Source organism: Streptomyces sp. NPDC051207 (genome assembly GCF_040682395.1).
In the GTDB taxonomy this organism is placed as follows: Bacteria; Actinomycetota; Actinomycetes; order Streptomycetales; family Streptomycetaceae; genus Streptomyces.
Map to the genome: position 1 here is coordinate 1 of NZ_JBFBAX010000025.1, position 101,778 is coordinate 101,778.

At 69.6% G+C, this 101,778-nt stretch carries 96 protein-coding genes, 3 tRNA genes and 1 pseudogene; 50 read left to right on the forward strand and 50 right to left on the reverse strand.

What is annotated here, in order from left to right:
* Positions 1–135 precede the first annotated feature (135 nt).
* Both AB0M97_RS22810 and AB0M97_RS22815 read right to left on the reverse strand, forming a co-directional pair.
* Positions 136–1,368 carry an MFS transporter gene (locus AB0M97_RS22810; protein WP_365962781.1) on the reverse strand — a complete coding sequence of 411 codons (1,233 nt, stop codon included), beginning with the start codon at positions 1,366–1,368 and terminating at the stop codon, positions 136–138.
* Positions 1,365–2,771, reverse strand: a complete 1,407-nt coding sequence (locus tag AB0M97_RS22815; protein ID WP_365962782.1) for an NAD(P)-binding domain-containing protein — start codon at positions 2,769–2,771, stop codon at positions 1,365–1,367. The genes AB0M97_RS22810 and AB0M97_RS22815 overlap by 4 nt, the downstream gene beginning before the upstream one ends.
* A 109-nt stretch (positions 2,772–2,880) precedes the next feature.
* Here AB0M97_RS22815 and AB0M97_RS22820 point away from each other — a divergent pair, with 109 nt between their 5' ends.
* A complete protein-coding gene (locus AB0M97_RS22820; protein WP_365962783.1) occupies positions 2,881–3,939 on the forward strand; it encodes an NAD(P)/FAD-dependent oxidoreductase in 1,059 nt (352 codons plus the stop codon).
* A 51-nt stretch (positions 3,940–3,990) separates the two neighbouring features.
* Complete coding sequence (locus AB0M97_RS22825; RefSeq protein WP_102910770.1) at positions 3,991–4,365, forward strand: metalloregulator ArsR/SmtB family transcription factor; 375 nt, start codon at positions 3,991–3,993, stop codon at positions 4,363–4,365.
* Between the two features lie 105 nt (positions 4,366–4,470).
* Here the strand turns inward: AB0M97_RS22825 and trxA (AB0M97_RS22830) are convergent, their stop codons facing one another.
* From trxA (AB0M97_RS22830) to AB0M97_RS22840, 3 genes are read right to left on the reverse strand one after another with little or no spacing between them, the layout of a single operon-like run.
* The gene (trxA, locus tag AB0M97_RS22830; RefSeq protein WP_365962784.1) at positions 4,471–4,794 is read right to left on the reverse strand and encodes a thioredoxin; all 324 of its coding nucleotides are present in this window, start codon (positions 4,792–4,794) and stop codon (positions 4,471–4,473) included.
* A 28-nt stretch (positions 4,795–4,822) separates the two neighbouring features.
* Positions 4,823–5,812, reverse strand: a complete 990-nt coding sequence (trxB, locus tag AB0M97_RS22835; protein ID WP_365962785.1) for a thioredoxin-disulfide reductase — start codon at positions 5,810–5,812, stop codon at positions 4,823–4,825.
* Positions 5,809–6,231 (reverse strand): arsenate reductase ArsC, encoded by a 423-nt coding sequence (locus AB0M97_RS22840; RefSeq protein WP_328336361.1) that lies wholly within the window; start codon positions 6,229–6,231, stop codon positions 5,809–5,811. The genes trxB (AB0M97_RS22835) and AB0M97_RS22840 overlap by 4 nt, the downstream gene beginning before the upstream one ends.
* A gap of 88 nt (positions 6,232–6,319) precedes the next feature.
* Here AB0M97_RS22840 and AB0M97_RS22845 point away from each other — a divergent pair, with 88 nt between their 5' ends.
* From AB0M97_RS22845 to AB0M97_RS22855, 3 genes are read left to right on the forward strand one after another with little or no spacing between them, the layout of a single operon-like run.
* The gene (locus AB0M97_RS22845) at positions 6,320–6,628 is read left to right on the forward strand and encodes a metalloregulator ArsR/SmtB family transcription factor (protein WP_365962786.1); all 309 of its coding nucleotides are present in this window, start codon (positions 6,320–6,322) and stop codon (positions 6,626–6,628) included.
* The gene (arsB, locus tag AB0M97_RS22850) at positions 6,625–7,731 is read left to right on the forward strand and encodes an ACR3 family arsenite efflux transporter (protein WP_365962787.1); all 1,107 of its coding nucleotides are present in this window, start codon (positions 6,625–6,627) and stop codon (positions 7,729–7,731) included. The genes AB0M97_RS22845 and arsB overlap by 4 nt, the downstream gene beginning before the upstream one ends.
* Before the next feature lie 37 nt (positions 7,732–7,768).
* Positions 7,769–8,839 (forward strand): ArsO family NAD(P)H-dependent flavin-containing monooxygenase, encoded by a 1,071-nt coding sequence (locus AB0M97_RS22855; protein WP_365962788.1) that lies wholly within the window; start codon positions 7,769–7,771, stop codon positions 8,837–8,839.
* 572 nt (positions 8,840–9,411) lie between these two features.
* Here the strand turns inward: AB0M97_RS22855 and AB0M97_RS22860 are convergent.
* The 5 genes from AB0M97_RS22860 to AB0M97_RS22880 form a co-directional block, all read right to left on the reverse strand.
* On the reverse strand, positions 9,412–10,023 hold the full coding sequence (locus AB0M97_RS22860) for a hypothetical protein (RefSeq protein WP_365962789.1): 612 nt from the start codon (positions 10,021–10,023) through the stop codon (positions 9,412–9,414).
* A gap of 159 nt (positions 10,024–10,182) precedes the next feature.
* Positions 10,183–11,367, reverse strand: coding sequence for a hypothetical protein (locus tag AB0M97_RS22865; protein WP_365962790.1), 1,185 nt, complete (start codon positions 11,365–11,367; stop codon positions 10,183–10,185).
* Positions 11,327–12,247, reverse strand: coding sequence for a hypothetical protein (locus tag AB0M97_RS22870; RefSeq protein WP_365962791.1), 921 nt, complete (start codon positions 12,245–12,247; stop codon positions 11,327–11,329). The genes AB0M97_RS22865 and AB0M97_RS22870 overlap by 41 nt, the downstream gene beginning before the upstream one ends.
* Positions 12,244–12,693 (reverse strand): hypothetical protein, encoded by a 450-nt coding sequence (locus AB0M97_RS22875; protein ID WP_365962792.1) that lies wholly within the window; start codon positions 12,691–12,693, stop codon positions 12,244–12,246. The genes AB0M97_RS22870 and AB0M97_RS22875 overlap by 4 nt, the downstream gene beginning before the upstream one ends.
* Before the next feature lie 830 nt (positions 12,694–13,523).
* Positions 13,524–13,988, reverse strand: coding sequence for a hypothetical protein (locus AB0M97_RS22880; protein ID WP_365962793.1), 465 nt, complete (start codon positions 13,986–13,988; stop codon positions 13,524–13,526).
* Positions 13,989–14,242: 254 nt separating this feature from the next.
* Here AB0M97_RS22880 and AB0M97_RS22885 point away from each other — a divergent pair, with 254 nt between their 5' ends.
* Together AB0M97_RS22885 and AB0M97_RS22890 are read left to right on the forward strand one after the other, a co-directional pair.
* On the forward strand, positions 14,243–16,873 hold the full coding sequence (locus tag AB0M97_RS22885) for an AAA family ATPase (protein WP_365962794.1): 2,631 nt from the start codon (positions 14,243–14,245) through the stop codon (positions 16,871–16,873).
* Positions 16,874–17,141: 268 nt separating this feature from the next.
* Positions 17,142–17,762 (forward strand): hypothetical protein, encoded by a 621-nt coding sequence (locus AB0M97_RS22890; protein ID WP_365962795.1) that lies wholly within the window; start codon positions 17,142–17,144, stop codon positions 17,760–17,762.
* Positions 17,763–17,964: 202 nt separating this feature from the next.
* Here AB0M97_RS22890 and AB0M97_RS22895 read toward each other — a convergent pair whose 3' ends face one another.
* Positions 17,965–18,273 carry a helix-turn-helix transcriptional regulator gene (locus tag AB0M97_RS22895; RefSeq protein ID WP_365962796.1) on the reverse strand — a complete coding sequence of 103 codons (309 nt, stop codon included), beginning with the start codon at positions 18,271–18,273 and terminating at the stop codon, positions 17,965–17,967.
* A gap of 111 nt (positions 18,274–18,384) precedes the next feature.
* On the opposite strand from AB0M97_RS22895, the gene AB0M97_RS22900 reads away from it, so the two are divergent.
* The 3 genes from AB0M97_RS22900 to AB0M97_RS22910 are packed head-to-tail and all read left to right on the forward strand — an operon-like array spanning position 18,385 to position 21,067.
* Positions 18,385–19,296 carry a hypothetical protein gene (locus AB0M97_RS22900; RefSeq protein WP_365962797.1) on the forward strand — a complete coding sequence of 304 codons (912 nt, stop codon included), beginning with the start codon at positions 18,385–18,387 and terminating at the stop codon, positions 19,294–19,296.
* Positions 19,297–19,299: 3 nt separating this feature from the next.
* On the forward strand, positions 19,300–20,283 hold the full coding sequence (locus AB0M97_RS22905) for a hypothetical protein (RefSeq protein WP_365962798.1): 984 nt from the start codon (positions 19,300–19,302) through the stop codon (positions 20,281–20,283).
* A 52-nt stretch (positions 20,284–20,335) separates the two neighbouring features.
* Entirely contained in the window at positions 20,336–21,067 is a 732-nt protein-coding gene (locus tag AB0M97_RS22910; RefSeq protein ID WP_365962799.1) for a hypothetical protein, read from the forward strand.
* 210 nt (positions 21,068–21,277) lie between these two features.
* On the opposite strand, the gene AB0M97_RS22915 is transcribed toward AB0M97_RS22910, so the two are convergent.
* Positions 21,278–21,361, reverse strand: a tRNA-Leu gene (locus AB0M97_RS22915).
* Positions 21,362–21,905: 544 nt separating this feature from the next.
* Here AB0M97_RS22915 and AB0M97_RS22920 point away from each other — a divergent pair.
* The 6 genes from AB0M97_RS22920 (at position 21,906) to pknB (ending at position 30,060) form a co-directional block, all read left to right on the forward strand.
* Entirely contained in the window at positions 21,906–22,760 is an 855-nt protein-coding gene (locus AB0M97_RS22920) for a DUF3662 and FHA domain-containing protein (RefSeq protein ID WP_365962800.1), read from the forward strand.
* Between the two features lie 10 nt (positions 22,761–22,770).
* Positions 22,771–23,283, forward strand: a complete 513-nt coding sequence (locus AB0M97_RS22925; RefSeq protein ID WP_365962801.1) for an FHA domain-containing protein — start codon at positions 22,771–22,773, stop codon at positions 23,281–23,283.
* Between the two features lie 128 nt (positions 23,284–23,411).
* The gene (locus tag AB0M97_RS22930) at positions 23,412–24,944 is read left to right on the forward strand and encodes a Stp1/IreP family PP2C-type Ser/Thr phosphatase (RefSeq protein ID WP_365962802.1); all 1,533 of its coding nucleotides are present in this window, start codon (positions 23,412–23,414) and stop codon (positions 24,942–24,944) included.
* A gap of 27 nt (positions 24,945–24,971) precedes the next feature.
* Complete coding sequence (locus AB0M97_RS22935; RefSeq protein ID WP_365962803.1) at positions 24,972–26,411, forward strand: FtsW/RodA/SpoVE family cell cycle protein; 1,440 nt, start codon at positions 24,972–24,974, stop codon at positions 26,409–26,411.
* On the forward strand, positions 26,408–27,880 hold the full coding sequence (locus tag AB0M97_RS22940; protein ID WP_365962804.1) for a penicillin-binding protein 2: 1,473 nt from the start codon (positions 26,408–26,410) through the stop codon (positions 27,878–27,880). Before AB0M97_RS22935 ends, AB0M97_RS22940 begins: the two co-directional genes overlap by 4 nt.
* A gap of 170 nt (positions 27,881–28,050) precedes the next feature.
* Positions 28,051–30,060: a Stk1 family PASTA domain-containing Ser/Thr kinase gene (pknB, locus tag AB0M97_RS22945; RefSeq protein WP_365962805.1), complete on the forward strand. Its 2,010-nt coding sequence runs from the start codon at positions 28,051–28,053 to the stop codon at positions 30,058–30,060.
* Between the two features lie 106 nt (positions 30,061–30,166).
* Here the strand turns inward: pknB and AB0M97_RS22950 are convergent, their stop codons facing one another.
* The 5 genes from AB0M97_RS22950 to AB0M97_RS22970 all read right to left on the reverse strand — a co-directional run bounded on the left by AB0M97_RS22950 (position 30,167) and on the right by AB0M97_RS22970 (position 33,910).
* Complete coding sequence (locus AB0M97_RS22950; RefSeq protein WP_365962806.1) at positions 30,167–30,916, reverse strand: class E sortase; 750 nt, start codon at positions 30,914–30,916, stop codon at positions 30,167–30,169.
* Between the two features lie 13 nt (positions 30,917–30,929).
* Entirely contained in the window at positions 30,930–32,237 is a 1,308-nt protein-coding gene (locus AB0M97_RS22955; RefSeq protein ID WP_365962807.1) for a class E sortase, read from the reverse strand.
* Positions 32,234–32,872 carry an aminodeoxychorismate/anthranilate synthase component II gene (locus AB0M97_RS22960; protein ID WP_365962808.1) on the reverse strand — a complete coding sequence of 213 codons (639 nt, stop codon included), beginning with the start codon at positions 32,870–32,872 and terminating at the stop codon, positions 32,234–32,236. Before AB0M97_RS22960 ends, AB0M97_RS22955 begins: the two co-directional genes overlap by 4 nt.
* Positions 32,869–33,066: a hypothetical protein gene (locus tag AB0M97_RS22965; RefSeq protein ID WP_365962809.1), complete on the reverse strand. Its 198-nt coding sequence runs from the start codon at positions 33,064–33,066 to the stop codon at positions 32,869–32,871. The genes AB0M97_RS22960 and AB0M97_RS22965 overlap by 4 nt, the downstream gene beginning before the upstream one ends.
* Before the next feature lie 67 nt (positions 33,067–33,133).
* Complete coding sequence (locus AB0M97_RS22970; protein WP_365962810.1) at positions 33,134–33,910, reverse strand: DUF881 domain-containing protein; 777 nt, start codon at positions 33,908–33,910, stop codon at positions 33,134–33,136.
* A gap of 139 nt (positions 33,911–34,049) precedes the next feature.
* Between AB0M97_RS22970 and crgA the strand changes: the two genes are divergently transcribed.
* The gene (gene crgA / locus AB0M97_RS22975) at positions 34,050–34,304 is read left to right on the forward strand and encodes a cell division protein CrgA (RefSeq protein WP_365962811.1); all 255 of its coding nucleotides are present in this window, start codon (positions 34,050–34,052) and stop codon (positions 34,302–34,304) included.
* Positions 34,305–34,617: 313 nt separating this feature from the next.
* Here the strand turns inward: crgA and AB0M97_RS22980 are convergent, their stop codons facing one another.
* Both AB0M97_RS22980 and AB0M97_RS22985 read right to left on the reverse strand, forming a co-directional pair.
* Positions 34,618–35,526, reverse strand: a complete 909-nt coding sequence (locus AB0M97_RS22980; RefSeq protein WP_365962812.1) for a rhomboid family intramembrane serine protease — start codon at positions 35,524–35,526, stop codon at positions 34,618–34,620.
* Positions 35,527–35,755: 229 nt separating this feature from the next.
* Positions 35,756–36,289: a peptidylprolyl isomerase gene (locus AB0M97_RS22985; protein ID WP_365962813.1), complete on the reverse strand. Its 534-nt coding sequence runs from the start codon at positions 36,287–36,289 to the stop codon at positions 35,756–35,758.
* A gap of 365 nt (positions 36,290–36,654) precedes the next feature.
* Between AB0M97_RS22985 and AB0M97_RS22990 the strand changes: the two genes are divergently transcribed.
* Entirely contained in the window at positions 36,655–37,359 is a 705-nt protein-coding gene (locus AB0M97_RS22990) for a DUF5324 family protein (RefSeq protein ID WP_365962814.1), read from the forward strand.
* A 198-nt stretch (positions 37,360–37,557) separates the two neighbouring features.
* On the opposite strand, the gene AB0M97_RS22995 is transcribed toward AB0M97_RS22990, so the two are convergent.
* A tRNA-Ala gene (locus AB0M97_RS22995) sits at positions 37,558–37,630 on the reverse strand.
* Between the two features lie 179 nt (positions 37,631–37,809).
* On the opposite strand from AB0M97_RS22995, the gene AB0M97_RS23000 reads away from it, so the two are divergent.
* Both AB0M97_RS23000 and AB0M97_RS23005 read left to right on the forward strand, forming a co-directional pair.
* Positions 37,810–38,358 carry a DNA-binding protein gene (locus AB0M97_RS23000; protein ID WP_365962815.1) on the forward strand — a complete coding sequence of 183 codons (549 nt, stop codon included), beginning with the start codon at positions 37,810–37,812 and terminating at the stop codon, positions 38,356–38,358.
* A 174-nt stretch (positions 38,359–38,532) separates the two neighbouring features.
* Positions 38,533–40,164, forward strand: coding sequence for a serine/threonine-protein kinase (locus AB0M97_RS23005; RefSeq protein ID WP_365962816.1), 1,632 nt, complete (start codon positions 38,533–38,535; stop codon positions 40,162–40,164).
* A gap of 9 nt (positions 40,165–40,173) precedes the next feature.
* On the opposite strand, the gene AB0M97_RS23010 is transcribed toward AB0M97_RS23005, so the two are convergent.
* Both AB0M97_RS23010 and AB0M97_RS23015 read right to left on the reverse strand, forming a co-directional pair.
* A complete protein-coding gene (locus AB0M97_RS23010) occupies positions 40,174–41,490 on the reverse strand; it encodes a hypothetical protein (protein ID WP_365962817.1) in 1,317 nt (438 codons plus the stop codon).
* 176 nt (positions 41,491–41,666) lie between these two features.
* Positions 41,667–41,795: a DLW-39 family protein gene (locus tag AB0M97_RS23015; protein ID WP_003999697.1), complete on the reverse strand. Its 129-nt coding sequence runs from the start codon at positions 41,793–41,795 to the stop codon at positions 41,667–41,669.
* A 337-nt stretch (positions 41,796–42,132) separates the two neighbouring features.
* Here AB0M97_RS23015 and AB0M97_RS23020 point away from each other — a divergent pair, with 337 nt between their 5' ends.
* Entirely contained in the window at positions 42,133–42,507 is a 375-nt protein-coding gene (locus tag AB0M97_RS23020) for a DUF6344 domain-containing protein (protein WP_365962818.1), read from the forward strand.
* 436 nt (positions 42,508–42,943) lie between these two features.
* On the opposite strand, the gene AB0M97_RS23025 is transcribed toward AB0M97_RS23020, so the two are convergent.
* From AB0M97_RS23025 to AB0M97_RS23035, 3 genes are all read right to left on the reverse strand, one after another.
* Complete coding sequence (locus AB0M97_RS23025) at positions 42,944–43,213, reverse strand: hypothetical protein (RefSeq protein WP_365962819.1); 270 nt, start codon at positions 43,211–43,213, stop codon at positions 42,944–42,946.
* 817 nt (positions 43,214–44,030) lie between these two features.
* Complete coding sequence (locus AB0M97_RS23030) at positions 44,031–44,696, reverse strand: YdcF family protein (RefSeq protein WP_365962820.1); 666 nt, start codon at positions 44,694–44,696, stop codon at positions 44,031–44,033.
* A complete protein-coding gene (locus tag AB0M97_RS23035) occupies positions 44,693–45,487 on the reverse strand; it encodes a GntR family transcriptional regulator (protein ID WP_365962821.1) in 795 nt (264 codons plus the stop codon). Before AB0M97_RS23035 ends, AB0M97_RS23030 begins: the two co-directional genes overlap by 4 nt.
* A 159-nt stretch (positions 45,488–45,646) precedes the next feature.
* Here AB0M97_RS23035 and AB0M97_RS23040 point away from each other — a divergent pair, with 159 nt between their 5' ends.
* From AB0M97_RS23040 to AB0M97_RS23095, 12 genes are all read left to right on the forward strand, one after another.
* Positions 45,647–45,976, forward strand: coding sequence for a hypothetical protein (locus tag AB0M97_RS23040; RefSeq protein ID WP_365962822.1), 330 nt, complete (start codon positions 45,647–45,649; stop codon positions 45,974–45,976).
* A gap of 2 nt (positions 45,977–45,978) precedes the next feature.
* Positions 45,979–47,319, forward strand: coding sequence for an FtsK/SpoIIIE domain-containing protein (locus AB0M97_RS23045; protein ID WP_365962823.1), 1,341 nt, complete (start codon positions 45,979–45,981; stop codon positions 47,317–47,319).
* 78 nt (positions 47,320–47,397) lie between these two features.
* The gene (locus AB0M97_RS23050; RefSeq protein ID WP_365962824.1) at positions 47,398–48,066 is read left to right on the forward strand and encodes a DUF2637 domain-containing protein; all 669 of its coding nucleotides are present in this window, start codon (positions 47,398–47,400) and stop codon (positions 48,064–48,066) included.
* Between the two features lie 19 nt (positions 48,067–48,085).
* Entirely contained in the window at positions 48,086–48,268 is a 183-nt protein-coding gene (locus tag AB0M97_RS23055) for a hypothetical protein (RefSeq protein WP_365962825.1), read from the forward strand.
* 4 nt (positions 48,269–48,272) lie between these two features.
* The gene (locus AB0M97_RS23060; protein ID WP_365962826.1) at positions 48,273–48,461 is read left to right on the forward strand and encodes a mobile element transfer protein; all 189 of its coding nucleotides are present in this window, start codon (positions 48,273–48,275) and stop codon (positions 48,459–48,461) included.
* A 14-nt stretch (positions 48,462–48,475) separates the two neighbouring features.
* Complete coding sequence (locus AB0M97_RS23065; protein WP_365829852.1) at positions 48,476–48,631, forward strand: hypothetical protein; 156 nt, start codon at positions 48,476–48,478, stop codon at positions 48,629–48,631.
* 12 nt (positions 48,632–48,643) lie between these two features.
* Positions 48,644–48,970, forward strand: coding sequence for a SpdD-like protein (locus AB0M97_RS23070; RefSeq protein ID WP_365962827.1), 327 nt, complete (start codon positions 48,644–48,646; stop codon positions 48,968–48,970).
* Between the two features lie 3 nt (positions 48,971–48,973).
* Positions 48,974–49,519: a GGDEF domain-containing protein gene (locus AB0M97_RS23075; protein WP_365962828.1), complete on the forward strand. Its 546-nt coding sequence runs from the start codon at positions 48,974–48,976 to the stop codon at positions 49,517–49,519.
* Positions 49,520–49,613: 94 nt separating this feature from the next.
* Positions 49,614–49,793, forward strand: a complete 180-nt coding sequence (locus AB0M97_RS23080; RefSeq protein WP_365962870.1) for a hypothetical protein — start codon at positions 49,614–49,616, stop codon at positions 49,791–49,793.
* Between the two features lie 4 nt (positions 49,794–49,797).
* Complete coding sequence (gene repSA / locus AB0M97_RS23085; protein WP_365962830.1) at positions 49,798–51,189, forward strand: replication initiator protein RepSA; 1,392 nt, start codon at positions 49,798–49,800, stop codon at positions 51,187–51,189.
* The gene (locus AB0M97_RS23090; protein ID WP_356629346.1) at positions 51,186–51,374 is read left to right on the forward strand and encodes a helix-turn-helix domain-containing protein; all 189 of its coding nucleotides are present in this window, start codon (positions 51,186–51,188) and stop codon (positions 51,372–51,374) included. The genes repSA and AB0M97_RS23090 overlap by 4 nt, the downstream gene beginning before the upstream one ends.
* Positions 51,374–52,531 carry a site-specific integrase gene (locus tag AB0M97_RS23095; protein WP_365962831.1) on the forward strand — a complete coding sequence of 386 codons (1,158 nt, stop codon included), beginning with the start codon at positions 51,374–51,376 and terminating at the stop codon, positions 52,529–52,531. The genes AB0M97_RS23090 and AB0M97_RS23095 overlap by 1 nt, the downstream gene beginning before the upstream one ends.
* A gap of 55 nt (positions 52,532–52,586) precedes the next feature.
* Here the strand turns inward: AB0M97_RS23095 and AB0M97_RS23100 are convergent.
* From AB0M97_RS23100 to dnaA, 9 genes are all read right to left on the reverse strand, one after another.
* Positions 52,587–52,663: transfer RNA gene (locus AB0M97_RS23100), tRNA-Ile, on the reverse strand.
* Between the two features lie 110 nt (positions 52,664–52,773).
* On the reverse strand, positions 52,774–53,541 hold the full coding sequence (locus tag AB0M97_RS23105) for a DUF3566 domain-containing protein (RefSeq protein ID WP_365962832.1): 768 nt from the start codon (positions 53,539–53,541) through the stop codon (positions 52,774–52,776).
* Positions 53,542–53,559: 18 nt separating this feature from the next.
* Complete coding sequence (gyrA, locus tag AB0M97_RS23110) at positions 53,560–56,154, reverse strand: DNA gyrase subunit A (RefSeq protein ID WP_365962833.1); 2,595 nt, start codon at positions 56,152–56,154, stop codon at positions 53,560–53,562.
* Positions 56,155–56,196: 42 nt separating this feature from the next.
* Positions 56,197–58,257 carry a DNA topoisomerase (ATP-hydrolyzing) subunit B gene (gene gyrB / locus AB0M97_RS23115; protein WP_365962834.1) on the reverse strand — a complete coding sequence of 687 codons (2,061 nt, stop codon included), beginning with the start codon at positions 58,255–58,257 and terminating at the stop codon, positions 56,197–56,199.
* A 397-nt stretch (positions 58,258–58,654) separates the two neighbouring features.
* Positions 58,655–59,218 (reverse strand): DciA family protein, encoded by a 564-nt coding sequence (locus tag AB0M97_RS23120; protein ID WP_365962835.1) that lies wholly within the window; start codon positions 59,216–59,218, stop codon positions 58,655–58,657.
* Positions 59,215–60,336: a DNA replication/repair protein RecF gene (recF, locus tag AB0M97_RS23125; protein WP_365962836.1), complete on the reverse strand. Its 1,122-nt coding sequence runs from the start codon at positions 60,334–60,336 to the stop codon at positions 59,215–59,217. Before recF ends, AB0M97_RS23120 begins: the two co-directional genes overlap by 4 nt.
* 53 nt (positions 60,337–60,389) lie before the next feature.
* Positions 60,390–61,265, reverse strand: a complete 876-nt coding sequence (gene gnd / locus AB0M97_RS23130; RefSeq protein ID WP_365962837.1) for a phosphogluconate dehydrogenase (NAD(+)-dependent, decarboxylating) — start codon at positions 61,263–61,265, stop codon at positions 60,390–60,392.
* Between the two features lie 187 nt (positions 61,266–61,452).
* On the reverse strand, positions 61,453–62,583 hold the full coding sequence (gene dnaN, locus AB0M97_RS23135; protein WP_365962838.1) for a DNA polymerase III subunit beta: 1,131 nt from the start codon (positions 62,581–62,583) through the stop codon (positions 61,453–61,455).
* 922 nt (positions 62,584–63,505) lie between these two features.
* Positions 63,506–65,515, reverse strand: a complete 2,010-nt coding sequence (dnaA, locus tag AB0M97_RS23140; protein WP_365962839.1) for a chromosomal replication initiator protein DnaA — start codon at positions 65,513–65,515, stop codon at positions 63,506–63,508.
* Positions 65,516–65,914: 399 nt separating this feature from the next.
* On the opposite strand from dnaA, the gene rpmH reads away from it, so the two are divergent.
* The 9 genes from rpmH (at position 65,915) to AB0M97_RS23185 (ending at position 72,853) form a co-directional block, all read left to right on the forward strand.
* Positions 65,915–66,052, forward strand: a complete 138-nt coding sequence (gene rpmH / locus AB0M97_RS23145) for a 50S ribosomal protein L34 (protein WP_003956500.1) — start codon at positions 65,915–65,917, stop codon at positions 66,050–66,052.
* A 21-nt stretch (positions 66,053–66,073) separates the two neighbouring features.
* Positions 66,074–66,445, forward strand: a complete 372-nt coding sequence (gene rnpA / locus AB0M97_RS23150) for a ribonuclease P protein component (RefSeq protein WP_365962840.1) — start codon at positions 66,074–66,076, stop codon at positions 66,443–66,445.
* Complete coding sequence (gene yidD, locus AB0M97_RS23155) at positions 66,442–66,795, forward strand: membrane protein insertion efficiency factor YidD (RefSeq protein WP_365962841.1); 354 nt, start codon at positions 66,442–66,444, stop codon at positions 66,793–66,795. The genes rnpA and yidD overlap by 4 nt, the downstream gene beginning before the upstream one ends.
* 3 nt (positions 66,796–66,798) lie before the next feature.
* A complete protein-coding gene (gene yidC, locus AB0M97_RS23160; RefSeq protein WP_365962842.1) occupies positions 66,799–68,073 on the forward strand; it encodes a membrane protein insertase YidC in 1,275 nt (424 codons plus the stop codon).
* 14 nt (positions 68,074–68,087) lie between these two features.
* Complete coding sequence (locus AB0M97_RS23165) at positions 68,088–68,600, forward strand: R3H domain-containing nucleic acid-binding protein (RefSeq protein WP_365962843.1); 513 nt, start codon at positions 68,088–68,090, stop codon at positions 68,598–68,600.
* A gap of 121 nt (positions 68,601–68,721) precedes the next feature.
* The gene (gene rsmG / locus AB0M97_RS23170; protein WP_279550623.1) at positions 68,722–69,441 is read left to right on the forward strand and encodes a 16S rRNA (guanine(527)-N(7))-methyltransferase RsmG; all 720 of its coding nucleotides are present in this window, start codon (positions 68,722–68,724) and stop codon (positions 69,439–69,441) included.
* 295 nt (positions 69,442–69,736) lie between these two features.
* Positions 69,737–70,810, forward strand: a complete 1,074-nt coding sequence (locus AB0M97_RS23175) for a ParA family protein (protein WP_365962844.1) — start codon at positions 69,737–69,739, stop codon at positions 70,808–70,810.
* Positions 70,807–71,907: a ParB/RepB/Spo0J family partition protein gene (locus AB0M97_RS23180; protein WP_365962845.1), complete on the forward strand. Its 1,101-nt coding sequence runs from the start codon at positions 70,807–70,809 to the stop codon at positions 71,905–71,907. Before AB0M97_RS23175 ends, AB0M97_RS23180 begins: the two co-directional genes overlap by 4 nt.
* A gap of 328 nt (positions 71,908–72,235) precedes the next feature.
* Positions 72,236–72,853 carry a GNAT family N-acetyltransferase gene (locus AB0M97_RS23185; protein WP_365962846.1) on the forward strand — a complete coding sequence of 206 codons (618 nt, stop codon included), beginning with the start codon at positions 72,236–72,238 and terminating at the stop codon, positions 72,851–72,853.
* Between the two features lie 154 nt (positions 72,854–73,007).
* On the opposite strand, the gene trxA (AB0M97_RS23190) is transcribed toward AB0M97_RS23185, so the two are convergent.
* The 7 genes from trxA (AB0M97_RS23190) to AB0M97_RS23220 form a co-directional block, all read right to left on the reverse strand.
* Entirely contained in the window at positions 73,008–73,340 is a 333-nt protein-coding gene (gene trxA / locus AB0M97_RS23190) for a thioredoxin (RefSeq protein WP_003991504.1), read from the reverse strand.
* 46 nt (positions 73,341–73,386) lie between these two features.
* Positions 73,387–74,355 carry a thioredoxin-disulfide reductase gene (gene trxB / locus AB0M97_RS23195; RefSeq protein ID WP_365962847.1) on the reverse strand — a complete coding sequence of 323 codons (969 nt, stop codon included), beginning with the start codon at positions 74,353–74,355 and terminating at the stop codon, positions 73,387–73,389.
* 135 nt (positions 74,356–74,490) lie between these two features.
* Positions 74,491–75,465 (reverse strand): hypothetical protein, encoded by a 975-nt coding sequence (locus AB0M97_RS23200; RefSeq protein ID WP_365962849.1) that lies wholly within the window; start codon positions 75,463–75,465, stop codon positions 74,491–74,493.
* The gene (sigM, locus tag AB0M97_RS23205; protein ID WP_365962850.1) at positions 75,462–76,184 is read right to left on the reverse strand and encodes an RNA polymerase sigma factor SigM; all 723 of its coding nucleotides are present in this window, start codon (positions 76,182–76,184) and stop codon (positions 75,462–75,464) included. Before sigM ends, AB0M97_RS23200 begins: the two co-directional genes overlap by 4 nt.
* Positions 76,185–76,217: 33 nt before the next feature.
* Entirely contained in the window at positions 76,218–77,924 is a 1,707-nt protein-coding gene (locus AB0M97_RS23210) for a protein kinase family protein (RefSeq protein ID WP_365962851.1), read from the reverse strand.
* A 143-nt stretch (positions 77,925–78,067) separates the two neighbouring features.
* Positions 78,068–80,365: a murein biosynthesis integral membrane protein MurJ gene (gene murJ / locus AB0M97_RS23215; protein ID WP_365962852.1), complete on the reverse strand. Its 2,298-nt coding sequence runs from the start codon at positions 80,363–80,365 to the stop codon at positions 78,068–78,070.
* 44 nt (positions 80,366–80,409) lie between these two features.
* Entirely contained in the window at positions 80,410–82,800 is a 2,391-nt protein-coding gene (locus AB0M97_RS23220; protein ID WP_365962853.1) for a DUF6049 family protein, read from the reverse strand.
* 273 nt (positions 82,801–83,073) lie between these two features.
* Between AB0M97_RS23220 and AB0M97_RS23225 the strand changes: the two genes are divergently transcribed.
* Positions 83,074–84,519, forward strand: a complete 1,446-nt coding sequence (locus AB0M97_RS23225; RefSeq protein ID WP_365962854.1) for a CCA tRNA nucleotidyltransferase — start codon at positions 83,074–83,076, stop codon at positions 84,517–84,519.
* Positions 84,520–84,607: 88 nt separating this feature from the next.
* Here the strand turns inward: AB0M97_RS23225 and AB0M97_RS23230 are convergent, their stop codons facing one another.
* From AB0M97_RS23230 to AB0M97_RS23245, 4 genes are all read right to left on the reverse strand, one after another.
* Positions 84,608–85,105, reverse strand: coding sequence for a hypothetical protein (locus AB0M97_RS23230; RefSeq protein WP_365962855.1), 498 nt, complete (start codon positions 85,103–85,105; stop codon positions 84,608–84,610).
* A 149-nt stretch (positions 85,106–85,254) separates the two neighbouring features.
* Positions 85,255–86,517 carry an MFS transporter gene (locus tag AB0M97_RS23235; protein ID WP_365962856.1) on the reverse strand — a complete coding sequence of 421 codons (1,263 nt, stop codon included), beginning with the start codon at positions 86,515–86,517 and terminating at the stop codon, positions 85,255–85,257.
* Positions 86,518–86,594: 77 nt separating this feature from the next.
* A complete protein-coding gene (locus AB0M97_RS23240; protein WP_365962857.1) occupies positions 86,595–87,677 on the reverse strand; it encodes an inositol-3-phosphate synthase in 1,083 nt (360 codons plus the stop codon).
* A 44-nt stretch (positions 87,678–87,721) separates the two neighbouring features.
* Positions 87,722–88,405, reverse strand: coding sequence for a helix-turn-helix transcriptional regulator (locus AB0M97_RS23245; protein ID WP_365962859.1), 684 nt, complete (start codon positions 88,403–88,405; stop codon positions 87,722–87,724).
* A 747-nt stretch (positions 88,406–89,152) separates the two neighbouring features.
* Here AB0M97_RS23245 and AB0M97_RS23250 point away from each other — a divergent pair.
* Together AB0M97_RS23250 and AB0M97_RS23255 are read left to right on the forward strand one after the other, a co-directional pair.
* Positions 89,153–91,420 carry a transglycosylase domain-containing protein gene (locus tag AB0M97_RS23250; RefSeq protein WP_365962860.1) on the forward strand — a complete coding sequence of 756 codons (2,268 nt, stop codon included), beginning with the start codon at positions 89,153–89,155 and terminating at the stop codon, positions 91,418–91,420.
* 98 nt (positions 91,421–91,518) lie between these two features.
* Positions 91,519–93,036: a glycosyltransferase 87 family protein gene (locus tag AB0M97_RS23255; RefSeq protein ID WP_365962861.1), complete on the forward strand. Its 1,518-nt coding sequence runs from the start codon at positions 91,519–91,521 to the stop codon at positions 93,034–93,036.
* 139 nt (positions 93,037–93,175) lie between these two features.
* On the opposite strand, the gene AB0M97_RS23260 is transcribed toward AB0M97_RS23255, so the two are convergent.
* The 3 genes from AB0M97_RS23260 to AB0M97_RS23270 form a co-directional block, all read right to left on the reverse strand.
* Positions 93,176–94,207, reverse strand: coding sequence for an alanine racemase (locus AB0M97_RS23260; protein WP_365962862.1), 1,032 nt, complete (start codon positions 94,205–94,207; stop codon positions 93,176–93,178).
* Between the two features lie 108 nt (positions 94,208–94,315).
* Positions 94,316–95,437, reverse strand: a complete 1,122-nt coding sequence (femX, locus tag AB0M97_RS23265) for a peptidoglycan bridge formation glycyltransferase FemX (RefSeq protein ID WP_365962864.1) — start codon at positions 95,435–95,437, stop codon at positions 94,316–94,318.
* 174 nt (positions 95,438–95,611) lie between these two features.
* Positions 95,612–95,926: a hypothetical protein gene (locus tag AB0M97_RS23270; RefSeq protein ID WP_365962866.1), complete on the reverse strand. Its 315-nt coding sequence runs from the start codon at positions 95,924–95,926 to the stop codon at positions 95,612–95,614.
* 306 nt (positions 95,927–96,232) lie between these two features.
* Between AB0M97_RS23270 and rpsF the strand changes: the two genes are divergently transcribed.
* The 4 genes from rpsF to rplI all read left to right on the forward strand — a co-directional run bounded on the left by rpsF (position 96,233) and on the right by rplI (position 97,961).
* Positions 96,233–96,523 carry a 30S ribosomal protein S6 gene (rpsF, locus tag AB0M97_RS23275; protein WP_019324683.1) on the forward strand — a complete coding sequence of 97 codons (291 nt, stop codon included), beginning with the start codon at positions 96,233–96,235 and terminating at the stop codon, positions 96,521–96,523.
* A 76-nt stretch (positions 96,524–96,599) separates the two neighbouring features.
* Positions 96,600–97,181 carry a single-stranded DNA-binding protein gene (locus AB0M97_RS23280; RefSeq protein WP_365962867.1) on the forward strand — a complete coding sequence of 194 codons (582 nt, stop codon included), beginning with the start codon at positions 96,600–96,602 and terminating at the stop codon, positions 97,179–97,181.
* A gap of 78 nt (positions 97,182–97,259) precedes the next feature.
* Entirely contained in the window at positions 97,260–97,496 is a 237-nt protein-coding gene (gene rpsR, locus AB0M97_RS23285) for a 30S ribosomal protein S18 (protein ID WP_003949403.1), read from the forward strand.
* Positions 97,497–97,514: 18 nt separating this feature from the next.
* Positions 97,515–97,961 carry a 50S ribosomal protein L9 gene (rplI, locus tag AB0M97_RS23290; RefSeq protein WP_046727591.1) on the forward strand — a complete coding sequence of 149 codons (447 nt, stop codon included), beginning with the start codon at positions 97,515–97,517 and terminating at the stop codon, positions 97,959–97,961.
* A gap of 150 nt (positions 97,962–98,111) precedes the next feature.
* Here the strand turns inward: rplI and AB0M97_RS23295 are convergent, their stop codons facing one another.
* The gene (locus tag AB0M97_RS23295) at positions 98,112–99,449 is read right to left on the reverse strand and encodes an MATE family efflux transporter (RefSeq protein ID WP_365962868.1); all 1,338 of its coding nucleotides are present in this window, start codon (positions 99,447–99,449) and stop codon (positions 98,112–98,114) included.
* A gap of 459 nt (positions 99,450–99,908) precedes the next feature.
* On the opposite strand from AB0M97_RS23295, the gene dnaB reads away from it, so the two are divergent.
* Positions 99,909–101,384, forward strand: coding sequence for a replicative DNA helicase (gene dnaB, locus AB0M97_RS23300; protein WP_365962869.1), 1,476 nt, complete (start codon positions 99,909–99,911; stop codon positions 101,382–101,384).
* 38 nt (positions 101,385–101,422) lie between these two features.
* Here the strand turns inward: dnaB and AB0M97_RS23305 are convergent.
* Positions 101,423–101,778 (reverse strand): annotated as a pseudogene (locus AB0M97_RS23305) (hypothetical protein); the annotation flags it as partial.

Below are 101,778 nucleotides of genomic sequence, written 5' to 3' on the forward strand. Positions count from 1 at the left end.
CAGCAGCAGCGCGGCGTCCAGCTCGCGCGAGCCGTAGGACTGCGTGAAGGTGCGGACGTCCGTAGCAAGGGGAAGGGCGGCCTCTCTGTGCCTGGGCCGGGCCCGGGGCAACTACCGGTCACGAGTTTTCCCGGATCAGACATGAGGGCTGCCGTCACCGGACCGCACGGTCGTACGCAGGGCGATGAGGGCCGCCAGGAGGGAGAGGACGGCCAGCACGCCGAACATCTGGGAGTAGCCGCCCAAGGGCAGGACGAGCACGGCTCCGGCGAACGGTGCCAGTGCCGCGGCCATCGAGGCGGGAGCGGCGAGGAGTCCTGACAGCCGGCCGTAATGCGTGGTGCCCCACCGGTCGGTCACCGCCGTGGCCTGGAGAAGAGTGAGGTTGCCTCGGACCGCGCCGGCCGCGATCGACAGGCCGACCAGCAGGGCGTATGGGCCGGGGACGAGCGCGAGGGCCGCTGTGGTGACACCGCCGAGCGCGATCAGGGCGGTGGTGCGGGCGGTCGGTCGGGTGTGGCGCGCGAGTGCGGCATACAGAGTGCGGCCCAGAGTCTGTCCGGCACCGCCGAGGCCGAGGGCCCAGGCCGCCTGGGTGGTGGTGTATCCCCGTTCGAGAAGCAACGGCACCAGAGCAATGACGACGGCGTACATCGCGAATGACGAGAAGGTCAGCGCTGCTGCCAGCATCCAGAACGGGCGCGTTCGCTCCGCCCGCTCAGCGGCCTGTTCCGCCATTACGGGTGAGTGGGGCGCGTCAGGCCAGGGAACCTTCAGGGCGAGGGCATGCGCCGGGATCGTGATCACGGCCAGGACTGCGGCGAGCACCAGGTAGGTCGTGCGCCAGGACGTGTGGTCGGCGAGTACGGCGGTCACGGGGGCGAAGACCGTGGAGGCGAGACCGCCGGCGAGCGTCACGATGGTCATGGCGCGGATGTGGTCGGGCGCCCACCAGCGGGTGAGGGCCGCGAAGGCGGGCTGGTAGAAGGTGGACGCCATGGCGAGTCCGGCGCACAGCCATCCGGCCACGAACACGACGATGTTGGGGGCTGCTGCCACGATCACGAGGCTGAGCACGCCGAGGACCGAGCCGGGCGTCATGACGGCGCGCGGCCCGCGGTGGTCGAGCAGGCGCCCCACGCGGATTCCGGCCAGTGCGGAGACCAGCAGTGCCGCGGAGAAGGCGGCCGTGGTCGCGCCTGTGGACCAGCCGGTGTCAGCGGTGATCTGCGGGTTCAGGACGGGGAAGGCGTAGTAGACGATGCCCCAGCTGGTGATCTGCGTGGCGCAGAGCGCGGGCAGGGCGGCGCGGGGCCGCGACCGGTCCCCTGTTCCGGTCGCGGCCCCGCTGGTGGCGACGTCGGTCATGAGCCGCAGCATCCGCCGCCCGACGCCTGCTCGGTGGGTGCGGTCGGCTCGGTCGCCGGGGCGCTGCCGATCTGGACCAGAGCGGGCGCGGGGGCGCAGCAGCCTCCGGCGTCGGCATCGGCGTCGGGCTGGTCGAAGAGTCCGGCGCCGCCGCAGACCCCGGTTTCGGGCAGGGTGAGCTCGACACGGTCGGCGGCCTCCAGGTCGCCGGCGATGGCGGCGGCCACGGAGCGGACCTGCTCGTAGCCGGTCATGGCCAGGAACGTCGGCGCGCGGCCGTAGGACTTCATGCCGACGAGGTAGATGCCCTGTTCGGGGTGGGACAGCTCGCGGTGGCCGTGGGGGTACACGGTGCCGCAGGAGTGCTGGTTGGGGTCGATCAGCGGTGCGAGCTCGACCGGCGCCTGGAGGCGCTCGTCCAGGTTGAGGCGGACCTCGGACAGGAACGACAGGTCGGGACGGAAGCCGGTCAGCACGATCACCTCGTCCACGGCATCGAGGCGTCGGCCGTCCTCGCCCACCAGCACGAGTCGGCCGTCACCGTCGCGCTCGATCGCCTCGGTGCGGAACCCAGTGACGGCATCGGCGTAGCCCTCGTCGACGGCGGCCTTCGCCGCGAGGCCCAGGGCGCCTCGGGCGGGAAGCTGGTCGGCGGTGCCGCCGCCGAAGGTGGAGCCCGAGATCCCGCGGCGCAGGATCCACACCGCCCGCGTCCCGGTGCCGTCGTCGGACTTGGCGAGGTCGGAGAGGTAGGCCAGGGCGGTGAAGGCGGAGGCGCCCGAGCCGATGACCGCCGTGCGCTTCCCGGCGTAACGGGCCTGTATGGCCGGGTCCTTGAGGTCGGGGACACGGTAGGTGACGTGGTCGGCGGCGGCCTTCTCGCCCAGCGCCGGGAGGCCGCTGCCGCCGGCCGGGCTCGGTGTGGTCCAGGTGCCGGAGGCGTCGATCACCGCGCGGGCGAAGACGCGCTCTTCCGTGCCGTCCGCGTTCCTGAGGTGCACGACGAAGGGCTGGGTTTCCCGGTCGGCGTCGACGATCCGGTCACGGCCGGCTCGGGAGACGCCGGTGACGGTGGCGCCGAAGCGGACTCGCTCGCCCAGGACGTCGGCGAGTGGCTGAAGGTAGTGCTTGGCCCAGTCACCGCCCGAGGGGTAGGTGGCGGGGTCCGGCTTGACCCAGCCGGTGGGGGCGAGCAGCTTCTCCGCGGCAGGGTCGGTGACCTCGCCCCAGGTGGAGAACAGCCGCACGTGCGCCCACTCGCGCACTGCCGCTCCGGCGGCCGGACCGGCTTCCAGGATCAGGGGCTCGATGCCGTGGTCGACGAGGTGGGCGGCAGCGGCCAGCCCGGTCGGTCCGGCTCCGATCACAACGACGGGCAGCTCGGCGGTGGCGGGCGCGTTCACGGCGACTCCCTGCATGTTTCGACATCTGTCAATGGCTTGCGCAGCCAGCATGGCACCTGATTCGATGAGCGTCAACATAGACATTCACCGAATCAGGCGAGGATGGTTCATGGAGCACATCGATGTAGCGGTGATCGGCGGCGGTCAGTCCGGGCTGGCCGCGGCGCAGGCCCTGCTGCGGGAGAGACTTCAGCCGGTGGTCCTGGAGGCGTCCGAACGGGCCGCCGGGTCGTGGCCGCGCTACTACGACAGCCTCACCCTGTTCTCACCCGCCCGGTACAGCTCACTGCCGGTGATGCCGTTCCCCGGCGGCGATCCGGACCGCTACCCGCACCGGGACGAGGTCATCGCCTACCTGACCGCCTACGCCGCCCGCCTGGACGCCGACGTCCGCACCCGCAGCCGCGTCACCGCCGTGCGGGCAGACGGCCCGGGGTTCGTCGTGGAGTTGGAGGGCGGCGGGCGCCTGGCGGCCCGGGCGGTGGTCGCCGCATCCGGCACCTTCGGCCGCCCGCATCGTCCGGGGTTGCCTGGCCTGGAGCGGTTTACGGGTGCGGTGCTGCACGCCGCCGACTACCGACGCCCCGAGCCCTTCGCCGGTCAGCGAGTGGTCGTGGTGGGCGCCGGGAACTCCGCGGTGCAGATCGCCGCCGAACTCGCCGCCGTGGCACAGGTGACGCTCGCCAGCCGTCACCCGGTGAAGTTCGCGCGTCAGCGCATTCTCGGCCGCGACCTGCACTTCTGGCTGAAGCGAATCGGCCTCGACACCGCCCCGCTCGGCCGCCTGGTGCGGACTCCGCCGACCCAGTTGGTCATCGACGACGGCCACTACCGGGCCGCGGTCGCGGACGGAGCGCCGGACCGGCGGGAGCTGTTCACCGACGCCGAGGGCAGCAAAGTGACCTGGGCCGACGGGAGCGCCGAGGCGGTGGACACGATCCTGCTCGCCACCGGCTACCGCCCGGACCTGCCCTACCTTGCACCGCTCGGCGCCCTCGACGGTACGGGTCATCCGCTGCACCGCGACGGCGCGTCCTCCGTGCGCCCGGGCCTGGCGTTCACCGGCCTGGAATGGCAGCGAAGCCTGTCCTCCAACTCCCTGCGCGGTGTGGGCCGCGACGCAGCCCGCGCCGCTCGGAGACTGGCCGCCCACCTGTCCAGCACGTGATGTCGCTTGCCACCCTCCCCCACTTGGTTCGACATATGTCAACATAGACGTATGTCAAACGCGAGGGTGTTGCCGCTGCTGGAGCCTGACGCCGGCCAGGTTGTGGTGCCGTGCTGCCCGCCGCTCACCGAGCGCCCCATGACCGCGCAGGAGGCCGAGACCGCCGCGCGGATGTTCAAGGCGCTCGGCGATCCGGTGCGTCTGCGGCTGTTCTCGGCGGTGGCCTCGCACGAGGGCGGCGAGGCGTGCGTGTGCGACATCTCCGATGTCGGCGTCTCCCAGCCGACGGTCTCCCACCACCTGAAGAAGCTCAAGGAGGCCGGGCTGCTCACTTCGGAGCGGCGCGGCACGTGGGTGTACTACCGGGTCGAGCCGTCCGTCCTTGCGGCGATGGGCAAGCTCCTGACGACTGCGGATGCGGCCTGACGCCCGGGCCGGATCGAGCTACCGACTCCTGGCTGAGTGCCCCGGCGCCTGGTTACCAGCCTCTGATGATCAGTACTGCGCGGGAATCGCACAGGTAGCCACGCGTCAGACGAGGTGGGCGGCCAGCTCGCGTTCCAAGACGGCCTTCGGCTTGGCGCCGACGATGGTCTGCACTACCTCACCGCTCTTGTAGACGTTCATCGTCGGGATGGACATCACGCCGTACTGGGCGGCGATGGCCGGGTTCTCGTCGATGTTGAGCTTGACGATCTCGATCTTGTCGCCGTGCTCGGCTGCGATCGCCTCCAGGGAAGGCGCCAGCTGGCGGCACGGGCCGCACCAGGCGGCCCAGAAGTCGACCAGGACGGGCTTGTCGCTCTTGAGGACGTCCTGCTCGAAGGAGTCCTCGGTCACGTTCTTGAGAGCCATGGGGTGCTTCTCTCCTGCGGGTGGGGCGTCAGACGGCGGCCGCGAGCGGCTCGTCCTCGGTGTGGGACTCGCTCGTGCCCGCATCGGCGAGGGCTGCGAGGTACCGCTCGGCGTCGAGTGCGGCCGCGCATCCGGTGCCGGCGGCGGTGATGGCCTGGCGGTAGGTGTGGTCGACGACGTCACCGGCGGCGAAGACGCCGGGGATGTTCGTGCGGGTGGACGGGGACTGCACCTTGAGGTAGCCGTCCTCGTCCAGCTCCAGCTGGCCTTTGAACAGTTCGGTGCGCGGGTCGTGGCCGATCGCGATGAACAGGCCGGAGACGTCCAGGTCGCTGGTGGCGCCGGTGAAGACGTCGCGGAGCACGACGCCGCCGAGCATGCCGTCCTTCTCCTTGATCTCGGCGATCTCGCTGTCGAAGGCGAAGGAGATCTTGTCGTCGGCGAAGGCCCGGTTCTGCATGACCTGGGAGGCGCGCAGGGTGGAACGGCGGTGGACCACCGTGACCGAGCGAGCGAAGCGGGTGAGGAAGGTGGCCTCCTCCATCGCGGTGTCGCCGCCGCCGACCACGACGATGTCCCGGTCACGGAAGAAGAAGCCGTCGCAGGTGGCGCACCAGGACACGCCGCGCCCGGACAGTTCCTCCTCGTTCGGCAGGCCGAGCTTGCGGTAGCCGGAACCGGTCGCGACGATCACGGCCCGCGCCCGGTGCACGGTTCCGGCGGTGTCGGTGACGGTCTTGATGTCCCCGCTCAGGTCGACTTCGACGGCATCGTCCTCGACGATCTCGGCGCCGAACCTCTCGGCCTGCGACCGCATGTTCAGCATGAGATCCGGGCCGTCGATGCCCTCGGGAAAGCCGGGGAAGTTCTCGACCTCGGTGGTCGTCGTGAGCGAGCCGCCTACGAAGATGGCGCCACCGAAGACGAGCGGCTTGAGGCTGGCACGGGCGGTGTAGAGGGCGGCGGTGTATCCGGCGGGTCCGGAGCCGATGACGATGACGTTCCGGATCTCGCTCACGCGGTGGTCTCCGGCTTCTCCGGCGCGATCTCCTCGATCAGGCCCTCGACCAGCTTCTTGATCTCGTCGCGGATCGGCCGCACGGCCTCGACGCCCTGGCCGGCCGGGTCGTCCAGCTGCCAGTCGAGGTACTTCTTGCCGGGGAAGACGGGGCAGGTGTCGCCGCAGCCCATGGTGATGCAGACGTCCGACTCCTTGACCGCGTCGATGGTCAGAATCTTGGGGGTCTCGGCGGAGATGTCGATTCCGACCTCACGCATGGCCTCGACGGCGGCCGGGTTGACCTGGTCGCCGGGCGCGGAACCGGCGGAGCGGACCTCGACGCGGTCCCCGGCCAGGTGGCTCAGCCACGCGGCGGCCATCTGGGAGCGGCCAGCGTTGTGGACACAGACGAAGAGCACGGAGGGCTTGTCGGACATCAGAGGTCTCTCTTGTCTCGCAGGAACGGGCACGGCTCACATCAGCACCCGGTGGTGTCAGCTATCACTGATGTGAGAGTATCAGCCCATGATGACGTCAGTCGACACTGACCTGATCCGGGTTCTGGCCGACCCGCTCAGGCTCCGGATCGTGACCTTGCTGGCCAGAGAGACCCTGTGTACCACCCACCTGGTGGAGGAGACCGGCGCACGTCAGACCAACCTCTCCAACCACCTGAGAGTGCTGCGCGAGGCCGGGGTCGTCGAGACGGAGCCGTGCGGCCGGTACACGTACTACAAGGTGCGCCCGGACGTCATCGCCCAGCTCGCCGGCCAGTTCGCCGACCTGGCCGAGTCCGCTCGCAATGCCGCCGACAACAAGAGGGCCTGTCCGTGACCCGCACTGAAGCACCCGCGACCACCGAAGAATCGGTGGTCGCGAAGCTGTCGACGCTCGACCGCTTCCTCGCCGTCTGGATCCTGCTCGCCATGGCCATCGGCCTCGGCCTCGGCCGTGTGATCCCCGGCCTCAACGACGCCCTCGCGAAGGTCGAGATCGGCGGCATCTCCCTGCCGATCGCCATCGGCCTGCTGATCATGATGTACCCGGTGCTGGCCAAGGTCCGCTACGACAAGCTCGACGCCGTCACCGGCGACAAGAGGCTCATGGCCTCGTCGCTGGTCATCAACTGGATCGTCGGCCCGGCGGTCATGTTCGCGCTGGCCTGGATCTTCCTGCCGGACCTGCCCGAGTACCGCACCGGCCTGATCATCGTCGGCCTGGCCCGCTGCATCGCCATGGTCATCATCTGGAACGACCTCGCCTGTGGCGACCGTGAAGCAGCCGCCGTGCTCGTGGCACTGAACTCGGTCTTCCAGGTGCTGGCGTTCGGCGTGCTGGGCTGGTTCTATCTCGACCTGCTGCCGGGCTGGCTGGGTCTGGGCAACGGCGAGCAGCTCGACATCTCCATGTGGAAGATCGCCCTGAACGTCGTCATCTTCCTCGGCATCCCGCTGCTGGCCGGCTTCCTCACCCGCCGCGTCGGCGAGCAGAAGCTCGGCCGCGAGAAGTACGAGTCGAGCTTCCTGCCGAAGATCGGCCCGTGGGCCCTGTACGGCCTGCTCTTCACGATCGTCATCCTCTTCGCCCTGCAGGGGAAGACCATCACCTCGCAGCCGCTGGACGTCGCCCGTATCGCGCTTCCGCTGCTGGTGTACTTCGCCGTGATGTGGTTCGGCACGTTCGCCCTCGGCAAGGTCATCGGCCTCGCCTACGACCGCACCGCGACCCTCGCCTTCACCGCGGCGGGCAACAACTTCGAGCTGGCCATCGCGGTCGCCATCGCCACCTTCGGCGTGACCTCCGGCCAGGCCCTGTCAGGCGTCGTCGGGCCCCTGATCGAGGTGCCGGTCCTGGTCGCGCTGGTGTACGTGTCGCTGGCCTGGCGGCGGAAGTTCACCGCCGGTCGGCAGCTGACGGCGGCACCGCAGGAGAGCTGATGCACTGCCTGGACCGCACTGGCATGGTGCGGACCTCGTGACGGCCGCCCGGCGCACGCAGGTGGTGATCGTCGGCGGCGGCCAGTCCGGGCTCGCCGCCGGCTACCACCTGCGCCGCCTCGGCGTGGACTTCGTCATCCTCGACGCCCAGGCCGAGCCGGGCGGCGCCTGGCAACACGCCTGGGACTCGCTGCACCTGTTCTCCCCGGCCGCGTACTCCTCGCTGCCCGGGCGGCCCATGCCCGTACAGGCGGGGGAGGCCTACCCGGACGCACGGCACGTGGTCGGCTACCTCACCGACTACGAGCACCGGTACGGCCTTCCAGTGCACCGGCCGGTCCGCGTCTCCGGCGTCCACCGGGACGGCGGACTCCTGCGCGTCGAGACCGGCTCGGGCGACTGGCGTGCCCAGGCCGTCATCAGCGCCACCGGCACCTGGTGGCGCCCCTTCCTACCCGCCGTGCCCGGGCGCTCGGACTTCCGAGGACGACAGTTGCACACCGTCGAGTACCGCAATCCGCGCGGCTTCGCCGGACAGCGCGTCGTCGTGGTCGGCGGCGGCAACTCCGGCGCGCAGATCGCCGCGGACCTGGCGTACGACACCGAGCTGACCTGGGTGACCCAGCGCCCACCTCGCTTCCTCGCCGACGACATCGACGGCCGCGCCCTGTTCGACGCGGCCTCCGCCCGCCGTCGCGCCCTTGAGGAGGGCCGTGCCGACACCGGGGGCGTCGCCTCGCTCGGCGACATCGTGGCCGTACCGCCCGTACGCGAGGCGCGGGACGCCGGGCTGCTCAAGGCATCGCCGATGTTCACACGCCTCGACCGCGACGGAGTCGCCTGGGCCGAGGGCACGCGGGCTCCGGCTGACGCGGTCATCTGGTGCACCGGCTTCCGTCCGGCCCTCTCGCACCTGGCGCCCCTGGGCCTGCGCGGCCCTCGCGGCCACATCGCCACCGCGGGCACGCGAGCCGTGGACGAACCGCGTCTGCATCTGCTCGGCTACGGAGACTGGACCGGCCCTGCCTCGGCCACCCTCATCGGCGTCGGCCGCCCGGCCCGCGACGCGGCCCGCGAAATCGGCGAACTCCTCAGAGACAGAGGCTGATCCGGTGCCGTCAGCTCAACGTGCTGACGACCTTGCGTACCTCGGCTGCGACGGATTCCGGCAGTGGCGCGTAGTGAATCCTGGCCAGCGGATTTCGGGGCATCAACTGCGCGCGACCGGAGGGGGCCAGGAACTTCCTGGCCCGCACTCAGCCCAGTGCCAACGCCCTACGCCTGGTCATGGCCGCCTGAGGTCGACCAGCTGCTCGGACTCTTTATTCACAGCCTCTTGCACGACGTTTGTCAGGCACTGAGCGAGCGGGACGCAGGCTCCGAGCCAGAGCAGGCAGATACGGAGCAGATGTGAGCGCCCCCGGACTCACCGGAGGCGCGCAGTCGGATCGTCGAGCCCACCGTCCGCCGGAAGATGGCCGTACTGTTGATAGGGCATGTCATCCGGGTTCTTTTCGAGCCTCGTACGCCGCCACGCCGCGTCGAACGAGAGGTTGCCCCGGCTGGCCCGCGCCAGCCGCCCAGCGCGCCAACTCGTCCACGGCGTAAGCAGCCACCGCCACACGGACGTGCTCACCGGACCACCACGTCCGCAAGCACGGGTCGGACCTGCCGCCCTCCTCACGACTCACCCGCCGGATCCACCACGACGTGCCCGTTGACCAGTGCCTGGGCCTTTGCGGCGTGGTGTGGTCGCTGGGCGCTGTGCATGCCGGCGGCCAGGAGGGTGTACAGCATCTGTTTCTGGGTGTGGTCGGGGAAGCTGGAGAGGAACTCGCGCAGCACTTCGACGGCTTCGTGTTCGACGGTCCGTTCGTCCTCGGGGCGGTGCTGGGCGAACACCCCGGCTACCGTGCTCACCTTGTCGGCGAGGGTGGGGAGTTGGGACAAGTCCGCGTTGTCTCGCTCGATCCATCGCGCCAACAGGGCCGCTGGGTTGGCTAGTTCCACGGCGAGCGCGTCGGTCTTCTGCCGGCGGAGGAGATCGGTAACGGCCTGCCGACGTTGAGCGGCCAGCAGTGCGGCCACGGCGGCCCGATCGTCGGGCAGCAGATCGAGCGTCAGCTCGGCCGTGAACTCGACGGGAGGGTCGGTGGGCAGCCGACGCAGCCGGGCGAGATGCTGGCCGCAGACGTCCCGCGCCGAAGCGAGATCGGCTGGGTCGCACGTCTTGGAGACCTTGCCCGCAGCAGCCCTGAGCGTGCTGCGCACCGCCCCCGCGATCTCCTCCACCGGGCCTGGGTACGGCGGCTCGGTGAGCACCGTGGCCGTGATCCGGGCGCTGAAGCCGATTCCGGGGCAGGCACTGCGCAGGCGGACTTCGAAGCGGCTCAGACCGCGCCGTACCGCCCTGCGCTCGCGGCGGCGCGACCATCTTGTGGAGGCCATCGGTCAGGACCCGGCCGAAGCGTGTTCGTGGGCGGAGACAAGAGACGACAACGCCGGGGGCAGCCGGAGGTCCTTGCGCAGTTCGATGACCGCCTCGCCGTCGGCGACCCCGGGCTCGCCGAAGATGAGGGCCGAGACCGGAGTGGCGACCAGGTGATCCAGAACGACCTGGTTGATGATCTCCGTCATGAGCTCGGTCGGCACGTCCGCCGTCTTCCGCACCTCGGCCCAAGCGGCCAGCAGCTGTCGGCATTCCGCTTCGACGCGGGTGTCGGCCAGAGCCGCTTTCCAGCCGGCCACAAGCGCTTCCCTGACGTCTTGCTTCAGCTCGGCCGCGGCCAGCATGACCTGTAGAACGTACGGATCCACGCTTGGATCCAGCAGCGACAGGAAGGCTCGGTGTCCCGCCAGGTGCTTCTTCTCGGTAGCCCACTTGATGACCGTGTTCCATACGCGTGGCAGCTGGCCGTCGCGTGCGGCTATGTCCCGCAGCGCCTCCTGCGCCGTCCGTACGGCCTCGTCCGGCTCGGGCCGGTCGAGAATGTGCCGCAGGCGGACGAGGGCCTGGCGCGGGTAGTGCTCGGCGAACTCACCACGGCAGACCAGGGCGACGACCGTTGCGACGGCTTTCGAAGTCTCCTGCGCAGAGTCCAGCAATAGACCCCGGACCCCGGCGCCCAGTGTGTCCGACTCCGCGGCGACGGTCAGGAAGCGGGCGATCAGTGCACGGTGCTCGGGGCTGTCTGCTCCGTTGTCGATCCAGGCGTGGACCTTCTGGACGACCCGGATGTCGTTCTCGGCGACGGCCAGTTCGACCAGGAGGTCGCTGATGGCAGCCAGGTCGCTACCCGCCCCCTTCGGGGATGTGATGGTGTCCAGCCACTTCAGCAGGTGCGGGTGGATGTCGGCACGCTGCTGCCACAGGTGGAGCAGGACCGCACGGGCGTATCCGGGCTTGTGGTCCAGGGACACCGTCCGCCCGGTGACCTCGGCGCCCATCGCGGTCAGCCGGCTGGTCAGATCCGGTCCGGTCAGGATCGTGCGGACGTCTGCCTTCGGTGATTCACCCAGCAGTTCCCGGGCGCCGTCCTGAACAGTCAGCGCATCCTTGCCGTTGAGGAAGACAGAGGAGATCAACAGGGCGCGGTCATCCGGATTGTTCTCGGTCGCGGAGAAGACGTCCCGCACGTCGGTGCGCCACTCCTGGAAGGCGCTCAGGGCTCTCTCGAGACCCTTCGGGGAGTCTTCCGCAGCGGCGAGTTTGGCGGGCCAGGTCGGCGGCGTCCGCAGGTCGGCTGCCGTCGGTCAGTTGCTGCGCTGCCTTGCCGGCCAGGCCAGTGCCCGACGGCACACCGGTCAGCCAGTGCAGGCGGCCCGGCTGGTGGTGCACGTACTCTAAATGCATCCTGGCCACGCGACGCGCGGACGGTCGAGCCGTGGCACGGACGACGACGCCCGCTACCGCCCCCGCCACCGCCTCGGGCCAGCCGTGTTCATCGGCGATCACAACGAGGAACGTGCCCGAGAGCCTCAGCTCTCCCGCGTAACTCACCAGTTGCTGAGCGAAAGCGCCCCGATTCTGCCAGGCGCTGATCTCCGCAGCCACGTCCAGCAGGTAGCCCGTGCCCGGCTCATCAGGCAGCTCGGCGACGTCCGGGGAGCCCGGTTTCTCCCAGTCGGGCACGATCTCCTGGAGCTTGAGGGACTGGCCTTGGGCCACCTCCCACAACGCCTTGATTCCGGCGGTTCGCTTGCCATACCCAGGCGGGCCCGTGACGACTGCCAGGCGAGGCCCGTTCCCGGTGAGACGGGCGACGGCCTTCTCTGCGGTCGGCACGCGCTGGTCGCGCACATCCAGCTCCACCCACGCCCGTCGTACGACGTCGAGCTCGGCCTGCGGGATGTTGACCACCGGCAGCTGCGGCTTGTCCTTCATCGTGATGGAGCCGGCGGCCACGATGATCTTCGAGTTCTGGTTGCCGTCGACCTGCACTTGGAAGCCAGGCATCGGCGGGGCGGCGAGCGGAGGCGGAGGCGGTACGGGCCCGGAAAAACTGTCCTCATTCACCGGCTCTGCTCCGGAGCGCGGTAGTGGAAGCCGCCCGAGGCGTTGATGTCGCCGCCGGAGATGACGACCATGCTGTCGGTGTTGTGGTGCACGCTCGTCCGCGCCCCACCGCCGTCGTTCGCCCCCTTGGCCTGGTCGACCACGTCTTGGAGTTCCTGTGCCGCATCCGGGTGCTTCTGCAGAAACGCCGCCAGCTGGATCATCAGCTCGTTCCGAAGCCGGTCCTCCACCGATCCGCGCTCGCTCTCCGAGCTGTCGACGAGCCGTTGCCGCGCAGCGTCGATGAGCCGCAGTTCCTGCGCGGCACTCTCCTCCCCACCCCGCCGGAAGAGCCGGGCCACCCCTGCCCGCATCGACTCCCATGTGCTCCTGGCCATCTCGGCGACCAGAGCGCCGGCCCCCACACCCGCGATCTGCATGATCTCCAACGTGTCCCCCATGGTCATGGCCGTTTCCCCTGCTCGACGACGCGTGCAGGGGGCAGCGGCATATTCGACCCATCAGGGTGGATGCCGTCGACAGGGGCGGCAATCGAACACATTTGCCAGATACTGGAATCGGTAATCATCACGCGGACAGATCCAGCCGTTTCGGATGAGAGTCGCGAATTGCCGCACTGAGCAGACCTCCGTAAACCGCAGGCTGGGCGGCAGTTCATGTTTCAGCTACGGAGCAACTTGGCCAAAGCATCACTTTGGGCGATTGTCCGGAAGTGGGTAGAGCGTGCTGGTGTGGGCATCGTGAGCCTGGTAAATGGCCGGTGCCGGAGTGAGGCACCTAGACAGCAGGTCATCCAGTGAGGCAGGGGCGCGGCTGACCGTGACCCTCCGGAGATCGGCGTGGGAGCCGGCCAGAGTCCCACAATCGCCAGGGACAGCCGACGGATCCACCGTGGGCATGATCCTCGACCAGGCTGTTGACCACCGGCGTCGGCCGACGAGACGGCGACCGGGCTGATCTGCTGACGGTGCGGATTCATGCACCTCTTCGTGAACAGGGACCTCAAGCTCTATCGCGCGGACGAGTAGCCCCGAACGGGGCTTCAGCTGGGCGGCGAACGACTCCACCGCGCGGGTCTTGCCGGTGACGACGATGACGTCGCCGACCGCTCTCGCCCTCCCCGCGACCACGCGCGCGGTCGTCGGCCACCGTCGGCGGGCCTGGTGCTGGCTCGGTACCGGGATCTCGGCTGTCGTCGCCAAGTCGGCCACGGGCAAGAGCCGTCTCATTCCTGCAGCGCCACATCGGTTGCTTCACTGCAACGTCCTGGTGGGTCTCACTCGAGCGATACCTCCCCATCGGGCAACCACCCGTCCCAATAGCCCTCCAAGAGCAGGGGCAGCGTTTCCGGCTCCACCGCAACGCCCTTGCCGTGCAGTTCGTCCAAGGTCCACCAGCGTGCGCCAGCCTCCAGCCGTGCGCACACATCGTCGGTCCAAGCCGCAGCGACCGGTCGCACCAGGACGACGTACTGGGTGCGGCGCCGGGCACCGTCGGCTGGAAGGACGCCGACGACCGGCGCGATCCGCAGGTCGGGCAGCCCCGTCCGACGGCACAGCCACTGGACGACGGCCCGGGAATAGGACTGCCCCGCAGGCACCGGTACCAACGGCACCGTCCAGCAACCGGCGGGCTGTTGCCCGGGGGCCAGCAGCACAAAGCGGCGAGCAGTGGACTCGATGACGACCGGGCGAACCCAGCAAACGGCCGCCGTCGGGCAGGAAAGGGCCAAAAAGGTCACAAGGACACCCTCCCCTCCTGTGGTTGGAATAGCATCACAGGTGTGGCATCCGGGTGCCGCCGGGCAGGATGGAACCGTTATGGCGTCCAGCGGACCAGATGCGCAGGGCCGGTGCAGGGCCTTGTCGCATCTGGTCCGCTGGACGGCGAAACCAGGTCGGCGCGAGCAGTGCCGAGGTGTTCCCGGCACGGTGTGAGCGTGCGGGGCGCACCTCGGTGCCGCTCGGCCGGTCTTGTCTACGGACCGGGGAACGGATGGACGCAGCGTGGCCCGACCGGATCGGCACAGGTGACCGGGTCCGGTTGGACGGACGGGTCTACACCGTGGGCGAGTTGCAGGGCCGACGGCTGACCCTGGTGGACTCCTCCGGTGTCACCCGTCAGATGGATCTGGTGGCGCTGCTGCGTGGCTGCCATGGGGAGGTACTTCAAGACGGGGACGCGCCCGCTGGGAGCGACGAGCTGCCGTCGGGTGATGCGCTGGGGCGGGCGCGGTGGTGGCAGAGGCATGTCGTCGAGGTGCTGACCGGGCTCACCCCGGACGCACCGCCTGGTACGCAGCCCCGTCCCGCGTTCGACCCTGCTCACCGCTCGCTGGCGGAGCGGGAGGAGGCCAAGGCCCGAGAGTTGACGGAATCAGGCATGCGCGGCACGTCGGCGCGGACGGTGCGACGCAAGCGGCAGCGCTACGAGACGTTGGGGCTGGCCGGGCTGGTGGACGGGCGGGCCGGACGGCGTGAGGCGCCAGGGGTCCGACTCGATCCCCGGGTGGTCGACGCCGTGCGCGAGATCATCCATTCGCAACCCCGCCCTGGCCGACTGAGTGCTGAACGGGTGCGGGCGCGACTGCTGGATCGGCTCGCCGCTCCGCTCGCCGACGGCGAGGTCTCCGTGCCGTCTCGGTCCGCCCTGCGCAGACTGTGCGCGGAGCTCGACGGCCGTCCGCCACAGAGCGCCACGACAACGCTCACCCAGGTGGGTGAGCGCGTCCACCTGTACGTCGTGCCGGTCCCGGCTCTCGGCGATCAGCCCCACGGAGAGCCGCGGCTGCGCGTGCTGTTCGCGCTGGACGAGGCCAGCGGTGTGCTGCTGACGGCCGTCGTCGGCGACGCCCATGAGCGCACGGTGTACGGACCGGCGCTGCTGGCCAGGATGTGCGTCCCCGCCGACCAACGGACCAACTGGATCACACCGCCGTCGACCGCGCCCGGCCCTGCACCTCCGTACCCTCCGGTGAGCAGTCCGCCAGTGATCCGTCCGCGCACGCTCGTCGTCGATCACGCTTCTGCCCCCGGTATGGGTGCCCTGCGCGCCGCATGCGCGCGCAGCGGCGTCCGCGTGCAGTACGCGCGTCAGGCACCCACGCATGAGCGCGGCCGCGTCGAGCACGTCACAGCCACCGCGGCGGGGCGGTTCGCCGCCTACCTCTTCTCTCCCGCCGGCCAGCCTGCACGTGCGGCGGGATGGCCCATCGAGCGGGTGCAGGAACTACTGGACACCTGGGTGGAGGACTGCTGGCTGCACACCCCCCTCCCGACCCGTGCCGGATTCCCGCAGACACCGCTGGAACGGTACGAGGAACTGACAGCCCATACCGGACGGGTCCCAACTCCCATACCGCCAGAGGAATTTCTGCATCTCCTCAATTCCTGCTGGAGGGTGGTCGGTCCCGGCGGAGTGCGTTTGGGCGGGCACTTCTACGATGCGCCGGCGCTGCATCCGATGCGTCGCCTGGTGTCGCCGCACGGCGGTCGCCAGCCGTTGCAGGTTCGTTGGGATCCATACGACCTACGGCAGGTGTGGCTTCGGGCCGACGAGGACGAGTGGCTCGTGGTCCCTGCCGCACCATCCCGTATCCGACCCACTTCCCGGCCTTCCATTCCCCCTGCCCGCGCCGAGCAGATCAACGCGTGCGGCAGTGCGGCTCCCGCGATGGCCAGCAGCCCCGTGGGCGCTGTCACCTTCGTCCAGGCCACTGGACCGGCCGCGGCAAGAGGAGTCGTCGAGCGGACCGGCATGCCGCGTCTGCCCGCGGCTCAGCAGATCCATGCGCATGAGGCGCCTGAGGTACGCCTGGCCTATCACGCTCAACTCCCGCTCAGCGTGCCTGAAGTCGGCTTTGCCGTGGACCGGATCGAGGACGTGCGGCTCCTCAACCAGCATGCGGACGGGGCCCGTTACGGCCTGCTGCTGCACGGCCCGTCCGGCACCGGCAAGACCACCGCCATGCAGGAGTTCTGGCGGCGTTGCACCGCACCAGACGACCGGCAGGGCGACGAGCCGACGGCTGGGACGACCACGGCGGGGCTCTACGTGCGACTGCCGCCCGCGACATCGCCCCGCCTGCTCCTGGTCGAGCTGGCCCGGTCCCTCGGCGTGGCCCTGCGGGGGTCGCCCACCACCGCTGCGCTGACGGACCGCGTGGCTACAGCCATGGCGGACGCCGGCACCGACCTGGTCCTCATCGACGAGGCCCACCACCTGCACAGCCCGGGCTGGTCCGCGTCGACCGTGGCCGATGTCGTGGACTATCTGTGCGACCGGCTCCCCGCGACCTTCGTCTTCGCCGGCATCGGCGACCCAGAGTCCCTGGCTGCCAGGGCAACCAACGCCCCGCACCGCCGACTGGTGCCTGTCCACCTGTCCGACATGCCACTCGGCGAAGACTGGCAGCAGGTCCTCTCCGCAGCCGAAGCAGCGCTGCGCCTGCGCGCGCATGCCGACGGCACACTGCCCGGCCTGGCCGATCTTCTTCACGAGCGCACGGGAGGCAATGCGGGCCGACTGGCGTTCCTGCTGCGGAGCGCGGCTGTCCGGGCCATCAAGGACGGCTCCGAAAAACTGACCGCCCCACTCCTGGCCGGGCTGCAGCCTCCACGTGTGTGACAAAGCCTCCACCGCAGCCGGTTGAGGAAATCAGCCTTCCCGAAACATCTGTGGTCGCCGGGCCAACTTCGTAAGGACAACGAGGCTTCATCTGCCGATCCGGGCCAGATACATGGATACCGACAGCCTCACATCAGCCAGACAAGAAAGCGAACAGCGAACGTGCTGCCGAGGAAAAGCCTCGCCGCAAGGCTTACTTTCGTCAACTTGGCTATCTCGCCAGCCAAAGCGCAGACAACCAACTCGCATTCGCCCTACCTTGGTCCACATGACGTACCAGGAGACGTTTGCCAGTCACCCGAGTGACTCCGCCGACGAAGCGGAGCACGTGGTCCGTCAGTACGACACCCTCATCGCTGAATGCGACACGACCATCGACCAGCTGAGCACGGCACTGCGCGAGGTAAATGAGAAGCGTGAGGCGATGGTCGCTCTGCGCGAGGAGGCGCGGAGCCTGCAGGGGGTCGGTCCGCGGCTGCGGGCGATGCGTGCACACGCCCAGAAACACGGCATCGTCCCCGGCCAACCGGGCCCGCAGGTCACGCTGCGTGTGGTGCCCAGCCCGCCGACCCTCGACCAGGAGCCGCAGACGGCAGCCGAGGACAGCACGCCGGTCACGGCAGAGCCGGAGCCCTCTCGGCCGACCGAGGTAATCATCCGCAGCAAGAAGCAGCAGGAGGTCCTGACCGTCATCGCCTCCCGCCCCGACCTTCCCTGGGGGAGCGGCGACCTGGCCCAGGTGCTGGGCATTCCCGCAGATCCCCGGGAGAGGAAGAGCCTCCGTAATTGCCTGCGGGCCCTCGTCGTGTGCGGCGCTCTGGAGCGCATCAGCCGAGAGGACGACCGCCACGTCTACTACCGCCCGCGCATGAACTGGAGATTCGCCTGACTCATCCCTCTGCCCCTGCACACATCACAGCCGTAAAAAAGACCGCCGCCGCTTGAAGGACCCAGTTGCACCTGGGGCCGCGGCGACGGTCATGACCCTGTACAGGCCGTCTCCGACATTACCCGGCCCCGCCCGGGCGTGTCCGGCATTCGGCCAATTTCCCCTGCCCTCTTTCGGAAAGCCGAATGCCCATGCGAATTCATCACGGAGGATTGCCCGGCTCACGGCCGGGCCACAGGTCCGCCTCCAGCGCCTTCTCCAAGTTCGCGATCGTCAGCAGGTCGCACCACACCGCCCCGTCCAGCACCTGCACAATCGTCATCCGTGACACCCCACTGCGCCGGGACGCCTCGGCGACCGACCACCCCCTGGCGTCCATCAGCCGACGCAGCCGCACGGCCACTTCCTGCGCCACTCGGGCCCCATGGTGGTCATCGAGCACAGCGTGCGGCCAGATGCCTTCGACAACGTACTCGAAAGGCTTGAGGCGTCGCTTGTCTCCCTGGGGCACGTCGAAGAGTGTCGCCCATCCGGACCTCCAGGCATGACAGCATCCGCTACCTCCACGGCATGCTATTGGAACAGCACCCCTCCCGGGGTCCTTTCCTGGTGGAGAGTCACGGTGAACGCGATCGAGCAGTACCGGCCCGCCCTCCCAAGCCCTGTCTGGGAGCGCATCGGGGGCGACTGCCGCCGCGCCGTGGCCCAGGCCAAGCCGGCCACTCCCAAGCAGGCCCGCGACTGGCTCGGCGCGCTCGCCCACGCCGCAACGTATGCCGACGCCTGCGGGCGCCCGACCAAGGCCGAGCACCTACTGACTCAGGAGGCGATCGAGTGGTACCTGGCCACCGGCTGTCTGCACCTGGGGGACGCCTCGCGCTCCAACCGCCGCTGCCGCCTGAACACCCTCCGCCGTGCCCTGCTCGGACCGGACCTGGTCACCGGTGAGCCGGCCACGTACTCCGGCTCGGACTCCTCGCGCCCCTACAGCCGTTCCGAGCAGGCTCAGCTGTACGCCTCCGCGCGCGCTCAGCCGACCGAAGAGCTGCGCTACGGCCTGCTGACCCTGCTCTCCGTCGGCTTCGGCTGCGCTCTGGACTCACCCGAGATCATCCCGCTGCGCACCCATGACGTCCGGGAAGCCTCGAACGGAGCCGTGGCCGTGGCCGTCCGCGGTGCCCGCGCCCGCGTGGTGCTGTGCCGTGTCGCCTGGGCCGACGTCCTCACGGAGGCCGCGGAGTGGGCCGGCAGACCCGGCCAGGCCCGCTATCTCTTCCGGCCGAGCAGCCACGCACGCGGCACCAACACCGTCACCAACTTCCTCGCCCGCGCCAAGGAACCGCCCGGCACATCCCGCCTGGTCATGGGCCGGACCCGTGCCACCTGGCTCGTCGACGCCGTCGAGGCCCGCATGCACCTGCCCACCCTGATGGCCGCCGCGGGCCTGACGACCCTGCGCTCCGTCGACCGGATCCTCCCCCACGTCCGCAACCTCTCGCCCGAACAGGCCGCCGCCGCGCTGAAGGAGTTCTGACAGGTGAACCGCCGCCTCGCCCGCCACACCCTCATCACCCGTCTGCGTGCCCAGCGCCCCGTCATCCCCGATCAGGAAGTCCGCCGCCTCTACGACGAGGTGGCCGCCTCCGGTCTGGTCGAGGAGATCGAACCGCTCATCGCCAACGTCAAGGGCCGCCGCTGCACACTCTCTCTGGAAGCTTTGCTGGTCGGCATGGCCCTGGCCGCCCAGCGCAACAGCGGAGTCGTCACCTTCACCACTGTCACCAACCTGCTGTATTTCTCCCTCTCCGGCGCGATGCGCGAACAGCTCTGTCTTCACCGCTACCCGGACCACGACCGGGGCTTCGAAGCGGCCTACGCCGTGGTCCGCCGCCGCCTGCACAGCATCCTCAAGGCCATCGACCCGTCCCCGCTGCCGAAGAACCACCGCCTGGCCCGCCGCCACGCCGAAAAAGTCCTGGCCAAGGCCGACCCGCAGGCACTCGCCCGCAAGCGCGCCCGCCTGCTGCGCGTGTCCAACATGATCCTCGGCATGTCCCTGCGCGAGGCCCTGCCCCTGCTGGAAGAGCACTGGGACGGCTCGGTCAGCCTCGACGCCACCGCCATCGGCACCTATGCCAAAGGGCTGCCTCCCCACAGCCCCGTCACCTCTACCGACCCCGACGCCGGCTGGTACGTCCGCACCACCCGCCACCAGGACCCCCTCGCCCTGGCCGACCTCACCCCCGCCGAGTCAGCCGGAGGCAGGCAGAAGACCAGCGGACAGAAGAAGACCGAGAGGATCAAGAAGCGCCTCTTCGGCTACGACGCCTCCCTCGTCGTCGCCCGCGACCCCGAGCACCACGGCGCCCCGTTGCCCGACGGTTCCGCCAACCCCGACGTGGTGCCCGCCCTGATCGTGGCCTTCTCCGTCGACAAGCCAAGCCACCGCCCCGGCCAGGTCGCCGTCGAGGCTCTCCAGCACGTCGACGACCGCTTCCCCCCGCGGTTACCTGGCCGGTGACCGCGCCTACAACGGCCAGAAGCCGGAGAACTTCCAACTCCCCATCCGAGCCATGGGCTACGAGCCCGTCTACGACTACGCCTCCGACCGACTCGGCGTCCAGACCGGCTTCGCCGGAGCCGAACTCGTCGAGGGCAACTGGTACTGCCCGTCCATGCCCCAGCCCCTCAAGGACGCCACCAAGGACCTCCTTGCCAAGAAGATCGACAAGCAGACCTGGATCGACCGCATCCGCGCCCGCGCGAACTACGTGTTCATGCCCAAGCAACGGCCCGACGCCGAAGGCCACCGCCGCGTGATGTGCCCGGCAGAGGCCAACCGCGCGCAGTGCTCCCTCAAGCCCCGCACGCTCGGCCGAGGCATCCACCTGCCCCTCGTCGACCCCGCCCCGAACCCGGCCGGCTCACCGGCGTGCTGCGTCCAGCGCACCGTCACCGTGCCCCCGGAAGCCGGCGCCAACCTCTGGCAGCCCCTCCAGTACGGCTCCGAAGCCTGGCAACGGGTCTACTTCCGGCTCCGCAACAGCGTCGAAGGCATCAACGGCTTCGCCAAGGACCGCCTCCAGGAACGCCTCGAAGACGCCGGCACCCGCCGCATCCGCGGCATCGCGGCCCAGACCCTCCTCCTGGCCTTCCAGCTCGCCCACGCCAACCGCCGCAAACTCGCCTCCTGGGCCGACGCCATCGCCCTGGGCGGCGAACGGCCCCGCCGACGACCCACTCGCCGCCGCAGGACCAAGCCTCTGGGCACGTGGACCCCCAAGGGCCACATCACCCAGCGCTGAGATCTTCCTCACACAGGGCACGTCCCGAGAGCTACTCAAGCAAGATCCACACACGAACGCGGACCGCCAGCGGCCCTCAGCCACCGACGGTCCGCTTCACCGTGCCCAGAGACAGACATCACACCGCAGAAACAGGAATGGGCGGCATCGCCATCACGATGCCACCCATTCCGTCGGTGCAGCTAGAGCACTTTCGTCGGTGCTCCAGTGTGCGCGAGGGGGGAGTTGAACCCCCACGCCCTTGCGGGCACTGGAACCTGAATCCAGCGCGTCTGCCTATTCCGCCACCCGCGCATTGGGTGTGTCGTCCGGCCCCGCCCTTTCGGGCCCGGCGCCTTCCGACACCCAGAACATTAGCACGCTGCCGGGAGTGGATTCACATCCCTTCTCTCCCGCGAGGAGCGGCCCGCCCCGCCCGGCAAAGGGCCCCCGTCAGCGGGTCCACCCTCCCCGCCGCTCTCCCGCGACACCCCACGAGCCCCGGGCGTACCAACCGGTACCGGTTCACGTATCAACCTCGTACCGGTCCCGGACATCTGCGCAGGAGCCGGTCGGGGAGCACAGCGAGGTGCGGGACACTGGTCCACGGCCCCCTCTACGATCCTGGGCAGGACTACCCGCGCACGCATGCTGCCCGACGGGTTCGGAGAAGGGCCCCGCAGGGAACCTCGTCAGGCGTCGACACCGTTGACAGGGCGGACAGGGGGAACCAGCCGATTCACCGGCGCGTGGATACGATCAGTAAGCAGTACCAGGTGGTCACGCCGGACCGCGGGACGGGACGGCACGGCAGTACCCAGCGCAGCACACAGGACGGCAACGGCGGAGGAGGTGCCCCATGGGAGTCCTGAAGAAGTTCGAGCAGCGTCTCGAAGGTCTGGTCAACGGCACCTTCGCCAAGGTGTTCAAGTCCGAGGTGCAGCCCGTGGAGATCGCGGGAGCACTCCAGCGGGAGTGCGACAACAACGCGACGATCTGGAACCGCGACCGGACGGTCGTACCCAACGACTTCATCGTGGAGCTGAGCGCCCCCGACTTCGAGCGGCTCAGCCCGTACTCCGGCCAGCTCGGCGACGAACTCGCCGGCATGGTGCGCGACTACGCCAAGCAGCAGCGCTACACGTTCATGGGCCCCATCAAGGTCCACCTGGAGAAGGCCGACGACCTCGACACGGGCCTGTACCGGGTGCGCAGCCGCACGCTCGCGTCCTCCAGCAGCCAGCAGGCACCGGCCCCGGCCGCCGGACGGCCCGCGGCGGCCGGCGGCTACGGGTATCCGCCGCCCGGCCCCCAGCCCGCGGGTGCCCCTCCCATGCCGGCCGCGCCACCACCCGGCGCCGGCCGCCCCGGCGGCTACGGCTACCCGCAGCCCGCCGCCGCCCCGCGTCCCGGTGCGGTGCCGCCCGGCACGCGCACCCGCCACTGGATCGAGATCAACGGCACCCGCCACCAGATCTCCCGCGCGACGCTCGTGCTCGGTCGCAGCACCGACGCCGACGTGCGGATCGACGACCCCGGCGTCTCCCGCCGGCACTGCGAGATCCGGACCGGAACGCCCTCGACGATCCAGGATCTCGGGTCCACCAACGGCATCGTGGTGGACGGGCAGCACACCACCCGCGCTACGCTCCGCGACGGCTCACGGATCGTCGTGGGCAGCACCACCGTTATCTACAGGCAAGCCGAAGGGTGATCCGGGGGCAATGTCAGAGCTGACCCTCACGGTCATGCGGCTGGGTTTTCTGGCCGTACTGTGGCTGTTCGTGATCGTGGCCGTGCAGGTCATCCGCAGCGACCTGTTCGGTACGCGCGTCACCCAGCGGGGCGCCCGCCGGGAAGCCGCGCGGCCCCAGCAGGCCGCACGACAGGCCGCGCCTCCGCAGCAGCGCGGTCAGCAGGGCGGCGGCCGCCAGCGCCGCAACGCCCCCACCAAGCTGGTGGTGACCGAGGGCACCCTCACCGGCACCACCGTGGCGCTCCAGGGCCAGACCATCACCCTGGGCCGGGCGCACGACAGCACGATCGTGCTGGACGACGACTACGCCTCCAGCCGCCATGCCAGGATCTATCCGGACCGCGACGGCCAGTGGATCGTCGAGGACCTGGGCTCCACCAACGGCACGTACCTGGACCGGACCCGGCTGACGACCCCCACACCGATCGCGCTGGGCGCGCCGATCCGCATCGGCAAGACCGTCATCGAGCTGCGGAAGTAGTGCTACGTCATGAATGAGCGCGAGCGGAGCGAGCACGCAGCGGCGCCCGGCACCCCGGGCACCGGCGCGCTCCCGACCGGAGGGTGGGCATCGTGCGGATGTACCCCGAGCCGACGGGTGAGGTGCGCATGAGTCTGTCACTGCGCTTCGCCGCCGGATCGCACAAGGGCATGATCCGGGAGGGCAACGAGGACTCCGGTTACGCGGGCCCGCGCCTGCTCGCCATCGCCGACGGCATGGGCGGCGCCGCGGCCGGCGAGGTCGCCTCCTCCGAAGCGATCTCCACCATCGTCGCGCTCGACGACGACGTGCCCGGCTCCGACATCCTCACCTCGCTCGGCACGGCCGTACAGCGCGCCAACGACCAGCTGCGCTCCATGGTCGAGGAGGACCCCCAGCTGGAGGGCATGGGCACGACCCTGACCGCCCTGCTGTGGACCGGGCAGCGGCTCGGCCTCGTGCACGTCGGCGACTCGCGCGCGTACCTGCTGCGCGACGGTGTGCTGACGCAGATCACGCAGGACCACACCTGGGTGCAGCGCCTCGTCGACGAGGGCCGCATCACCGAGGAAGAGGCCACCACCCACCCCCAGCGCTCCCTGCTGATGCGGGCCCTCGGCAGCGGCGACCACGTCGAGCCCGACCTGTCCATCCGCGAGGTGCGGGCCGGCGACCGGTACCTGATCTGCTCCGACGGCCTGTCCGGCGTCGTGTCCCACCAGACGCTGGAGGACACCCTCGCCAGCTACCAGGGCCCGCAGGAGACCGTGCAGGAGCTGATCCAGCTCGCGCTGCGCGGCGGCGGACCCGACAACATCACCGTGATCGTCGCCGACGTCCTCGACCTGGACACGGGCGACACCCTCGCCGGGCAGCTGTCCGACACGCCGGTGGTGGTCGGCGCGGTCGCCGAGAACCAGCACCAGCTGCACGACAACGGCATCATGCAGACCCCCGCCGGCCGCGCCGCGCACCTCGGCCGCCAGGGCGGCGGGCAGGGCGGCGGCGAGTTCGGCCCGCCCGGCAGCGGCGACACCACCGGCTACATCCCCGCCGCGTCCTTCGGGGACTACGGCGACGACGACTTCGTCAAGCCCCGCAAGAACCGCAAGTGGCTGAAGCGATCCCTCTACGGCGCGCTCGCGCTCGCCGTGGTGGGCGGCGGCATGTACGCCGGCTGGCGCTGGACGCAGACGCAGTACTACGTCGGCGCCCACGACGAGCACGTCGCGCTGTACCGCGGCATCAGCCAGGACCTGGCCTGGGTCTCGCTGTCGGACGTGGAGAAGGACCACCCCGAGATCGAACTCAAGTACCTGCCGCCGTACCAGCAGAAGCAGGTCAGGGCGACCATCGCCGAGGGCGACCTGGAGAACGCCCGGGCGAAGATCGAGGAACTCTCGGTGCAGGCTTCCGCGTGCAAGAAGGAGGCGGAGCGGCGCGCCGCGGAGAGCGAGAACAACGCGAGCACGGGCGAGGCCGGCGGCACGCTGGGAACCAGCCGCACGTCCCTCACGTCCAAGGCCGCGGTGACCCCGAGCCCCTCGGCGTCGCCGACGACGTCACCGTCGCCCTCGGCCAAGGCGACCCCGAAGCCCACGCCCGGCCCGAGCCTCTCGGAGGAAGAGCAGAAGGTCGTCTCGCTGTGCAGCAAGCAATAGGCAAGCCGTGAGAGGCCCTGTCACACGATGAGCAGTCCAACGAACTCGCCGACGCACCACACGTCCACGATCGGCTCGATCGGCGCCCCGAGCCGCCGCAACACCGAGCTCGCGCTGCTGGTGTTCGCTGTGGTGATCCCGGTTTTCGCTTACGCCAATGTGGGGCTGGCGATCAATGACGAGGTGCCCGCCGGTCTGCTGAGCTACGGCCTCGGCCTCGGTCTGATGGCCGGCGTCGGCCATCTCGTCGTACGGAAGTTCGCGCCGTACGCGGACCCGCTGATGCTGCCGCTGGCGACCCTGCTGAACGGGCTCGGGCTCGTCGCCATCTGGCGGCTCGACCAGTCCGAGCTGCTCCGGTCGATCGATCAGGCCGGCTCCGCGGCTCCGCGCCAGCTGCTCTACACGGCGATGGGCATCGCCCTGTTCACCGTGGTGCTGATCTTCCTCAAGGACCACCGCGTCCTGCAGCGCTACACCTACATCTCCATGCTGGGCGCGCTGGTCCTGCTGCTGCTGCCGCTGGTGCCGGGCCTCGGCAAGGACCTCTACGGCGCGAAGATCTGGATCTCCGTCGCCGGGTTCTCCATCCAGCCCGGTGAGTTCGCGAAAATCGTGCTCGCGGTCTTCTTCGCCGGCTACCTGATGCTCAAGCGGGACGCGCTCGCGCTCGCCAGCCGCCGCTTCATGGGCCTGTACCTGCCGCGCGGCCGCGACCTCGGCCCGATCCTCGTCGTGTGGGCGATCTCGATCCTCATCCTGGTCTTCGAGACCGACCTCGGCACGTCGCTGCTGTTCTTCGGCATGTTCGTGATCATGCTGTACGTCGCCACCGAGCGGACCAGCTGGATCGTGTTCGGTCTGCTGATGTCCGCGGTCGGCGCCGTCGGCGTGGCCAGCTTCGAGCCGCACATCCAGCAGCGCGTCGACGCCTGGCTCGACCCGATGCGCGAGTACACGCTCAGCCGCGCGGGTGTCGGCGGCCACTCCGAGCAGGCCATGCAGGCCCTGTGGGCCTTCGGTTCGGGCGGCACCCTCGGCACCGGCTGGGGCCAGGGCCACTCGGACCTCATCCGGTTCGCCGCCAACTCCGACTTCATCCTCGCCACCTTCGGCGAGGAGCTGGGCCTCGCCGGTGTCATGGCGCTCCTGCTGCTGTACGCGTTGCTCGTGGAGCGCGGCGTGCGCACCGCCCTCGCCGCCCGCGACCCGTTCGGCAAGCTGCTCGCCATCGGCCTGTCCGGCGCGTTCGCACTCCAGGTGTTCGTGGTCGCCGGCGGTGTCATGGGCCTGATCCCGCTGACCGGCATGACCATGCCGTTCCTGGCGTCCGGAGGTTCCTCCGTCATCGCCAACTGGGCTCTCGTCGGCATCCTGTTGCGCATCAGCGACACCGCGCGCCGGCCGGCGCCCGCCCCCGCCGCCAACCCCGACGCCGAGATGACCCAGGTGGTCCGCCCGTCATGAACAAGCCCCTGCGCCGGATCGCGATCTTCTGCGGCCTCCTCGTCCTCACCCTGCTCATCCGCGACAACTGGCTCCAGTACGTGAAGGCGGACGAGCTCAGGACGGACGAGCACAACCGCCGCGTCGCCATCGAGCGGTACGCCTCGCCGCGCGGCGACATCATCGTCGGCGGCGACCCGATCACCGGGCACGCCACCACGTCGGGCGACTTCAAGTACAAGCGCACGTACAAGGACGGCCCCATGTGGGCGCCCGTCACCGGCTTCGTCTCGCAGGCCTTCGGCGCCAACCAGCTGGAGTCCATCGAGGACGGCATCCTCACCGGCAACGACGACCGGCTGTTCTTCCGCAACACCCTCGACATGCTGACCGGCAAGAACAAGGAGGGCGGCAACGTCGTCACCACCCTCAGCGCCGCCGCGCAGAAGGCCGCGTACAACGGCCTGAAGCGGCAGGGCGGCAAGGGTGCCGTGGTGGCGCTGGAGCCGTCCACCGGCAAGATCCTGGCGCTGGCGTCCTACCCGTCGTACGACCCGTCGACGATCGCGGGCGACGACGCCTCCGACGCCGAGGCGTGGAAGAAGCTGCAGAAGAAGAACAACCCCGACGACCCGATGCTGAACCGGGCGTTGCGCGAGGTCTACCCGCCCGGCTCCACGTTCAAGGTCGTCACCGCGGCCGCCGCGCTGGAGCACGGGCTCTACACGGACCCGGACGCGAAGACCGACACCCCGCTGCCGTGGGTGATGCCGGGCACCACGACCGAGCTGAAGAACGACGGCAACCTCCCCTGCAAGAACGCCACGCTGCGTGAGGCGCTGCGGGTGTCCTGCAACACCGTCTTCGGCAAGATCGGCGCCGACCTCGGCAACGACAAGATGCTGGAGACGGCGAAGGAGTTCGGTTTCACCGAGGAGCAGTTCACGCCGATCCGCTCCAGCGCGTCGGTGTTCTCCGACGACATGAACAAGTCGCAGACCGCGCTGTCCTCGATCGGCCAGTTCAACACGGCGGCCACCCCGCTGCAGATGGCCATGGTCGCCTCGGCCGTCGCCAACAACGGCACGCTGATGAAGCCCTACATGGTCGACGAGCTGCAGGCCCCGAGCCTCGACGTCATCGAGAAGACGGACCCCGAGGAGATGAGCAAGCCGCTGTCGCCGGACAACGCGCAGAAGCTCCAGTCGATGATGGAGACCGTGGTCGAGAAGGGCACGGGAACCAACGCGAAGATCGACGGCGTCACCGTGGGCGGCAAGACCGGTACCGCCCAGCACGGTGTCGAGAACAGCGAGAACCCCTACGCGTGGTTCATCTCCTACGCCAAGCTCGACGACGGCAGCTCGCCGGTCGCCGTGGCCGTCGTCATCGAGGACGACAACGCCGTCCGTGACGACATCTCCGGCGGTGGCCTCGCGGCGCCGATCGCCAAGCAGGTGATGGAGGCGGTCGTCGGCAACCGGGAGTGAGCCCGCTCACGTCTGCTTCACATCGGTGCACGTTGCGGTACCGGTCCGGTATCGGCTGACGGGCTCGGCCAGGTCATACAAAACGAGCCGGGTACGGTAGGCCCGGACGGCAGCCTCCGGCCGCACAGGACGTGCCGGCCGGGACCGACGGAGAGGGCTGGTAGGTAGCTATGGAAGAGCCGCGTCGCCTCGGCGGCCGGTACGAGCTGGGCCAGGTGCTCGGCCGCGGTGGCATGGCGGAGGTCTACCTCGGGCATGACACCCGCCTCGGCCGCACCGTGGCGGTGAAGACGCTTCGCGCGGACCTCGCACGCGACCCGTCCTTCCAGGCCCGGTTCCGCCGGGAGGCCCAGTCGGCCGCCTCGCTCAACCATCCCGCGATCGTGGCGGTCTACGACACGGGCGAGGACTACATCGACGGGGTCTCGATCCCGTACATCGTCATGGAATACGTCGACGGATCCACGCTCCGCGAGCTGCTGCACAGCGGCCGCAAGCTGCTGCCCGAGCGCGCCATGGAGATGACCGTCGGCATCCTCCAGGGCCTGGAGTACGCCCACCGCAACGGCATCGTGCACCGCGACATCAAGCCGGCGAACGTCATGCTGACGCGCAACGGCCAGGTCAAGGTGATGGACTTCGGCATCGCCCGCGCCATGGGCGACTCCGGCATGACGATGACGCAGACGGCCGCCGTCATCGGCACCGCGCAGTACCTGTCGCCGGAGCAGGCCAAGGGCGAGCAGGTCGACGCACGGTCCGACCTGTACTCGACCGGCTGCCTGCTCTACGAGCTGCTGACGGTCCGCCCGCCCTTCGTCGGGGACTCCCCGGTCGCGGTCGCCTACCAGCACGTGCGGGAGGAGCCACAGACGCCGAGCGTCTTCGACCCGGAGATCACGCCCGAGATGGACGCGATCGTGATGAAGGCGCTGGTCAAGGACCCCGACTACCGCTACCAGTCCGCCGACGAGATGCGCGCCGACATCGAGGCCTGCCTCGACGGCCAGCCCGTCGCGGCCACGGCGGCGATGGGTGCGGCGGGCTACGCCGGATACCCCGACGACCAGCCGACGACGGCCCTGCGCGCGGACGCCGGCGGCGGCGCCACGTCGATGCTGCCGCCGATGAACCCGGACGACGGCGGCTACGGCTACGACGACCGCCCCGACCGGCGCCGCCAGAAGAAGTCGAACACCTCGACGATCCTGCTGGTCGTGGCGGGCGTACTCGTCCTGGTCGGCGCCATCCTGATCGGCAAGTGGGCGTTCTCGGGCAACGACACGGGCAACGACCAGGTGGCGGCCCCGAACTTCATCGGCGAGACGAAGGCCGGCGCCGAGAAGCTGGCCCTCAACGTCGATCTCAAGGTCTCCTTCGCCTCCGAGCCCTGCGAGGACCAGAGCAAGGGCAAGATCTGCTCGCAGAACCCGGTGGCGGGCACCAAGGTCGACAAGCAGTCCACGGTGAACCTGGTGGTGTCCACCGGGTCGCCGAAGGTCGCGGTCCCCAGCGTGATCGGCCTGAGCCTCGATGAGGCCAAGGACAAGCTGGAGGGCGACGACTACGAGCTGACGGTCGAGACGGAGACCCGCGAGTCCAGCGAGGACCCGGGCACCGTCCTCGACCAGGACCCGATCAAGGGCACCGAGGTGGAGAAGGGCTCCACGATCACCCTGACGATCGCCAAGGAAGAGGCGAAGGCCACGGTGCCGGACGTCGCCCGCAAGTCGTGCGACGAGGCGGTGGCCCAGATGCAGGCCAACGACCTGAGGGGCACCTGCACCGAGGTGGAGACCGACGACCCCGCCCTGGTCGGCAAGGTCGTCGCGACCACGCCGGAGGCCGGTTCCTCGGTCGACAAGAACTCCACGGTGACGATCCAGATCGGCAAGGCCAAGGAGACCCCGCAGACCCAGGTCCCCACCGTCCAGGGCCAGTCCGTCAAGGACGCCAGGAAGGCGATCCAGGACGCGGGTCTGCAGGTGGGCAACATCACCGGCCCCGGTGACGACAACGCCATCGTCCTCGTCTCGAACCCCGGCCAGGGCACCACGGTCCCCAAGGGCAGCAAGGTCGACCTCGTGACCGCCGGTCAGGGCGACGGCGGGAACAACAACAACGGTGGCGGCAACAACGGCGGCGGTGGCCTCTTCGGCGGCATCACCGGCGACGACTGACCCGCCCGCCCGTCGCGTGACGGAGTCCCGGCACCTTCCCGGTGCCGGGGCTCCGTCGTGTCAGGGCCCCGCCGTGCCAGGGCTCCGTCGTGTCGTGCGGTGCGCGTCAGCGCAGTTCCCTCGGCGGAGTCCGTTCCGCGTTGACCTGTTCCACGCGGTCCAGCTCGCCCCACACCACGTAGCGGTAGCGGCTCGTGTAGACCGGGGTGCAGGTCGTCAGGGTGATGTAGTGGCCGGCCTTCTTCCTGCCCGACTCCTCGGGGATCGGGGAGAGGACCTTGACGTTGTACTTCGAGGTCTCGGGGAGGATGCCGTAGACCTTGTAGACGTACCACTTGTCCTTCGTCTCGAAGACGATCGCGTCGCCCTTCTCGAGCTTGTCGATGTCGTGGAACTTCGCGCCGTGGCCGTCCCGGTGGGCGGCGAGGGAGAAGTTGCCCTTCTTGCCCGACATGGGCAGGGCCGCCTTGACCGGGTCCGTGTAGTAGCCGGCGACGCCGTCGTTGAGGATCTTGGACGTCGTGCCCTTCTCGACGAGGATCTCGTCCTCGGTCATCTCGGGGACGTGCAGGAAGCCGATGCCGGCCCTGGTGTCCAGCGCGCCGGGCCCGGAGTCCTTCGCCCAGCTGTCACGGACCCTGTCGCCCTGCTTGTCGGCCTCGCGGTCCGCGACGACGTTCGTCCACCACAGGGAGTAGACGACGAACAGGCCCAGCACCAGGCCCGCCGTGATCAGAAGTTCGCCGAGGAGGCCGACGGCCGTGGCCAGCGGGCCCGTGCCGCGGCGGCGTGCCGGTGCGGGGGGCGACTGGAGCGCGTCGGTGTGCTCTTCGGTGCCGTCGGTGGTCGCTGCCACGTTTCATCTGCCCTTAATTGACGAGCGCATCCGGCTTGCCCTTGCTGCGCGGCCGTTCCTCGACCATCTTGCCCCAGACGATCAGCCGGTACTTGCTGGTGAACTCCGGTGTGCACGTCGTGAGCGTGATGTAGCGGCCGGGCCCGGTGAAGCCCGACCCCCTCGGCACGGGATCGAGGACGCTCACGTTGCTCGGTGACGTCACCGGCAGCATCGACGCCATCTTGTAGACGAAGTACTTGTTCTGTGTCTCTACGACGATCGGATCGCCCGGCTCCAGCCGGTTGATGTACCGGAACGGCTCCCCGTGCGTGTTGCGGTGCCCCGCCAGCCCGAAGTTGCCGGTCTTGTCGTCCGGCATCGCGGTCTTCAGCGCACCCTCGGCGTAGTGGCCGACCATGCCCCGGTCGAGGACGCCCTTGCTGTCGATGCCCTCGGCTATCGGTACCACCACGTCCAGCCGCGGAATGTGCAGCAGCGCGAAACCCTGCCCCGGCTCGAAGGCGCCCGGGCTCCGCTCGCCCTTCGCCCAGTCGTCCTGGAGGTCGCTGGCCTCCTTGCCGGCCTGCGCCTGCGCCCGGACGTTCGTCCACCACAGCTGGTAGGTGACGAACAGCAGCATGAGCACGCCCGTGGTGATGAAGACCTCGCCGATCACCCGGCTCGCGACCACCGCCGGGCTGGGCCTGCGCGCCCGCGCCTGCCTGCGGGCCTCCATCCGGGACAGCGGGGCGGCGGGGGCCTCCTGCCCGGAATCCCCGCTCCGTGCGCCCGCCGAGCCGGCGCGGCCTCCGGCGCCATGACGCCCGTGCCGCCGCTTGGCGGCCTTCCTGCGGGCCGCGCGGCCCCCGCTCGCCGGGCCGGCTCCCGCGGTGGCCACCGGGGCCGCAGATGCGGACACGGAGCCTCCGGGCCCGCCCGCGCCTCCCTGCGGTTCGGCCACCCGCAGCGCCACCGTCTCGTCGTCCGCGGGAGGTTCGTACGGCAGCGGCTCGTACGACGGCGGCTCGTACGACGGCTCCCGGCGCGACAAGTCCGGCGGCGGGCCCGGCTGCGGCTGCGGCTGCGGCTCGTGGGGCGATGTGCCGTGGTGCGCCGGGGTCTCGTGTGGCTGCCGGTACGCGCCCCCCTGACCGTACGGCGCCCGCGCCCGCCCGTGATCCGCTTCGTAAGGCGCCTGCGGCTGCCCCCGGTCGGCTCCGTGCGGCTGCTGTGCCTGCCCCTGATCGGCGCGAGGCCAGTCCCCGAGCGCGCCCCGCGCCTCGTACGGCTCCTGCCCGTACGAGGCGCCGGACTCTCGCTCGGGGCGCAGCGCGGTCACGCCGTGGCCCTGCCCACCACCGGGGCGAGCCCCGCAGACCTCGCCACCGCGCCCTGGTCCCCGCACTCCGCCAGCCAGTTGGCCAGCATCCGGTGGCCGTGCTCGGTGAGCACCGACTCCGGATGGAACTGCACGCCCTCGACGGGCAGTTCGCGGTGGCGCAGGCCCATGACGATCCCGTCCCGGGTGCGGGCCGTGACCTCCAGTTCGGCGGGCACCGTCGCGGGCTCGGCGGCCAGCGAGTGGTAGCGCGTCGCCGTGAAGGGCGTGGGCAGGCCCGCGAAGACGCCCCGGCCCTCGTGCTCGACGAGCGAGGTCTTGCCGTGCAGCAGTTCCGGCGCCCGGTCCACCACCCCGCCGTACGCCACCTGCATCGACTGCATGCCGAGGCAGACGCCGAAGACGGGCACGCCGGTCGCCGCGCAGTGCCGCACCATGTCGACGCAGACCCCGGCCTGTTCGGGAGCGCCCGGTCCCGGCGACAGCAGGACGCCGTCGAAGCCGTCCTGCGCGTGCGCGGTCGCCACCTCGTCGTTGCGCAGGACCTCGCACTCGGCGCCCAGCTGGTACAGGTACTGGACCAGGTTGAAGACGAAGCTGTCGTAGTTGTCGACGACGAGAATGCGTGCGCTCACTGGTTGTCCACCGTCACATCGTTGAAGGGAAGCAGTGGCTCCGCCCAGGGGAAGACGTACTCGAACAGCACGTAGACCACGGCCACGGTCAGGACGAGCGAGAGCAGCGCCCTCACCCACACGTTCCCCGGCAGATGCCGCCAGATCCAGCCGTACATGCCGTCCCTTCCGTCGCGCCACGGCACCAGACTCACGCCGTACAGCAAACAGACTAACGGCGCGGCGGCCGGGGTTTCCGGTTGTCCACAGGGAGCGTTCCGGTCAGCCGACGGGCTCGGCGTAGTGCAGGTCCACCGCGCCCGAGTAGCCGGGCAGCGTGACCTCGTCGTGCTCCTCGACCTTCCAGCCGAGGCCGTAGACGTTGACGTACACCATGTAGTTCTGGATCGCCGGGGACGCCGACAGCGCCTTCTTCAGCCGCTCCGGATCACCGACGGCCGTGATCTTGTACGGCGGTGAGTAGACCCGGCCCTGGAGGATCAGGGTGTTGCCGACGCAGCGCACCGCACTGGTGGAGATCAGCCGCTGGTCCATGACCTTGATGCCCTTGGCGCCGCCCTGCCACAGCGCGTTCACCACGGCCTGGAGGTCCTGCTGGTGGATGACGAGGTAGTCGGGCTGCGGCTCGGGATAGCCGGGGAGCCGGGCGGTGGCGTCCGGCGGGGCGTCATTGAGCGTGACCGAGATCGCCTCGCCCGTGAGCTTCTGCGTGCCGGCGCTCTTCTCCAGTTCCGCGAGCTTCTTCTCCTCCGCCGCCGTGCTGCCGTTGTCGCGCTCGGCGAGCGCTTCCATCTCGTCGCGCAGGGCCGCGTTGGACTCGTCCAGTTCGCCGTTCTTGCGGCTGCGTTCCTGAATCAGGTCGGACAGCTTGAGCAAGGACGTGTCCGTGCGGATATTGGTGCCTTTGGCGGTGTTGAAACTGGTGAAGAAGATGAGCCCCGCGAGAGCGAAGACGGCCACGGTGAGCACCCGGACCGGCCGGAGACGTCGGCCGCCGGGGCTGGATCCCGTCCCGGGGGAGTCGGCAGAATTGCTCAACGTACCCTTATCTCCTTCGGCGCCGCGGAAGCACTACGCTAACGGACGCCCGGGGGAGCGCTCAGAGTCCCCTGCAAGCCGCCCCGAGCCCGACCCAGTACCTGCGCGGCCACGCAGCGCATCGACAGGAGAGACCCTCGTGCCGAAGTCACGTATCCGCAAGAAGGCCGACTACACGCCGCCGCCCGCGAAGCAGGCGGCCACCATCAAGCTGACCAACCGCTCCTGGGTCGCGCCCGTCATGCTCGCCCTGTTCCTCATCGGGCTGGCCTGGATCGTCGTCTTCTACGTCACCGACGGCTCGCTGCCCATCGACAAGCTCGACAACTGGAACATCGTCGTGGGCTTCGGGTTCATCGCCGCCGGATTCGGCGTCTCCACGCAGTGGAAGTAGCCTCTCCGCCGCGTGGAAGCAGTGGAAGAAGGCGTGGTCGCTTTCGCGTGAACACAGCTCCGCCCGGAGCTGTCCAGTGAGTTATCCACAGCTGTTTTCCACAGTGGGGAAAAGAACGACGATCTGTGGATAACTCATCGGGGGTTGACGCCGGTGTGACTGCCCCACCAGCAACCGAAAGCTTGTTCGCCCCCTGGCTGACCTGCGGAAACACGCGTCAGCTACAGGGGGCACAAGTGTTCCCGCACAGTGTGCACAAGATCCGCCACACGCTGTGGATAACAGTGACCGCACAGCCGGGGCGTTGCTCCGCTCAGGTGAGCTGCATCGTTCTCAGAAGCGTCACGGCGACGACCACGAGCAGCATCAGCGCGCAGCTGCCGAACTGCACCGGGGACCGCCGCTCACGCGGGGCGTGCACCATGGCGTAACCGATGACGACACCGGCGACCAGTCCGCCGATGTGTGCCTGCCAGGCGATGTTGCTCCACCCGAAGGTGATGATCAGGTTGATGGCCAGCAGGGCGAGTACCGGGCGCATGTCCTGGTCGAGGCGCCGCATGAGGACGGCGGTCGCGCCGAACAGACCGAAGATCGCGCCGGACGCGCCGAGCGAGGCCGTGGTCGGCGCGGCGACCAGGTAGGTGAGGGCGCTGCCCGCCAGTCCCGAGATCAGGTACAGCGCGAGGTAGCGGGTCCGGCCGAGGGCCGCTTCCAGCGGGCTGCCGAGCCACCACAGGCTGAGCATGTTGAACGCGAGGTGCCACGGGGCCTCGTGCGTGAACATCGCCGTCACCATGCGGTACCACTCGCCCCCGGCGACTCCCTCGGTGGGGCTGAACGGCGCGGGCGGCCAGGCGCCGATGAGCATCAGGTCGTACCTGAGCCCCGACCAGGCGTGTACCGCGATGAACACCGCGACGTTGATCCCGAGGAGGATCTTGGTCAGCAGGCGGCGGTCGGCGGTGACGGTGCCGCCGGCGAGGGTGCGGGGCCGGGAGGCGCCCGGTGGGTGTCCGGTTCCGGAACCGCTCCGGACGCACTCGGGGCACTGGAAGCCGACCGAGGCGTCGATCATGCAGTCGGGGCAGATCGGGCGGTCGCAGCGGGTGCAGCGGACGCCGGTCTCGCGCTCCGGGTGGCGGTAGCAGGTGGGCAGGCTCCGGGCGTCCGTCGGACCGGTGTCCTCCGGGCCCTTCGGGCTGCCTGGCGCCTGGTCCATTGAAATCCCCTCAGTCGTCGTCGCGGGAAAGACGCGGTGCGGGAAACCCGGGTGCGGGTCTCGGTGCGGGACGTTCGGGCGCGGGATACCCCGCGCAGGAAAGCCCGGGACGGGGAAACCTCCACGCGGGAAAATCCCGACGTGGGGAAAGCACCGCCCCGCCCATCCTTACGGATGAGCGGGGCGTTTGGTTCCCTCCGGGCCGTCCTGCCCTGCCCGGGACCGCTGCTCAGCCCTGGCTGGTCTCGATCACGACCGATTCGATGACCACGTCCTTGAGCGGACGGTCGGTGCGCGGGTTGGTCTGCGTCATGGCGATGGAGTCGACCACCTTCTGGCTGGCCCCGTCGACGATCTCACCGAAGATGGTGTGCTTGCGGTTCAGCCACGTCGCCGGGGCGACGGTGAGGAAGAACTGCGAGCCGTTGGTGCCCGGACCGGCGTTGGCCATCGCCAGCAGGTAGGGCTTGTCGAAGGACAGGTCCGGGTGGAACTCGTCCTCGAACTGGTAGCCGGGGCCGCCGGTGCCGTTGCCCAGCGGGTCACCGCCCTGAATCATGAAGCCACTGATCACCCGGTGGAAGACCGTGCCGTCGTAGAGCTTCCTGGTGGACTTCTCGCCCGTGGCGGGGTGCGTCCACTCCCGCTCGCCCTTGGCGAGTTCCACGAAGTTCCGCACCGTCTGGGGGGCGTGGTTCGGCAGGAGCCGGACGTCGATGTCGCCGTGATTGGTCTTCAGGGTGGCGTAAAGCTGCTCAGCCACGATCTGCCTTCCGTTGTCTTCTTGTGACTCCCCGATCCTCGCACGCCCGGCGCCCCTCGTCGCCCGGCAGATGGGTACCGAGGCCGGTGCGCCCCGTCTCACATGCGGAAATCCGGCCAAGCGGCCACGGGACACGGGCGGGAACCGGCGATCCGTGGCATTGTCGACGACAGGCTCCCGTTGTCCGTATTGATCCGCTCTTCCGCAAGATCGACTGGTGGTCACCCCCAGATCCCGTCCGGTTCCGGCCGACGGGGCCCGTGACCCGGATGCCCGTCCTCGCATGCCCGGTACTGCTCCAACAGGCATGATCCGTAAAAGGGTGGAAAGTCGAAATACCGTACGCCACCGAGGAGGAGGAACCCGTGACCCGCATCGACAGCGTGCGCGCCGCGACCGGTTCGGCGAAGGACAGCGTGCTGCACGCCGCGGAAGTGGTGGCGCCCTACGCCGACACGGCCAAGGACAGGGCCGCGCACTACGCATACGAGGCCCGCGTACGGCTTGCGCCCAAGGTGACGCTGGCCGCCGAACAGGCCCGCGCCCAGTACGGCGTCCATGTGGCACCGCGTCTGGAGCAGGCCCGTACGCATGTGCCGCCGAAGGTCGACCAGGCCGCCCACGAAGCCGCCGTCCGTACGCGCAAGGCCGCCCAGCAGGCGGCCGTGTACTCCCGGCCGAAGATCGAGCAGGCAGTGGCCGCCGCCACTCCCGTCAAGGACGAGGCCGCCGCGCGCAGTGCGGCGGCACTGGCCGCGCTGCGCGGCCAGGTCTCGGCGAAGGACATCCAGAAGCTGGTCCGCAAGCAGGAGCGGCGGGCGCGGGCCGGCCGGACGACCAGGACGCTGGTGGTACTGGGCGTCCTGGCCGGTGGTGCCTTCGCGGCCTGGAAGTGGTGGGACAAGCAGGCCAACCCGGACTGGCTGGTGGAACCGCCCGCGGCGACGGAGGTTCCGGAGTCCGGCCGGCTGACCTCGGTGGACGGCAGCGGCTCGACGGCCGCGCTCGATCCCGAGGTGGAAGCCAAGGAGGCCGAGCAGGAGGGCGCGGACCGCGACGACCAGCGCTGAGCCTGTCCCGGGCAGGGGCGCATCGCCGTTCAGATCATCGCCGTGGGGCGGGGAGACCGTACGCAGGCCGTACGGGTTTCCCGCCCCACGGCGATGTTTCACGTGAAACCGCGCAGGCGGCATCGCGCCGGCCTGGCGAACTTGGGCGCAAAAACGCCCTCCGGCCCGCATATCCGCAGGTCGGAGGGCGTTTCTCTGTGGAGCCTAGGGGAGTCGAACCCCTGACATCTGCCATGCAAAGACAGCGCTCTACCAACTGAGCTAAGGCCCCCGGAAAACAAGCGTCCGGCCGGAGGACGTTCATACCGGCCGACGCCGCAGTCCAGAGTACCGGGTCGGGCCCGGGATCTCGCAAATGAGGGGGTCCCTATGCCCCACCACTCTCCGTAGGATGCACGCGTGGTTCGCTACAGCGAACCGGGGTCTTTGGGGAAGCGATGGGGAGACGCAATGGACGCCGCACAGCAGGAAGCCACCGCCAGAGCGCGGGAACTGCAGCGGAACTGGTACGGGGAGCCACTGGGGACGCTCTTCCGCAAGCTCATCGACGATCTTGGTCTCAACCAGGCTCGTCTCGCGGGGGTTCTGGGACTGTCGGCGCCGATGCTGTCGCAGCTGATGAGCGGTCAGCGGGCGAAGATCGGCAATCCCGCCGTGGTTCAACGGGTGCAGCTGCTGCAGGACTTGGCGGGACAGGTCGCCAACGGTGACGTGAGTGCGGCCGAGGCCACGGAGCGCATGGAGGAGATCAAGAAGTCACAGGGGGGCTCTGTGCTCAGCAACACCACGCAGACGACCAGCACTTCGGGTGCGCCCACGGTCAAGCGCGTGGTCCGCGAGATCCAGTCGCTGCTGCGTTCGGTCGCGGCGGCGGGCGACATCATCGACGCGGCGGACACCCTCTCCCCGACCCACCCGGAGCTGGCGGAGTTCCTGCGGGTGTACGGCGCCGGCCGCACCTCGGACGCCGTCGCGCACTACCAGTCCCACCAGAGCTGACTCCGCCGCCCGGCGGCCGAAGGGGGTCGGCAGCCGGGACGCCGGATGTCGGCGGACGACGGGGGGCACGAGGGCGTGGGGAGGGATCGGATTCCGGGAAATCCGGTTCCGGGAATCCGGTTCCTGACTCCGGGGGAACCGGGGAAGCCGCAGGGGGAGGAGCGACGCACAGCCATGGGTGAGGTCTTCGCCGGCCGGTACGAGCTGGCCGACCCGATCGGACGGGGCGGCGTCGGCGCCGTGTGGCGCGCCTGGGACCACCGCCGCCGCCGGTACGTGGCGGCCAAGGTGCTCCAGCAGAGCGACGCGCACTCCCTGCTGCGGTTCGTCCGCGAGCAGGCGCTGCGCATCGACCACCCGCATGTACTCGCGCCCGCCAGCTGGGCCGCCGACGACGACAAGGTCCTGTTCACCATGGACCTGGTCACCGGCGGTTCGCTGGTCCACCTGATCGGCGACTACGGGCCGCTGCCGCCGGCCTTCGTCTGCACCCTGCTCGACCAGCTGCTGTCGGGCCTGGCCGCCGTGCACGCGGAGGGCGTCGTGCACCGCGACATCAAGCCCGCCAACGTGCTGCTGGAGGCGACCGGCACCTCCCGGCCGAGGCTCCGGCTGTCCGACTTCGGCATCGCGATACGGCTGGGCGAGCCGCGCCTGACCGAGACGCACCTCGTGGTGGGGACGCCGGGTTATCTCGCGCCCGAGCAGATGATGGGCTCCGAGCCGGACTTCCCCGCCGACCTGTTCGCCGTGGGCCTGGTCGCCCTGTACCTGCTGGAGGGCGCCAAGCCGGACGCGAAGGCGCTCGTGCAGTACTTCGCGGAGCACGGGACGCCGGGCGCGCCCCAGGGCATTCCGGAGCCGCTGTGGCAGGTGGTGGCCACGCTGCTGCAACCGGACCCCGAGGCGCGGTTCCGTACGGCGACGGGGGCGCGCAAGGCGCTCGCCGCGGCTGCCGAGCTGCTGCCGGAGCCCGGCCCCGACGACGAGCTGATCGAGATCTTCGACCAAGTCGGGCCGCTGCCACCGGGGTTCGGTCCGGACGGCCCGCTCCGACGCGCACCGGGGGTGGTGGTGCCGGGCGGCGGTCCGGGAGCCTCCCGGGAGCCGTCGTCGCCGGTGGCAGCCGCCGCTGCGGGCGATCCCCGCCAGGGCCCCGGCGGCACCGGGAGCACCGGAGGCACGGAATCCGCAGCCGTACAGGAAGCGTCCGCGGGTACGGCGTCGAATCCGGGCGCCCGAGCCGTCGCCGCGGGCCCTTCTGCGGCTCCCTCTGCGGCAGACGCACCTGCTGTGGATACGCCCGAGCCCCGGACGTCCGCGCCCAGGCCGCGGGTTGCGGACACACCCGAGCCCGAGAATCCGCCTTCGGCTCCGCAACCACCCTCCATGTCCGACACGGGCAGCTTCCCTCTGCCGCCCCCGCGGGCCACGGCCACCACGGCAGCCGCACCGGGCCCACCCGCTGCTCCCCATCCACCCCACGTCTCCCCGCGCGAGGCGACACACGCACTGGGCCACCTTCAGCAGCCGCCCGCACATCCGTACGCCGCCCCGTCCCCCCAGCCCGACTACGCCGCGGCGGGCCTCTCACCCCATGGCGCCCAGACGCACCGGCCCCCGGAACGCACCGACGCCTCAACAGCCTCGTACACGACGCAGGAGCACCAAGGACCGCCGCCCGTACCGAGGCACCGCGCCGCGCGCCCCCGGCGTCCCGGCCCACCGGCCAGGGTCGTCATCCCGGTCCTTCTCCTGGCGCTGGCCTGCTACGCCGTCGGCTTCTGGGCCCTGGCCCGCATCTGAGCCTGACCCTCAGGGCGCGGCTCGGCGACGCGCCGCGACCGTCCACACCCCGAGCCCCAGCAGCAGGGCGCTCCCGGTGCCGATGCCGCCCGCGGCGAGTGCCGTCATGGCAAGGTCGCCGCCGGTGCCGCCCTCGACCGCGGCCTGCCGGTCCTGTTCCGTGACCTCGAAGAGGCCGCGCGGCTTCGACTCCCCCGCGTAGTCGGGCCCGGACTGCGCGGCCCCGCCCACCCGCACGCGCAGCGTCAGCGCGAACGGCCCCGTGCCGAACCCGTCGGCCACCTCTTCCGCGAGGTGCACGACGAGGTAGTAGAAGCCGGCGAACCGCACGGTGTTCACCTGCTCGGTGGGGGCGAAGCGGTTGGCGTACCCGACCGGTGGCAGCGGGGCGAGGCTGGTCGCCTTCCGGGTGCCGTCGTAGCCGACGGCGGTGTCCTGCACGTGGCCGCGCGCCGGGTTGTAGAGGGACAGGTCCAGAGCGCTGACGGCGTAACCGCCGCCCCCTTTCGCGCCGCCCAGCTCGGCGGTGGCGGACAGCTGCTGGCCCCAGTCCACGGGCACCTTGTAGAACAGCGTTCCGCCGGGCGCGATGCTGGCGCGCCAGACACCCTGCCCGACGGAGGCGGCGGTGTCGAAGCCCGCGCCGCCCTGACGGCGTACGGCCCGGCCCTCGACCGGCTCCGGCGAGGCGGAGTCCCAGGCGCCGGGCGGGCTCGTCGCGCCGGTCTGCGCCGGGCGCGGCTCGGACGCGACGGTGAGCTCCAGGTCCCAGGTGTCCGGTGAGGTGTCCGCCGGTTCGATGCGCTCGACGGAGACGTGGTAGGTGCCGGCCTCCTGGCACAGGGGTTTCCCCGGGGAGATCTCGCGCATTCCCCAGGCGGCGATCGGGTGCGGGCTGCGGGCGGCGCCGAAGCTCGCGCTGTCGAAGGAGCAGGAGCGTCCCTCGGTGTCCTGGACGGACACCTTGATCCCGTCCACGACGGCGATCGAAGCGCCGGGGCGGGGTACGGCCGTGGCGGCGACGTACGTACTGGAGGCGGCGTCGAGTTCGAGGCGGTAGTAGACCTTGCCACCGCTGGGCAGGGAGCTGCGGTACGTCGTGCCGGGCAGGAGACGCTCGGCGTCGGCGGGACTGTCCGCGCCGTCGACCCGCCGGGCGCCGTCGGCGAAGTCGTACCCGTCCACGGCGGCCAGCGCGGAGGGGGCGGGCAGCACGGCGCAGGCGCACAGCACGGCGACGACGGCACCCAGCGAGACGGCACGCCGTGCCGGGGGACGACCGCGCCACGCTCCCGAGCGCCACCACTGCGCCGTACGCCGACCCATCACTCGCCCCCACCCTCACCGACACCCGAACCCGGCCTCCGGGACCTGGCCGCGGCCCATCCTGCCCCGCCCGCCCCCGGGCATCCACCGGGCATCCCGGGCATGCGGGCCTCCCGGACACACAAAACCCCGACCGCTACGACGGCCGGGGTCTGTTCAGGAGCGAAAGTCGATGCTCACGAACCCGTGGGCACGGAGTCAGTCGCCTCCGTCCACAGATCCTGCTCGGCGCGATCCGCCTGGATCTGGCGGTACACGAGGAGCCCGCCGATGGCGGCCAGTGCGACCAGGAGAAGCTTCTTCACCGCGCGACCTCGTCTTTCCTTGACGTAGGGGACTTCTGGCGCCCGACTATACACACCGACCGATACCGATCGGTGACCTGTGTCGGCCCTCAACTCCCGCCCGGCGCACAGCAGAAGAAGGGGAGGACTCCACTCCGATCGGAAGGTGATCACACCTCCACGGACGGTGACACTTGTGTGCTTTCCTCCTCATTTTCCCCTCTTTCTGCCTCTTGCACCCATCCGAGTGGTGTTCATCTGAACATCGCCGCGCCACGGGCGCAGGTCCACCACTTCGCGACGCTCATACACATCATGAGGAAAGTACGCAAATCGCCCGACCCGAAAGTGAGGGGCCATGGCCCGCATCAAGGTCATGAAGCTGTGGACCGCCATCGTCACCGCCTTCCTCGCGCTGTTCGCGGCGCTCGGACTCGCCGGCACGACCGCCTCGGCGGCCGTACAGCAGACCGAGACCACGCGCAACAGCAACAGTGAGAGCGACACCGGCCGGAGCACCGCGCAGCCGGCGGCACGAACGGCCTCCCCCTGGTCGGGCACACTCGCCCGCGCCCTGCCCCCCACGATGAAGCAGCGCATCCATGCCGAGGCCCACGGCAAGTCCCCCAGCTGCCGCCACCACCCGGACGCGTCCGAGGCGGCCACGAGTTCCTGTGCTCCCGGCACGGCCTCCGAGGAACCCCTCGCCCACGAGATCCCGCTCCAGCGCTGAGCCCGCCGGCACGTCCCGCACGTGCCGCCCCAGCCCTCCCTTTGACCGACCCAGCAGTTCCGGCGCTTTGCGTACAGCACCGCCACGACACGAAGGCCCGACGGCTGACACCAGCCGCCGGGCCTTCGCGCTGCCCGCGTCTCCCGTCGAACGCGGCGTACAGGTCGAGCCGCCAGGGGTCCCCCCGGGTCGATACGGCTCGGCAGGCGGTCGACGGTTGACCGGAAACGCACACAACAAGAGCGGGCGCTCCCCACCAGGGGAAACGCCCGCTCCATGCGATCTGCTGCTGTGGGGCTAACAGGATTTGAACCTGTGGCCTCATCCTTATCAGGTCGATCATGGCGGCCCAACAGACTTGGCACGCGGCAGCATAGATACCTAGTACTGGTCGCCGTGGTCCGCCGCGATACGGCGCTGCACGCGGCTGTTGGTGTCAGCCGTTGATGTCAGGCGCATCGGCAGGCTTGACACGTAGCTGCGGGAGGTGCAAGGCAATCACCTGCACGGTGATCAGAACGATTACCGCAACCACGAGCCAAGTGGCCTGGCGCAGAACACCAGTCATCGTGTCGCCATTGATCACGCACACCAAGACCACGGCCAGCGGGATCATGATTTTCTTGATACTGCGACTGCCACATGCGACAGTGTCAAGCAGGTGGGTGTCAAGCACCGGCAGTCCGCCGAAGCCCAGGATGGGCATACGTCCTCCTTGGTTGTCAGAAGGGCGCGCCCGGTTCCTCTTCCCAAAGGCGGGCGCGCCCTTCGGTGTTGGTAGTCCAACGGTATGGCACGCACGTGACAGTAGGCGCCCCTCACCACCAAGACCTCGTCTTGTACACGGCACCGCACACGAGATGAACTAGGGCTAACCAGGGTCAACTTGAGGTACCGCGCTCCAGACCACTGACCTGCGGAGACTCGCGCGCATAACACAGACCACTGACAAATCCGTCGCGTATCGCGTGCGATAATCCCGTGTCACATGGCCTATATGTCTTATGTACCAATTGCACGTGACCAAGCTCACTCACTGCGATCAGCCCAAAAGCTGCCTTTTCCACCACTCACCCCTGCTCCCATCCCGTCCGCCGTCGACCCACACACCGTGGAGCGGGCGTGGTTCAGGGCGTCCAGGTGGAGCGCGCCACTGTACGAACGACCTGGACGCCCTGGGCCGCGTCTGCTCGGCTCTGCCTGGGTCGACGGTGGTCGGGATGGGAGCACCCCACGCACGCTCTCTACGGAACCGCGGTCGGCGACGGCGCCCCCTCCATCCCGGTGCCGGCCGATCCCCCGCCGGAGGCATCGTCTTTGACCGCGTCCCGTCTTATGCGGTGATCGTCTCATGGCTTCCGGCCCTATCCACATGTGGGCGCGCGTCGGCGCAGCGCGGGCGGAGCGGGCCGAAGGCAGGAGCGTCGCCCGGAGCGGAGCCGGGAAGCGCGCCCGGCGGAGCGGAGCGCAGCCGGGGCTTGATGAGGTAGAGAAACCTGTAACAGCTCTCGCTCTTGCCCGGGTCAAGCCGAAGGCGTGTCGGTGGTCAGGAGTCGGCTCGTGAATCCGGCTTGGCACAGGCGCTCGTATGCCTCGCGCACGCCGGCGGGTACCGGTTGGCTGATCATGAATCCCTGCTCGGGGTAGATCATCAGTCGTTGAAGCGCACCGACCAGCATGTCGATCACCAGGCGGGCATCGCCGATGGAGTCGACGTACTGGTCGAGCGTCATAGGAGTGGAAGCGCTGACGACCTCGACTTCGGGCCAGAGCTTGCGCGCGGTGGCGTACGCTCGCCGCTCCTCATACGGCTTGCTGATCAGGAGTACCGAGGACACCTCGATCCCCCCCTCTTCCAACAGCTCTCGCGAAAAGCGGATGTTCTCGCCGGTGTTGCGGGCTCGCGGCTCCACGAGAACGGCCGTACTGGGGACACCGAGCTCCAGTGCCCGTTCCCGGTAGTGGACGGCTTCACCGCGGGGCATGCGCTCCCGCGTCGTGGGGCTGGTGGCACCGGTGAACAAGAGCAGCGGGGCCATGCCGCGCTTGTACAGGTCCACTGCCGTGTCGGCCACGCCCAGGTCGTGGCTGCCGAGTCCGATGGCAACCGAGCACGGCCGGGGTGAGTGGCCCATCTGGTGGTACTCCCACACGCGCCGGGCGTCTGCCCAATCCTGCGTCGAGATCACTGCTGACGTTCCCTGCCCTTCGCCGAGTCGGGCACCTTGAAGTCGTACTCCCATGCGAAGCGCGATGCCGCGTGTACCCCGATGGCGAACTCCACGACGGTGCCGTCGGCCGTGTAGGTCGTCCGATGCAGCTCGACGACCGGTTCGCCCGGCAGCAGCTGGAGCTGCTTCACCTCGTCCGGTGTGGCGGCACGGGCGAACAGTCGCTCCTTCATGTGATCGATCTCGTAACCCGCGTCGTACAGCACGCGAAATCCACCGCCTCGGCCGGCGGGCCCCGGCGTGGGGTCCACCAGTCGCGTACCTTCCACGTGCTCGGGCCGGTAATAGCTGGTCAGCGTGTGGGTCGGCTGGTCCCCTTCCTTGACCAGTCGCGCGCGGGCGTAGACCTCGGCGCCTTCCGGCAGCCCGTGTGCGGCTGCCGCCTCCGGTGGCGCCACGACGCGACTGACCGTCTGGGTCTGCTCGTTCGGGCGGTACCCCCGCCCCGAAGCCACGCGGTCCGCGATGAAGGCGACCTCGTCGCCGTCCCGCCACTTGGCCTTGTCGTACCGGGCGATGCCCAAGCGTTTAAGGGGGACTTGCTGGCGCACGACCGTGCCGTGGCCGCGCGACGAGGTGACCAGACCTTCGGCTTCCAGCGCCTTGTAGGCGGCATGCACGGTGGTCTTGGAGCCTTCGCCTGCCTCGACAAGCTCTCTGATGTGCGGCAGTCGCTGGCCGGGGGCGTAATCACCCCTTCTGATTTGCTCGGCCAGCTTGTCTGCCAGCTCCCGCCACTTGGGCGCCATCTCGAACCCCTCTCGACAAGGTCCAGTGAAACATAGTCCTAGGACTGTTGACAGTCCTAGGACTGCGGTGCACTATCTCTCTCAGCGGCTCGCAGTCCTAGGACAGCGAGCATTACGCGGCCCTATCGGGCTGCTCCGACATCAACGCTGGGAGTACTGATGCCGTCCTTCAAGATCGACCTCTCGACCGCCGTGGTGTTCGTGGCGACGGCGCCGGAACCGAAGATGGCGAACAAGAAGACCGGAGAGCGGGCCTTGGACCGGGAGACCGGTGCAGGCCTGTCGACCGTGGGCCTGCTGGTCTCGGACGAAGGTGAGGGCAACCTCTACCAGGTGACCGTCCCGGAGACGGGTATCCCGGAGGGCCTGATGCCGGGCATGCCGGTCCGGGTCGTCGGGCTGAAGGCGCGGGACTGGGAGAACGAGTTCAACGGCCAGAAGCGGCACGGGATCTCGTTCCGCGCGGTCGCGCTCACGGCGGCGGCCTGACCATGGCCGACCTGATGATGTGGCTGGAGGCCACGGGGGCGTTAGCGGGTGCTGGCGGCCTCGGTTACGCCAAGGTCCGGGCTCCGCGGGTGTACTGGTCGCTGGCCGGGATGCCGCTCGCCTGGAGCCGGTTCACCTTCTCCTACCGGTCCACGATGGACGTGTGCGGGTTGACGGTGCAGCCGTCCGGCCTGCGGGCGTTCATGACTCGCAACGTCGCTCGCCGTGAAGTGCAGCCGGTCCCGCCGAAGATCCGCCGGGTGCGTCCCAGTTCGACCGGCCTGCGGGTCACGCTGCGGCTGCCGGCCGGGTTGGAGCCCGCCGACGTGGTCGCCTCCTCGGAGCGGCTGCGGCATGCCTGGGGCGTGCACTCCGTGACCGTGGTGGAGACCAAGCCCGGGTTCGTGGAACTGCGCATGACCGGCTATGACGTGCTGCGCCGGGTGCGCATGCCGCGCAAGGCCGCCCCTCACGATCTGGTGGTGCCGGTGGCGCTGCGGGAGGACGGGACCGCCTTCGAGCGGGACTACCGCAAGGCCCCCATGGCGCTCACCCTGGGCGCGAACCACTCGGGCAAGTCGATGTACCTGCGCAACCTGATCAAAGGACTGGCGCAACTGCCGGTGGCGCTGGTCGGCATCGACTGCAAGCGCGGTGTCGAACAGAGGGCATTCGCGCCCCGGCTGTCGGCGCTGGTCACCACCCCCGATGACGCCGCCTCGCTGCTCGCGGTGCTGGTGGCGGAGATGGAAGACCGCTTCGACCTGCTGAGCCGGCACGGTGTCTCCGACGTGTGGGAGCTGCCCGCAGATTCCCGTCCGGTGCCGGTCGTGGTCCTGGTGGACGAGGTGGCGGAACTGTTCCTGATCTCCTCGAAGAAGGATGAGGAACGCCGCGAGAAGATCGTGACCGCGTTGATCCGGCTGGCGCAGATGGCCCGTGCGGTCGGCATCCACCTGGAAATCTGCGGGCAGCGCTTCGGCTCCGACCTGGGCAAAGGCGCCACCATGCTCCGTGCCCAGCTAACCGGCCGCGTGGTGCACCGCGTCAACGACAAGCAGACCGCGGAAATGGGCCTGGCCGACGTCGCCCCGGATGCGGTGCCGGTCGCGAGCCTGATCCCGATGGAACGCCCCGGCACGGCTGTAGCGGCGGACTCCACGGGCGGCTGGTCGAAGATCCGCACCCCGAACACCTCCCGCGCGGATGTCGTCGCGGTCTGCCGGAAGTTCGCCCACCTGGTCCCAGACCTTCCCGCCCTCGAACCGTTCCGCCCTTACGTGCCCGCCGAGGCGCCGGAGACCGGTCCGTCGCTGGTCAAGCCCCGCCCGGTCACCGACTGATACCGCCCAGGGCGGGCGGCCGGACACCTGCTTCTCGCCCGCCCCCCGGCCCGACACCCCCTCGAAGGGAGGTGCCCCATGCTCCGCTCGATCCGCCTGGACGCCGTACTCGTCCAAGCCGTCATCGCCGGTGCGCTGTCCTTCGCCCACCTGCACGACCTCGCCGCCGCCGCCGGACAGACCGGCTGGAAAGCCTGGGCCTACCCGGTCTCGGTCGACCTGCTCCTGGTCGCCGCCTGGCGCCGACTGCGCACCGCCCGGCGGGACCGCTCGGCCTGGACCTGGTTCTTCATCGCCCTGGCTGCCTCGCTCGGCGCGAACGTCGCGACCGCCGGACTCCTCGACCTCGACCAGGTGCCCGCCTGGCTGCGCATCCTCGTCGCCGGCTGGCCCGCGCTGGCCTTCCTCGGCGGAACCCTCCTGGTCCACACCCCCGCCGAACCGGCCACCCCGGCACAGCCCGTGGACGACGAACGGGCCGCGTCGGAAGTCGAGATGCACCGCACCGACGACCCCGACCCCGCTCCGCCCGCGCCATCCGCGCCGGAACTCACACCAGCCCCACCGCCGCCCGTCCCAACCCCCGCGCCGGTCGTCCCGGCTGCGCTGCTCGACCACGCCCGGAAGATCGCCGACGCACACCGTGCCTCGACCGGCACACCGATGCCCGCTGACGCCCTGTCGGCCCGGCTCGGTCTGCCCGCCCCGATGGTCGACGCCATCGCCGAACAACTCCAACTCACCTGATCGGAAAGGAGTTCGCCTCATGTCCCGGTCCTTCGACCACCCCGCCGACTTCATCGACGCCGCCCGCGAGATGGCCGTCACCGGCCGCCCCACCCTGGCCCGGCTGCTCGCCGAGGAAGCCGCCGACCGCACCCCGGACGCCGACACCGCCACCCGCATCCTCGCCGAGTTCCCCGGCCCCAGCCTCCGACAGGAGGGCTGACCCCATGGCCGTCTACCGCCGCTTCCGCGACCGCGTCCGCATCGGTCCCGTGCAGGTCGCCACGTACTACGACGGCCGGGGCCGTGGCCGGCACACCGCCGCCTGCACCGCCCCCGGCTGTGGCTTCTCCGCCGACTACCGAGACCGCGCCGGCGCCGAACTCGCCGCCCGTACCCACCGCTGCAAGGCATAGGAGGACCCCGCGTCATGGACGTTCCGCTCTGGCTCGCCCTGCTCGCCGTCGGCTTCCTCGGAGTCAAGCTCATCCGCCCGCCGTGGTGGCTCGTGGCCGTGCTCCTCCTGGGCGGCTACCTCCTCGCCGACAGCATCCTGGCCCCCGCCCTCACCACCGTCGTCAAGTAAGGAGACCTGCTCATGTTCCGGCCCAAGCTCCCGTCCATGCCCCAGCCCACCGGCAGGGCCACCCCGCCCGCGGTCGCCGTCGAGCCGACCATCATCACCCCGGGCACCCCGGCCCCGCCGCCGGCACCTGTCGCCCCGGCCCCAGTCTCGGCCCGGCCCACGGTTCAGCTCACCCCCGGCAGCGCACTCGCCCTCGCCGCCGGCGGTGGCGCCGTGGTCCTGGTCGTCGGCGCGGTCCTGGTCTCCATGCTCCTCGCGGTCGCCATCACCGGCGTGTCCGTCGCCCTGGTCGCCGTCGTCCTGCGCCTGCTCGTCAACGACCTGCACAAGGGACGGTGAGCCATGGAAACCGTGATCGCTGCCGCATTACCGGCCCTCGGCTGGGCCGTCCACGGCGGACTGCTCCTGCGCCGTCTGGCCACCGCCCGCCGCGACCCGCTGACCGGACTGCACACCCGCGCCGGATGGACCGCCCGCGCCGAACACCTGCTCACCCGGCACCCGGCCGCGCTGGTCGTCCTGATCGACCTGGACGACTTCAAGGCCACCAACGACACGCACGGCCACGCAGCCGGTGACGCCGTCCTCGCCGCGACCGCCCGCCGACTGCGCGACTGGTGCGGACGCCACGGCATCGCCGCCCGCCTCGGCGGAGACGAGTTCGCCGCCATCGTCACCGACCCCGCCCACACCCCCGGCACGACCGCGCTGCAAACGGCCCTCGCCCGGCCCGTCGCCCATGACGGGCGCCTGCTGCCGGTCTCCGCCTCCGTCGGCTTCTGCCACCGCACCGACCTGCCGGTCGCCGCACTCACCGACGCCCTGTCCCACGCCGACGCCGACATGTACGCGGCCAAGGGCCACGGAAGGCGCAACGTCCACAACTGAACGGCCCCCGGAGCGGCTTCGGTCACCAAACTTCCGCCGCTCCGGGCGCCTGCACCCATTCCAGATCCAACGGACCCGAAAGGGAAACCTCATGATGCCCCAGCACGCCCGGACCCCGCGCGTCTGCCGCGCCTGCGACGGCTTCCCCGTCGTCGCCATCACCACCGGCACCCGCCACCGCGACGGCACCCGCGCCACCCTCCACGTCACCTGCCCCACCTGCAAGGGCACCGGCCACACCGCTCCCGCTAGCGTCATCCGGATCGGAAGGTGACCGCGTGACCGACGCCGCCACCGTGGCGGGCCTGGACCCGGCCACCCTCGCCGACGTGCTGAGGCTGGCCGGGTCCACCGGCTTCGACCGCATCCAGGACCAGATCCGCCGTACCGGCGGCTGCACCGACCCGATCCGCCTGCAAGGCTCCGTCGTCGTCCGGGACAAGGAAACCCGCCACGTCCTGCACCGGTACTCCACCGACATCGAACCCGGCGGCGTCCTCCGTGTGGCCTGCGGCAACCGGCGGGCCTCCCGCTGCCCCGCCTGCGCCTGGACCTACGCGGGCGACACCTACCACCTCATCCGCGCCGGCCTCGTCGGCGACCCCGCCAAGGGCACCCCCGAGACGATCCGGGATCACCCGCGGGTGTTCGCCACCCTCACCGCGCCTTCGTTCGGCCCGGTCCACAACCGGCCCGACAACCGGCCCTGCCGCTGCGGGGCCCGCCACAGCGAGGACGCCCCCGAGCTGGGCACCCCGATCGACCCGGAGACGTACGACTACGCGGGCGCGGTGCTGTGGAACAATCACGCCTCAGAGCTGTGGCGCTACTTCACGATCTACCTGCGCCGCGAGATCGCCAAACGGGCCGGGCTCACGCAGAAGGCTGCCCGTGAAGCCTCCCGCGTGTCCTTCGGCAAGGTCGCCGAGTACCAGAAGCGCGGCGCCGTCCACTTCCATGCCGTGATCCGCTTCGACGGCCCCGGCGGACCCGACGATCCGCCGCCGGCCTGGGCCACCGTCGACCTGCTCACCGACGCGATCCGGGCCGCCGCCGCCCGCGTGGAAGTCGACGTCCCCGCCGCCAGAGACCAGCCTGCCCGCACGCTGCGGTGGGGCACCCAGCTCGATGTCCGCCCGATCCGGGCTTTTGGAGACGGCGAAGAGATCACCGAACAGGCCGTCGCCTCCTACGTCGCCAAGTACGCCACCAAAGCGGCTGAGACCACCGGCACCGTCGACCGCCGCATCGGCAACAAGGAAGCCCTCGCCCTGCTCGGCGTCCCCGACCACCCGGCCCGGCTCATCGCCGCATGCCTCGACCTGCACGCGCTCTACCCGGACCGGAAGCTGCGCGACTGGGCACACATGCTCGGCTTCCGCGGCCACTTCTCCACCAAGTCCCGCCACTACTCCACCACTCTCGGCGCTCTCCGCCAGGTCCGCGCCGACTACCGCGCCGCCCAGCAACGCGCCGCCCTCGGCCTGCCCGACCCCGACGATGAGGAGGCAACCACGCTCACCCTCGCCCACTGGGCCTACGCCGGCCACGGCCACACCCCCGGCGAATCCTGGCTCGCCGCCAACATCCGCCGCGACATCCAGCACAACCGTGAGATCGCACGCGAGGAACTACCCGCCCTGCTCGACCTGGAAGGAGCCGCAACATGACCACCGCCACCCCCGAGCTGCTAACCGTGCCCGAGGTCATGGCGCGGCTGAAGGTGGGCCGAACCAAGGTCTACGACCTGATCCGTACGCACCGCCTCGTGTCCATCAAGGTCGACGGATGCCGCCGTATCCCGGACCACGCGCTCCGCGACTTCATCGCCGGCCAGATCGGGGAGGCTGCCTGATGGCGAAGCGTCGGCCCAACGGCGGCGGCACGATCACCAAGCGGTCCGATGGTCGCTACCAGGGCGCCGCCTACGTGACCGACACGGACGGCAACCGGGTGCGTAAGTACGTGTACGGCCGAACGTGGGACGAAGCCAACGAGAAGCTCGGCAAGCTCCAGGACCAAGAGCGCAACGGCATCCCGGTGCCGTCCCGGTCCTGGACGCTCGGCGAGTGGCTGGCCTACTGGCTGGAGCACATCGTCGCTCCGGAGCGCGAGCACAACACGTATGTGAAGTACGAGTCCAAGGTGCGGCTGTACCTGCTGCCGCATCTCGGCAAGAAGCCGCTGGTCAAGCTCACCCCGGCACAGATCCGGGCCTTCATGGCCACGCTGGCGCGGGAGAAGGTCGGCGCCTCGGCCCGCTTTGAGGTCCTGCGCGTGCTCCGCAACGCCCTCAACCGGGCCATGCGCGAGGAACTGGTCACTCGGAACGTCGCCCTGCTGGTCGACATGCCCAAGGTCAACAAGGACAGGGGCACGGCGTGGAACGCTCGGGAAGCCATCGCCTTCCTGCGCTCGGTGCGTGCCCACCGGCTCTACGCGGCCTGCGTCCTCGTCCTGGTCCTCGGCCTCCGCCGCAGCGAAGTGCTCGGGCTGCGCTGGCAGGACATCGACTTCGAGGACGGCCACTTCACCCCGGTCAAGCAGGTGCAGCGGGTCAAGGGCGTGGGCCTGGTCCTCAAGGACCTCAAGACGGAGTCCTCACAGGCCGTGCTGCCGCTCCCGGAGTTCTGCGCCCGCGCCCTGGAAGAACGTCGGGAGCTGCAAGAGCTGGAACGGAAGATCGCTGGTGAGCACTGGTCGCAGGAGCCGGACCATGACCTGATCTTCTCGGCCGAGCACGGCGGCATGATCGACCCGGTGGGCTTCTCCCGCACCTTCGACCGGCTCGTCAAGCGGGCCGGTGTGCGACGGATCACGGTCCGCCTCGCTCGGCACACCTGCGGGACTCTGCTCGCCTTCCTGAAGGTGCACCCCAAGGTCGCTCAGGCGATCCTCCGGCACAGCCAGATCAGCATGACCATGGACGTCTACACGCACGTGGTAGGCGACAGTGAGCGGGAAGCGGTCGGCATGCTCGCCGAGCTTTTGGAAGATCCACTCATCGGCTGATGTCAGCCATGGATGTCAAAGACCCCCAGCCGGTATCGACTGGGGGTCTTTTCGCTGGTGGGGCTAACAGGATTTGAACCTGTGGCCTCATCCTTATCAGGGATGCGCTCTAACCAACTGAGCTATAGCCCCGCCGCGCTCTGCGGTGTGTGTCCCGCGCGCTGACCCCTGAAGATTAGCGCACGAGGTGGGCAGTCCCAAAATCGGTTGTCCGGGGGCCGCCCGCCCTCGTCAGCCGTCCGTCACTCGTCCTCGGCCAGCGTCAGTTCCACGCCGCCCACGAAGGCCGCGGAGAGGTTGTAGATGAACGCGCCGAGCGTGGCGAGAGCCGTGGCGAGGACGACGTCGATGACCGCGATGATCGACGAGAAGAGCAGCACGTTCGGCAGGGACAGGAACGCCTGCAGGTCGAAGCCGTTCGACTCGTTCGAGCCGGTCGCCTCGGAGATCGTGCCGCCGACCGTCGAGAAGACGCCCATCGCGTCCATGACCATCCACAGCACCGCCGCCGCGACGATCGTGCAGATGCCGAGGGCGATGGAGAGCAGGAAGCTGACCTTCATCACCGACCACGGGTCGGCCTTGGCCACCCGCAGGCGGGCCTTGCGGACCCGGGGAGTGGTGCGCGCCCCGGTGCGCGGGCGGCGTACCGCGCCGGTCTGGCCACCCTGCGTGGGGTAGGCCTGCGGCGGGTGGTAGGGGCCGCTGTGCTGCTGCGGCTGCCGCTCCCCCGGGAGCGGCGACGCGGGCTGCACGCCGGCCTCCGGCTGGGCCCCCGAAGCGGCCGGGCCCGCGCCGGCGGCGTGGTGCTGGGTCTGCGGGCCTCGGGTGTCCGTCACAGCTCCCCCCTGGGATCCATGCGTGTCGGGCGACTGCGGGTCGGTCGCGGGGGACTTGATGGCCTTCAACTGAGTGGTGTGCGAGTCCTGTGCCTGCGCGGCGGAGCCACGGCCGCCGCCGTCCGTCCCCGTACTGGTACCGGCCGGTCCGGCGCCCGTGGCTCCGCTCACGCTGACTCACTCCTCGTCCTACTCGTCCGAGGGCGCCTCACCCTCGTCCGTACCACCGGCGGGGGCGTCCTCGGCGGGCTCGTCGACGGCCACGTCGCCGTCGACCTCCTCCGCCTCGCGCCCCGCCTCGGCGTTGCGAGCGACACCGACCACGGCGTCGCGCTTGCCCAGATTGATCAGTTGGACGCCCATGGTGTCACGGCCCGTCTCCCTGATCTCGTTGACCCGCGTGCGAATCACACCGCCCGACAGCGTGATGGCGAGGATCTCGTCGGTCTCCTCGACCACCAGCGCGCCGACGAGAGAACCGCGGTCCTCGACGATCTTGGCGGCCTTGATGCCGAGGCCGCCGCGACCCTGGACGCGGTACTCGTCGACGGCGGTCCGCTTCGCGTACCCGCCGTCAGTGGCAGTGAACACGAACGTACCGGGCCGGACAACATTCATCGAGAGCAGTTCGTCGCCCTCGCGGAAACTCATGCCCTTGACACCCGAGGTCGCACGCCCCATGGGGCGCAGCGTGTCGTCCGTCGCGGTGAACCTGATCGACTGCGCCTTCTTGCTGATCAGCAGCAGATCGTCGTCGGACGAGACGAGTTCGGCTCCGATCAGTTCGTCGTCGCTGCCGTCCTCCCGCTCGCGGAGGTTGATGGCGATCACGCCACCGGAGCGCGGGGAGTCGTAGTCCTTCAGCGGCGTCTTCTTCACCAGGCCGCCCTTGGTGGCGAGCACCAGGTACGGGGCGGCGTTGTAGTCGCGGATGGCGAGGATCTCGGCGATGGCCTCGTCCGGCTGGAAGGCGAGCAGGTTCGCCACGTGCTGCCCGCGCGCGTCACGGCCGGCGTCGGGAAGCTCGTAGGCCTTCGCGCGGTAGACGCGGCCCTTGTTCGTGAAGAACAACAGCCAGTGGTGCGTGGTGGACACGAAGAAGTGGTCGACGATGTCGTCTTCCTTCAGCTTCGCGCCGCGCACGCCCTTGCCTCCGCGCTTCTGGGCGCGGTAGTCGTCCGTCTTGGTGCGCTTGATGTAGCCGCCGCGCGTGACCGTGACGACGATGTCCTCTTCGGCGATCAGGTCCTCGATGGACATGTCGCCCTCGTACGGGATCAGCTTCGTCTTGCGGTCGTCGCCGTACTTCTCGACGATCGCGGCGAGCTCCTCGCTGACGATGCCGCGCTGGCGGACCGGGGAGGACAGGATCTCGTTGTACTCGCGGATCTTCGCCTGGAGTTCGTCGTGCTCCTGGACGATCTTCTGGCGCTCCAGGGCGGCCAGCCGGCGCAGCTGCATCTCGAGGATGGCGTTGGCCTGGATCTCGTCGATCTCCAGGAGATCCATCAGGCCGCCGCGCGCGATGTCGACGGTGTCGCTGCGCCGGATCAGCGCGATGACCTCGTCGATGGCGTCCAGGGCCTTCAGCAGGCCGCGCAGGATGTGCGCGCGCTCCTCGGCCTTGCGCAGGCGGAACCTCGTACGGCGGACGATGACCTCGATCTGGTGCGTCACCCAGTGGCGGATGAACGCGTCCAGCGACAGCGTGCGCGGCACGCCGTCGACCAGGGCCAGCATGTTGGCGCCGAAGTTGCTCTGCAGGTCGGTGTGCTTGTAGAGGTTGTTCAGCACGACCTTGGCGACCGCGTCCCGCTTCAGGACGATGACCAGGCGCTGGCCCGTCCGGGACGACGTCTCGTCGCGGACGTCGGCGATGCCGCCGATCTTGCCGTCCTTCACCAGGTCGGCGATCTTCTGCGCCAGGTTGTCCGGGTTGGTCTGGTACGGCAGCTCCGTGACCACCAGGCACTGGCGGTTCTGGATCTCCTCGACCTCGACCACCGCGCGCATCGTGATGGAGCCGCGGCCGGTGCGGTACGCCTCCTCGATGCCCCGTCGGCCGACGACGAGGGCGCCGGTCGGGAAGTCCGGGCCCTTGATGCGCTCGATGAGGGCGTCCAGCAGCTCCTCGTGCGAGGCCTCGGGGTGCTCCAGGTACCACTGGGCGCCGGCGGCGACCTCGCGCAGGTTGTGCGGCGGGATGTTGGTCGCCATGCCGACCGCGATACCGGCGGAGCCGTTGATCAGCAGGTTCGGGAAGCGGGCCGGCAGGACGGTCGGCTCCTGGGAGCGGCCGTCGTAGTTGTCCGTGAAGTCGACGGTCTCCTCGTCGATGTCGCGGACCATCTCCATCGACAGCGGCGCCATCTTGCACTCGGTGTACCGCATGGCCGCCGCCGGGTCGTTGCCCGGGGAGCCGAAGTTGCCGTTGGAGTCGACCAGCGGCATCCGCATCGACCACGGCTGCGCGAGGCGGACCAGCGCGTCGTAGATCGAGGAGTCGCCGTGCGGGTGGTAGTTGCCCATGACGTCGCCGACGACGCGGGCGCACTTGTAGAAGCCGCGCTCGGGGCGGTAGCCGCCGTCGTACATCGCGTACAGCACGCGGCGGTGCACGGGCTTGAGGCCGTCGCGGACGTCGGGCAGCGCGCGCGAGACGATGACGGACATCGCGTAGTCGAGGTACGAGCGCTGCATCTCCGTCTCGAGCCCGACGGGCTCGACGCGCATGGCCAGGGCGTCACCCTCGGGAGTCGTCACGGGAGTGTTCTCGTCGGTCATTGCTGGGATGGGTCCTTCCTGGTGCGGTCAGCTGAGACCGACTCAGATGTCGAGGAAGCGAACGTCCTTGGCGTTGCGCTGGATGAACGCGCGGCGGGCCTCGACGTCCTCGCCCATCAGGACCGAGAACAGGTCGTCGGCCTGGGCGGCGTCGTCGAGGGTGACCTGGCCGAGGACGCGGTGCTCCTGGTCCATGGTAGTGATGCGCAGCTCCTCGGCGTTCATCTCGCCGAGACCCTTGAAGCGCTGCACCGAGTCCTCGCGGATGCGCTTGCCGGCGTTGCGGCCCATCTCGATCAGCGCGTCGCGCTCGCGGTCGGAGTACGCGTACTCGAAGTCGTCCTTGCCCCACTTGATCTTGTAGAGCGGCGGACGGGACAGGTACACGTGGCCGGCCTCGACCAGCGGCCGCATGAAGCGGAACAGGAAGGTCAGCAGCAGGGTGTTGATGTGCTGGCCGTCGACGTCGGCGTCCGCCATCAGGATGATCTTGTGGTAGCGGAGCCTCCCGATGTCGAAGTCCTCGTGCACGCCCGTGCCGAACGCGGAGATCATCGCCTGGATCTCCTGGTTCTGCAGGATGCGGTCGATGCGCGCCTTCTCGACGTTGAGGATCTTGCCGCGGATCGGGAGGATCGCCTGGTACTGCGGGTTGCGGCCGGACTTGGCCGAGCCGCCGGCGGAGTCGCCCTCGACGATGAAGATCTCGCACTTGGTGGGGTCGTTCGACTGGCAGTCGGACAGCTTGCCCGGCAGGGACGCCGACTCCAGCAGGCCCTTGCGGCGGGTCAGGTCGCGCGCCTTGCGGGCCGCCACGCGCGCGGTGGCCGCCTGGATGCCCTTGCGGACGATGTCCGCGGCCTCGTTCGGGTTGCGGTCGAGCCAGTCGTTGAGGTGCTCGTAGACGACCTTCTGGACGAACGTCTTCGCCTCGGTGTTGCCCAGCTTGGTCTTGGTCTGGCCCTCGAACTGCGGCTCGCCCAGCTTGACCGAGATGATCGCGGTCAGCCCCTCGCGGATGTCGTCACCCGTGAGGTTGTCGTCCTTCTCGCGCAGCAGCTTCTTCTCGCGCGCGTACTTGTTGATCAGGTTGGTGAGCGCCGAGCGGAAGCCCTCTTCGTGCGTGCCGCCCTCGTGCGTGTGGATGGTGTTGGCGAAGGAGTACACGCCCTCGCTGTAGCCGCTGTTCCACTGCATCGCGACTTCGAGGGAGAGCAGCCGATCCCTGTCCTCGGCCTCGATGTCGATGACCGAGGGGTGCACCAGCTCCCCCTTGCGGGAGTTCAGGTACTTCACGAAGTCGACGATGCCGCCCTCGTAGTGGTACGTGACGGTCTTGACCTCGTCCTTCTCGTCCGCACCGGCCTCGTCGGCACCGGTCACGGCCTTCGCGGACTCGCGCTCGTCGGTGAGGTTGATCGTCAGGCCCTTGTTGAGGAAGGCCATCTCCTGGAAGCGCCGCGCCAGCGTCTCGAAGGAGTACTCGGTGGTTTCGAAGATGTCCGGGTCGGCCCAGAAGGTGACCGTCGTGCCGGAGTCCTCGACCGCCTCGTGCTTCGCGAGCGGGGCGGTCGGGACGCCCATCTTGTAGTCCTGCGTCCAGCGGTAGCCGTCGCGCTTGATCTCGACGGAGACCTTGGTCGACAGGGCGTTCACGACGGAGACACCCACGCCGTGCAGACCGCCGGAGACCGCGTAGCCGCCGCCGCCGAACTTGCCCCCCGCGTGCAGCACCGTCAGGACGACCTCGACGGCCGGCTTCTTCTCGATGGGGTGCATGTCCACCGGGATGCCACGGCCGTTGTCGACGACGCGGACGCCGCCGTCGGCGAGGATCGTCACGTCGATGGTGTCCGCGTGGCCGGCCAGCGCCTCGTCGACGGAGTTGTCGACGACCTCCTGCACGAGGTGGTGCAGTCCGCGTTCACCGGTCGAGCCGATGTACATACCGGGTCGCTTGCGGACCGCGTCCAGACCCTCGAGGACGGTGATGGCACTGGCGTCGTACGAGGCCGCGGTCTCGCCGTTCGAGGTGCTCGCCGCGTCGTTCACGCCGGTGTCGGTGGACGGGATGTTCTCGTTGGGGTTGCCGGAATCGGCCACGAAGCGCCCTTTCTGGCACAGCACGAGCCAAGCTCCTGGAGGGTTGCCGGAGCGGCTGCGGCATGTTGCGTTGGTAAGCCCTTGATCAGCGTTGCTCAGCTTTTCCCGGACAGTCCCCACGATGGGGGCGGGATTGTCTTCCAGTCTACCGGTAGCACTGACACTGATGGGGGTTTGCCGGTCCCTGAGACCTCATGTGCCGCCCTGAACCGGACTCGCCCGACTCCCGATATGCGGATGGGGGCTCCAAGAGGCTCACAACGGCACTCAGCGCTTCCGGGTGTCAACCCTTGGCTACTTGGAAGTCAGGTCGGGATTCGCAACCGCGTGCGATTGCATAGCGGAGCCCGCCGAGGGCGGCGAAAGAGGCACCTCGGCGACGTGAATGTGATCTCTGTCACCCATAGGTGTCGCCGGGTCCCGTGCTGCCCGGGGCGCGCAGGGGACCGTAGCGACGGGCGCCGCCACCGGGGCCGTTGACCTTGATCAGACGCACGGTGCCGTGGCCCAGGTCCTCGTTGAGCCGGGCCACCAGGGTCGGCGCGAGCAGCCGCAGGTTCGTCGCCCAGGCCGTCGAGTCGCAGCGCACGACCAGGACCCGCTCGTCCTCGTCGTACTTCTCCGGCACGCAGTGCTTGGCGACGTCCTCGCCGACGATCTGCGGCCAGCGGCCCATCACGCCGCCCACCGCGGCAGGGGCCTCCCAGCCCCGCTCGGTGATCAGCCGGTTGATGGCCGCGCCGAGCGCCATCGGATCGCGGCCGTCGGCGCGCGCGCCCGAGCGCAGACCGACGCGGTGCGCCTGCTTCTTCTGCCGGGCCGCGTCGCCACGCGCGCGTGCCGCCTCCTTCGCCGCCCGCAGCGCCACGCGCGCGAGATCGACGCCCGACGGCTCGGCCGTGCCCCCGGGCTGCTTCGCGGGTGCCTTCTCCGGAGTGCTGTCGGGCGCGTTCTCGCTCATACGCGCTCCACGTTCCCCTCGGCCACCGCGAACCGCGCCCCGGCCAGGACGTCCGGTACGTCGTCGTCGACCGCGGCGGTCACCAGCACCTGCTCGCCGGGCGCGACCAGCTCGGCCAGGCGCTCGCGGCGGCGGGTGTCCAACTCGGCGAACACGTCGTCCAGGACGAGCACCGGCTCGTTGCCCTCGGCGCGCAGCAGGTCGTAGGAGGCCAGCCGCAGGGCGAGCGCGTAGGACCAGGACTCGCCGTGCGAGGCGTAGCCCTTGGCGGGCAGCTGGCCGAGCTTGAGCAGCAGGTCGTCCCGGTGCGGGCCGACCAGCGTGACGCCCCGCTCGATCTCCTGCTTGCGTGCCTCGGCGAGCGCCGCCGTCAGCTGCTCGTAGAGGTCGTCACGCGTGTGTGCCTCGCCCGGCGCGGACGGCTTGTACTCCAGGGCGACCGGGCCGCCGCCGGGGGCCAGTTGCTCGTACGCCTTGTCGGCGAGCGGCTGGATCGCGGCGATCAGGTCGAGGCGCTGGGCGAGCAGTTCGGCGCCCACGCGCGCCAGGTGCTGGTCCCACACGTCGAGGGTGGACAGGTCCATGGTGCGTCCGCCGTGCCGCCGGGCCAGCGCGGCCGACTTCAGCAGGGTGTTGCGCTGCCTGAGCACGCGGTCGTAGTCGGAGCGGACGCCCGCCATGCGCGGTGAGCGTGCCGTGATCAGCTCGTCCAGGAAGCGGCGGCGCTCGCCGGGGTCGCCCTTGACCAGGGCGAGGTCCTCGGGCGCGAACAGCACGGTCCGCACAATGCCGAGCACGTCACGCGGTCTGACCTGCGTGGATCTGTTGATGCGGGCGCGGTTGGCCCGGCCGGGGTTCAGCTCCAGCTCGACCAGTTGCTGCCGCTCGCCCTGGCGGACCTGGGCACGGATGATCGCGCGGTCGGCGCCCATGCGGACCAGCGGCGCGTCGGAGGAGACGCGGTGGCTGCCGAGGGTGGCGAGATAGCCGACCGCCTCGACGAGGTTCGTCTTGCCCTGGCCGTTCGGTCCGACGAACGCGGTCACGCCCGGGTCGAGCGGGACCTCGACCCGGGGGTAGGAGCGGAAGTCGGCAAGCGACAGATGCGTGACGTGCATGGTCGTTCGCCGACCTCCCCCGGCGTTGTGGACCGCTGGAGCGGCCCTGTGGATTACTTCTTCTCGACCGCGTGGCCGCCGAACTGGTTGCGCAGCGCCGCGATCATCTTCATCTGCGGCGAGTCCTCCTGACGGGAGGCGAACCGCGCGAACAGCGACGCGGTGATCGCCGGCAGCGGGACCGCGTTGTCGATCGCGGCCTCCACGGTCCAGCGTCCCTCGCCGGAGTCCTGTGCATAACCCCGGAGCCCGTCCAGGTGCTCGTCCTCGTCCAGGGCGTTGACCGCGAGGTCGAGCAGCCAGGAGCGGATGACGGTGCCCTCCTGCCAGGAGCGGAAGACCTCCCGGACGTCGGTCACCGGGTCGACCTTCTCCAGCAGCTCCCAGCCTTCGGCGTAGGCCTGCATCATGGCGTACTCGATGCCGTTGTGGACCATCTTGGCGAAGTGGCCCGCGCCGACCCTGCCGGCGTGCACCGAGCCGAAGTCGCCCTCCGGCTTGAGTGCGTCGAAGACCGGCTGCACCTTGGCGACGTTCTCCGGGTCGCCGCCGTACATCAGCGCGTAGCCGTTCTCCAGGCCCCAGACGCCGCCTGAGACGCCGCAGTCGACGAAGCCGATGCCCTTGGCGGCCAGCTCCTCGGCGTGCTTCTCGTCGTCCGTCCAGCGGGAGTTGCCGCCGTCCACGACCACGTCGCCGGGCTCGAGCAGCTCGGCGAGCTCGTCGATCGTGGACTGGGTGGCTTCGCCGGCCGGGACCATCACCCAGACCACGCGCGGACCCTTGAGCTTGCCCACCAGCTCTTCGAGGCTGTGGACATCGGCGAGGTCCGGGTTGCGGTCGTATCCGACGACGGTGTGGCCCGCGCGGCGGATCCGCTCGCGCATGTTGCCGCCCATCTTGCCGAGGCCGACGAGACCGAGCTCCATCAGTTGCGTTCCTTAAGGGTGCGAGGTGGCGTTACGGCACTTGCGTGCCTGTCCGAGCCTAAACCCGGACGGTGACGCACACCTGTGGGCATACGCGCTCATACGTCGCCCCGACCTGCGGCTTCGCCCGCCGACGCGGTTGTCCACCGGGCCCGGGGGCGCTGTGGACAACCGGCCGGGACCGTCGTCAGCCGCTCAGGCGCACCGGCATGATCAGGTACTTGTAGGCCTCGTCCGCCTCGGCGTCCAGCGCCGGCTTGCCGCTGAGCAGCGCGGGCTTCGTGGACGTCGTGAACGACAGCTGGGCCACCGGGGAGTCGATCGCGCTCAGGCCGTCCAGCAGGAACGTCGGGTTGAAGGCGATCGAGATGTCGTCGCCCTCCAGCTGGGCGTCGACCCTTTCCACAGCCTGTGCGTCGTCGCTGGAGCCGGCCTCCAGGATCAGCACGCCCTGCTCGAAGCTGAGCCGCACCGGGGTGTTGCGCTCGGCGACCAGCGACACGCGCTTGACGGCCTCCACGAAGGGGGCGGTCTCGATGACGGCGACGCTGTTGAACTCCGTCGGGAACAGCGTGCGGTACTTCGGGAGGTCGCCCTCCAGCAGGCGCGTCGTGGTGCGCCGGCCGGCGCCCTCGAAACCGATCAGGCCCTCACCGGCGCCCGAGCCGGACAGCGCCAGCGTCACCTGGTCCCCGCTGGTCAGCGCCTTGGCCGTGTCCAGCAGCGTCTTGGCGGGCACCAGGGCGACCGCGGACGCCTCAGGGTTCTCCGGCTTCCACAGGAACTCGCGGACCGCGAAGCGGTAACGGTCGGTGGACGCCAGTGTCACCGTGTCGCCCTCGATCTCGATGCGCACACCGGTCAGCACGGGCAGTGTGTCGTCGCGGCCGGCGGCGATGGCGACCTGCTGCACGGCCGACGAGAAGACCTCGCCGGGGACCGTGCCCGTCGCGTTCGGCATCTGCGGCAGCGCCGGGTACTCCTCCACAGGCAGGGTGTGGAGGGTGAACCGCGAGGAGCCGCACACCACCGTCGCCCGTACACCGTCTGTGGAAATCTCCACCGGCCGGTTGGGAAGGGCGCGCGAGATGTCGGCGAGCAGGCGGCCGGAGACGAGCACCGTGCCGTCCTCCTCGACCTCCGCCTCCACGGACACCCGCGCCGAGACCTCGTAGTCGAAGCTGGACAGGCTCAGCGCCCCGTCCTCGGCCTTCAGGAGCAGGCCGGCGAGGACAGGCGCCGGCGGACGGGCCGGGAGGCTGCGCGCCGCCCAGGCCACTGCCTCCGCGAGTACGTCGCGTTCCACCCGGATCTTCACCTAAGCCGCCTCCTGCTGTTGCCGGCGTTCTCGCCCTGCTTCGCCTTCGTCGCTGTCTCGGTGTCGTCGGCCCCGGGGAAGGGAGGGACACCGGGACCAGTCTGACGCACGGCACTGACAGTAGGTGCCCCTCGGGGTCAAGTCGTACCGACGGGCAGCCGGGCTCGAGACGGCGAGTTGTGCACAGGACCCGCTTCGAAACGAATTCCTGGCTCTCTATGGTCGGGAGTAGTAGTAGGGCCTGTGGATACCGTGGATAACCCCGTTTTCCCAGCTCAGGCCCACAATTTTGTCCACTGGTCCTGTGGGCGGAGGCGGTGGACAACCAGGGGCTTCTGTGGAGAACAGAAAGTTCTGCACACCCCATGCACAGGACCGGGCGAGTTCTCCCCAGGGCCGTCCCCAGGTTTACCCACCTTTCCCACAGCCCAACCCGGCACCTTTGTGTGACGCCTTTCACTCGACCCGGTGAGGAGGCGCGTCACGTTGCCGAACAGTGGACAGGCATGTGGAGAAACCCCGGATCGCTGGGGACAACCGGCCGCATCCTGTGGGTTGCCCGTGGACAACTTTGTGCACAGCCTGTGGACCAACTCCTTGTCCACAAGCTGTGGAGATCCTCCGTCCACCGATCCACAGGCAGGTGACCTGGCCTGATCATCTTTCACCACCGTGCGCTGTGGACAAGATCGGGACAACTTCCCGGTCCCCAGCATGTGGACGCGAAAAAGTCGCCGAATCTGTGGAGGGAGACCGTAACCCGGCAGCTATTCGAACAGGGGGTTACGGCGCCGAGACCTGCGCCAGTGCCGGCGAGACCCGCGCCGGTGCCGCCGGGAGGCCGGCAGGAACCGCCAGGGCACGAGAAAGGCGCCCCCGGATCTCCTCCAGGGGCGCCTCGAAGGCTGTAACCGTGCTGCGGTCAGCCCGCCTTGATGCGGTTCGTCAGCTCCGTCACCTGGTTGTAGATGGAGCGCCGCTCGGCCATCAGATTGCGGATCTTGCGGTCCGCGTGCATGACCGTCGTGTGGTCCCGGCCGCCGAACAGCGCGCCGATCTTCGGCAGCGACAGATCCGTCAGCTCCCGGCACAGGTACATGGCGATCTGGCGGGCCGTCACCAGCGCCCGCCCGCGCGAGGTGCCGCAGAGGTCCTCGACCGTGAGCCCGAAGTAGTCGGCGGTCGCGCCCATGATCGCCGTCGAGGTGATCTCGGGCGCCGAGTCCTCGCCGCCGGGCATCAGGTCCTTGAGGACGATCTCCGTCAGCCCGAGGTCCACCGGCTGCCGGTTGAGCGACGCGAACGCCGTCACCCGGATCAGCGCGCCCTCCAGCTCACGGATGTTCCGCGAGATCCGGGAGGCGATGAACTCCAGTACCTCCGGCGGGGCGTTGAGCTGTTCCTGGACCGCCTTCTTCCGCAGGATCGCGATGCGCGTCTCCAGCTCGGGCGGCTGGACGTCGGTGATCAGACCCCACTCGAAGCGGTTGCGCAGCCGGTCCTCCAGGGTGACCAGCTGCTTGGGCGGCCGGTCGCTGGAGAGCACGATCTGCTTGTTGGCGTTGTGCAGTGTGTTGAAGGTGTGGAAGAACTCCTCCTGCGTCGACTCCTTGTCCGCCAGGAACTGGATGTCGTCGACGAGCAGGATGTCCATCTCGCGGTACCGCTTGCGGAAGCTGTCGCCCTTGCCGTCGCGGATGGAGTTGATGAACTCGTTGGTGAACTCCTCCGAGCTCACGTACCGCACGCGCGTGCCCGGGTAGAGGCTGCGCGCGTAGTGCCCGATCGCGTGCAGCAGGTGCGTCTTGCCGAGCCCCGACTCGCCGTAGATGAACAGGGGGTTGTACGCCTTCGCCGGTGCCTCGGCGACGGCCACCGCCGCCGCGTGCGCGAACCGGTTCGAGGCGCCGATGACGAACGTGTCGAAGAGGTACTTCGGGTTCAGCCGCGCGGTCGGCTCACCGGGGCCGGTCGCCGGCGCGGGCTGCGCGGCCAGCGGGCCGGGCGCGCCGGTGGTCGGCAGGTTCGGGCCGACGGGGCCGCCGCGGTGCACGTGCCCCGAGCCGGGCCCCGGCTCGGGCAGCTCGCGGCGGGCGTCGCGCGGCTCGTAGTCGCCGCGCGACTGCTCGTACTCGCCGCGCTGCCCGTCGTAGCCCCCGCGGTCCCTGGGCTGCGGGCGGTACTCGTGCGACGGGGGGCCGTAGGGGTCCTGGGAGTGCGAGGGAGCGCCGTAGGAGTCCTGGGAGGACGGGCCGTACCCGTCCTGGGACGGCGCGCCGTAGGCGTCGTGGCCGTGGGTGCCGTAGCCGTCCTGCGAGGAGCCGTACGCGTCCTGCGACGGTGACGCGTAGGGGTCGCGCTCGGGGAAGCCGAGCCGCTGCTGCTGCCAGCCGTAGTCGTCCTGCGAGGGACGCGGCCAGGAGCCGGGCTCGGGACGCTGGTACTCCGACGGGTACGTCGGCCGGGCGGTCGGCAGCTGGTCGCCGGACGGGCCCTGGTGCGGCTCGGCGCGGTGACGGCCGTATCCCTCGTAGCCGTCGCGCTCGCGGCTGTCCCGGCCGCCCTGGTCGTAGCCGTCGCGGCCCTGGCCACCGCCCGAGGGCGGCTCGGGTTCGTCGTACCGCTGCTGCTGGCGGGGCGGGGCCGGGGGCTCGCCGGCGGAGTCGTCGACGGTGATCGCGATGCGGATCGGCCGGCCGCACTCGCGGCTCAGCGTCTCGCTGACGACCGGCGCGAGGCGCCCCTCGAGCACGCCCTTGGCGAATTCGTTCGGTACGGCGAGCAGTGCGGTGTCGGCGACCAGCGCGAGCGGCTGGCAGCGCCGGATCCAGTGTTCGTCCTTCGCCTCCACACCCTGACCACGGCCCTCGCCGAGTAGCTGCTCCAATACGCGTGGCCACACTGCGGCAAGATCGGCAGGTACGTCAGCCACAGGGCACGCTCTCTCACGAGGTCCCTCGAACGTGTGGTTCGCGGACCGGGTCGGGATGTCATTCGGGCGGGTGCGCGGGAGCAGACCCGCTGGGGCAGGCGACAAGGGAACGATTCGGAGTCCAGTCACGGTAGTCAGGGCGGCGGGTACGGTTCAAGTTGTTGTCCCCAGGCTGTGGACAGTGTCTCGCCATGACCCTTGGTTTGACCGAATGGCGCAGCCGCGCGTACCGTAACCAGGTCGAGTTGTCGATGGCTGCTGCCGCCTGCCTCCGATGGGCACAGATCACGCACGGTGATCGGTAAGCGGTGCACACGGGCGTAACGCGAGCTACTCGTGGGCGCACGGTGACAGCCAGGACGGCACCGCCAAACATCGAATTCTTACTGGAGCCCCCGAGTGAGCAAGCGCACCTTCCAGCCGAACAACCGTCGTCGCGCGAAGACCCACGGCTTCCGGCTGCGTATGCGCACCCGTGCCGGCCGCGCGATTCTCGCGTCCCGCCGTAGCAAGGGTCGCGCCCGTCTGTCCGCCTGATCCCGGTCAGGTCATGACGTCGTGCTGCCCACCGAGAACCGGCTGAGGCGGCGCGAGGACTTCGCGACCGCGGTACGACGAGGTCGCAGGGCCGGTCGCCCGAGCCTCGTCGTCCACTTTCGTAGCGGTGCCACGGACCCGCACGCGCCTGGGGAGAGTGCTCCCCCGACGCGTGCGGGTTTCGTCGTGAGCAAGGCCGTGGGCGGCGCGGTGGTGCGCAACAAGGTGAAGCGCAGGCTTCGCCATCTGATGCGCGACCGGGTCGACCTGTTTCCCCCCGGTAGCCTGGTAGTCGTACGAGCGCTGCCCGGTGCGGGTGACGCTGACCATGCACAGCTGGCCCGAGACCTGGACGCCGCGCTGCAGCGGCTGCTGGGAGGGGGCGCGCGATGAAGTACCCGCTGCTGGCTCTGATCAAGCTGTACCAGTGGACGATCAGTCCGCTGCTGGGGCCGGTCTGCAAGTACTACCCGTCGTGTTCCCACTACGGCTACACGGCCATCGACCGGCACGGTGCGATCAAGGGAACGGCCCTCACCGCCTGGCGCATCCTGCGGTGCAACCCGTGGTCGCTCGGCGGGGTGGACCATGTTCCGCCGCGCAGGCGTCCTCGGTGGCACGAAGTGCTGCGTGACGCCTGGCGGGCACGCAAGGGCGGGCACTCCGCCGCCGAACCGGCCACCGAGGGACAGGCTCCCTCGAGCCCGGCCGCAGAGACCTCGTCCCATGCGCAAGGAGCATGATTAGTGGACACGATTGCCAGCCTCTTCAGCTTCATCACGACACCGGTCTCCTGGGTCATCGTCCAGTTCCACAAGGTGTACGGCGCCCTCTTCGGCGCCGACAGCGGGTGGGCCTGGGGCCTGTCGATCGTGTCCCTGGTGATCCTGATCCGCATCTGCCTGATCCCGCTCTTCGTGAAGCAGATCAAGGCGACGCGCGCCATGCAGACGCTCCAGCCGGAGATGAAGAAGATCCAGGAGCGCTACAAGAACGACCGGCAGCGCCAGTCCGAAGAGATGATGAAGCTGTACAAGGAGACGGGCACCAACCCGCTCTCCTCGTGCCTTCCCATCCTGGCGCAGTCGCCGTTCTTCTTCGCTCTGTACCACGTGCTCAACAGCATCGCGTCGAACGACACCGTCGGCGTGATCAACGAGCGTCTTCTCGAGAGCGCGCAGAAGGCCCACATCGTCGGGGCCCCGCTCGCGGTGAAGTTCACGGACAGCTCGTCGAAGGTCGAGGCGCTTGGCTCCTCGCTCACCGACGTCCGGATCGTCACCGCCGTCATGATCATCCTGATGTCGCTGTCGCAGTTCTACACGCAGCGCCAGCTGATGACGAAGAACGTCGACACCACGGTGAAGACGCCCTTCATGCAGCAGCAGAAGATGCTGATGTACATCTTCCCGATCATGTTCGCGGTCTTCGGCATCAACTTCCCGGTCGGTGTCCTCGTCTACTGGCTGACCACGAACCTGTGGACGATGGGCCAGCAGATGTACGTCATCCACAACAACCCGACCCCGGGTTCCAAGGCCCAGGCCGCCTACCTGGAGCGCCTCCACAAGCACGTCACGCACCACGGCAAGGTTCGTCGGCGCAGCGAGCGCGCCATCGTCAAGACCATCGTCGCCAAGGGCCGCGACCGCAACGAGTACGAGCGGAAGTTCATCAACGGCCTGAGCAAGGCGGGCCTGGCGGCCCAGCCCGACGGCAGCGTCGTGAAGAGCGAGGCCGTGGCCGTCGCCGAGACCGAGGACGGCACGCCGGTCGGCGCCACGCCCCGGCGTCAGCAGCCCAAGCGGCAGACCAAGGCCCAGCGGCAGGCGGCCAAGGCGGCAGCCGAGGCCGAGGCGAAGACGTCGCTGACCAAGTCCGAGACCCCTGAGGACGCCAAGCCCGCGGGTGGCGCCAAGCCCGCCGGCGGTGCGAAGAAGGCCGGCTCCAGCGGCCGCAGCAAGGCCCAGTCCGGTCAGCGCAAGGGTCCGCAGCGGCCCAAGTCCCCGTCCAAGAAGTAAGAAGGAGTCCATCCGTGACGGAAGGCACCACCTCCGCCGCTGCCGAGGGCGCAGACACCCTCTCCCGCCTGGAGCAGGAGGGCGAGATCGCTGCGGACTATCTGGAGGGTCTGCTCGACATCGCCGACCTCGACGGTGACATCGACATGGACGTCGAGGCCGACCGTGCCTCCGTCTCGATCGTCAGCGACACGGGCAGCCGTGATCTGCAGAAGCTGGTCGGCCGGGACGGCGAGGTCCTGGAAGCTCTCCAGGAGCTGACGCGTCTGGCCGTGCACCGGGAGACCGGTGACCGCAGCCGGCTGATGCTGGACATCGCGGAATACCGGGCCCGCAAGCGTGCCGAGCTGTCCGAGCTGGGCGCCAAGGCCGTCGCCGACGTCAAGAACAGCGGCGAGCCCGTGAGGCTGAACCCGATGACTCCGTTCGAGCGCAAGGTCGTGCACGACGCGGTCAAGGCCGCCGGCCTGCGCAGCGAGTCCGAGGGCGAGGAGCCGCAGCGTTTCGTCGTCGTGCTTCCCGCCTGACCGGTCTCCCTCTCCTCCGGCCCCGTCTGTTGCGCAGGCGGGGCCGAACTTTGTCAGCCTGATAGTTCTGGTGGTTCTGGTGTCGGCGTCCGTGCCGACACCGTACGGAAGGACGGTCCCCGTGACGGAGGCAGCGGAGCTTCCCCCTGTTCCCGAGCAGGCGCGTGAGGTGTTCGGCGATCGGTACGCCGACGCGGTCCGCTACGCGGAGCTGCTCGCCGAGGCGGGTGTGCAGCGAGGGCTCATCGGCCCCCGTGAAGTGCCCCGGCTGTGGGAGCGGCACCTGCTGAACTGCGCGGTGCTCTCGGAGGTCGTGCCGGAGGCGGTGACGGTGTGCGACGTCGGCTCTGGCGCCGGCCTGCCGGGGATTCCCCTCGCGCTGGTCCGGGAGGATCTCAAGATCACGCTCCTGGAGCCGCTGCTGCGGCGCACCAACTTCCTCACCGAGGTCGTGGAACTGCTCGGCCTGGACCATGTGACCGTGGTGCGCGGACGTGCCGAGGAGGTCATGGGCAAGCTCCCGCCGGTTCATGTGGTGACGGCACGCGCCGTGGCGCCGCTGGACCGCCTGGCCACCTGGGGCATTCCGCTGCTGCGCCCGTACGGGGAGATGCTCGCACTCAAGGGCGACACCGCCGAGGAGGAACTCAAGAGCGCGGCCACGGCACTGAGCAAGCTCGGTGCCGTGGAGACGTCGATCCTCCATGTCGGTGAGGGCGTGGTCGACCCGATGTCGACCGTGGTGCGGGTCGAGGTCGGCGAGAGTCCGGGCGGTGTGCGCTTCGCCGCCAAGCGGGCCAAGGCCGCCCGGACGGGACGTGCGCGCCGCCGTCGCGGCTGACTCCCTACTCCACACAAGCTGCCAAACCCATATAACTCGGAGTGTCGCGGCCATCCGGTCTCGGCTGCTGTGCATCGTGTTTCACGTGAAACGTCGCTCACTGTTGCACGGCATCATCAGTCGAGGCCGCGCTGCGGCCGAACCCCGAGACCGGAAGCCTCTGGGATCCTTGGGGTCCCGTGAGGAAAACTCCGCTACTGACGAGGCTCCGTCCCCCGAACAGGTCACGGAGTTGTCCACAGAGGTGGGTTTTTCCACAGAACGCCAGGCCTCACTGGTTCCCGACCCTGAAGGCATGGGAGGCTCTGTTCATCGCGAGCCTGAAGTCGAGGAGAGTGAATCCTTGCGGTCCGACGCCAATATCGCGGGACCGATGACCGATCCGGTCCCCGGTCCCCGTACCGAGTCGATGGGGGCGGATGTTTCACGTGAAACACCGCCTCCAATGGACGACACTCCCATCGGTCGTGCTGCCCAACTGGCGGTGGAAGCTCTGGGCCGCGCCGGCGAGGGCCTGCCACGGCCCGAGCAGACCCGGATCATCGTGGTCGCCAACCAGAAGGGCGGTGTGGGCAAGACGACGACGACCGTCAACCTTGCCGCATCCCTGGCTCTGCACGGCGGCCGTGTCCTGGTGATCGACCTCGACCCTCAGGGCAACGCGTCCACAGCCCTGGGTATCGACCATCACGCCGAAGTGCCGTCGATCTACGACGTGCTGATCGACAGCAAGCCCCTTTCTGAGGTCGTCCAACCGGTCCCCGATGTCGAGGGACTCTTCTGCGCCCCCGCCACGATCGATCTCGCCGGTGCGGAGATCGAGCTGGTGTCCCTGGTGGCGCGGGAAAGCCGGCTGGAGCGTGCGATCCAGGCGTATGAGCAGCCGCTGGACTACGTCCTCATCGACTGCCCGCCCTCGCTCGGCCTGCTCACGGTGAACGCGTTGGTCGCGGGCCAGGAGGTCCTCATCCCCATCCAGTGCGAGTACTACGCGCTGGAGGGCCTGGGCCAACTGCTGCGCAACGTCGATCTGGTGCGGGGGCACCTCAACCCCACACTGCATGTGTCGACCATCCTGCTCACCATGTACGACGGCCGGACGCGACTCGCGTCGCAGGTCGCGGACGAGGTGCGCAACCACTTCGGCGACGAGGTACTGCGGACGAGCATCCCGCGCTCGGTCCGTATTTCCGAGGCGCCGAGCTACGGGCAGACGGTGCTGACCTACGATCCTGGATCGAGCGGTGCCCTCTCCTATCTTGAGGCCGCACGGGAAATCGCGCTGCGGGGCGTTGGCGTCAGCTATGACGCGTCGAACGCCCACGTCGGCGCAGAGAATGATCCGAACCTGGTGGAGGGGATTCAGTGAGCGAGCGACGGAGGGGGTTGGGCCGTGGCCTTGGCGCGCTGATCCCTGCTGCCCCGACAGAGAAGACGGTGGCTCCGGCCGTGGTGGGGGGCACCGCTTCCTCGTCGCCCACCGGTGTGCCGGTTCTGACGTCCGAGCGTGGCGTGGCCGCGGCCAAGGTGGCGACGCTGCCCCAGCCGCCTGTTTCACGTGAAACAGAGGAGTCGGCCGCGAGGGCGGATATGCCCGCGGCCCCCGTGGGCGCGCACTTTGCCGAGCTTCCGCTCGACGCGATCACGCCGAACCCGCGCCAGCCGCGTGAGGTTTTCGACGAGGACGCGCTGCAGGAACTCGTCACCTCCATCAAGGAGGTCGGCCTCCTCCAGCCCGTCGTCGTACGCCAGACGGGTCCCGGGCGCTACGAACTCATCATGGGTGAGCGCCGCTGGAGGGCCTGCCGTGAGGCCGGTCTGGAGGCGATCCCGGCGATCGTGCGGGCCACGGAGGACGAGAAGCTCCTCTTGGACGCGCTCCTGGAGAACCTGCACCGGGCCCAGCTGAACCCGCTGGAAGAGGCAGCCGCCTACGACCAGTTGCTGAGGGACTTCAACTGCACGCACGACCAGCTGGCGGATCGCATCGGCCGTTCCCGCCCGCAGGTCTCGAACACCCTGCGTCTGCTGAAGCTGTCTCCGGCGGTTCAGCGCCGGGTCGCCGCCGGGGTGCTCTCCGCCGGGCATGCGCGTGCGCTGCTCTCCGTGGAGGACTCGGAGGAGCAGGACCGCCTCGCCCACCGGATCGTGGCCGAAGGGCTGTCGGTGCGGGCCGTCGAGGAGATCGTGACCCTGATGGGGTCCCGTCCGCAGAAGCCTCAGCGGGCCAAGGGGCCGCGGGCCGGTGCCCGGGTCTCCCCGGCGTTGAGCGAACTCGCCACGCGCCTCTCGGACCGTTTCGAGACGCGGGTGAAGGTCGACCTGGGCCAGAAGAAGGGCAAGATCACCGTCGAGTTCGCCTCGATGGAGGACCTTGAGCGGATCCTCAGTTCGCTCGCCCCCGGCGAGGGGCCGGTCCTGCAGAAGGGACTGACGGAGGACGACTCCGAGGACACGGAGTACTGAGCCGCTGGCCGACGCAGCGGTGCATCCGCTCCGTCGGCCGACAGGGCGGGCCGCGTCCGGTGTGTACCGGAATGCGGTCCGCCTTTTGCTTTCTGCCGGTTTCGACGCAAACGCATCGTGGATACGATGCGATCGGGTATGGCGCATCCACCTGGCAAGACGTCTGGAGGGAGGCAGGGGCCATGCGAACGATGAGTCGCACCGGACTGGTGAGTGCGGGCCTGGGGCTCGGCGTGGTCGGCGGGTTCCTTGGCGGCCTGCTCAAGGAACGGAGTGCTCTGACAGCAGCCCGTGTGGCCGCGGGCGAAGGAAGCGAGGAACAGCCTTCATGGGGCGTCGGCTCGTACCGCTCACGCTGGACAACCTTCAAGACCTTCCCCAGCGCTGCCGCACATGTGTCTTCTGGGAGCTGGACCCCGTCAGCGGTGAAGCAGCGGTAAAGGCAGGCACACCCGCGCTGGAGAAGGAGGCCTGGATCTCCGCCGTCCTGCTGGACTGGGGATCCTGCGGCCGGGTCGTCTACGTCGACGATGTGCCCGTGGGCTTTGTCCTCTACGCTCCCCCCGCCTACGTCCCGCGCTCTACGGCGTTCCCCACGAGCCCTGTCTCCCCCGACGCGGTGCAGCTGATGACCGCGTTCATCGTGCCGGGCTACCAGGGGCAGGGACTCGGCCGGGTGATGGTCCAGACGGTCGCCAAGGATCTTCTGCGGCGGGGCTTCAAGGCGATCGAGGCGTTCGGGGACGCCCGCTGGACGGAACCGGCGTGTGTGCTGCCCGCCGATCATCTGCTGGCGGTGGGCTTCAAGACCGTCCGGCCGCATCCCACGTATCCGCGGCTGAGACTGGAGCTGCGGTCGACGCTGTCCTGGAAGGAAGACGTGGAGCTGGCGATCGACCGGCTCCTCGGCGCCGTGCAGAAGGAGCCGGCGCTCAGGCCACTGTGACGGCACTCCTCGCAACAAGCCGCTCTGACGGCACCCGTCATGAGGAGCCGCCCGACGACACCGGGCATGCGAGAGGGCCGACCTTTTCGGGTCGGCCCCCTCGTGTTTCACGTGAAACATCGCCTCCGCGAGCGCTTCGGGCGCCTCAGCGGCGTCACTCGGCGATGAAGTCCTCAAGGTCGCGCACGATGGCGGCCTTCGGCTTCGCACCGACGATGGTCTTGGCGACCTCGCCACCCTGGTAGACGTTCAGGGTCGGGATGGACATGACGCCGTACTTGGCGGCCGTACCCGGGTTCTCGTCGATGTTGAGCTTGACGACCTCGATCTTGTCGCCGTACTCGGCGGCGATGGCCTCGAGGGACGGAGCGATCTGGCGGCACGGACCGCACCAAGCGGCCCAGAAGTCCACCAGGACGGGCTTGTCGCTCTTGAGGACGTCCTGCTCGAAGGAGTCGTCAGTCACATTCTTCAGGGTGCCGGCCACGGCTGGGCTCCTTAACTGGTTGGTGCGCGGGGTGGGGTAGAGAGGGTCAGACAGCGGTCTTCTCGGGCTCCGCCGGCTCCTCGTCCGCGAGAGCGGCGAGGAAGCGCTCGGCGTCGAGGGCGGCTGCACAACCGGTGCCGGCCGCGGTGATCGCCTGACGGTAGGTGTGGTCGACCACGTCACCGGCGGCGAAGACACCGGTCATGTTCGTACGGGTCGAGGGGGCTTCGACCATCAGATAGCCCTCCTCGTCCAGCTCCAGTTGACCCTTGAAGAGTTCCGTACGCGGGTCGTGGCCGATCGCGATGAACAGGCCCGTGACCGCGAGGTCGGACAGCTCACCGGTCTTGAGGTTGCGCAGCTTCAGGCCCGAGAGCTTCGGGTCGCCCTGGATCTCGGCGACCTCGCTGTCCCAGATGAACGTGATCTTCGGATCGGCGAAGGCGCGCTCCTGCATCGCCTTGGAGGCGCGCAGGGTGTCACGGCGGTGGACGATGGTCACGGACTTGGCGAACCGGGAGAGGAACGTGGCCTCCTCCATCGCGGTGTCGCCGCCACCGACCACGGCGATGTCCTGGTCCTTGAAGAAGAAGCCGTCACAGGTGGCGCACCAGGAGACGCCGCGGCCCGAGAGGGCGTCCTCGTTCGGCAGCCCGAGCTTGCGGTGCTGGGAGCCGGTGGCGACGATGACGGCCTTCGCCTTGTGGACGGTTCCGGCGGTGTCCGTGACGGTCTTGATCTCACCGGCGAGGTCGACGGAGACGATGTCGTCCGGGACGAGTTCGGCGCCGAAGCGCTCGGCCTGGGCCCGCATGTTGTCCATGAGCTCGGGGCCCATGATGCCTTCCTGGAAGCCCGGGAAGTTCTCGACCTCGGTGGTGTTCATCAGGGCGCCACCTGCGGTGACGGCACCCTCGAACACCAAGGGCTTCAGCGACGCGCGTGCGGTGTAGAGCGCCGCCGTGTAACCGGCGGGCCCGGAGCCGATGATGATCACGTTTCGGACGTCGCTCACGGCTTGTTCCTCGTCTCTGGACTGCGTCGTTAGGTCCGGTGGGAGCCTTCCTCAGAACTCTCACCCCACCCAACGGATCCTAAGGGGCGCGCATTCCCGTTGTGGCGGGGCAACCCCGAGACGGAGCCCAGAGGCTCAGGAACGCGGGTAGGTCTCCTTCAGGAGCACCTTCGCCGTGGCGGAGGCCGACGGCTGGGCCACGCAGGTCGCTTCGACGACGTAGGCGGTGACCCGGGTGGCGTCCGAAGGGTCGGGCAGCACCACGAGCATCGCCTCGCCGCCCCGGAAGGTGCCCTCTTCGGCGGCCAGTGCCGTGTCGTTGCGTCCGATGCCCTCGCGCACGCAGGCCGGGACCGCGGGCTCCTTCAGGACCTTCGGTTCATTGCCGTCCGGGACGGATTCCGCGCCGGGGCTGTTCGGTGTCCGGGGCCCGCGGTCCTTGGGCTCGCTCTTGGCGAGCAGAGCCGTGACCTGGCTCTCCAGATTGCCCTCGGAGAAGGTGTCCGCGGAGGCGGACTGCCGGCCCTGCGCCGTTTCATCGGACTGCTTGCCGTCGTCCAGTGCCGACAGCAGCACCGAGCCGAGCCCCAGGGCGGCGACGGTGAAGACAGCCCCGAGGACGGCGATTCTGCGGCGTCCGGCCCGCTTGCGGTTCTTGCGGCCGGGGCCGGTGGTGGTGGCGCGGGCACGTCCGGCGGGGCGGTCCGCCGCTGGGGTTGTTTCACGTGAAACATGGCCGGGCTCGTCGGCGTCCGAGGTCTGGTCAGTGGGCCCGTGCGACGGCTCGCCCGGAGAGTACGACACCCCGGGCCGGGCCAGGGTGGCCGCGGCGGGCGTCTCGGCGGGGTCCGGAGCGGTGGCGTTGAGGAGGGCCTCCGCCGCGAGGGCGGCATCGATGCGGCCCGCGACATCGGCAGGCATGTGGGTGGGGCCGGGCAGGGTGCCGAGCAGACCCCGGATCTCCTCCAGCGACGCGTGGACGTCCGCGCACAGGTCGCACGCGTCCAGGTGCTGCCGTATGTCTGCGGTCCGTGCGGGCGGGAGCAGGCCTTCGGTGAGGTCGGAGATCTCCGCGACGTCCGGGTGCCCGGCCGTGTCCGTCGATGTCACGCTCGCCCACCTCCGCCCTTCACTGCAGCTGAGTCGCTCGGTCCTGTACCCGTCGGCGGGCCCGATCCATGCGTTCCCGCTGCGGGTGGGACGGATGTCCCCTGAGTCCGGTTCCGTTCCCCGCCCGGGTCGTCGTCGGCGTCGGATCCCGGGCGGAGATGGGTGAGCAGCGGCAGCAGCTTCGCCCTGCCGCGGGCGCACCGGCTTTTCACCGTGCCGTTCGGCACGTCGAGGACGCGGGCCGCCTCGGCGACCGGGTAGCCCTGCATGTCGACGAGGACGAGCGCGGCTCGCTGGTCGGGAGGCAGCGTGCCCAGGGCCTCGATGAGCTGGCGGTGCAGATCGTTGCGCTCGGCGGGCTCCGAGGCCGCCTCGTGCGGCTCCAGCAGAGTCTCCAGGCGCTCGGTGTCGTCCACCGGCGCGGTCTTGCGGGAGGCCGCCTTGCGGGCGCGGTCGAGGCAGGCGTTCACCGTGATGCGGTGCAGCCACGTGGTGACGGCCGCCTGGCCCCGGAAGGTGTGGGCGGCGCGGTAGGCGGAGACCAGGGCGTCCTGGACCGCGTCGGCGGCCTCCTCGCGGTCTCCGAGCGTTCTCAGCGCCACCGCCCACAGCCGGTCGCGGTGACGCCGTACGAGTTCGCCGAAGGCGTCGGAGTCGCCCTCCACATGGCGTGCCAGGAGGTCCTGATCGCTGACGTCACCGTACGCGGTGTCATCCATCGGGCCCCCTCCCCTGGTGCGGTACGGAAACCGTCAGCCCTTGAACTGCACGTCGGTGATGGCCTGCTTGTAGCCGGCGCTGCTGTAGCCGTCGGCGGGTGCGCTCGGCACCGCCGTGACCCACAGCAGGACGTACCGCGTCTTCACGGACTTCGCCGCCTTGACGGTGAGGGACGTGCCGCTGGTGGTGGCGGTGCCGATCCCCTTCATCCCGTCGAGGCCCGTCGAGGGGGACAGCGCGTCGGTGGCGTAGAGCTGCACGGTCGTGTGGTCACCGGCGTACCGGAGCCCTATCGACGCCGCCGAGACGTCCTTCGCCGAGCCGAGATCGTAGACGATGCCCACGCCCGGCTTGTAGGGCGCGAGCGTCGGGCCCTCGTGATAGCGCTTGGTACGCCAGTACGTCGAGCTGTCGCCGTCGTAGGTGCTGACGACGTCCGCGGGTGCCTGGGCCTCGCCCTTGGCGACGTACTCCTGGGCGCCCTGGACCGTGATCGGCTTGGCGGGCTCGGGGCCCTTGCTGCCCTTGTCGTTTTCCGTCGTCCGCGTCCGGTTCGGGTCGTCGGACTTGCCCTGCTCCATGAGCGCGTCGGCGAGCTGCCAGCTGCCGAGGCCCAGGGCGGCGATGAGGAGCGCGGAGACGGCCCACTTCAAGGCCTTTCCGGTGCGGCTCTGCAGCGGCGGCGCCGGGACGGCCTGGACGCTGCCCGGAAGCGGCGTCTGACGGCCGTACGTGCCCTGCTGGTACGTCGTGCGCTGGTAGTCCGGCAGGGCGGTGAACGCGGGCTCCGGCGGGCGGATGCGCGGCATCTCGCTGATCGCCTTCACCAGCTCCTCGGGCGTGGTGCAGGGGGACTCGTGGCGGGACGCGGTGGCGCCGTCGTTGGCGAGCGCCCGCATGGCCAGCTCGGACAGCCCGCGGTGGACGCCGGCCCGCACCTGGTCCGGTGGGATGAGACCGATGTCCTTCGGCAGACCGGACAGGCCGTAGGCGTCGCTCTCGTACGGCCAGCGCTGGGTGAGTGCCGCGTACAGCAGGGCGCCGATCGCCTCGGTGTCGGTGCGCTGCGGGGTGTGGGAGCTGACGCCGCGCAGTGCGGCGTTCACGGCGAGGCCGCGGATGCGCCACTGGCCGGTGGACGTCCGCAGCACGGCGTTGGGGTTCAGGCGCAGATGGGCGAGGCCTTCGCGGTGGGCGGCGGCCATGGCGGCCGACACCTGGCTGACCATCTGGTAGGCCTCGTAGACCTCCAGCGGGCCGTAGGCGAGGAGCGTGGTCAGTTCGGTGGCGTCGGGGAGCCACTCGTGAACGACGTAGACGAGGTCGTTCTCCTCGACGGCGTCCAGCACCTGGACGAAGCGGGGATCGCCGAGCAGGGCGGAGGAACGGGCCGCGGCCAGGACCGAGCGGGCACGGGAGTGGTCCGCCGGCAGGATGTGGACGCCGACGGCGCGCCGGAGCTTCTCGTCGACGGCACGCCAGCTGCTGAATCCGTCCAGACGGGTGACGCACTCCTCGAGGCGGTACCGTCTGGCGAGTTTGTGACCGCTGTGCAGTTCGGGCGGTGAGGCCTGCACGGAATCCGCTGCCCCGATGCCCCCCTGTGCCTCGTCGCTGTCCGTGACCCGCTCCCGGTTGTTGGCCACCCCGTCGGCCGTGGACTGGTCCGCCTCCGCGGTCAGCGACTGCTCGCCGCTGTCGTCTGCCACGTCGACGGCAGCTGTGCTCCGATCCGCCACCGTCGTTCCTGCCTCCCCATCCCATGCGCGCCGGTCGACACCCGTTGCGCGCCGTCCGACGCCGACACCAATTGTGCCCACAGTCCGCCGCTATGCACGACACACGGTGGCGGACGATGGTTGTGCGCCTACCCCGTACCGCCTCATCGACCCAGGCGCCCGCGGACCATGCCGACCAGCGAGTTGACCTCCTCGATGCGCATGCGGCGGGCGGCGACGAAGAACACTCCCAGCAGGACCGCACCGCCGGTCAGCAGCGCGGCGAACGACCCCAGCACGCCCTGGCCGAGCGAGTGACCCATGCCGTAGCAGGCGGCGCCGCTGAGCAGCGCGGCCGGGACCGACGCGATGCACAGCCTGGCGTACGTCCGCATGACGCGGGCGCCGTCCAGGTCGCCGCCCAGCCGCTTGCGCAGCCGGTTCCAGGCGACACCGACGCCGATCGCGTAGGCCAGGCCGTACGCGGCGGCCATGCCGACCACGGCCCAGCGGGCGGGGATCACGAGGTAACACAGCACCGACGCCCCGGCGTTGACCGCCGCCACGATGACCGTGTTGTAGAAGGGCGTCCGGGTGTCCTCGTAGGCGTAGAAGGCGCGCAGCACCACGTACTGCACCGAGTAGGGGATCAGGCCGAGGCCGAAGGCCATCAGCATGAAGCCCATGTTGGTGGCGGCGGTGGTGCCCGAGGAGCCGAAGATCAGCGTGCACATCGGGATGCCGAGGGAGAGGAAACCGAAGGCGATCGGCACGATGGCGACGGCCGTGGTGCGCAGGCCCTGGGAGATGTCGTCGCGGACGGCGCCCGCGTCGTCCTCGGCGGCCGAGCGGGAGATGCGCGGCAGCAGGGCGGCCATCAGGGACACTGTGATGATGGCCTGCGGCAGGCCCCAGATGAGCTGGGCGTTGGCGTACGCGCTGAAGCCGGTGCCGGCGATGCCGGGAACCGACGAGGCCGTGGCGAGCTGGGTGACGACGAGCGCGCCGGCCTGGTTGGCGAGGACGAAGAGGATGGTCCACTTGGCGAGCATCGCGGCCTTGCCGAGGCCGTGGCCCTTCCAGTCGAAGCGCAGCCGCAGCCGGAACCCGGTCTCCCGCAGGTACGGAATCATCGCCAGGGCCTGCACCACGAGGCCGAGCAGGATGCCGATGCCGAGCAGCCGCTGGCCCTCCTGCGGGATGTTCGTGACGTTCATGCCGGAGTCACCGGCGGTGCCGTAGACCCAGATGAACATGCCCAGGGTCACGATGATGACGATGTTGTTGAGGACCGGGGTCCACATCATCGCGCCGAACCGGCCGCGGGCGTTGAGGATCTGCCCCATCACCACGTGCAGGCCCATGAAGAAGATCGAGGGCAGGAAGTAGCGGGTGAAGGTGACCGCGACCTCGTTGGCCTCGGGGTCACTGGCGATCGGGTTCGACAGCATGCGGACCAGGAGCGGCGCCGCGAACATCGCGAGCGCGGTGAGCGCCGCCAGGGCGACCATGACCAGGGTCAGCAGGCGGTTGGCGTAGGCCTCGCCGCCGTCGTCGTCCTCCTTCATCGCGCGGACGAGCTGCGGCACGAAGACCGAGTTGAGGCCGCCGCCGACGGTCAGGATGTAGATCATCGTCGGCAGCTGGTAGGCGATCTGGAACGTGTCGCCGAGCATCGCCAGACCCAGCGCCGAGACGATCATCGCGGAGCGGATGAAGCCCGTGAGGCGGGACACCATCGTGCCCGCGGCCATCACGGCACTCGACTTCAGCAGACCGCCCGCGCGACCGCCCTTCTTCGGCGCGGCGGGGACGGGCGCCGGTGCGGGAACCTCGGACGCGGGCGGCGGAACACTCAGGGGCGTGCCCGGTGCCGGGGCGGGCCCGGGCACGGAGGGCTGGGACCGGTACGGCTCGGACTGGTACGGCGGCTGCGGCGGGTACGGCTGCTGTGCGGCGCTCTGCTGCGGGTCCTGATAGCCGCCCGGGTGCCCGCCGCCCTGCTGCTGGTCCCGGAACAGGTGCGCGAAGGCGTCCGGCTCGTGGCGCTCCTCGGAGGCCCCGGTGACCAAGTCGTCCACACCCACGTAGCGCGTGGTGCGCGGATCGTCGCCGTACGGCAGGTGCTGGGTGGGGCCGTCCGGCTCCGGAGGCGGGGTCTGGGCCCACACGCGCGGGTCGGGGGCGTACGGCGACTGCGGCGGCTGGGCGTACAGCGGCTGCTGCGGCTCGTACGCGCCCGGGGGCGGCGGCGGGTGCGCGGCACGGTCGTAGAGGGCCTCGGCGACCGGGTCCTGGGCGGCGAGGTCCTGTGCCCGGTAGGGGTCCTGGGCGTAGGCGTCCTGGAGGTACATGTCCGCGGGCGGCTGCGCCGGTGCCGGGCCGTGCTCCGGGGGCGGCCCCTCGGAGTGGCCCGAGCCGTCCCCGGGCCGCCCGTGGTCACCGTCGTACGGCGCGTTCATGGTTACCCCACCTCATCGTCCCGGGCCCACCGGCCACGACATCCTCAACGGTCCACTCTCTCACCCGTGCCGGAAGGGTCGGCGCTTTCCGCTGGGGTGTCCGGTGCCGGGTCACTCGGCTGCTGCGGGTCGCCTGCCCGGGAGTCCGCGGCGGACTCCTGCCCGAGGCGTGCGCCGGGTGCTTCCTGGTTCTGCCCGCCGTCGGCGTCCGAGCGCGGCGCCTGGGCGGCCTCCTCGGCCGCCTCACGGGCCGCGGCGCGCTTGCGCTGGGTGTACATGCGGAAGCCGGCGAGGACGAGGAGCAGGACACCGCCGCCGATGACCAGCATCACGGTGGCCGTGATCTCGGTGACCTTCACGTCGAACGTGACCGGGTCGCCGTACTTCTGCCCGTCCTGCGTGTAGAGCTGTGCGACCACCGTCGCGCGGCCGTTGGCGTTGGCCGAGGTGGTGAACTTCACCGACTGGCTGTGACCGCCCGAGACGGTGACGGGCCGCTCGCTGTACGGCTTGCCGCCGATCTTGAGGCGGGTGGGGTTGACGGAGGTGAGCCGCAGCACGAGGTGGTCGACGTCCTGGACCAGGTTGTTCTGCACGGTCACCGGGATCGTGGCGCTGCGTCCGGAGAGCTTCGTCTCCGACTTCTCGATCAGCCGGACCTGCTTGGCGAGGCCCTGGAGGTAGATCTCCACGCCCGTGCGGAAGCCCATCGCCTCGCCGGGTCGGCCGCGCCACGACGTGGACATCTCGCGGTTCATGGCCAGGCCGAAGGGGGTCACCACGCGGGACTGGTTGGTGAGGATGACCTTGAAGTTGCCGAGCTGGCCCTGCGTCCGTGCGAGCTGCTGGTAGGCCGAGCGCGGCAGTTCCTTCTTGCGCAGCTCCGGCGGGTAGGAGCGGGCGGACGGGACCTGCGTCGTGGCGGCAGGGTCCGGCTTGGCCGAGGCGGCCTCGGTGAGCTCCTGCGCCTCGGACCAGGTGCCGTCCCGCAGCGCGGTCAGGGCCTCGGCCATCGCCCGCGCCTGGCCGGCGGTCGGCGTGCGCTGCGGGGCGACGACGACGCTGCGCTGCTTGCCGGTCTGGAGGTTCAGGGTCAGGCTCTGGGCGAGGAACCGCTGCACCGCGAGGGTGGAGGCGGAGGCCTTCGCCAGGTCGCCCCGGAACGCCGTGGACATCCGTGCGTCCGCGACGACCGCCGTGGTGCCGCCGCCGATGGGACGGGCGGCGGACGGCGTGTACGGCATGCTCCTGCTCTCCTGGAGGCTGTCGCTGCGGGCGATCACCTTGTCGGCGCCCGCGGAGGTCGCCACCTTGACGATCGACGGGTCGACGGCGCCCTCCACCGGCCAGGCGAAGTCCGTGGTGGGTTTTACGTGGAGGATCGGCTCGACCGTGTTGGCGACGACGTCCGTGGCCTCCTTGAGCTGGCTCAGCGCGCCGGGCGCGTCCGTGCCGTTGTGCGCGAGGGACGCCAGGTCCGGGTCGGAGAACGGGAGGGCAACCACCTCCTCGCCGGCCACCGCCTCCTGCAGCCTGGCGAGCCACCGCTTGGCGACCGTCTGGTTCGTGCCGGCGTTGGTGGTGCCGTTCTCGCCGCGGACCTGGTAGGTGCGTGTCATGGCGTCGACGGAGGCCAGCAGGTCGGGGTCGACCACCCAGGTGATGCCGAGGTCCTTGCCCAGGGAGACCATCTGGTCCAGGCGGCCGCCCGGTGAGATCTCCTTGGCGAGGTCGTCGTCGAGGAAGACCGGCGTCTGCTGCTCGTCCGACCCCGTCTCGGCCGTCATGTGGACGGTGGAGATCAGCGGCCACAGGAACGTCGTCCGGGTCCGGGGGTCGGCCTCCTCGGACTGGTACGGCAGGAACGTCCGCTGGACGCCGAGAACCTGCGTCCAGGGCTGCGCCGAGGTCTGCCCGGAGAGGGAGACGCCGAACTCGTACACCCCGTCCCGGGCGAGGTCCAGCTCGTCGACCGGCACCGAGATGCTGAAGGGCCGGGCGACGCCGGGTGTGAGCCTGGCGAACTTCTCGACGTACTTGCCGCCGACCGCCGAGCCGACCGTCCCCTGGACGTCGCCGCTGCTCTCGGCGGCGGTGTCGATGGCCGAGCGGGTGCTGACCGGTGCGCCCACGCGCAGATCAACCTGGGCGTCGGTGACGGTCTGCTTGCCCTTGTTGGTCACCGTGCCCGACACCGTGAGGGTGTCGCCGTCGGTGGGCGCGCTCGGCGTGAAGGTGTCGACAGAGACGGTCACCACGCCGGATTCGGCCGCGGCCTGCGGGGCGTCCTGGCCCGTCGCGTCGGCCGGGGGGGCGGCGGGCAGCTGGAGGAGGCCGGCCAGCAGGGGCGCCGCCGTGAGCAGGGTTCCCGTGCGCCGCAGCCATCGGCGGGCAGGAGAGGGACTCGTCCCCTGGAAGTCTGCCGCCTCGGCCACGCGCTTGCCCGTCCCTCGTCGTCAGTGGTCGTCGGAATGTGCGTCCACGCATGGTAACGAGGCGCGCCGAGGGGAAGTGCCGCGGACTGCTCCACAAGATCGGGGAGCGGAGCGGGCCGCCCTGAATGCACGCGTATGAAGAGGAGTGCTTCGGGACGTCTCAAGGGCGGGTCTTGTGCGCGTATCGAAGGAGCTGTCCGCGCCCTTCACCGGGTGCGCTCGCCGTGTAATGGGTGCGCTCGCGGTATCCCGCGCCACGTACCCTCTTCTGTTGTGCCGAACGCCAATGAAGACAACCCCAGTGCCCTGAGTCAGGCGCAGCTGCGCGCGGTGAGTGAACTGCTGCGGGTCGCCCCGGTCGCCGACGACCTAGCCCGTCGATTCCAGGAGGCCGGGTTCTCTCTCGCCCTGGTCGGCGGGTCGGTCCGGGACGCGCTGCTCGGCCGGCTCGGCAACGACCTGGACTTCACGACCGATGCCCGGCCACAGGACGTCCTGAAGATCGTCCGGCCGTGGGCGGACGCCGTCTGGGAGGTCGGGATCGCCTTCGGCACGGTCGGTGCGCAGAAGGACGGTTACCAGATCGAGGTGACCACCTACCGGTCGGAGGCGTACGACCGCACCTCGCGCAAGCCCGAGGTGTCGTACGGCGACTCCATCGAGCAGGACCTCGTCCGGCGTGACTTCTCCGTGAACGCGATGGCCGTCGCGCTGCCGGAGAAGGAGTTCATCGACCCGCACGGCGGTCTCGACGACCTCGCCCAGCGGGTGCTGCGCACGCCCGGCACGCCCGAAGAGTCCTTCTCCGACGACCCGCTCCGGATGATGCGGGCCGCGCGCTTCGCCGCGCAGCTCGACTTCGAGGTGGCCCCCGAGGTCGTCACGGCCATGACGGAGATGTCCGGACGCCTTGAGATCGTCTCGGCCGAGCGGGTGCGGGACGAGCTGAACAAGCTGATCCTGTCCGCGCACCCGCGCAAGGGGCTCACGCTGCTGGTGGACACCGGGCTCGCCGAGCACGTGCTGCCCGAGCTGCCGGCGCTGCGCCTGGAGAGCGACGAGCACCACCGGCACAAGGACGTCTACGAGCACACGCTGATCGTCCTGGAGCAGGCGATGGCGCTGGAGGACGACGGCCCTGACCTCACTCTCCGGCTGGCCGCCCTGCTGCACGACATCGGCAAGCCGCGCACCCGCCGCTTCGAGAAGGACGGGCGGGTCTCGTTCCACCACCACGAGGTGGTCGGGGCGAAGATGACGAAGAAGCGCATGACGGCGCTCAAGTACTCCAACGACCTGGTGAAGGACGTCTCGCGCCTGGTCGAACTCCACCTGCGCTTCCACGGCTACGGCACGGGCGAGTGGACCGACTCCGCCGTGCGCCGCTACGTACGGGACGCCGGCCCGCTCCTGGACCGGCTCCACAAGCTGACGCGCTCCGACTGCACCACGCGGAACAAGCGCAAGGCGGCTGCCCTGTCCCGTGCGTACGACGGGCTGGAGGAGCGGATCGCCAAGCTCCAGGAACAGGAAGAGCTGGACGCCATCCGTCCGGACCTCGACGGCAACCAGATCATGAAGATCCTGGGCATCGGCCCCGGTCCGGCCGTCGGCAGGGCTTACCAGCACATGCTGGAAATCCGTCTGGAGCACGGCCCGCTGGACCGGGACGCGGCGGTGGCCGCACTCAAGGAGTGGTGGGCGGAGCAGCAGGGCTGACGCCGGGAAACGGGCGCATGTTTCACGTGAAACATGACGGAGGGGCGGTGTTTCACGTGAAACACCGCCCCTCCGTGCCGTGCCTGGTCTACTTGGCGGAGTAGTCCGCGAGGCAGAGGGTGAAGTCGTCACCGCTGCCGGTCTCGGTGTACTCGCTGAACTTGGTGCGGTCGCAGCCCTCGGCGGTGCCGTCCTTCTTCTCGGCGACCTTGTACTTCGCCTTCGAGTCGGTGCAGTCGACGACCTCAAGACCCGGGTCGGTCGTGCTGTTCGGGTCCGAGATGCTCATGCAGTCCCCGACCTTCGCCTGGGCGGCGTCGTCACGGCTGGCTATGAAGCCAGCCACGGCCACGCCGACCACGATCACGGCGATGACGATGTTCTTGATCGTCTTGGAGCTGAGCTTGCGGCGGGGCTGCTCCGGCGGGACCGGAGCGTACGGCGCGCCGCCCTGAGGAAAGCCCGACGGGGCCGTCTGCTGCGGGAAGCCGCCCTGGGGCGGGTACGGGGCCTGGCCCTGCGGCTGGCCGTAGGGCTGCTGGCCCTGGGCGAACGGGTTCTGGCCCTGGGGCGGCGGAGTCGACACTTGGGGGTCCCCCTAGAACATAGGTAGTGACGCGCAAACATGCCGCGAGGAAGTGACGCGGACATGGCGCGAGTAAGACCCTCGTAAGCTACCGGCAGCCACTGACAACCCTGTAGTCGAGGTCGTGCACTGTGGCGTTGATGTGACACTTACTGGCGCTCAAAGCGGGCCATACCGGTAGCTACTCCTGCATAGATAACGGCGACCGTGACCACCAGCGGCACCGAGCGGCCGTCCGGCGGCAGCATCAGCGCGGCCACCCCGGCCGCGCCGACGAAAGCGACGTTGAACAGCACGTCGTAAACGGAGAAGATCCGGCCACGGAAGCCGTCCTCGACGGCCGCCTGCACCACGGTGTCCGTCGCGATCTTCGCTCCCTGGGTGGTCAGGCCGAGCAGGAACGCGGCGATCAGCAGGGGCACCGCGGCGAACGGCAGGCCGAGGGCCGGCTCCAGCACCGCGGCCGTCCCCGCACACACGGCGATCCAGCGCCCCGGCCCGAGCCGCCCGGCCGCCCACGGCGTCAGCACCGCCGCCGCGAAGAACCCGGCGCCCGACACCCCGAGCGCCAGGCCCAGCAGGGCGAGCCCCTCGTCCGGGTCCGAGGTCAGGGCGTAGCGGCAGAGCATCAGCAGCATGACGAGCAGGGCGCCGTAGCAGAACCGGATCAGGGACATCGCGGCCAGCGCCCAGGCGGCTTCCCGGCGAGGCGGCGCGGTCAGATGACGCACCCCCGCGACCAGGTCGCGCGCGGTCCCGGCCACCGCCGCCGTCAGCCGCGGCCGGACCAACGCGCGGTCCGGGCCCAGCAGTTCCCGCGCCATGCGCAGCGACGCCAGTCCCGCGCACAGGTACAGGGCCGCCCCCAGCAGCACCACGGCGGCGTCGGAGTCGGCGCCGGCGAGGCGTACGACGAAGGCGAGACCGCCGCCCGCTGTCGCGGCGAGCGTCCCGGCGGTCGGCGACAGCGAATTGGCCACGACGAGCCGCTCGGCGTCCACCACGCGCGGCAGCGCGGCGGACAGGCCCGCGAGGACGAAGCGGTTGACGGCGGTGACGCACAGCGCGGAGACGTAGAAGAGCCAGTCCGGGGCGTTGCCCAGCATCAGGAGGGCCGTGGCCGACGCGAGTCCGGCGCGCAGCGCGCTGCCGTACAGCAGTACCTGGCGGCGGCGCCAGCGGTCCAGCAGCACACCGGCGAAGGGGCCGACGAGGGAGTACGGCAGCAGCAGGACCGCCATCGCGGAGGCGATCGCGCCGGCCGACGCCTGTCTCTCCGGGGAGAAGACGACGTAGGCGGCGAGCGCGACCTGGTAGACGCCGTCGGCGCCCTGGGAGAGCAGCCGTACGGCGAGCAGGCGCCTGAAGCTCGGGAAGCGCAGCAGGACGCGCAGGTCACGGACGACGGCCATGGGGTCAGCCTCACATACGGGAAGGGTCCCCGGGCGGGCGACCCGGGGACCCTCAACGCGCTTCTGCTGAGCGGTGGTTAGCGCTCGACCGTGCCCTGGATGAACTTCTCGACGTTCTCGCGGGCCTCGTCGTCGAAGTACTGGACCGGCGGGGACTTCATGAAGTACGACGACGCCGACAGGATCGGGCCGCCGATGCCGCGGTCCTTGGCGATCTTCGCGGCGCGCAGGGCGTCGATGATGACACCGGCGGAGTTCGGGGAGTCCCAGACCTCGAGCTTGTACTCCAGGTTCAGCGGGACGTCACCGAACGCACGGCCCTCCAGGCGGACGTAGGCCCACTTGCGGTCGTCCAGCCAGGCGACGTAGTCGGACGGGCCGATGTGGACGTTCTTCTCGCCCATGTCCCGGTCGGGGATCTGGGAGGTGACGGCCTGCGTCTTGGAGATCTTCTTCGACTCCAGGCGGTCACGCTCGAGCATGTTCTTGAAGTCCATGTTGCCGCCGACGTTCAGCTGCATCGTGCGGTCCAGGATGACGCCCCGGTCCTCGAACAGCTTCGCCATGACGCGGTGCGTGATGGTGGCGCCGACCTGCGACTTGATGTCGTCGCCGACGATCGGCACGCCCGCCTCGGTGAACTTGTCCGCCCACTCCTTCGTACCGGCGATGAAGACCGGCAGGGCGTTGACGAAGGCGACCTTGGCGTCGATGGCGCACTGGGCGTAGAACTTCGCCGCGTCCTCGGAGCCGACCGGCAGATAGCAGACCAGGACGTCGACCTGCTTGTCCTTCAGGACCTGGACGACGTCGACCGGGGCCTCGGAGGACTCCTCGATGGTCTCGCGGTAGTACTTGCCGAGACCGTCGAGCGTGTGGCCGCGCTGGACCGTCACACCGGTGCTGGGCACGTCGCAGATCTTGATGGTGTTGTTCTCGGAGGCGCCGATGGCGTCCGCGAGGTCGAGGCCGACCTTCTTGGCGTCGACGTCGAACGCGGCGACGAACTCGATGTCGCGGACGTGGTAGTCGCCGAACTGCACGTGCATGAGTCCGGGGACCCTGGCCGCCGGGTCGGCGTCCTTGTAGTACTCGACTCCCTGCACCAGCGATGCGGCGCAGTTGCCCACACCGACGATGGCTACGCGGACCGAACCCATTCCGGTTGCTCCCTGTGTGTACGAGTGAGGCCGCTCGGCGGCTCTCACGTGGCGGTGTCGCCGGGCGTATCCGGCCGGGGCTCGTCCCCGGACCGGGGCAGGCCGCCCGGCGCTCCAGATGTCGTGTCCTGCTGAGCGGACCCCCCGGAGGCAGAACTCCTCAGGTCCCGTCCGGCCCGCTCGCTCTCGATGAGCTCGTTCAGCCAGCGCACTTCGCGCTCCACGGACTCCATCCCGTGACGCTGGAGCTCAAGCGTGTAGTCGTCGAGGCGCTCCCTGGTGCGCGCCAGCGAGGCGCGCATCTTCTCCAGCCGCTCCTCCAACCGGCTGCGGCGGCCCTCCAGCACGCGCATGCGTACGTCCCGCGACGTCTGCCCGAAGAAGGCGAAGCGCGCGGCGAAGGTCTCGTCCTCGTACGCGTCCGGTCCCGTCTGGGAGAGCAGCTCCTCGAAGTGCTCCTTGCCTTCCGCCGTCAGCCGGTAGACGATCTTGGCGCGGCGTCCGGCGAGCGGAGCGGCGAGAGCGTCCTCGGTGGTGTGTCCCGGTTCCTCGCTCAACCAGCCGTTCGAGACCAGAGTCTTGAGGCACGGGTAGAGCGTCCCGTAGCTGAACGCCCGGAACACACCCAGTGAGGTGTTGAGTCGCTTGCGCAACTCGTAGCCGTGCATCGGGGACTCGCGGAGCAGGCCGAGTACGGCGAACTCGAGGATCCCGGAACGCCGGCTCATCGTCGCCTCCTCTCTGCCGCGGCCGTGCCGTGACGGGCTTGCGCCAGGCCTTATGCCGGGCTGATGTATCGACTCGATACATCACGACGATAGAACGCCTCTCCGGACGGGACAAGAGGGACGGTGGTGAACGGGATCACATCACCGATTCATCGGAAGAGACTTGCCTGTTTTGGGGTGACTTCCGGGCTAGGCGTGTTTTGACGGTGCGTAGTCTGTGCGCCATGCAGACCACCGGGAACCGAGTGACGCGTGAGGGCGTCATCGTCCTCGGTGCGGTACGGGTGAAGGGGCAACCGGCCCCACCCGTACGTCGGGGGGACCGGAAACCAGCCGCCGTTTCCAGGCGCGCAAAGGTGCGCCTGCCCGAGGAGTAGTCGTTCGATGAGCGAGCACCGTCGCAAACCGCCGCATCCGCAGGGAGGCGGACGTGCCGCGGCCCGGCGTGGCCAGTCCGGCTCGTCCTCCGGCCGCCGCGCGGCACCGCGAGGCGCCACCGGGTCTCCGTCCGGCTCGTACGAGACCGGAGGCGAGGAGCGTCCGTACGGCGGCCGAGCCGAGGCCCGCCGTGCGGCCCAGCGCAGTGGAGGAGGGCGCCGCAGAGCGGCGGAACCAGGACGTGCGGGCCGGCGTGGCGCGGCCGGCGGTCCGGCCGGACGGGGCAGAGGCCGCGCGGCGGGCGCCGGAGCCGGCGCGAAGCGCCTGATCGACTATCCGCGCCACGACACGTACGGGTGGCGTCGCTGGATGCCGTCGTGGAAGCTCGTCTCCGGCCTGTGCCTGTTCTTCTTCGGCAGCATGGTCGCCGCGGTCGGTGTCGGCTACGCCATGGTGGGTGTCCCCTCCGAGGAGAACGCCGCCGCGCGGTCCCAGAACAACGTCTACTACTGGGCCGACGGCAGCCAGATGGTCGCCACCGGCGCCGGCCAGAACCGGCAGAACATCACCATCGACCGGATCCCCAAGGAAATGCAGTACGCGGTGATCTCGGCCGAGAACAAGACGTTCTACAAGGACTCGGGCGTCGACCCGATGGGCATCGCCCGGGCCCTGGCCAACATGGCGCGGGGCGGTGACACGCAGGGTGGTTCGACCATCACCCAGCAGTTCGTCAAGAACACCTACCTGAGCCAGGACCAGACCATCTCCCGCAAGTTCAAGGAGATGTTCATCTCGATCAAGGTGGGCACGAAGCTCTCCAAGCACGAGATCCTCCAGGGCTACCTGAACACCTCGTACTACGGCCGCGGCGCCTACGGCATCCAGGCCGCCGCCCAGACCTACTACGGCAAGGACGCCGTCGACCTCAACGCGAGCGAGTGCGCCTTCCTCGCCGCTCTGCTCAAGGGCCCGACGTACTTCGACCCGGCGGGCAACGAGAACCTCGACAGGACGGCGACCAAGGAGGCCAACCTCGAGCGGTCCAAGGAGCGCTGGAGCTGGATCCTCGGCGAGATGCGCAAGGACGAGCGGATCTCGGAGGCCGAGTACCAGGAAGCGATCAAGAGGTACCCGGAGCCCCAGGGCCGCAAGGCGATCAAGGGCATGACCGGACAGATCAGCTACCTGGTCGACACGGCCAAGAAGTACGTCCTGAACAACTCCGACATCGACGAGCGCAAGTTCGACCAGGGCGGCTACCAGATCTACACGACCTTCGAGAAGGACAAGGTCGAGGCGCTCGCCAAGGCCGTGAAGAAGATCGAGAAGGAGAAGATCGACCCGAAGCGCAAACTGGACAAGCACGTCCAGTTCGGCGCGGCCTCGGTGAAGCCCAACGACGGTGCGATCGTCGCGCTCTACGGCGGCGCGGGCTACGAGAACAACCACTTCAACAACAACGCCGACACTTCCGGTGTCCCCGTCGGTTCGACGTGGAAGCCCTTCGTCCTCGCCGCCGCCATGGAGCACGGCACGTACAAGACCCAGGGCGTCGGCGTCTCGCCGCTGAGCAAGTACAACGGCAACGACCGTCTGAAGGTCCGCAGGCAGGACGGCAGCTACTACCTCCGCGAGGACAACTCGTTCTTCTACCAGAAGAACGAGACGGACCGCCGCTGGGGCTACATCACCCTGCGCAAGGCCATGGAGCAGTCCGTCAACACGCCGTTCGTCCAGCTCGGCGTGGACGTGGGCCTGACGAAGGTGCGGGACACCGCGAAGGCCTCCGGCATCCTGGACCAGTCGTTCGCCGGCCTCAACCCGTCCTTCGCGCTGGGTACGTCGACTCCCAGCGCGATCCGCATGGCCGACGCGTACGCGACGTTCGCCGCCTCCGGCAAGCACACCGCGCCCTATTCGGTGAAGAGCGTCAAGTACGCCGGTCAGGAGCTCGAGGGCTTCGAGAAGCCGAAGGCCGCGCAGGCGATGCCGGAGAACGTGGCGAACAACCTCACGGACGTCCTCGAGAACGTGATCGAGAACGGTACGGGCAAGAACGCCAGGGCCCTCGGCCGTACGGCGGCGGGCAAGACCGGTACCACCGACGAGAACAAGTCGGCCTGGTTCGTCGGCTACACCCAGCAGCTGTCGACCGCGGTGGCGATGTTCCGTGAGGACCCGGAGAGCCACAAGCTGCTCTCCATGAACGGCACGGCGGGCGTCGACTCCATCCACGGTGGTGACATCCCGACCTCGGTGTGGACCGAGTACATGAGGGCCGCGCTGGAGGGAGAGCCCGACCCCGGCTTCCCCGAGCCCACCACGATCGGCGAGATCGCGGACCAGGCGGGCGCTCCGTCCCCGACCCCGAGCTTCACGGCGTCGCCCACCCCGTCGCCGAGCGCGTCGCCGAGCGCGACCCCGAGCGAGCCCAGCCCGACGCCGACGCCCTCGACGACCGAGACGTGCAGCGCCTGGGACTTCGACTGCGAGGAGAGCGGCGGCAACACCAACGGAGGCGCCGACACCGGGGGCGGCGGCGACGTGACGCCCACGCCCACCATGACCGAGACAGGCGAGCCCGGGAACAGCAGAGGCAACAGCAACGGCGGCCTCTTCGGAGGAACGGGCTAGCCGTCGCAACGCCCGGCAAGGGTGTTTCACGTGAAACATGGGCCGCCGCACCGTCGGGTGCGGCGGCCCTCGGCGTCCTGCCGGGCTCGTACGGCAGGATGTGCGACATGCCCAGCGCAGATTCGACGCAAGCGAGCGTGCACGAGCCGGACCCGGTGCGGCCGACCCAGGAGGACGAGGTCGCCGCGGCCGGAAGCGAGCTGATCGGCGGCCCCGTGGGCCGGCGTGCCCTGCCCGGGACGTCCTGGTGGACGCCCGTGCGGGTCGTCGCGCTGGTGGCGATCGGCATGTTCACCCTCGGCCTGGTCCAGAAGGCGCCCTGCTACAACGGCGCCTGGTTCTTCGGCGCCGGCTCGCAGTACACCCACGCCTGCTACTCGGACATCCCGCACCTGTACGCGGGCCGCGGTTTCGCCGAAGGGCTCGTGCCGTACTTCGACAAGCTCCCCGGCGACATGCAGTACCTCGAGTACCCGGTCCTGACCGGCGTGTTCATGGAGGTCGCGGCCTGGCTCACGCCCGGCAGCGGCAGCATCCAGCACCAGGAGCAGTGGTACTGGATGGTCAACGCCGGGATGCTCATGGCGTGCGCGGCCGTCATCGCCGTCTGCGTGACCCGCACGCACGGCCGGCGGCCCTGGGACGCCCTGCTGGTCGCCCTGGCGCCCGCCGCGGCGCTGACCGCGACCATCAACTGGGACCTGCTGGCGGTCGCCCTGACGGCCGCCGCGATGCTGATGTGGGCGCGGGGCCGCTCCCTCGCCTTCGGCGTCCTCCTGGGCCTCGCCACGGCCGCCAAGCTCTATCCCTTCCTGCTCCTCGGCCCCCTGCTCGTGCTGTGCTGGCGCGCGGGCCGCTGGCGGGAGTACGGGACCGCTCTGGGCGGCGCGGCCGTCGCGTGGCTCGTGGTGAACGTGCCGGTGATGCTGTTCGCCTTCGAGGGCTGGTCGAAGTTCTACACGTTCAGCCAGGAGCGGGGCGTCGACTTCGGCTCCTTCTGGCTGATCATGGCCCAGAACTCGAAGGACCCGCTGAGCACCGAGACCGTCAACACCCTCGCCATGGTGCTGATGCTGGTGTGCTGCGCGGGCATCGCCGCACTCGCGCTGATGGCGCCGCGCCGGCCGCGCTTCGCCCAGCTCGCCTTCCTGATCGTCGCGGCGTTCATCCTCACCAACAAGGTCTACTCCCCGCAGTACGTCCTGTGGCTGGTCCCGCTGGCGGCGCTCGCCCGGCCGAAGTGGCGGGACTTCCTGATCTGGCAGGCCTGCGAGGTGGCGTACTACCTGGGCATCTGGATGTACCTCGCCTATACGACCAGCGGTGACGCCCACAAGGGTCTGCCCCAGGACGGCTACCACTGGGCCATCGCCGCGCACCTGCTGGGGACGCTGTACCTGTGCGTCGTCGTCGTGCGGGACATCCTCATGCCGGAGCGCGATCCGGTGCGCCGGAGCGGCGACGACGACCCCTCGGGCGGTGTGCTGGACAGGGCCGAGGACGTCGCCGTGTTCGGCCCCGCGGCCCATCCCCCGAGGCATGCCGCGCACTTCGAGAGCACGGAGGGGCCGCGGGTGCGGTGGGGTGGGCAGGGGGCGGCGGGCGGTTCGCTCTGAGCGAACAGCGCTCGTCCGGGGCGTGCCGGCCGCCCGGAAGGCCCTCCTTCGGAGGGCCGCACCTGGCAGGGCCGTACCGCGAAAGGCCGTACACGGCAGGTTCCGTGTACGGCCTTTCGCGCTGTGGTCGAGGAGGTGGTCAGCGGTCCAGGAGGCGGTCGAACTGCGTGGTGGTGTGCCGCAGATGGGCCACCAGCTCCTCGCCGACCTTCGGCTCCGGCGCGTCCGCTGGCACGAACAGGATCGAGACCTGCATGTGCGGCGGCTCCGCGAACCAGCGCTGCTTACCCGCCCAGACGAACGGCGAGAGGTTCCGGTTGACCGTGGCGAGCCCGGCGCGGGCGACGCCCTTGGCGCGCGGCATGACGCCGTGCATCGCCTTCGGAGCCTCCAGACCCACCCCGTGCGACGTACCGCCCGCCACGACCACCAGGAAGCCGTCGGAGGCTGCCTTCTGCTGCCGGTAGCCGAAGCGGTCGCCCTTGGCGACGCGGGTGACGTCCAGGACCGCGCCGCGGTACTCGGTGGCCTCGTGGTCCCCCAGCCACAGGCGCGTGCCGATGCGGGCGCGGAACCGGGTCTGCGGGAACTGCTGCTGCAACCGGGCGAGTTCCTCGGACTTGAGGTGGCTGACGAACATCGTGTGCAGCGGCAGCCGGGCCGCGCGCAGCCGGTCCATCCAGCCGATGACCTCCTCGACGGCGTCCGAGCCGTCGGTGCGGTCCAGCGGCAGGTGGATGGCGAAGCCCTCCAGGCGGACGTTCTCTATGGCCGCGTGCAGCTGCGGCAGGTCCTGCTCGCTGATGCCGTGCCGCTTCATCGAGGACATCACCTCGATGACCACACGGGCGCCCACCAGGCCGTACACGCCGTCTATCGACGACACCGAGCGCACCACCCGGTCGGGCAGCGGCACCGGCTCCTCACCGCGCCGGAACGGCGTCAGCACCAGCAGGTCCCCGCCGAACCAGTCCTTGATCCGGGCGGCCTCGTAGGTCGTGCCGACGGCGAGCATGTCGGAACCGAGCCGTGTGGCCTCCTCCGCCAGCCGCTCGTGTCCGAAGCCGTAGCCGTTGCCCTTGCAGACCGGGACGAGCCCCGGGAACTGCTCCTGCACGTGCTTGTGGTGCGCCCGCCAGCGCGCGGTGTCGACGTAGAGCGTGAGCGCCATGGCCGGACCTGGAACCTTTCTCGTGGCTGCGGTGTGTCGTTGTGGGGGAAGCTGGGGGAACCCGTCCGGGAACGCCGTGCGGACCGGTGGAGGGAACGGCCTGTGGGGTCAGCGCCGCGACATGTAGATGTCGAGGGCCTTGTGGAGCAGCTTGTTCAGCGGGAAGTCCCACTCGCCGAGGTACTCCGCGGCCTGGCCGCCGGTGCCCACCTTGAACTGGATCAGACCGAAGAGGTGGTCGGACTCGTCCAGCGAGTCGGAGATGCCGCGCAGGTCGTAGACGGTGGCGCCCAGCGCGTAGGCGTCGCGCAGCATCCGCCACTGCATGGCGTTCGACGGCCTGACCTCGCGGCCGATGTTGTCGGAGGCGCCGTAGGAGTACCAGACGTGCCCGCCGACGATCAGCATCGTCGCCGCCGACAGGTTCACGCCGTTGTGGCGGGCGAAGTACAGCCGCATGCGGTTCGGGTCCTCGCTGTTGAGGGCCTTCCACATGCGCTGGAAGTACGACAGCGGGCGCGGCCGGAAGCGGTCGCGCACAGCCGTGATCTCGTACAGCCGCTGCCACTCCTCGAGGTCCTCGTAGCCGCCCTGGACGACCTCGACGCCGGCCTTCTCGGCCTTCTTGATGTTGCGCCGCCACAGCTGGTTGAAGTTCTTGTGGACCTCCTCCAGCGACCGGTTGGCCAGCGGCACCTGGAAGACGTAACGCGGCTGTACGTCGCCGAAGCCGGCGCCGCCGTCCTCGCCCTGCTGCCAGCCCATGCGGCGCAGCTTGTCGGCGACCTCGAAGGCACGCGGCTCGATGTGGTCGGCCTCGATGTCCCGCAGCCGCTTCACGTCCGGGTTCTGGATGCCCGCCTTGATGGACGCGGCGTCCCAGCGCCGGATGACCACCGGCGGGCCCATCTTCACCGAGAAGGCGCCCTGCTGCTTCAGGTGCGCCAGCATCGGCTCGATCCAGTCCTGGAGGTTCGGCGCGAACCAGTTGATGACCGGGCCCTCGGGCAGATAGGCGAGGTAGCGCTTGATCTTGGGGAGCTGCCGGTAGAGGACCAGGCCCGCGCCGACCATCTCGCCGGTCCGCTCGTCGAACCAGCCGAGATTCTCCGAGCGCCACTCGGCCTTCACATCAGCCCATGCCGGGACCTGCATGTGGCTCGCCGCCGGCAGGCTCTGGATGTACGCCAGATGCTGCTCGCGGCTGATGGTCCTCAGGGTCAGGCTCATTCGGGGCGCTCCTCGGGCTGGTGTGTCCCCATGGGTACAGGGGCTCCGGCTCTCGCGCCGAAGCCTACTGCGCCCGGCGAGCGCCCCGACTGGGCATACGGCACCTTCACCCGGCCCTGTAGTGCGGCCGGGCGGTCTGCGCGGTGCCGGAGGGGTGAGGGGGGTGGCGTCGTGTCAGTCGAAGAGGCCGCCGAACAGCCCGCCGTGCGCCATGCCGAGGAAGAAGCCGATCCCCGCGGCGCCGAGGCCCAGGATCAGGCCGAAGCGCTCACGTGTCGTCTCCGAGACCCACTGGCCGTAGGCTCCCGTGGCGATTCCCAGCAGGCCGGTCCACGAGCTCAGCAGGTGCAGGCTGTGGAACATCGCGGTGATGAACGACGTGATGCCCAGCACCAGGGTCACCGCGAGCAGTGCGTCCTGGAGCGGGTGGGGTTTGCCGTCCGTGGCGAAAAGGCCTCCGGCGGTGTTGGGTCGCATTGCCTGTGCCATGGGGCACCTCCTGCGAAAGGCGGCGGATCGTAGCGCCGTACACACCCGATGTGTACAGATTGACGGGGTTCGCGGCCGGATTTCAACCGGTAGCGGTTGTGCAGGTAGTCTGTACGGTCTGCACCGGTGTCTGCCCAGACAGCGCCAGGCACGCGTCAGGATCCGTCCCGGCCGACCTGGGAAACCGCCGAACGACCGCCCTTGTCAGTGGCGGCTGTTTTACTGACGGGCACTGTTGCGTACGCATCACAACCCTCCTGCCACGGAACGACCGTGGCCGCTGAGTCCAAAGGAGGTGGGTTCCACATGCGTCACTACGAGGTGATGGTCATCCTCGACCCCGATCTCGAGGAGCGTTCTGTCTCCCCGCTGATCGAGAACTTCCTTTCTGTCGTCCGTGACGGCGGCGGAAAGGTCGAGAAGGTCGACACCTGGGGCCGTCGTCGTCTCTCGTACGAGATCAAGAAGAAGCCCGAGGGCATCTACTCGGTCATCGACCTGCAGGCCGAGCCTGCGGTCGTCAAGGAGCTCGACCGCCAGATGAACCTGAACGAGTCGGTCCTCCGGACCAAGGTCCTCCGTCCCGAGACCCACTGAGCCTTCCGCTCAGTCGATCCCGGGATTCGAGTAGCAGCACCAGCAGCCAGCAGCAAACCCGCCGAGAGGTTCCCCCATGGCAGGCGAGACCGTCATCACGGTCATCGGCAATCTTGTCGACGACCCCGAGCTGCGCTTCACCCCGTCCGGTGCGGCCGTCGCGAAGTTCCGTGTCGCGTCCACTCCCCGCACCTTCGACCGTCAGACGAACGAGTGGAAGGACGGCGAGAGCCTGTTCCTGACCTGCTCGGTCTGGCGTCAGGCGGCGGAGAACGTCGCCGAGTCGCTCCAGCGAGGCATGCGCGTCATCGTGCAGGGCCGGCTGAAGCAGCGGTCCTACGAGGACCGTGAGGGCGTCAAGCGCACGGTCTACGAGCTGGACGTCGACGAGGTCGGCCCCAGCCTGCGCAATGCCACGGCCAAGGTCACCAAGACCACGGGCCGCGGTGGCCAGGGCGGTTACGGCGGCGGTGGCGGCGGCCAGCAGGGTGGCGGCGGCTGGGGCGGAGGCCCCGGCGGCGGTCAGCCGGCCGGCGGTGCTCCTGCCGACGACCCCTGGGCCACAGGCGCTCCCGCCGGTGGCGCCCCGCAGGGTGGCGGCGGCTGGGGCGGTGGCTCCGGCGGCGGTGGCGGCTACTCGGACGAGCCCCCCTTCTAGGCCTTCGGGCCGGGTCCTCGGACCCGGCCGGCCGAGGTGGGCCGTACCCACACTTCTTGATCACACAGGAGAATCACCATGGCGAAGCCGCCTGTGCGCAAGCCGAAGAAGAAGGTCTGCGCATTCTGCAAGGACAAGGTCACGTACGTGGACTACAAGGACACGAACATGCTGCGGAAGTTCATTTCCGACCGCGGCAAGATCCGTGCCCGCCGCGTGACCGGCAACTGCACGCAGCACCAGCGTGACGTCGCCACGGCCGTCAAGAACAGCCGTGAGATGGCGCTGCTGCCCTACACCTCCACCGCGCGATAAGGGAAGGGTGACCGACAGATGAAGATCATCCTCACCCACGAGGTCTCCGGCCTCGGTGCCGCGGGCGACGTCGTCGACGTCAAGGACGGTTACGCTCGCAACTACCTGATCCCGCGGAAGTTCGCCATCCGCTGGACCAAGGGTGGCGAGAAGGACGTCGAGCAGATCCGTCGTGCTCGCAAGATCCACGAGATCCAGACCATCGAGCAGGCCAACCAGGTGAAGGCCCAGCTCGAGGGCGTCAAGGTCCGCCTGGCCGTCCGTGCCGGCGACGCCGGTCGTCTCTTCGGTTCCGTCACCCAGGCCGACATCGCCTCGGCGATCAAGGCTGCCGGTGGCCCCGAGGTCGACAAGCGTCGTATCGAGGTCGCCTCGGCGATCAAGACGCTGGGCGCCCACGAGACGTCCGTGCGTCTGCACCCCGAGGTTGCCGCCAAGGTCAACATCGAGGTTGTCGCGGCCTGAGTGCCGCGCTCGCTGTAGCGGAATGCGGGGCCGCACCCTTTCGGGTGTGGCCCCTTCGCATGCCCGACGCGTGTTTCACGTGAAACGCCGCTCTCGCGGTTTCACGTGAAACAACGAAGCTCTGCGTGGCCGTAGGACCCTAGGAAAGCATCAGCGGGTCGCTCCGGTGACGATCCAGCGGCCGGACCGGGCGCGCAGCCACAGGGTCAGCATCCGCACGGTCATCATCAGCGTCATGGTGATCCAGAGCGTGGTGAGGCCGCCGCCGACGGTGGGCACCAGGAGGGCGGCCGGGGTGAAGACCGCCAGGGTGAGCAGCATCGCCCACGCCAGATACGGTCCGTCGCCCGCGCCCATCAGGACGCCGTCCAGGACGAAGACGACGCCGCTGATCGGCTGGGAGAGCGCCACGATCACGAGCGCCGGCAGGGCCGTGTCCGTGACCGCCGAGTCGCTGGTGAACAGGGGCAGGAAGAGGGGGCGTGTGATCACCACCAGCACGCCGAGGACGACACCGACGGCTGTGCCCCACTGGACCATCCGGCGGCAGACGGCCTTGGCTCCTTCGGCGTCTCCCGCCCCGAGGTAGCGCCCGATGATGGCCTGGCCCGCGATGGCGATGGCGTCGAGGGCGAAGGCGAGCAGGCTCCACAGGGACAGGATGATCTGGTGAGCCGCGACATCGGCGTCCCCGAGCCGGGCCGCGACGGCGGTGGCGATCAGCAGAATGGCCCGCAGTGAGAGGGTGCGGACCAGCAGAGGCGCTCCCGCCTGGGCGGAGGCCCTGATCCCGGCCGCGTCGGGGCGCAGGGAAGCGCCGTGCTTGCGGGCGCCGCGGACGACCACGACGAGGTACGCCAGGGCCATGCCCCACTGGGCGATGACGGTGCCCCACGCGGAGCCGGCGATCCCGAGGTCGGCGCCGTAGACGAGGACGACGTTGAGGATGCCGTTGGAGACGAAGCCCGCGACGGCGACGTACAAAGGTGTTTTCGTGTCCTGCAGTCCGCGCAGGACGCCGGTCGCGGCGAGCACGACGAGCATGGCCGGGATGCCGAGCGACGAGATCCGCAGATAGGTGGTGGCGTACGGGGCAGCTGTCTCCGAGGCGCCGAAGAGGTCGACCAGGCCGGGTGCCGTGGGCAGGACGAGGACGATGACGGCCGCGCCGAGCAGCAGGGCGAGCCATACGCCGTCCATGCCCTGCCGGATGGCGGACTTCAGGTCGCCGGCGCCGACGCGCCGGGCGACGGCCGCCGTGGTGGCGTAGGCGAGGAAGACGAAGATGCTCACGGCGGTGGTGAGGAGGGCGGAGGCGACGCCGAGTCCGGCGAGTTGCGCGGTGCCCAGGTGGCCGACGATCGCACTGTCGGCGAGGACGAAGAGGGGCTCGGCGACGAGTGCGCCGAAGGCGGGGACGGCGAGCGCGACGATCTCCCGGTCGTGTTGTCGGCGGACCTTTCGGGAGTGCGCGGGGGCCTGTGTCATGAGCACTAATCTAATCGTCCACAGGTAAGAGATACAAGGCTACTGTGACCCTTACTTGCGCCCTCGCTGCGTGACCCTGCGTGAGCCATCCGCAGCGATCTTGATCCGACTGGGGAAGTTTTTCTTCTGCACAGCCAGTGGACGGGAAAGCAGCAGGTCACAGGCGCTGCGCGAGGACAGGCGGACGCTTGTTCACAGGGCTGTCCACCGGGTCGTGCACAGGTTTCGCGGAGTTCTCCACAGCATCTGGGCCGTCGTCCACATGGCCTGTGGATAACCAGATTGGCTGACGGTGCCCGCAGGCCTACGGTGGACCGGCGCCTGCTCCGTCCGCCGGATTCCAAAACGCCGCAAAACCGGCGCGCCAGAACCGGAGTTGGGCGTCTCATTTGTCAGTGCCGTGCCGTAGAAAAGAGGGGCACGGCGAGGTCCGCTCGGCGGACGGGAGGAGGTGGCTCGGTGAGTATTTCCGAGCCCTTGGACGACCCGTGGGCCGACAGCGGTCCCAGTGATCGTCTGCCCTCCCGTCGGCGCGGCGACGGAGCCCGAGGCCGTGACGAGCAGCACGACAGGGGTGGGGACACCGGATCGTGGGACGGAGGAGGTTCGGCGTTCGAGCGCGTGCCCCCCCAGGACCTCGACGCCGAGCAGTCCGTCCTCGGCGGCATGCTGCTCTCCAAGGACGCCATCGCCGACGTCGTGGAGATCCTCAAGGGCCACGACTTCTACAAGCCGGCCCACGAGACGATCTACCAGGCGATCCTCGACGTCTACGCCAAGGGCGAGCCGGCCGACCCCATCACGATCGCCGCCGAGCTGACCAAGCGCGGCGAGATCAACAAGGTCGGCGGTGCCTCGTACCTCCACACCCTCGTCCAGACGGTGCCGACGGCGGCCAACGCGGCGTATTACGCGGAGATCGTGCACGAGCGTGCCGTGCTGCGCCGCCTGGTCGAGGCCGGCACGCGCATCACGCAGATGGGATACGCGGCCGACGACGACGTCGACGAGATCGTCAACCGCGCCCAGGCCGAGATCTACGCCGTCACCGAGCAGCGCACCAGCGAGGACTACCTGCCGCTCGGCGACATCATGGAGGGCGCGCTCGACGAGATCGAGGCGATCGGCTCCCGCAGCGGCGAGATGACCGGTGTGCCGACCGGGTTCACCGACTTCGACTCGCTCACCAACGGCCTGCACCCCGGGCAGATGATCGTCATCGCCGCGCGTCCCGCCATGGGCAAGTCGACCCTCGCCCTGGACTTCGCGCGGGCGGCATCGATCAAGAACAACCTGCCGAGCGTCATCTTCTCGCTCGAAATGGGCCGCAACGAGATCGCCATGCGCCTGCTGTCCGCCGAGGCCCGGGTGGCCCTGCACCACATGCGCTCGGGAACGATGACCGACGAGGACTGGACGCGCCTGGCCCGCCGCATGCCGGACGTCTCGGCCGCCCCGCTCTACATCGACGACTCGCCGAACCTGTCGATGATGGAGATCCGCGCCAAGTGCCGCCGTCTCAAGCAGCGCAACGACCTGAAGCTGGTCGTCATCGACTACCTCCAGCTGATGCAGTCAGGCGGCTCCAAGCGCGCCGAGAGCCGCCAGCAGGAGGTCTCGGACATGTCCCGTAACCTCAAGCTGCTGGCCAAGGAACTGGAGCTGCCGGTCATCGCGCTCTCGCAGCTGAACCGTGGCCCCGAGCAGCGCACCGACAAGAAGCCCATGGTCTCCGACCTGCGTGAGTCCGGCTCCATCGAGCAGGACGCCGACATGGTGATCCTGCTGCACCGCGAGGACGCCTACGAGAAGGAGTCGCCGCGCGCGGGCGAGGCCGACCTGATCGTGGCCAAGCACCGAAACGGCCCTACGGCGACGATCACGGTCGCCTTCCAGGGCCACTACTCGCGGTTCGTGGACATGGCACAGACCTGATCCGGCTGTAGGTTTCCAGATTCCGTGGCCACTTTCGATCAGCCGAAAAGCGGCCCTCTCCTCGTGTTGAGGAGGTTGCCCGGATGCGGCTCGCCGTGCAACAGCTGGTCACCGGTTTCCTCGCTGCTGATCGTGGCGCTCAGCCCACTGAGTGTGTTGCTCAGGAGTTCCCGGTCAGTATCAGGTAGCTCGGGGGACTGTCCCCGGTCGTTCACCTCTCTCAGCGCCGCGGCGACTCGATCGGTGTAATGCGGTGCGTCCAGATCGATCTGGCGCAGGGCGGCATGGTGCCGCATGAGCACGTCTGCATAGTCGGTCGGCGCGATCTCTGATCCCACAGGCTCGTAGTAGGTCCAGAGCGAGATGGCGAAGGCGTCACGCACATGGACTCGGG

Excerpts from the sequence above, each read along its gene's own strand:
- AB0M97_RS22810 (WP_365962781.1), bottom strand. The coding sequence starts at position 1,368 with ATGACCGACGTCGCCACCAGCGGGGCCGCGACCGGAACAGGGGACCGG.
- AB0M97_RS22820 (WP_365962783.1), top strand. The coding sequence starts at position 2,881 with ATGGAGCACATCGATGTAGCGGTGATCGGCGGCGGTCAGTCCGGGCTG.
- AB0M97_RS22825 (WP_102910770.1), top strand. The coding sequence starts at position 3,991 with ATGTCAAACGCGAGGGTGTTGCCGCTGCTGGAGCCTGACGCCGGCCAG.
- trxA (WP_365962784.1), bottom strand. The coding sequence starts at position 4,794 with ATGGCTCTCAAGAACGTGACCGAGGACTCCTTCGAGCAGGACGTCCTC.
- AB0M97_RS22840 (WP_328336361.1), bottom strand. The coding sequence starts at position 6,231 with ATGTCCGACAAGCCCTCCGTGCTCTTCGTCTGTGTCCACAACGCTGGC.
- AB0M97_RS22845 (WP_365962786.1), top strand. The coding sequence starts at position 6,320 with ATGATGACGTCAGTCGACACTGACCTGATCCGGGTTCTGGCCGACCCG.
- AB0M97_RS22875 (WP_365962792.1), bottom strand. The coding sequence starts at position 12,693 with ATGACCATGGGGGACACGTTGGAGATCATGCAGATCGCGGGTGTGGGG.
- AB0M97_RS22885 (WP_365962794.1), top strand. The coding sequence starts at position 14,243 with ATGGACGCAGCGTGGCCCGACCGGATCGGCACAGGTGACCGGGTCCGG.
- AB0M97_RS22890 (WP_365962795.1), top strand. The coding sequence starts at position 17,142 with ATGACGTACCAGGAGACGTTTGCCAGTCACCCGAGTGACTCCGCCGAC.
- AB0M97_RS22910 (WP_365962799.1), top strand. The coding sequence starts at position 20,336 with ATGGGCTACGAGCCCGTCTACGACTACGCCTCCGACCGACTCGGCGTC.
- AB0M97_RS22920 (WP_365962800.1), top strand. The coding sequence starts at position 21,906 with ATGGGAGTCCTGAAGAAGTTCGAGCAGCGTCTCGAAGGTCTGGTCAAC.
- AB0M97_RS22925 (WP_365962801.1), top strand. The coding sequence starts at position 22,771 with ATGTCAGAGCTGACCCTCACGGTCATGCGGCTGGGTTTTCTGGCCGTA.
- AB0M97_RS22930 (WP_365962802.1), top strand. The coding sequence starts at position 23,412 with ATGAGTCTGTCACTGCGCTTCGCCGCCGGATCGCACAAGGGCATGATC.
- AB0M97_RS22935 (WP_365962803.1), top strand. The coding sequence starts at position 24,972 with ATGAGCAGTCCAACGAACTCGCCGACGCACCACACGTCCACGATCGGC.
- AB0M97_RS22940 (WP_365962804.1), top strand. The coding sequence starts at position 26,408 with ATGAACAAGCCCCTGCGCCGGATCGCGATCTTCTGCGGCCTCCTCGTC.
- pknB (WP_365962805.1), top strand. The coding sequence starts at position 28,051 with ATGGAAGAGCCGCGTCGCCTCGGCGGCCGGTACGAGCTGGGCCAGGTG.
- AB0M97_RS22980 (WP_365962812.1), bottom strand. The coding sequence starts at position 35,526 with ATGGACCAGGCGCCAGGCAGCCCGAAGGGCCCGGAGGACACCGGTCCG.
- AB0M97_RS23000 (WP_365962815.1), top strand. The coding sequence starts at position 37,810 with ATGGACGCCGCACAGCAGGAAGCCACCGCCAGAGCGCGGGAACTGCAG.
- AB0M97_RS23005 (WP_365962816.1), top strand. The coding sequence starts at position 38,533 with ATGGGTGAGGTCTTCGCCGGCCGGTACGAGCTGGCCGACCCGATCGGA.
- AB0M97_RS23010 (WP_365962817.1), bottom strand. The coding sequence starts at position 41,490 with ATGGGTCGGCGTACGGCGCAGTGGTGGCGCTCGGGAGCGTGGCGCGGT.
- AB0M97_RS23020 (WP_365962818.1), top strand. The coding sequence starts at position 42,133 with ATGGCCCGCATCAAGGTCATGAAGCTGTGGACCGCCATCGTCACCGCC.
- AB0M97_RS23025 (WP_365962819.1), bottom strand. The coding sequence starts at position 43,213 with ATGCCCATCCTGGGCTTCGGCGGACTGCCGGTGCTTGACACCCACCTG.
- AB0M97_RS23035 (WP_365962821.1), bottom strand. The coding sequence starts at position 45,487 with ATGGCGCCCAAGTGGCGGGAGCTGGCAGACAAGCTGGCCGAGCAAATC.
- AB0M97_RS23040 (WP_365962822.1), top strand. The coding sequence starts at position 45,647 with ATGCCGTCCTTCAAGATCGACCTCTCGACCGCCGTGGTGTTCGTGGCG.
- AB0M97_RS23045 (WP_365962823.1), top strand. The coding sequence starts at position 45,979 with ATGGCCGACCTGATGATGTGGCTGGAGGCCACGGGGGCGTTAGCGGGT.
- AB0M97_RS23050 (WP_365962824.1), top strand. The coding sequence starts at position 47,398 with ATGCTCCGCTCGATCCGCCTGGACGCCGTACTCGTCCAAGCCGTCATC.
- AB0M97_RS23055 (WP_365962825.1), top strand. The coding sequence starts at position 48,086 with ATGTCCCGGTCCTTCGACCACCCCGCCGACTTCATCGACGCCGCCCGC.
- AB0M97_RS23060 (WP_365962826.1), top strand. The coding sequence starts at position 48,273 with ATGGCCGTCTACCGCCGCTTCCGCGACCGCGTCCGCATCGGTCCCGTG.
- AB0M97_RS23065 (WP_365829852.1), top strand. The coding sequence starts at position 48,476 with ATGGACGTTCCGCTCTGGCTCGCCCTGCTCGCCGTCGGCTTCCTCGGA.
- AB0M97_RS23070 (WP_365962827.1), top strand. The coding sequence starts at position 48,644 with ATGTTCCGGCCCAAGCTCCCGTCCATGCCCCAGCCCACCGGCAGGGCC.
- AB0M97_RS23075 (WP_365962828.1), top strand. The coding sequence starts at position 48,974 with ATGGAAACCGTGATCGCTGCCGCATTACCGGCCCTCGGCTGGGCCGTC.
- AB0M97_RS23080 (WP_365962870.1), top strand. The coding sequence starts at position 49,614 with ATGCCCCAGCACGCCCGGACCCCGCGCGTCTGCCGCGCCTGCGACGGC.
- AB0M97_RS23090 (WP_356629346.1), top strand. The coding sequence starts at position 51,186 with ATGACCACCGCCACCCCCGAGCTGCTAACCGTGCCCGAGGTCATGGCG.
- AB0M97_RS23095 (WP_365962831.1), top strand. The coding sequence starts at position 51,374 with ATGGCGAAGCGTCGGCCCAACGGCGGCGGCACGATCACCAAGCGGTCC.
- gyrA (WP_365962833.1), bottom strand. The coding sequence starts at position 56,154 with ATGACCGACGAGAACACTCCCGTGACGACTCCCGAGGGTGACGCCCTG.
- AB0M97_RS23120 (WP_365962835.1), bottom strand. The coding sequence starts at position 59,218 with ATGAGCGAGAACGCGCCCGACAGCACTCCGGAGAAGGCACCCGCGAAG.
- recF (WP_365962836.1), bottom strand. The coding sequence starts at position 60,336 with ATGCACGTCACGCATCTGTCGCTTGCCGACTTCCGCTCCTACCCCCGG.
- gnd (WP_365962837.1), bottom strand. The coding sequence starts at position 61,265 with ATGGAGCTCGGTCTCGTCGGCCTCGGCAAGATGGGCGGCAACATGCGC.
- yidD (WP_365962841.1), top strand. The coding sequence starts at position 66,442 with ATGAAGTACCCGCTGCTGGCTCTGATCAAGCTGTACCAGTGGACGATC.
- AB0M97_RS23175 (WP_365962844.1), top strand. The coding sequence starts at position 69,737 with ATGGGAGGCTCTGTTCATCGCGAGCCTGAAGTCGAGGAGAGTGAATCC.
- AB0M97_RS23185 (WP_365962846.1), top strand. The coding sequence starts at position 72,236 with ATGGGGCGTCGGCTCGTACCGCTCACGCTGGACAACCTTCAAGACCTT.
- sigM (WP_365962850.1), bottom strand. The coding sequence starts at position 76,184 with ATGGATGACACCGCGTACGGTGACGTCAGCGATCAGGACCTCCTGGCA.
- murJ (WP_365962852.1), bottom strand. The coding sequence starts at position 80,365 with ATGAACGCGCCGTACGACGGTGACCACGGGCGGCCCGGGGACGGCTCG.
- AB0M97_RS23235 (WP_365962856.1), bottom strand. The coding sequence starts at position 86,517 with ATGGCCGTCGTCCGTGACCTGCGCGTCCTGCTGCGCTTCCCGAGCTTC.
- AB0M97_RS23240 (WP_365962857.1), bottom strand. The coding sequence starts at position 87,677 with ATGGGTTCGGTCCGCGTAGCCATCGTCGGTGTGGGCAACTGCGCCGCA.
- AB0M97_RS23245 (WP_365962859.1), bottom strand. The coding sequence starts at position 88,405 with ATGAGCCGGCGTTCCGGGATCCTCGAGTTCGCCGTACTCGGCCTGCTC.
- AB0M97_RS23250 (WP_365962860.1), top strand. The coding sequence starts at position 89,153 with ATGCCGTCGTGGAAGCTCGTCTCCGGCCTGTGCCTGTTCTTCTTCGGC.
- AB0M97_RS23255 (WP_365962861.1), top strand. The coding sequence starts at position 91,519 with ATGTGCGACATGCCCAGCGCAGATTCGACGCAAGCGAGCGTGCACGAG.
- AB0M97_RS23260 (WP_365962862.1), bottom strand. The coding sequence starts at position 94,207 with ATGGCGCTCACGCTCTACGTCGACACCGCGCGCTGGCGGGCGCACCAC.
- femX (WP_365962864.1), bottom strand. The coding sequence starts at position 95,437 with ATGAGCCTGACCCTGAGGACCATCAGCCGCGAGCAGCATCTGGCGTAC.
- AB0M97_RS23270 (WP_365962866.1), bottom strand. The coding sequence starts at position 95,926 with ATGGCACAGGCAATGCGACCCAACACCGCCGGAGGCCTTTTCGCCACG.
- rpsF (WP_019324683.1), top strand. The coding sequence starts at position 96,233 with ATGCGTCACTACGAGGTGATGGTCATCCTCGACCCCGATCTCGAGGAG.
- AB0M97_RS23280 (WP_365962867.1), top strand. The coding sequence starts at position 96,600 with ATGGCAGGCGAGACCGTCATCACGGTCATCGGCAATCTTGTCGACGAC.
- rpsR (WP_003949403.1), top strand. The coding sequence starts at position 97,260 with ATGGCGAAGCCGCCTGTGCGCAAGCCGAAGAAGAAGGTCTGCGCATTC.
- rplI (WP_046727591.1), top strand. The coding sequence starts at position 97,515 with ATGAAGATCATCCTCACCCACGAGGTCTCCGGCCTCGGTGCCGCGGGC.
- AB0M97_RS23295 (WP_365962868.1), bottom strand. The coding sequence starts at position 99,449 with ATGACACAGGCCCCCGCGCACTCCCGAAAGGTCCGCCGACAACACGAC.